Source organism: Shewanella sp. ALD9 (assembly GCF_002836315.1).
In the GTDB taxonomy this organism is placed as follows: domain Bacteria; phylum Pseudomonadota; class Gammaproteobacteria; order Enterobacterales; family Shewanellaceae; genus Shewanella.
Map to the genome: position 1 here is coordinate 115,343 of NZ_PJCD01000044.1, position 106,560 is coordinate 221,902.

Here is a 106,560-nt window from a genome sequence, read left to right on the forward strand (position 1 = left end):
AGAAAAAATCTGTTTACCAAATGGATAAGCAGTGACTTTCTTATATAGTGACATGACTTTATTGGGTTTAGTTGGGATCATAAATGAACTCTAATCGTTATCTGGTCGGACGAGATTAACATTGTTGTAACCTGCGGAAAAGCCCCGTTGAATATTTTCCATCGCTCATTGCAAAGGGCACAGGTATAATTTACGTGATTAGACACATTAAGGATGAATTTTGAAAACTGACTCACTGTTATTGAATTATTTCAAAGGTATGGCCATGGGCGCTGCAGATGTTGTGCCGGGCGTGTCGGGTGGCACTATTGCGTTTATTACCGGTATTTTAGACCCATTATTGGATGGCATTCGCAAAATAAACTGGTCGTTAGTGGGCATTATCAAACAAAAAGGCATTAAAGCCGCCTTTTTACACATTAACGGTCCTTTTCTCGTGTGTGTATTTGGTGGGATCCTCACCAGTATTTTTACCTTAGCTAAATTGATTTCTTGGCTATTGGTCACTCACCCCATTCCTGTGTGGTCGTTCTTTTTTGGATTAATTTTATTTTCAGTGGTTCATATGCTTAAGCAAGTGAACAAATTCACTGCTATGCGGATTGCCATGTTCATTGTCGGTGTCGCCTTTGCGTGGGCTATTACAGTGTTACATCCTATTGAAATGCAGGTGAGTTACCTTAATTTCTTCTTTTGTGGTGCTATTGCTATTTGCGCCATGATATTACCTGGGATTTCAGGCAGCTTTATTTTGTTGCTTTTAGGGATGTATCCAGCGGTATTAGCGGCAGCTAAAGGCTTTGATATTGTTTATTTAGCCTGTTTTGCGATTGGTGCTGTGGTTGGATTATTAAGTTTTAGTCATGTGTTATCGGCTTTGTTACGTAAATTCCATGACACGACGTTATTATTTTTAACGGGATTAATGCTCGGGACGCTAGGTAAAATTTGGCCATGGAAACAAGTGATCAGTTGGCGCGAGAATTCTAAGGGTGAATTAGTGCCTTTGGTTGAGCAAAATTTATCTCCGTTTCAGTTTGAGCAAATCACTGGCGAATCATCACAAATTATCATTGCCATAGTGTGTCTGCTGGTGGGGATTGGTTTGGTGTGGGGATTAGAACGCGTCGGCAACAAAGCGAATAGTTAATCCTGTTGAAGCTTAATCTGGGCCGTTCAGGTGGAAGACAAGTAAAAGATGAATAATGAAGCAGAACTTAGGTTCTGTTTTTTTGTGTGCGTTATTTGACTAATATGTAGGCTCATATTGCAAAAACGATAAATAACCCTATAAATAATGAACTTAATGGGTGTTTTATTCGTATTTTTGCTTAATAGTATGTGTAGTTAGCATGACATCTTTTTTTATCCCACTTTGGGAATATTACGGTTGCCACAGGAGTGCATAATATGCCAAATATCGATACATTTGTGCCAGAAAAAATCCAAATTGGGATCAGCAGTTGCTTGTTGGGTAACCAAGTCCGCTTTGATGGCGGACACAAAAACTCTTATTACTGTAGACAAGAAATAGAACCATTTTTTGAATACACCACTGTTTGCCCTGAAATGGCGATTGGCATGGGCGCACCACGCAAAAGTATCCGTCAAATACGAGATGGCGATGTAGTGCATATTCGCAGTGCTGATGGAACGCTCGATGTGACAGACAAGCTTAATGAATACTCCCAAGCAAAAGTGGAAGAGCTTGATTACCTTGGCGGTTATATTTTATGTGCCAAATCACCAACCTGTGGCATGGAAAGGGTTACCGAGTACAAAATTGGTACCAATCATGGCACTAAAACCGGCATCGGTGTTTTTGCAAAAAAATTAATGGAACGCTACCCATTTCTGCCAGTAGAAGAAGAAGGCCGTTTACATGACTTGCCACTAAGAGAAAACTTTTTCACCCGTGTATTTGCTTATAACGATTGGAAGCAAATGACTAAATCGGGTCTCACTAAACATAAGCTAATGCAGTTCCATTCGCGTTATAAGTATCTATTAATGGCCCACAGCCCGCAGTGGTATCGCGATTTAGGACCTATATTGGCCGATATTCAAGATGTTGAGCAAACTGCGCAACAATATTTTGAAGGCTTTATGACGGCACTTAAAATTATTGCCACCCGTAAAAATCACACCAGTACTTTGCAGCATATTCAAGGCTATTTTAAGAAGCAGTTAACCGCTGAACAAAAAGAAGAGTTGAGTGAGTCAATTTTAAAATATCGCCAAGGGTTGTTGCCTTTGCTGGTGCCAATCACCTTGATTAACCATTATGTGCGTGAGTTTCATACCCCGTATATTCAAGAGCAGGTGTATTTAAATCCACATCCAGAAGCGCTTAAGCTTCGTTATGCTTATTAGGTCGATTGTGAATGACTTCTATGAATAGTTTAATGTGGTTTAGGCAAGATTTACGGGTGGCAGATAATCCGGCTTTAGTGGCTGCGTGTGAGTTTGCTGCCAGTAATCATAGTCATGTTCGAGCTGTGTATTTTGTCACACCAGCACAATGGGCGCAGCATGATGTCGCGCCGATACAAATTGATTTTATCCAGCGACATGTCAATTTGTTAGCACAGGCATTGGCGGTGTTAGGTATTCATCTAGATGTGTTGCATGCGCAAGACTTTGATGAAGTACAAACCCTGTTAGCCGCTTATATCGACAAGCATAATATTGCTGCTGTGTTTGCTGCTAATGAGCCTGAAATAAATGAACGTCGTCGAGACTGCGCATTAATTGATAACGGCATGCCATTAACATTAATAGACCAAGATTGTGTATTGGCACCAGGGCAAGTGAAAAACTTGGCTGGTGATATGTACAAAGTCTTTAGCCCTTTTGCTAAAAAGTGGAAAAGTATTGCTGGCCAGCGCGCGATAGTTCCCGTCGCGGTGCCAGAGCCAATAGCTGCTGTACTTCCAGCCCCTAGCGAAATCGTATTTAACTGCGATAATATATCTAGTGAGCAATGGTCTGCAGGAGAGGGCGCTGCAAAGCGAATACTCGATCAATTTCTAGCAAACCAAGTTGCAGATTATCAAGCTGAGAGGGATTTCCCTGCCCTTGAAGGAACCAGTCGATTATCGCCTTTTTTAGCTATTGGGGTTATTAGTTCGCGTCAATGTGTCGCAGCGATATTAGCGCGTTATCCTCAAGCCTTAGTTGATGATACTTGCCCCGCAAAAACGTGGTTAAATGAATTGATTTGGCGTGAGTTTTATCGCCATTTACTGGTGGCATTTCCACGCCTATCCATGAACCATAACTTTAATGAGTTAGGCGACGGCATTGTGTGGCGCAATAATCTTGCTGAGTTTACCGCCTGGTGTAATGGTCAAACAGGCTATCCAATTATTGATGCTGCTATGCGTCAATTAAATCAAACCGGTTGGATGCATAATCGATTACGCATGGTGGTAGCCAGCTTTTTAACTAAACACCTATTGGTGGATTGGCGTTGGGGCGAGCGATATTTTAGGCAAAAACTAATTGATGGTGACTTAGCCGCCAATAATGGTGGTTGGCAATGGTCAGCAGGAACCGGCTGCGATGCGCAACCTTATTTTCGCGTATTTAACCCAATGACCCAAAGTAGCAAGTTCGACCCTGATGCCAGTTTCATAAAGCGTTATGTACCCGAATTGTCTACTTGGCCTTTGGCCGATATTCATCAACCCAAAACCATCAATGTGAATGACTTATTTGCACAACGCCAGGATGACCGATACCCACAACCTATTGTCGAACACAAGATGGCACGCTTGCGGGCGATAGAAGTACTAAGTGCGCTAAAGCGTGGTTAATTGTTTCGATCAACATTTAACGCAGTTCGCAAGACAAAGGGCTGTTTGAGAGCCGTTTGTTATCTTGAACTCAGGTTACTGAGTCCATTTTAGTTCGAGAAATCAGCAACAACACAATTAAGCCGCTATTATCTCTTATGATAATAGCGGCTTTTTTTGCGTTAGATCACACTATGAGCTTGGCTGGTGAGTGGATTGATGAGTATTGATTGAAGCACATCAATTAACAGCATAGAATGGCCATATTAAAGATTTATATATTATGCATGTTTAAATCTTGTTGATGTTAATCCACTAAGTGAGTGCACTGCTTATGCTGAATATTGATGATCCTGCTGAAATTGATAACACTCCTGCAATATGGCGTTTGGGTTTTAGACCGTTTTTTTTAGGTGGAGCAAGTGTCGCAGCGTTATACATCCCGTTGTGGTTAATGGGCTGGTTTACTCCGCAATATAGCTTATTTAACAGTGAGTTTTGGGCCAATGTTGTGCCCCTATGGTGGCACCCTCACGAAATGTTATTTGGTTTCGCTATGGCTATTGTGTGCGGTTTTTTACTCACAGCAGTACAAGCGTGGACCAATCAACCCACTATTACGGGGCGCGCGTTAATGGTCACCTTTGGTTGTTGGCTCATTGCCCGCTTAATGTTGCTATTACCAATGAACATTCCTTTGATACTACCTGCAATATTTGACAGCTTATTTTTAGGGTTAAGTGCGTTGGCATTGTGGCGCTGTATTTATCCGGTTAAACAATGGCGCAATATAGGTTTTCCTATCATGCTGGTGGTCGCATTGTTGGTTAATTTAGCCAGTTATTACGCCTTGTCCGAACGTAACTTTTCGTTATCGACCCAATTATGGCAAGGAATGATTTGGTGGATTGCCATGGTTATTACCATTGTTGGCGGTCGAGTTATCCCATTTTTTACCGCAATGAAAATTCAACAACCCAAGCCTGATCCCATTAATGTGTTAGAAAATACATTATTATTAGCAATGGGTTTACTGTTTATTCAAGCAATAAGTCATTGGTTTCCAAAGGGGATTGAACAAGCACTGCTTGCAGTAGCAGGTATATTACATTTAGTCCGTTTTGCTCGTTGGCAAGCACATAAAACCCTAAAAGAGCCGATGCTGTGGTCATTGCATATTTCGTATCTATCGTTGCCAATCACATTGTTATTGATGGCAATCAACATTGATAACGAATATGCCTATCGTACCTTATTGCATTTATTTGCTATTGGCGGCATCGCATCATTATGTTTATCAATGATTTCACGCGTTTCACTTGGGCATACTAGTCGCAATATCTATCAAGGCCCTAATATGACGTGGGCATTTTTATGTTTGCCTCTCGCCGCTGTTTTACGTGCAGGAATGCCTTTGTTGATGCCTGAATACACCCAAATTTGGTTATGGGCAGCTGGAGCATGTTGGTTTATCGGTTTTGGTTTATTTGTATGGTTTTACGCGCCGATTTTACTGCGTCCACGTCTTGATGGTCGTCCTGGATAACGTGAGCTAAATTGATGACGCTATACTAAACAGTTCAAAAGTAGTGCTACAGACTTATCGAACAATGTAGCGCTGTAAATTAAGAGATTGGAGAAAGGTTAGCAATATGATGGATCTACTTATCGATGTAATAATGAAAGCGACTCGGCCAATGCGAAGCAAGGTAGGGTTAAGCATTATTATTAGCGCAATGGCATTGCTGAGTCTAACGTCTTGGTCGCTTCAAAGTGCTGAAGTGGATCCTAATCAACTTAAGTTTCCACAACAATATGACTCTTGGCAAGCAACAGAAGAACAAGTCGAACGAGACGATATACTGGCGCAATATCCTGCCAATATCATTTTATGGGCGGGTTCGTCATTTGCCAAAGAATACCATAGCCCTCGAGGGCATCAGTTTGCTGTTGCTGACGTGACGCATACCTTGCGTACTGGTGTTGCAATAGCTGAAGGCGACAAAGGTTTATCTGCCAGTTGCTGGACCTGTAAAACACCTGATGCCCCTAGATTGATCAAAGAAATGGGTATGCAAGGTTTTTCAGATGCCAATTTTGTCGATTTAGGCCGTGAAATCAAATCCGTTGTTTACTGCAGTGATTGTCATGTTGATGGCAGTGCTAAACTCGCATTACCACGCCCTCATGCGCAAAATGCGATGGAAAAAATTAAACTGCCTTTTGATAAGCAAGACCGCAGCATGCAAGGCGCTCAGGTTTGTGGTCAATGTCATGTGAGTTATTATTTCCAGCCTGAAAATAATAACAAAGTTAATATTCCATGGATTTTTGGCAGCACTGCTGATGAAATTGAAAAATATTACGATACTCGTCGCTTTTACGAATGGATCCACCCAATTTCTAAAACCCCAATATTAAAAGCGCGTCATCCAGAGTTTGAGCATTGGAGCCGTTCGGCTCATGCTAAGCAAGGCGTGACGTGTATAACTTGTCATATGCCGCCTGCGACCGATGAAAAAGGCGCTACATTTACTGACCATAAGGTGGGTGGCGCATTAGACAATTTTGATCGTAGTTGTGCAAATTGTCATAGCAGTAAAGCGGCCATCACCAAAAAGCTTGATAAAACCAAAGCTAATATTGATGCTAAATCACGAAATGTAGAGTCATTGCTGATTAAAGCACATTACGAAGCCAAAGCAGCATGGGATGCCGGAGCCACATGGCCGCAAATGAATGATGCGATTATGGCTATTCGTCATTCACAATGGCGCTGGGATTTTGCCACCGCATCGCATGGTATGTACGCTCATAATCCTAAAGAAGGGATTGAGTTACTGGATAAATCAACTGAACAGGTTACGTATGCCCGTGAAGCATTAGCCCGCATATTGAGTCAAATGTCAGTGACCAAGGTTGAGTATCCAGATTACAGTACCAAACAAAAAGCCCATGCCGCTATTGGCTTTATTGAAGCCGACGCCATTAAAGCCAAACAAGCTTTTATTAAACAAGAAGTTGATAAACACTGGCAGCCGGTAGCCAAAAAGGGTTACTAAAGAACAGTTTCAATTTATAAACGTTATTAACGCCTAAGCCATGCTTAGGCGTGTTACTTTGTGATTCGTTTAAAGGGTGATCTACTTCCTGCGCTATCTCGTATGGATACCAAGTTAGTTTTTATTTACTGCACGGCCATGAAATACTTTTATCTTATTGTCATATAAGGCATTGTTATATCTGGTTGCGTGTATTCTTTCTTGGTCGTGTAATAGGAGTCCGTTAATGCAAGGTGCACAGTCGACAGTTGATACTCAATCCGAATCATTAAATGCTGACAGCTCTGCGTCCGTTAATGGTCATCCGGTTATTGTTGATGCTTTTATTAATATGTATCAACAGCTTAATAAAGATAATCTATTTTTACTACGTCAAGTTTATCGGGATGATATTTGCTTTCGAGATCCCATGCATCATGTAGAGGGAATCGAAGCATTAACCGATTATTTTGCCAACATGTATCAAAATGTCACCCACATTGAATTTGATATTAAAGAAGTGGTGATCAGTGCTGATAAGCAACAAGCAGCATTGTATTGGACTATGAGCTATTCACACCCTAAATTAAGTAAGGGACAGCTGATTAATGTTGAAGGCATGTCACAACTTAAATTCTCTGAGAAGATTTTTTCTCACCGTGATTATTTTGATCTGGGCCAAATGCTGTACGAGCAAGTGCCGTTTTTAGGTGGCTTGATTGGCTTACTCAAAAATAGGGTGACTAAGTAATGGCAATGGTTCCTGCGGATACAACAGCGGTTTTGATAACCGGTGCAAGTTCTGGTATTGGTTTAGCTTTAGCGCAGCATTATCTGGCTAAAGGCGTGGCCGTTATAGCCTGTGGTCGAAATGCCCAAGCCTTACAAGCCATAACTGGGGCCACTCCGCTTGAATTTGATATTACCGATAGTTCTCAGGTACAAGCCGCCGCCGCCAAACTTAAGCAACTGTTACACGATAATCACTGGCAGTTGCAGCAGGTGATTCTTAATGCTGGCAGCTGTGAATACATTGACGATGCATTGCATTTCGACTCAGCGCTATTTGCCAGAGTCATCAATACTAATGTGGTTGCCATGGGTTACTGCCTTGAGCATTTTTTACCTTTATTGAGCCGTGGTGCGCAACTCGGGTTAATGAGTTCAAGTGCCACTTATTTACCGTTTCCGCGTGCCGAAGCTTATGGTTCATCAAAAGCGGCTATTGGTTATTTAGGCCGTAGTTTACGAGTTGACCTTGCTCAGCATGGTATTGGGGTGAGCGTTATTTGTCCGGGCTTTGTTAAAACCCCGTTAACCGCCAAAAACGACTTTGCTATGCCAATGCAAATCACCGCTAAGCAAGCGGCTGAGGCTATTTATAATGGTATGCAGCGTCAACGCCGTGAAATCCATTTCCCAACTAAATTTACTTGGTTACTTAAATTAGCCTCTTTATTGCCAGAAAAATTACTAGTATTTTTGCTGGCACCTAAATAGTAAACCCAAGTCAATTCACCACAAGAACAAGTATTAGCGTCAAGGATTAACTAAATGAAAAATATTGCTGTAATTGGTACTGGGATTTCGGGGTTAACGTGTGCCCACCTATTAAGCCGTGAACACACGGTAACCGTGTTTGAGGCTAATGATTATATTGGTGGCCATACAGCGACCATTGATGTGGAAGTAGCAGGGCAGCAATACGCAATAGACTCTGGTTTTATTGTGTTTAATGACCGGACTTATCCGCTATTTGAAACATTAATGGCACAACTTAATATTAAGTCTTTACCGACTGAAATGAGTTTTAGTGTTAATAATGCACTCACTGGGCTTGAATATAATGGTCATAATTTGTGGAGCTTATTTGCCCAACGTCGTAATTTGTTACGCCCAAGTTTTTACCGGTTTTTAGGTGAAATTGTTCGTTTCAACAATGGTTGTAAAGTTATTTATGAGGCCGACAATTACCCAACGTCTTCACTCGGTGAGTATCTTGATCAACAAGGTTTCTCAGCCTTTTTCTGTGAGCATTACATTTTGCCTATGGGCGCGGCGATTTGGTCTGCCAGTATTGATGATATGCGCGGCTTTTCATTGCGATTCTTTATTCGTTTTTTCCAGCATCATGGTTTATTAAATATTAATGATCGCCCGCAATGGTATGTACTTGAAGGTGGATCGCGCAGTTATATCCCAGCCTTAACCGCACCGTTTAAAGAACGTATCCAGCTTAATTCTCCAGTGAGTGGTATCAAACGTAGCGATGATGGTGTGTATGTTCAAGTTGCTAACGGTGAATGGCAGCACTTTGACGATGTGGTGTTGAGTTGCCATAGCGATCAAGCGTTAGCGATGTTAACCGATGCCACTCAAGATGAGATCGACGTGTTAGGCGCAATGGAATATCAAAATAATGAAGTGGTGCTGCACACAGATATTAATTTATTACCCAAGCGTAAAGCGGCATGGGCAAGTTGGAACTATCGTTTAGATGGTGTTAATCAGCAAGATATTGCTCAGCGTCCGGCTAGCGTGACGTATAATATGAATATTTTGCAGTGTTTACCGAGTAGTGCACCTACATTTTGTGTCACCCTAAATCAAACTGCATCGATTGATGAAAGTAAAATTTTGCGAAAGTTTAATTATGCTCACCCAGTATTTAATGATGCCAGCATGAAGTCGCAAGCGAAAAAATCACTCATTAATGGTAAAAATAATACCTATTTTGCTGGTGCTTACTGGCATAATGGATTTCATGAAGACGCCGTTCGTAGCGCAGTTGATGTATGCGATCTGTTTGGGATTAGTCTATGAATCAAACCACATCGATAATGGAACATGATCAATTAAACAGTGGCATTTATTGCGGCAAGATAAACCATCGCCGTCATACGCCTAAGTTGCACAGTTTTGGTTATAACATTGCGATGATGGCAATTGATTTAGATGAACTGCCGGCAGTAACGGCAGTCAGTAGATTGTTTTCCACAGACAAGTTTACCCCGCTTAAATTTAATCCTAGCGATTACCTCAATTCCCTAAAGCAACAATTTGGTGAGCAACTCGTGCTGAGCTCGGCGAGCAAGGGGGATGATGCCGGCGCATTAAAGCAACGCGTGTTGGCAACCATTAAGCATTTAGGTGCCACACAAACATGCGATAAAGTGATATTTTCTGGGCAGATACGCCATTTTGGTTTTTATTTTAGTCCGGTCAACTTTTACTTTTGTTATCATCAAAATGACATGGTTTATATGCTTGCCGAGGTCAGTAATACCCCTTGGAATGAGCGCCATTGTTATCTGGTTGATATTGCGAATACCGCTCAAACAGACAAAGTCTTTCATGTGTCTCCGTTTATGAATTTAGACATGCATTACTTGTGGCGTATTACGCCTCCGGCCAAAAACTTGAAAGTGACCATTGAAAATCGAAATGCCAATAACGATAAATTATTTGATGCCGGTTTAGTGTTAAAACGCCAATCGATAAATTCGCGATCTATGCGCCGATTTATGCTGAATTATCCCTTGATGACTAGCAAAATTATGCTGGGTATTTATTGGCAGGCAATGAAGCTATTTATTAAACGAATCCCTTTTGTAGGCAAGCAAACGATTAAAGCTAACTAATTTTACAAAATGTAAACCAAATAGATGCTTATCACGTATTACTCTTTAATTACGCCAATAAAGCGAACGAATTAGACAGTGTATGAACTGGAGAGATGACATGGAAAATACGGCGGCAGAAAGCAGCATGACTCAAGCGAGTTTGTCTGACAGCCTAGCAAGGAAAATTCTTCTTCGTGCATTAGCACATCTTGCAGAAGGTCATTTAACCATTGTCGATGGTAATCAAACATCAGAGTTTGGCGATCCTAAAAGCGAAGTTCACGCAACTATGCAAGTTCAGCATGCCAACTTTTATCGTCAAGTGGTATTTGGTGGTTCAATTGGGGCTGGCGAAGCTTATATTCAAGGCCATTGGTGTAGCCCTGACTTAACCAAAGTGGTGCAGGTTTTTGCGCAAAATTTAGCATTACTAGACAACATAGAACGTTATTTTTCATGGTTGAGCAACGGCGTTAATCGCATTAAGCATATATTTAATCGTAATTCTGAAACGGGTTCAAAACGCAATATTCTGGCTCATTACGACTTAGGTAATGACATGTATAAGGAGTTTCTTGACCCAGAAATGATGTATTCAAGTGCACTTTATCCGGCAGATGACAGTAGCTTGAATGAAGCGCAATTACATAAATTGCACACCATTTGCGAGCGCTTAGAGTTAACCCCAGGTCAAACCTTGCTTGAAGTAGGAACTGGTTGGGGGGCGTTGGCCATTTATGCTGCAAAACATTATGGCGTACATGTGACCACTACTACCATTTCTGATGCCCAGTTCAATTATGCACAGGCGCGAGTAAAGCAAGAAGGGCTGGAAGACAGGATTACCTTACTAAAACAAGATTATCGTTTACTGACAGGCGAATATGATCGCGTGGTTTCAATTGAAATGATCGAAGCTGTGGGACACGAATATTTAGCGGGATTTTTTGAAAAACTACAGCATCTGCTTAAGCCAAGCGGTCGCATGCTCATTCAAGCTATTACAATTGCCGATCAACGTTACGACAGTTATCGTAAGAGTGTTGACTTTATTCAGCGTTATATTTTTCCCGGTGGTTGTTTGCCTTCGGTGAGTGAAATGACCAAACATATTGCCAAGAAAACCGACATGGTAACCTGGTCTATCGACGATATGGGCAAGGACTATGCGCGTACCCTAAAACACTGGCATGAAAATTTTGATGCTGCCTACGATAAAATAAAAGCCTTAAATTACGGCGATGACTTTATCCGTATGTGGAAGTTTTATTTGAGCTACTGCGAAGGTGGGTTTTTAGAGCGCACTACTAGCACGGTTCACCTTGTTGCCGTTCGACCGCAATACCGCCCACTATAATATAGTTCTACAGCCCAATAGCCATTATATTCCCCGGTAACACGTTGCCGGGACGTCTCATCCTGTTAGTGTGAGGTGTTATGTCTTCTTACGGTATTCCTCCAAAATTATATATTTTAATCAATGCTTTATGCTTTCAGTTGGTGTGGTGGGCAGGCGTATTAGCTCATAACCAACTTATCTTACTGTCTATTTTATTGCTTATTGGCCATTTTTTGTTATCAACATCAGTTCGTCATGATGCACTGGTAATGTGCGTCTGTGGTGTGATTGGCATCGCGGTTGACAGTCTATTGGTGTGGTTTGGCGTATTTAAGTTCGCCAATATTCCTTACTGGTTGGGATTATTGTGGTTCTACTTTGCGCTTTGTTTGGATTACAGCTTAGCTTTTTTTAGAAAGTTTCCTATTTGGTTACAAGCCTTATTTGGTGGTGTATTTGGCTGTTTAAGTTATCTCGCAGGAGCTAAATTTAACGCAGTAATGTTGCCTTTAGGCGAGATGTGGAGCGCGTTTATACTGGCATTGATCTGGAGTTGCTTATTTCCCGTATTGCTAGCTGTTAGCTCTCGAATCACAACGGTGGATCTTGCTTTGGAGAATCGTAGATGAAAACTTTACATAATGGCGTCAAGTCGCAACCACACATTAAGCTACATCAATCATCACATTGGTTGGTCGAACTACTGTTCGGTGTGGTGGGCGCATTAGTGTTAACGTTGATTGTTGCGGTGAGCATTAACGATGCGTCTGCAAATGATATCAACGATAAGAGCGAAAAAAGCGATATAAGCGGTAAGAGCGATATAAGCGATAAGAACGGTATAAGCGATAAGAACGATATAAGCGATGCGACATTGATTCAAGTTGGCACTGCCGATATGAGTCTGTTATGGCTTGATATTTATAGTGCGAAGTTATTCTCTATTGACGGTAAATACCAAGCTAATCGCTTTCCAATGATTCTCGACATTCAATACCACCGCGATATCGATGCTATTGATTTGGTTGATGCCACTATTGAACAATGGCAGCACTTAGGTTTTACCGAAGCCAATATTGAATTGTACAGGCAGCAGTTAGTTAATGCCTGGCCAGATGTTAAACAGGGCGACAGGCTGACCTTTAAGGTTAACACCCCTGAAGATGCGGCATTTTTACTCAACGACACCCCTTATTATCAAGTCAGTAACGCCCAATTCCCAGAGGCGTTTCTTGACATTTGGTTGTCTGAGAAAACCAGCCGTCCTGAGTTACGTAACCAACTGATTGGAGTTAACTAATGCACGCGATTTTATTATTCATCCGTAAGCAGCGCCATTTTTGCGCCCGAACGCTAACTCAACGGTTAACTCAACAATTAACTAAGCAATTAGCGCGAAAGCTGGCTCAAACTAGCTTATATGTTGCACTCGCATTAGGCGTTATGTCATGTTCATCAGCATCGATTGAAGATTATCAACAAACGACTCCAACGTTAGATTTAGCCACGTTTTTTGATGGTAAATTAACGGCAGCTGGAGTAGTACAAGATTTTTCAGGCAAGGTGACCCGCAAATTTACCGTCACCATGGAAGCGCACTGGGTTGATTCGCCTGAAGGTAAGCAGGGTGTGATAAACGAATGGTTTATTTACGATGATGGCGAAAAGCAAACTCGTGTGTGGAACATTACTGACAAAGGAAATGGGCTCTATGAGGGCACAGCCAATGACATATTAGGCATTGCTCAAGGTGAGTCTCGCGGTAGTGCATTGCGATGGCGTTATGACATGATATTGCCAGTTGATGGTAGTGAATATGAAGTCCATTTTGACGACTGGATGTTTCTGGTCGATGAGAAAACCATTATCAATAAAAGCGATATTATTAAGTTTGGTATCACGGTTGCTCAAGTCACCTTGGTGATTTCTAAACAGCCTGACTAATTGGTATCGCTAAGTCATTGAATAGTTAAATCGACTAAGCATAAAAGCTGAGCCCTGAAAGTGTTAAGCAATAGTCGGGCACTAAGTTAGAGCGTACAGTCACTTTTACTAAATCTAAATAGACATGAAAACAGACACAAAAATGGACTCATTAGAGTCCATTTTTCGTTTGATCAATAGGCCATGTTAGCCTTTAAGTTTAGACGCGTCTGACTGTTTCTTATCGTAATACTCAAATGGAAACTGGTTACGAATTTGCTGGATTAAATTATCGCCAATATTGGCCGACACGTGTAAACGTACGTCACCAGATTTTTCAGCTCTGACTGTGCAAGTCAGTTTATTAGATTTGGCTATGGCACGACAATCACGTTCAAACTTCTCCGGTATTTTGCCTTTATGCTTATTGAGCTTGCCATCTTTAAAATGCATCTCAAAAAGTGTTAATCCACGGTTACCACTAAAAATCAGTTTATAGGCCAGAAAAAATAACCCTGCAATTATCAGTATTTTTATGATGGTATCAGCCATAGTTCGCTCCTTTGTGCCGTATATTCAACGGTTGCTATAACAATAAGATACTCTGGTATGCCATGGATGCAATGCTATTTTATTGAAATCTATGCGCAAGATCTAAATTATATCGCATCAATAAAACCTCATTTATGAATCCATCAAATGTTGTCATATCATTTTTTCATATAAGTGCTTTAGATTAGCAGTTCATTGTTTGACTCATATTAATTGAATGCGTGTTTCTTTTTTATGAAACAAATTTCTTTTAAATCAGCTAAAAGCTTAATTGGTATGTGTGTGGCGTTTTTTTAAGCTGATTTACGGTGTAAATATAGCTTTCTAAAAAAGTGGGCTGTGCTACATTAATGTACATACATGAACGCATGTAAACGGATGTACAACTTATTTAAGGATTGAAAAATGCCATTATCTAATGCTGATCGTTGGGCCGAAATTTGTGAGATTCAATCATCACTGATGCGTAATTTAGCCAGCCAGTTTCCGCAACGAAACGAGCAATTGCAAAATCTTGCAGATGGTTGGCAATGCGTTAAAAAACAAGCCCTAGGGCAGCCGCTAACAGGTTTGAATACTAAGTAATTTCCGTTTTTTCTTTTGTTGTATCGCTACTGTTTTTCGTTAAATATTAGTCATAAAAAAACCGCCATTGGCGGTTTTTTTGTTTTTAAGACTGACTTGTAATCATGGGTACTGATTAACTCACTCGGCTTAGAACGCGTAACTAACGCTCGCTAATAAAGTACCGGTGTTTTTATATAGATCAGAACTTACTTCATTATCACCATCAATGTCGGTGTCTAAATACGCAACCGAGATGCCAAAACCTGACACTTCTGTTGATACACCAATAGAGTAGTCTGAATAGCTGTCAAAGCCTTCTCCGTCATCAATGGCGTCGCCAAAATTGTAACCATAATGCAAATCTAGGCTCCAGTTATCAGCAAACTCCCAGCCATAATTGATTTCGGTGTAATGTAGGTCAAGATCGCTGCCACCATAATCATTAGTAAACCAGTAAGCGGCTCTAAAACCACTAAAGTCGATACCTGCGCTGACTTCTAGATAGTCTAAATCACTTTCTCCAGGGTAGTTATAACGGTACAAGGTTAAGTCATAGCTAGTGTCATCGTTAATTTCACCGTAATAACCAGCATACAAATCAATCTCTACATCTGGGCCATTGTATTCAGGCTCATCAAAATCAATGGTACTTGCCCAAGCACCGACGAAAAATCCGCTATCATGGCTCCAGTCAATATTACCTTGTAGTGCGGGATCTGCTGCACTTTGTGACACACCTCGGAAGCGGTAGTCGTTGGTTACAGTGATTGCACCAGAGACTTCTGCCGTAGCGAGTGGAGCCAGTAGGGTAGCTGATAATGTTAATCCAGTTAACAGTGCAATTCGCGTTCTTTTTAATGTGTTCGACACGATATTATCTCCATTTACATAAAATACAGTTGTTGGTATTTAGGTACACAACGGCTGCGAATGCCACTTATCAGACCTAAAACCGTAACGATTTAGTCTGTACCGCATGGCGGTTAAACACTATGTTTGTTCAAGCTGTTGTTCAAACATAACGTAGATTTTTTTACAATGATTGACGACTTCCCATGTGCCGGTAAAGCCAGCAGGAATAACAAATTTATCACCAGCATTGACGGTTAAGCTTTTGCCTTGGCTGTCGGTGATAATGCTACAGCCTTCGAGAATATCGCAATACTCATATTCGCTATAATTGATATTCCAACTGCCTGGTTCACTTTGCCAAATGCCAACATTAAACTGCTTGCACGGGCTTTCGAAATGGTTTTGCACTGACTGCAGTGGATCACCAGTAAGCAGTTTTTCATCCGTTAAGTGATACGACTCAACCGCAGTTGATTGACTACTAAAAAGCGTAATATCGTTAATATGCTTCATCGTTGGCTTCACTTATTTCATGGTCGGCATAATAAATGCCGAAGGTTCATTAGTGTCGGTTTTAGCTTGTGGCCAGCGAGCGGTAATGGCTTTGCGCTTGGTATAAAAACGAACGCCATCGGGTCCGTGCATGTGCAGCGGCCCAAATAGCGATCGTTTCCAACCGCCAAAGCTATGAAATGCCATCGGCACCGGAATCGGCACATTAACGCCGACCATGCCCACTTCAACATGGTGACAAAAGTGACGAGCTACTTGGCCACTTTGAGTAAAAATAGCGGTGCCATTACCAAATTCGTGTTGGTTAATCAGCGTCAATGCATCGGCATAGTTATCGACGCGGACGATGGCTAACACAGGACCAAAAATTTCCTGTTGGTAAATGCTCATCGTTGGCGTGACATGGTCAAATAAGCACGCACCTAAAAAGTAACCTTGCTGGTGGTCTTGAATACTGATGTCTCGGCCATCAACGACTAATGTTGCACCTTCCTTAACACCCGCTTCGACATAATCGCGTACTTTAGCTAAATGCTGGGCCGAAATTAACGGTCCCATGTCCATTTCAGGGGTAATACCGCTGCCAATTTTTAAGGCACTAATTTGCGGTAATAATGCCTCGACTAATTTTTCGCCCACATCGCCGACCGCGAGTACCACCGAAATAGCCATACAGCGTTCACCTGCACTACCATATGCTGCACCCATTAATGCATTGACCGCTTGATCTAAGTCAGCATCTGGCATTAATAACATGTGATTTTTAGCCCCGCCCAATGCTTGCACTCGTTTACCGTGAGCAGAGGCGGTGCTGTAAATGTATTCGGCAATCGGGGTTGAGCCAACAAAACTAATTGCGTGAACATCGGGATGAGTTAATAAAGCATCAACGGCTTCTTTATCGCCATTAATCACGTTAAACACGCCATTTGGCAGGCCTGCTTGTGTCAGTAATTCGGCAATAAACATTACTGCACTGGGGTCTTTTTCAGACGGCTTCATGATAAAGGTATTACCGCAGGCTATTGCGATAGGGAACATCCACATTGGCACCATGACAGGAAAGTTAAACGGTGAAATACCTGCGACGACACCCAACGATTGGTTAACAGACCATGAGTCAACGCCACCACCCACTTGTTGAGTATGTTCACCTTTGAGTAAATGCGGAATGCCGCAAGCAAACTCAACAACTTCAAGCCCTCGGGTAATTTCACCTTTAGCATCATCCAACACTTTGCCATGTTCAAGAGTGATGAGTTGGGCCAATTTATCAATATTTTGCTCTACTAACGCTTTAAACTTAAATAATACCCGAGCACGATTAAGTGGCGTCACTTGTGACCAAGTCTGATAGGCATTTCTGGCAACCGTTACCGCCAAGCTTACTTCATCGTGACTCGCCAATGATACTTGGCCACGAGTTTCCCCCGTAGCAGGATCATAGATGGTTTGATTACGTTGACTGGCTGGGGTGTGTTGCCCATCGACAAAATGAGTGATGTTAAGCATGAACGGGATCCTTTTAAGCAAAATATGTATTCAGAAAATATTAACTAACAGCGTTAACCAACAGCGTTAATTGCATCGGTAATGTGATTAACCATGTCGTCGATTTGTGACTTTTCCACTATAAGTGGCGGAGATATTGCAATAATGTCAGCCGTTGCCCGTACTAACGCGCCATGCCTAAAGCAATGATCAAAAATGTCATAACCTCGTTTACCCACGCCTTTATCACTTGGTGCTAATTGAATACCTGCAACTAAACCGGTATTACGAATATCAATCACGTTTGGTAAACCTTTAAGGCTGTGAACCGCTTGCTCGAAATAAGACTCAAGCCCTTTTGCGCGTTCAAATAATTGCTCATCTTCATATATGGATAAGGTCGCAAGTGCTGAGGCAGCCGCGACCGGATGACCGGAATAGGTATAACCATGGAAAAATTCTATTAATTCATCAGGGCCATGCATGCAGGTGTCGTGAATGGTATTGCTAACAAATACCGCCCCCATTGGAATTGCACCATTATTAATGGCTTTGGCTGTGGTGATCATGTCTGGGGTAACTTGCCAGCGCTCGCTGGCAAAGGCGGCACCGACTCGGCCAAAGCCGGTGATCACTTCATCGAATATTAATAAAATGCCGTGTTTGTGGGTGATTTCGCGTAACCGCGTTAAGTACCCATCCGGCGGTAAGATAACCCCAGCAGAACCAGACATGGGCTCAACAATGACCGCGGCAATGTTCTCGGCGCCATGTAAGGTAATCAGTTGCTCAAGCACTTCGGCTTTATCCAAACCGTGTGGCGGTAAACCGTGGCTAAAGGCATTATTGGCAATATCGAGTGTATGAGGCAGGTGATCGATCCCCTGGAGTAATTGCTGACTAAAGGTTTTGCGATTATTACTGATCCCACCGACTGAAATCCCGCCAAAACCGACACCATGATAACCAAGCTCGCGGCCGATAAACCGAGTACGCGTGGCTTGACCATTAGCGCGATGATAACAAAGCGCCATTTTTAGGGCGGTATCTACCGATTCTGAACCAGAATTGGTAAAAAACACCTTATCCAATCCGTCAGGGCTCAGCTGACTGAGTTTATGTGCTAATTCAAAGGCGAGCGGATGGCCCATTTGAAAAGACGGTGCATAATCCATTTGGCTAATTTGTTGGCTTACCGCTTGGGAGATTTCTTGGCGGCCGTGGCCAGCATTGCAACACCATAAACCGGCAGTAGCATCGAGTACTTTATTGCCTTCAATATCGGTGTAATACATTCCTTGTGCCGAAACCAAAAGCCTAGGATTAGTCTTAAATTGCTTATTGGCAGTAAACGGCATCCAAAAATGTGCCATGTTCGGCAATGTTTGCGATGAATCGCCAGTTCCATTTTGCTGATATTCGCTCATAAATTGACTCTACATTGATAGCTACAATTACTAGGGATCCATCTCAAATTGATTAAATAATGAGTGACGAATATTCGCTATGCTATGTCAAAAATAATGAACGTTAAAGTGTTTTGTGCATTTATTTAAACTAAATGTGCCTATTTTGTAAAATATATTGAAAATATCTTGCTGTTGAGCATAATCAGGTGACAATATTCATCAAGGTTATTGTGTCGGTAATCCATTTTATGTGGCACAAATTTTAGGTTTAGCACCTGCTTTTTAGCGCAGTTTGGTGCTTATCAATCCATTTATTATTTCGAGGTCACAATGAGTACTCCAACAAGTCGTAGCGATTGGGAAGCACTAGCAGCAAGTCTAAAAATTACTGGGCAAGCTTTCATTAATGGTCAATATCAAGGTGCCGCTTCTGGTGACACATTTGACTGTATCAGCCCTATTGATGGCCAAGTATTGGCCAAAGTGGCTAGCTGTGATTTAGCCGATGCTAACCTTGCAGTCGCGAACGCGCGTGAAGTGTTTGAAGCGGGTACTTGGTCAATGTTACCGCCAGTAAAGCGCAAGCAAGTAATGATTAAGTTTGCTGATTTACTCGAAGAAAATGCCGATGAATTGGCGTTACTTGAAACGCTTGATATGGGTAAACCAATTCAACACTCCAAAGGCGTTGATGTGGTCGGCGCTGCCCGTGCTATACGTTGGTATGGTGAAGCGATAGATAAAATTTATGATGAAATTGCTCCTACTGCTCATAATGAAATAGGCATGATCACTCGCGAACCCGTTGGTGTGGTTGCAGCCATTGTGCCATGGAATTTCCCAATGATTATGGCATGCTGGAAGCTTGGGCCTTCACTCGCCACGGGTAATAGTGTGATTTTAAAGCCATCTGAAAAATCACCACTTACGGCTATTCGCATGGCGCAATTAGCGATTGAAGCGGGTATTCCGGCAGGGGTACTCAACGTATTACCTGGTTTTGGTCATACAGTTGGTAAAGCGTTGGCACTGCACATGGATGTCGATACTTTAGTATTCACTGGTTCAACTAAAATTGCTAAGCAGTTAATGATTTACGCAGGCGAGTCGAACATGAAGCGCGTGTGGTTAGAAGCGGGCGGTAAGAGCCCTAATATTGTGTTTAATGACGCACCAGATTTAAAAGCAGCTGCAGAAGCCGCCGCAGTCGCCATTGCTTTTAACCAAGGCGAAGTGTGCACTGCCGGTTCTCGTTTATTGGTTGAGTCAGGCGTAAAAGATGAGTTAATCAAGCTTATTGTTGAAGAAATGCAAGGGTGGCAACCAGGGCATCCACTTGATCCTAAAACAACCTGCGGTGCAATGGTTGATCAACAGCAACTGACTAACGTGCTTAATTACATTAAAGCCGGTAGTGAGCAAGGTGCTACCTTGGTTGATGGTGGTAAACAAGTGATGGCAGAAACTGGCGGCATGTATGTACAACCAACCATTTTTAGTAATGTTAGAAATGACATGACCATTGCCAGCGAAGAGATTTTTGGCCCAGTGTTATCGGTAATCGAGTTTGATGGCATGGAACAAGCCGTCAAGATTGCCAACGACACTATGTATGGTTTAGCGGCAGGTGTGTGGACATCAAACTTAAGCAAAGCTCACAAAACAGCCAAAGCGCTGCGCAGCGGTATGGTATGGATTAACCATTATGATGGTGGCGACATGACTGCACCGTTTGGTGGTTATAAACAGTCAGGTAATGGCCGTGATAAATCATTACATGCGTTTGATAAGTACACCGAAATCAAAGCAACTTGGATAGCCCTATAATAGGTATTTCAATGTAGATTAATAGCAAGCCCTTTAGCAATAAAGGGCTTTTTTATTGGTCATATTAGCGCTGGATAATTCATAGCAACCACTCAAATTTTGTTTAACAAGTGCATCTATATTGCTGACGCCTTAATGCGAGCGGAGGTTAAGCAAAATTAACGCTAAAATGTCAGCTATTCGCTGTAGACTCAAAGGCATTATTTACCTCAACATGTCATACACGGATGAATGCAGATGACCCATAAGACCTTCTCTCGTTTAGCTATTATTGCTGCTGGTGGCTTTTTTGGTTTTATTTTGTGGATTATTTACCTCGCCAATACTGGCAGTCAAAGTGTGTTTTTCGACGTAATAAAACATGTTCCCTATGGTGACAAGATTTGTCACATGTTGTTATTCGGGTTATTAACTTTTGTGGCCAATTTAGCGCTGCAGAGTCGTCATTTTTGTATCGGGCGTCTTCCGCTTTATTACGGCACTGTGTTAGTGTCGATATTCGTCCTGAGTGAAGAAATCAGCCAGGGTTTTATCCCATCAAGAACATTAGACATCATCGATTTAGTTGCCGATGCTGTAGGTATAATTTTATTCAGTTATTTAAGTGGGTTAACTCAGCGTTATATAGACAATCATCATGAGAGTACTCGTGTGAGTTAGCATCAATATTTTCAATCAATATTTTCAATCAATATTTGCCATCAATTGTAAGAGAGGTTTAATGTGAATTTTCCTTTAGTGACCACCGATTGGTTAGCGCAACACTTAGAAGACCCAGACCTTGTATTACTAGATGCCAGCATAGACATTGTGCTGGGAAAAGAACCACTTGTTTATGATGAGCTTTACGTTATTCCTGGTGCATTATCGTGCCAAATAGATAAACTTTTCTTCAATCATCAATCTCCACAAACTCACGCTATGCCCACGGAAGATCAATTTACTGTTGCAACTAAATCATTAGGAATAAGCCATAATAGCACCGTAATTATTTACGATGACCAAGGTATTTATTCTGCACCGCGTGCGTGGTGGACCTTTAAAGCAATGGGATTTGATAAAGTATTTGTACTCGATGGTGGTTTACCACAGTGGCGCAGTGAAGGGCGAGACACAGTGCGTCAGTTTGCGACAGCAACTGACTCTGGTGATATTAAAGGCCGCTTGCAGCAATATAAGGTGTGTGACACTGAGTTTGTGTTAACCCATCTTGGTCATGCAAAAGTTGATATTATTGATGCGCGAGCAGCAGGGCGGTTTAACGGTACGTCACCAGAACCTCGTGTTGGCATGCGCAGTGGTCATATACCCGGGTCACTCAACTTGCCTTTTGCACAGGTATTAAACGGTTTTAAAATGAAATCTATCCGTGAATTGCATACAATTTTCGCTAGCTTAGATACTAGTAATAATGCTCAACGGGTGTTTAGCTGTGGTTCAGGAATTACCGCCTGTATTTTGATTCTGGCTTCGTATGTAGCAGGGCATCATCAAGCAGCTTTATATGATGGTTCTTGGGCGGTATGGGGCGGAGATGCTGCGCTTCCAATAGAGTAATAGGGTTAATTTTTTATGGCCTGTGGCCACTAACGCTTAAGATCGCAAGGTTCCACCCTGCACGGGCTATTAGATTATGGCCTACGGCCACTAACGTCGTGGCGCTTCACCCACACCAGACCAAGAGGAAACCAACGGCTGTTCCCTCTTGGATCTCCCAGCCGCCACATCAAAATCATCTGAAAAGCGATAATTTCGCGACGCGGTCAGATCCAGCTTTTAACTTTATTTTTAGTCAGCCTCGGCCTTATTCGAAAATGCTAACGCTTCAGATGGGGCGTCCCTTCCCCTCTAAAGCTAGCTGGCCGTCCATGGCCAGCTCACGTCATTTTCTTCAACGTCCTCAAGTTCAGAGTTGAATTTAGGCATGACTAATTCGTTTCGGACACAAAAGTGGCTTAAAACTTATCTTTTTATAAAAGTTTATGCGGACCCAATTAAATTCCCAGCTTTTAACTTCGTCTGAGTGTTCTTCGGCCAACTCTTTATGATAAAGAATGAAAATGCTAACGCTTCACATAGGGAGTCTGATGTGATTGGATTCACAAATGTCGTGATGGCATGGTCAATGATGTTCCCTACATCATAATGACATTTCCAATATCCATATAGGTCAGATGTGCGAGAAAGGCCATGTCAGGCTCACGCATTCTTTTATAACACGCATTCTTTTATAAAGAGTCCTCAACGTCCTCAATCAAGCTGAAACCGGATGGTTAAAGTAGCAAAATAATCTTAAAGCTATATAGTCCAACGACCTGCAATGAGAAGTCTCTGGCGATAATGTTCAGTTAGAGTCTGATTAATCAATATCATCGAGGAATTGAAATTATTTACTTGTGAATAATGAGCTTGTTATGCTAATTTTTTGCGAACTCAACATCATGATGGAATATGAATGCATTATCTACTGATAGCCATGCTGCTAACCTTAACTGGTTGCGCAAGTAAACAACCCTCTTTTAGTCTTGTTATCGACCCCTTATTGCCCTCTGTCATTAATTATCGCGGTGAAATTGATCCAGATAATGTTGCCGCTTTTGAACAAGGCATAGCAAATAGTCCAACTCAAATAACCTCATTGGTTATTAACAGTGGTGGGGGAGATGTACTTGCTGGCATACGATTTGGTGAGTTGGTATATCAGCACAAATTAAAGGTTACAGTTGATAAAGTCTGTGCATCATCGTGTGCTAATTATGTTGTAACCGCCAGTGATGAAGTGACTATAAAACAAGATGCCCTGTTAGGTTGGCATGGTGGGGTGTTACAACCACTATTATACGGCTCGGAAGACTTCCATAAGTACAACAAAAGTATGGTTGAATATATTATGGCGTGGGCAGAGGCCGAGCGCGTCTTTTTTGACATGGTTAAGGTTAATCAAGCTGTCACGGTATTGGGGATGATGCCCGGTTTAAAAGGTAAACGAAACACGCCATTATTTAGTTATGATCAACAGACGTTAAAGGCGTTAGGTTTACATATTACTTTTGAAGACAAGCAAGCAACAGTTTCTAAAACCGGCGAAGAAATTGTACAAATATTTAGCTTAAGCCCTGAAGTATTAGACACTTTACTGCTGCAGCATGCACAAAGGTTAAAGCAATTGTAATTAAGTTAGCTTGTCTTTTAAGCGATGGACTGCGGCCACTAACGCTTAAGATCGCAAGGTTCCACCTTGCACAGGCCAAAAGGGGGTCAACAGCAACCCCCTCTTTATTCTTTAATAAAGAATTGGCCCCTGCCGTTCAGGCAACATTTTCGCTATTTAACCAAACAACAGCAGCGAAAAAAATTGCGACGGAAATTTATCCATCTTCTAACCGTGTTTTAGTCTGCTTTAGCCTTATTCGAAAATGCTAACGCTTCCAATGGGGCATCCCTTCCCCTCGAAAGCTAACCCGCCTCCATGGCTAGATCACGCATTCTTTTATAAAGAGTCTTCAACGGCCTCAAGTTCAAAGTTGATGCTGACCATTTCGTAGTCAAGATCACTAACTCGTTTTTGCCCCAAAGTTGGTTAGGCTATGGCCTACGGCCACTAACGTCGTGGCGCTTCGCCCACACCAGACCAAAAGGAAACCAACGGCTGTTCCCTCTTGGATCACCCAGCCGCCCCGCAACATTTTCAAACAGCGAAAAGGTCGCCATGGGGTAGATCCAGCTTTTGACTTTATTGGGTAACTGCCTCAGCCTTATTCGAAAATGCTAACGCTTCCGATGGTACATCCTGTACCCCGAAAGCTAGCCTGACATCCATGTCAGGACTCACGCTATTTTTTTCAACGCCCTCAATTTAAATGTTGAACCGGTCCATTTCCAAGTCAAGAAAACTAACTCGTTTTTGTCGGATAGACGACACTTGTTACCAAGTGCCGCCCTCCTAAGAACCCAGCGTGCAACTTTCACTGCACTAGGCTCAAGCCTCCACAAAGGTATCGTTAGATACCCAGCAACTTATAAAGCAGTGAGAGCTGATTCATTCCATATTGTGGCTTAATGAAACTGTACACCGATTGAGGTAAAATCCCCTTAAGATAAAACGGTGTAAAAAAGTAATGAAAACTCAACCAACTTACTCAACAGAATTTAGAATAGATACCGCTAACCTTGTGATTAAACAAGGTTACACCATCCGAGAAGCTTGTGATGCAACTGGCGTAGGCCCGACAGCGATTAGACGTTGGGTAACCCAGCTAAGACAAGAATTTGAAGGTATTACTCCATCAGCTAATGCCATCACTCCCGAACAAAAACGAATTCAAGAGCTTGAAGCGCAAATTAAGAAAATTGAATGGGAGAAAGATATCCTAAAAAAGGCTACCGCTCTCTTAATGCAAGACAACATCAAACGATAGTGTTAATTGAATCGTTATCGAGAGAGCAGAACATCGTCAAACAGCTTTGCCATTTATTTGAAATACCGCGAAGCAGCTACCATTATCATCTCAAACATCGTGGATTAGTGAAGCCTGAACGTGAAAAACTGCGCCAGCAAGCGATTGCAATCCACCGTGATAGTCGTGGCTCTGCAGGGGCAAGAACGATAGCAGGCCAGCTTAATCAACTGGGTGAAAATGTTGGCCGTTATAAGGCCGCGAGTTTAATGAGAGATGCAGGGCTAATCAGTAACCAACCCAGAAAGCATCGTTACAAGATAGCAAATGATGAATCTAAAATAGCCCCTAATTTGTTAAAGCGGCAGTTTAACGTTGAAGCAATAAATCAGGTTTGGTGTGGTGACGTGACCTATGGTGTGCCCGGAGTTCAGCACTAGCATGGAATGCTTTAATGAACCACGAGTCTATCTGAAATACATGAACACTACGGCAGGAGCTACATTGTTTATGGCACTATCTGGTTGTGCAGATAGTTGAGTCTGAGCGGCAGTGACTTATCGTATGCTGATAAGGTGATGTAACTCGCTGACAACGGGGAGTGAGGCGAATTCGTTAAGCCAAGATGCTCCTCTAGACTAAGTATTGGACGGATGAAGAACATGAACCGATTAACCCGCATCTATGGGCTGAAACGTCGCCATTGCCTACACGAATTAACAGGTAATATGGTGCAGTAATAGTGCTAAATGTATGGGCGCTATTGCCGAATTAATGAGTAATAAATATGTACTTATTAATGGATAAACGCTAAATCACAATTCTGCGTTTAAGCATCATCACCTTACAGCACGATAAGGTCAAAGACTGCGATCGGCATCCACCCCAATATGTTCGAGTTCAGGTAGGTAAACCGGGGAAGGTTTGTTTTGAATGCTAAGGGAGCATGACCCTGATGACAAACAAACTGGCGGAGTGTTCGTAGTAGTCTGAGATGGGGAAAGCCCATTACATGGCGAAGGGACACAGTTTAATTGATTTGCGTGAGCAAATTATCTGACCTTAATGAGGTGAAGACCTTTGATAATCAGCGAAATGCAACGCAAATTAGCAACATGGACAGCAACCGATAAAGCGCACCGCGTTAATCGACTGCTGCGCCTTATCAGTCACCCGCATTGGCTTCGCCAAGCGGCTGAAGTAACGCTTTCTTCAAAAGGAGCTAAAACGCCTGGTGTTGATGGACTAACAAAGATTCATATACAGGCTAATTTGGCTGGTTATCTTGATGAGATCAGAAATGATCTGCTGTCAGGTAACTATCAACCGATGCCTGCTAGACGGATCTATATCCCCAAGGCCAATGGAAAGCTACGTCCTTTAGGTATACCAACGCTTAGAGATAGAATAGCTCAACGTGCCATGCTCATGGCAATGGAGCCTATATGGGAAAATGATTTTCATTCGTTGTCCTATGGCTTTAGACCAGAGCGCAGTGTCCATCACGCCATTCGTACGGTTAAACTACAAATGACCGAATCCAATGAGCCTAGAGGTCGCTGGATAATTGAAGGAGACCTATCAAGCTATTTTGATACAGTTCACCATCGATTATTGATGAAATGTGTTCGTAAACGGATCAACTGCCGTCGATTTAATGATTTGCTTTGGCGCTTCATTAAAGCTGGACACATTGAACGTAACCTATTTTGTGCAACAAGCGAAGGCGTACCACAAGGTGGTGTAATTTCTCCGTTATTGTCAAACATAATGCTTAATGAGTTCGATCAATATTTGGATAAATGTTACTTGAGTAAGAAAGCCCGTAAAGACCGCTGGTACTGGAACCACAGTATCAAAATCAAGCGAAAACCTGCGGTTGAGGAAAACAGACAATGGAAACCAGCCGTTGCTTATTGCCGTTATGCTGATGACTTTCTAGTGATTGTCAAAGGCAATAAACAACAAGCAGAGGCAATTCGGGACCAATGTCGACACTTCCTAGAAGGTAAGCTGCAACTCACGTTAAATATGGATAAAACTCATATTACACATGTGAATGACGGTTTTATATTTCTCGGACATAGGATCATTCGAAAGCGTGGACCTAAGGGAAATATGCGAGTGGTGTCTGGTATTCCAAACGGTAAAGCCAAAGCATTTTCTCATTCATTGAGTCAAGCTTTATCAGGGGATCATAGCTGTAGCAAGATAGACAAAGTGGAACAACTCAATCGCAAACTTAAGGGTTGGGCACAATTTTATCGACATACTGATTACACCGCGAAAGTTTACAGCAAAATTGACCGTATTATTTTCTGGAAACTCGCTAAGTGGTTGGCTAGGAAATATCGTTGTTCTATTAAATCGTTAATGATGAAATGGATCAAACGTCCGACACCAAATCAGGCAACGACATGGGTGTTATTTGGCAAAAGCAATCGTGGAAATTTATGTGGCGCGTCACTATTTAGATTAGTGAGTAGCCCTAAATTACCCTTTAGATGGCGAGCACCAGAAGCAAACCCCTACCTCAGAGATGAAATTAGAAATACTGTCACGTCTCGCTATAGCGATGTTGCCATGGCTGTTAGCCACAATTAAGCGGAGAGCCGTATGCGCTGAAAGGTGCACGTACGGTTCGGAGAGGAGAAGCAGAGAAATAGTTCGACTACGCTCTGCCTCTTACTCTACTTTGGTCAGGAACCAAATGGCTCTATTTAGCCGTGGTAATGGATTTGTATGCGAGAAAAGTGGTGGGTTGGGCTTGCTCTGACAGCCCGAATACCGATTTGACTTGTGCAGCATTAAGAATGGCATTTGAAAGTCGTGGACGGCCCCAAAACCTGATGTTTCATTCTGACCAGGGTTGCCATTACAGTAGTCTTCAATATCGACAAATGCTGTGGAAATATCAAATAACGCAGAGTATGAGTCGACGAGGAAACTGCTGGGATAACGCGGTAATGGAACGTTTTTTTAGAAGTTTTAAAACAGAATGGATGCCGAAGTATGGTTACAACAATTTTGATGAAGCGAAGCTGGATGCGTTGAATTACATACTATAATTTAGTGGGGTCAGAGTAAATTTTTATAAAAAGTAAATTGAAACACTGGCTTTTCTAAAACGTTTATGTCCAAAAACGAGTTGTTCCTAGCTTTCAAATGCCCAAATTCAACTCTGAACTTGAGGTCGTTGAAGAAAATGACGTGAGCCCAGACATGGATGTCTGGCTAGCTTTGGAGGGGAAGGGACGCCCCATCTGAAGCGTTAGCATTTTCGAATAAGGCCGAAGAACACCGAAATGCAGTCAAAAGCTGGATCTGACCACGTCGCGAAATTATCGCTTTTCAGATTATTTTGATGTGGCGGCTGGGAGTTCCAAGAGGGAACAGCCGTTGGTTTCCTCTTGGTCTGGTGTGGGCGAAGCGCCACGACGTTAGTGGCCGCAGGCCATAAAGTACAAAAGTACAAAAGTACAAAAGTACAAAAGTACAAAAGTACAAAGCAAAAATAACACCTGGATTCCGGCTCAAAAGCATTGCCGGAATGACGCCATATTTGGCCTGTGCAGGGTGGAACCTTGCGATCTTAAGCGTTAGTGACCGTAGGCCATAAAAAGAACAAAGGTTGACCCCTTTGCCAACCCACAGCAAATCCAGCAACCTATAGCAAATCCTTCATCCTATGATAAAACATTCCAGCTGCAAGCAATGGCGAACGCAACATTGGTCCACCTGGGAAGGTCATGTGCTTTATGTCATTAAACACATCAATACGTTGTGATTGCTGGCTAATGGCTTCAGCAATTAATCTTGCTGCCATATGCGTAGCATTTACCCCGTGGCCAGCATAGGCTTGAGCAAAGTAGATGTTGGCTGCGTCAGGTAAACGGCCTATTTGCGGCATGCGGTTGGCGCCGATGCCCATCATTCCGCCCCATTCATAATCAATTTTGATGCCTTTTAATTGTGGGAACACTTTTTCAAGATTAGGTCTTAATTCGGCTTCAATATCTTTTGGGTCTTTACCTGAATAAGTGCATAAACCACCAAACAATAAACGACGGTCTGCCGATAAATGGAAGTAATCTAACGCCACGCGCATATCGGCAAATGCCATGTTTTGCGGGATGATACTGGCACATTGTTGCTCGGTTAATGGCTCAGTGGCTAATAAATAGGTGCCTGTTGGCAACACTTTTCCACCAAGGAAAGGGCTTAATTTGTTACCGATATAACCATTACCGGCCATGACTAGATAGTCACAAGTCACTTCGCCTTCTGCCGTAATGACTTTGGGTTTAGGGCCTTTAATGATTTTTTCTGCGGCGCTGTATTCAAATAATTGTGCACCAAGTTCGCGGGCGACACGCGCTTCGCCTAGGGCTAAATTAAGTGGGTGCAAATGTCCGCTGCCCATATCGACCAAGGCGCCTTGGTAAAAGTCTGAACCGATAACTTCACCGATTTGCGAACGAACAAGCAGCTTGATTGATTTTTGATAACCTTGGTCTTGCAGATCTTGGTATTCTGCAGCTAAATCATCCATGTGCCTTGGTTTTACGGCTAAATCACAATAACCCATATGTAAGTCGCAATCGATTTTGTGCTCTGCAATGCGTTCGATGACAATATCAACCGCTTCAAAACCCATCTGTTGAATGGATTTTACACCTTCATCGCCAATTTCATTGCGAAACTGGCTCGCGTCATGGCCGATCCCGCGGATAAGTTCACCACCATTTCGGCCAGATGCGCCCCAGCCGATCCGCTTGGCTTCGAGTAATGCGACACTGTAACCGCGTTGCCTGAGTTCAATGGCGGTATTAATTCCGCTAAATCCACCGCCGACAATACACACATCGACAGTAATGTTTTCGGTTAGCTTGGGGTGCTGATAAAGCTCTTTGGCGGTCGCGACATAAAAGGAGTCTGGGTAGTGTTGGCTATGAATCGGGGATTTATGCGACATAAATTCTCCAAGCTATTGATTATAGTTGTAATAATAACTTTTAAATGAATAGTTAGATGCAATCTAAGCCATCTGCGGTGTGCATTTTATTTAACACTTATTTGGTGTAAAATACAATTGCTTTGATTTAAGTAAGATATCATGCTTAATGAATACAGATTTTTGGTAAAGTGTTAATAATCTGCAACACTTTAGCAGCAGGATATTGGTCAACATTTACTAGGAGAACGAATTTGGATATTGGTACAAGCCTAAAAGCTGTTCGTAAATTGAAAGGGTTATCTCAGCGTGAGTTAGCCAAGCGTGCAGGGGTTACCAACAGTACAATTTCAATGATTGAGAAAAACAGTGTTAGCCCTTCGGTGAGTTCACTTAAAAAGGTTTTAGCCGGGATCCCGATGTCATTAGTGGATTTTTTCTCTATTGATGATGGCTCTATCGGTGACCAAAAAGTGGTTTATCGGGGTAATGAGTTGCTGGATATAGGTACGGGTGAATTAGTCTATAAGCTTATTGGCCGTGATTACCCAAACCGTGCGATGTCGCTAATGAGTGAAACATATCCTGTCAATGCTGATACAGGCGCTGAAATGCTGCAACATAAGGGTGAGGAAGGTGGCATCATTATAGAAGGTAAGCTTGAGCTTACTGTTGGCGAAGAGGTTTTTATCCTCGAAAAAGGCGACAGTTACTATTTTAATAGTGAACAACCTCATCGATTTCGTAACCCATTTGATGAACCTTGCAAGCTAACTAGCGCCACAACACCAGCTGATTTTTAATGATTTATTATTCAACTTTTTCTGCTTATATCTACTACATTTGTTCAAGGGAATAGCCCAAGATTATCAATTAATCTTGCTATTCCTACTTCTCAAAAAGCTAATTCCTAACTCACTTTTAGCCTTTGTCGTGTTACTTCCTAGCATGATATTATTGGCTTGTGTAAAGAATATTAAGCAACAAATTCCCTTTTTTCGTGCATTGTCCTCCCCATTTTGGCGCATTTCTTTATGATATTTCATCAAAGTTACTTGGAATATTTTTTTATGCATTACGGTTAATTTAAAGTTACTGTTATGTTTTTAAAGTGTTTTAATTTATTTTTGTTAAAAGTTGTTTTTATCATCAGTTATCCTCTTGCCTAGCTAAAAAAATCCGTGTAGTGTGTGAAAAAACGAACACGCAAAACATTAAGTTCGTCACATTCTTTGCTAAAGGTGAGATATGTCTCTGTCAGGTCTTCCCCTCATAGGGGTAGTAGCGTGCAACCAGCAAATTGGTCTTCATCCATTTAACATTGTGGGTGAGAAATACTTGTTAAGTGTAGTTAATGGCGCTAAAGGGTTCCCCTTAGTCATCCCATCACTGGGCGTAGATACGCCTATTGACGCTATTCTTGCTCGTCTCGACGGAATCCTTTTTACAGGTTCTCCATCGAATGTTGAACCTCATCATTACCAAGGTCCTGCTAGTGATGATGGAACCCATCATGATCCCAAGCGTGACGCATTAACCTTACCACTGATAAAAGCCGCTATTGATGCAGGGATCCCTGTATTAGGTATTTGTCGTGGTTTTCAAGAAATGAACGTTGTTTTTGGTGGCAGTTTGTATCAGAAGCTACATGAAGTTGGCACGTATATTGAACATCGTGAAGATAAGAAAGCCCCATTAGATGTGCAATATGGTATTTCGCATCCAGTTAATCTGGTTGCTGGCGGGCTTCTTCACGATGCATGGGGCTGTGACACCGCAGAGGTTAACTCTGTTCATACTCAAGGCGTTGAACGTCTTGGTGAGGGGTTACAGCCAGAAGCATTCGCTCCAGACGGTTTAGTAGAAGCATTTTCTGTTAAAAATGCTAAAAATTTTGCATTGGGAGTCCAATGGCATCCAGAATGGAAAGTAACCGAAAATGCATTCTATACTGCAATTTTCGAAGCATTCGGACAAGCCTGTAGACAACATGCGGCAACACAAGTGAGATAAAAATGGATAAGTTAATCGCTTTTTTAAAAGACAAAAAAATTACCGAAGTAGAATGTGTTATCAGTGATATGACTGGCATTGCACGAGGAAAAATTGCCCCAGTAGATAAGTTTGTATCAGAAAAAGGCATGCGTTTACCTGAGAGCGTGCTGTTGCAAACGGTCACCGGTGATTTCATTAACGAAGAAATTTATTATCAACTTCTCGATGATGCCGATATCGATTTTGTCTGTGTTCCAGACGAAAATGCAGTATTTATGTTGCCATGGACCGTTGAAGCCACGGCTCAGGTTATCCATGATTGTTATGATCGTATGGGTAATCCAATTGAATTGTCACCGCGTAACGTGTTGAAGAAAGTACTTAAGCTTTATGAAGATAAAGGTTGGGAACCGGTGATTGCTCCTGAAATGGAATTTTACCTCACCAAACGTTCTGATGATCATGATTTACCGCTTAAGCCACCTATTGGGCGCTCTGGCCGCCCAGAAGCAGGCCGTCAGTCTTTCTCTATCGATGCTGCTAACGAATACGATCCATTGTTTGAAGATATGTATGATTGGTGTGAAATCCAAGGGTTAGATATTGATACTTTGATTCATGAAGACGGTCCAGCACAAATGGAGATTAACTTCAGCCACGGTAATGCATTGTCATTAGCCGATCAGGTGTTCATTTTTAAGCGCACCTTAAAAGAAGCCGCATTAAAGCATGATGTGTGTGCCACCTTTATGGCTAAGCCTGTTACCGATGAACCTGGCAGCGCGATGCACATTCACCAGAGCGTACTGGACATTAAAACCGGTAAAAACATTTTCACTAAAGAAGATGGCACTCAAAGTAAATTATTCCTCAGCTATATTGCGGGTTTACAACAGTACATTCCTGAATTGTTACCGTTAATGGCGCCAAGTGCTAACTCGTTCCGCCGCTTCTTACCGGGCACTTCTGCTCCAGTAAACTTGGAATGGGGCGTGGAAAATCGTACTTGTGGTCTTCGTATTCCTGAATCATCGCCACAAAATCGTCGTATTGAAAACCGTATTCCGGGTGCTGATGCTAACTGTTATCTTGCGATTGCTGCCAGCTTATTATGTGGTTATATCGGTATGGTTGACGACTTAAAACCTTCTACACCTGTGACAGGAAAGTCGAACGAAAGCCGTACTAATAACGAAAACTGCTTACCTTTGACCTTAGAAGAAGCGTTAGTGGCGATGCAAAGCAGTGATGCTTGTATTGAGTATTTAGGCCAATCTTTTACCACTGGTTTTGTGGCGGTAAAACAAGCTGAACTTGAAAACTTTAGACGCGTTGTGAGTTCGTGGGAACGTGAGTTCTTATTACTAACAGTGTAATGATGGCTGAGCGTATTGGCTTACATTATTAATGTGTGTGGATAGCAGCAGATAGCAAATACCAACGGATTTGCTATCTGTTTGAAAGGATACAAGTATGACAAAACCATTATCGACAGATGCGATGATCCAACAGCAAAAGCTTGAACGTCTGCAAACAGCAGACAAACAGCATTTTATTCACCCATTTACCGATTCAAAGGGGTTAGCTGAAAAGGGCACTCGGGTGATCGAACGGGCTGATGGAGTATATCTGTGGGATGTAATGGGTCATAAACTGTTGGATGGCATGGCAGGTTTATGGTGTGTCAATGTGGGCTATGGTCGGCAGTCAATTGTGGATGCTGTCAGCAAACAAATGCAAAAGCTGCCCTTTTATAATAGTTTTTTCCAATGCTCTCATCCTCCAGCGATTGAATTAGCGCAAAAAATTGCTTCTCTTGCCCCTGCGCACATGAACAATGTGTTTTTTACCGGGTCGGGTTCTGAGTCAAACGACACCAACTTACGTATGGTGCGACGTTACTGGGATTTAAAAGGCAAACCAAGCAAGAAAACTATTATCAGTCGGGTTAATGCTTACCATGGTTCTACTGTCGCGGGTGCCAGTTTAGGTGGTATGTCGGGCATGCATGAACAAGGCGATTTACCTATTCCTGGCGTGGTGCATATTGCGCAACCTTATTGGTATGCCGAGGGTAAAGATTTATCCCCAGAAGAATTTGGTTTGAAAACTGCGCAAGCACTTGAAGCCAAAATTATTGAGCTAGGCGAAGACAATGTTGCCGCTTTTATTGCCGAACCTTTTCAAGGCGCAGGTGGGGTGATTATTCCTCCATCAACGTATTGGCCTGAAATAAACCGCATTTTAGCCAAATACGATATTTTATTTATTCTTGATGAAGTGATCAGCGGTTTTGGCCGTACCGGAAAGTGGTTTGCCGCTGAGTATTTTGATTTGCAGCCAGACCTTATCACGATCGCCAAAGGCATGACGTCCGGTTATGTGCCAATGGGCGGGGTGATTGTGTCAGACAAAGTGGCCGAGGTTATTAAGCAAGACTGCGGCGAATTTACCCACGGTTTTACTTATTCTGGTCATCCGGTTGCCGCAGCAGCTGCATTAGAAAATATTCGTATTATTGAACAAGAAAAATTAGTTGAACGTGTGGCTAACGATACCTCGCCGTATTTACAGTCGTGCTTACAACAATTGGCCGAACATCCATTAGTGGGTGAGGTGCGTGGTGTTGGGTTAGTTGCAGCTATAGAGTTAGTCAAAGATAAATCGTTACGACAACGATTTGATGCCAACGTCGGCGTTGGAACATATTGCCGCGATGCGTGTATCACCCATGGTTTGGTGATGCGCTCCGTTGGCGACACCATGATTATTTCACCGCCATTAACCATTAGTCATAGTGAGATTGACGAGTTAGTCGCGAAAGCGACGCAAGCGTTAAATGATACTTATCAACAAGTAAAAACCATGGAGTGATGTCCCGTTACTGAATGATTATTGCAATATAGTGATTTTTTAACCAATTGCATTTACACGATCTAGTAATCGAAAGTGTTTTTGATAGAATCGCGCTGAAGGAAACAAGTAATGTCGCGTTAACCATACCGATGCATAGTTAAGTTGTAGCATTGGATAATTTCTTTCATTAGAAAGAAGATTTTACACGCTGGTAAGACCTAGCGAAAAAAACAAATGTCAGTACCATTCTGACCATTATCCAACAGGGAGAAAGTATGAAGCTATTAAACAAACTATCCACATTGGCCTTAATTACTGCGGGTGTGTTTTCAAGCACTGCTATTCAGGCTCAGGAAGTGGTTAAAATGTACAACTGGTCGGATTATATTGCCGAAGATACCTTAGCCAATTTTGAGAAAGAAACCGGTATTCATGTTATTTATGACGTGTTTGACAGTAATGAAGTACTTGAAGCGAAATTACTTTCTGGCCACAGCGGTTATGACATTGTTGTTCCGTCTAATCACTTTTTAGCTAAGCAAATTAAAGCGGGTGCATTTCAAAAGCTTGATCGCGCTAAGTTGACTAATTATGCCAACTTAAAGCCTGATTTAATGAAACAACTACAAAAAGCTGATCCGGCCAATGAGCACGCAATTCCGTATTTATGGGGCACTAACGGTATTGGATATAATATCGAAAAAGTGAAAGCGGTATTAGGTGAAGATGCGCCATTTGATTCTTTAGAGCTTATCTTTAACCCTAAGTATGCTGAAAAAATTGGCTCATGTGGTTTCTCGATGCTTGATTCTGCCGACGACATGTTACCTCAAGCCCTGATTTACTTAGGCTTAGATCCAAACAGTAAAAATGCTGCTGATTATGAAAAAGCCGCCGCAGTGTTGGAAAAAGTACGTCCTTACGTCACTTACTTCCACTCATCGCGCTACATTTCAGACTTAGCTAACGGCGATATCTGTGTCGCGTTTGGTTTCTCTGGTGATGTATTCCAGGCTGCTGCACGTGCTGATGAAGCCGGTAACGGTAATAAGATTGGTTATTCTATTCCAAAAGAAGGCGCCAACTTATGGTTTGATATGTTAGCCATCCCACAAGATGCCACTAACGTAGATAACGCCCATAAACTGATTAACTATTTACTTCGCCCTGAAGTGATTGCACCTATCAGTAACTATGTTGCTTACGCTAACCCTAACGCTCCAGCACAAGCCTTAGTTGACGAAGCGATTCGTAATGACCCAGCCATTTACCCACCACAGTCGGTAATTGATAAGTTGTACATTGGCGATATTCGTCCATTAAAAATTCAACGTGTAGTTACACGTGCATGGACCAAAGTGAAGTCAGGTCAATAACCTAACCTCACTAGCACTCAGGGCGAGCCCTCTCGCCCTGTTTTTATAGCAGTATTGATGTATTTATTGGCTAATTTTGCCACTTTAACAGATTGTTACGTGTGCCCAGAAACAGGCTGTTCTGTTGCGGTACGCATACTCCAAAAGGCGGAGCAGTATTATGGTAAACACCTCGAGCGTCACTAATAAACCAACCACAAAGACGCAAGATAAAGTGCTGCTCAAAATTGAGCGTGTCAGCAAACTTTTCGATGATGTGCGTGCAGTAGACGACGTCTCGTTAACCATTAACCGTGGCGAAATATTTGCGCTTTTGGGTGGTTCAGGTTCGGGTAAATCAACCTTGTTACGCATGCTCGCGGGTTTTGAAAAGCCAACTGAAGGGCGTATTTTTCTTGATGGTGTCGACATTACTGATATGCCACCGTACGAACGCCCTATTAATATGATGTTCCAATCGTATGCTTTATTTCCGCACATGACGGTTGAACAAAATATTGCTTTTGGATTGAAGCAAGACAAGATGCCTAAGGCTGATATTGCTGTGCGGGTTAAAGAAATGCTTAAACTGGTGCACATGGACAAATACGGTAAACGTAAACCGCATCAGTTATCGGGTGGTCAACGTCAGCGTGTCGCCTTAGCTCGTTCATTAGCAAAGCGACCTAAATTATTATTACTTGATGAGCCAATGGGCGCATTAGATAAAAAGCTGCGTACTCAAATGCAGTTAGAAGTGGTCGATATTTTAGAAGCGGTAGGTGTGACCTGCGTGATGGTAACCCATGACCAAGAAGAAGCCATGACTATGGCTGGACGTATTTCGATTATGCATGAAGGTTGGATTGCCCAAACCGGCAGCCCAATGGACATTTACGAGTCGCCAGCTAGCCGTATGGTTGCTGAGTTTATTGGTACGGTTAACTTATTCGAAGGTGAAATCATTAAAGATGAAGTTGACCACGCAATTATTAAATCGCCAACTTTATCGCAACAGTTTTACATTGGTCACGGTATTTCAACCAGTCTAGAAAACAAAAATGTATTTTTAGCCCTACGACCAGAAAAAACCATTATTAGCCGTCAGAAGCCCGAAAGTGAATATAACTGGGCTCACGGCGTAGTGCATGACATCGCCTACCTAGGTGGTTTGTCGGTGTATTACATTAAGTTGAAAAACAACCAAATCGTTCAATGCTCAATGATTAACCGTGAACGCCGCGCCGATCACCCAACGTGGGAAGATGAGGTTTACATCAGTTGGGAAGACACCAGCGGGGTTGTATTAAACTCATGAAGAATCCATTGAAAATATTCAAAGGCCGACATCTCACCATGGGGATTCCATACCTATGGTTGTTACTGTTTTTCGCCTTACCGTTCGCCATAGTATTAAAGCTGAGCTTTTCTACTGCTGCGATTGCCATTCCACCGTACGAACCAACGTTTAATTATGTTGATGAGGCGCTAAATATATTCGTTAATCTGGGTAACTATTTATTGTTGCTGCAAGATTCAATGTATTACATGGCGTACTTAACCTCATTAAAAATGGCCTTTGTTGCCACACTTGGCTGTTTGGTGCTTGGTTTTCCGATGGCTTATGCCATTGCCCGCGCCCCAGTAAGAATGCAGGCGGTATTGCTGCTACTGGTGATGTTGCCGTCGTGGACCTCCTTTTTGATTCGGGTATACGCATGGATGGGTATTTTAAGTAACAACGGTTTAATCAATAACGCCCTGACTTGGTTAGGCATTATTTCTGAACCAATACAAATGCTGAATACTAATTTTGCAGTATACATTGGTATTATTTATGCCTACTTACCCTTTATGATTCTGCCGCTATACGCCACCCTAGTAAAATTAGATTTAAGCTTACTAGAAGCAGCTTCAGATTTAGGCTCTAGCAGTATCAATACTTTCTGGAAAATTACTCTGCCATTATCAATGGGCGGTGTAATCGCTGGCTCGATGTTGGTATTTATCCCTGCCGTGGGTGAGTTTGTTATTCCTGAGCTGCTGGGTGGTCCTGACTCATTAATGATTGGTAAGGTGTTGTGGCAAGAGTTCTTTAATAACCGCGACTGGCCGGTAGCTTCATCATTAGCGATTGTTATGCTAGCGTTATTGATTGTCCCAATTACTTTGTTCCACCGTTATCAGTCACGCAACATGGAGAGCGACGTATGAAGAAGTTAAGTTTCTCTAAAGTGATGTTGTGGGTGGGGTTAATCTTTTTATATGCGCCAATGCTGATTTTGGTCATCTATTCATTTAACGACTCAAAACTGGTTACCGTGTGGGGAGGATTTTCGCCTAAATGGTATGGCGAGCTATTTGAGGACCAGCAAATATTAAATGCAGTCTGGACCAGTTTACGCATTGCCTTTTATAGCTCCACCATGGCAGTGATTATTGGAACGATGGCAGCGTTTGTGATGACCCGTTTTAGACGCTCATGGGCTAAGTTAACCTTGTCTAACATGATCACCGCACCTTTGGTTATGCCTGAAGTTATCACTGGTTTGTCGTTGCTACTGTTATTTGTACAAATGTCAGAAACCTTTGGCTGGCCCACTGAGCGCGGCATGTTTACGGTATGGATTGCCCATTCTACTTTCTGTGCTGCTTATGTTGCGGTAGTGGTATCGTCAAGACTGCGTGAACTGGATTTGTCGATAGAAGAAGCGGCGATGGACTTAGGTGCAACGCGATTAAAAACCTTCTTTTTAATCACCATACCAATGATAGCGCCATCACTTATTGCCGGTTGGTTGTTATCATTTAGCTTGTCATTAGATGACTTAGTGATTGCCAGCTTTACCTCTGGTCCTGGTTCTACAACCTTGCCTATGGTGGTTTTTTCGTCAGTACGCTTAGGGGTTTCACCTAAGATTAACGCGCTGGCGACGATTATTATTTTAGCGGTATCTTTAGTGGCTTTCTTATCTTGGTATTTTGCACGCCGAGCAGAGAAAAAAGCTAAAATTGCGATGGAATAACAATACTCAATAACACAATGTAAAAGCCACGCTGATGTCAGTGTGGCTTTTTATTTTCGATAATCTATTTGCTATATTCTACTGACACAGGTGTTTAATATATTCAACAAAGTGTCAAAAATTACGCGATTAATGCTAGTTTTTAAATTTGCATAAGTGTAGGATGAGTGAGTTGAATTACGTTTTGAACCTATAAAGGAAGTGCTATGTCCGCCACACCTCATGCTAGTTCATATTATGCTGCATCGGCTAATGATAAAGTCGAACGTCCTCGCTTAGAATCTACAATTGAAACAGATGTTTGTGTTATTGGCGCGGGCTATACTGGTTTGTCTTCTGCGTTACATTTATTAGAAAGCGGCATGAAAGTTGTGGTGCTTGAAGCGGCAAGAATTGGCTGGGGAGCATCAGGTCGAAACGGCGGTCAAATTGTCAATTCTTTTAGTCGTGACATTGATTCTATCGAAGGCGTTGTCGGCAAAGAACAAGCTAAACTTTTTGGTCAAATGGCGTTCGAAGGTGGTCAGATTATTCGTGACCGTATTGCCAAATACAACATTGATTGCGACTTAAAAGATGGTGGTGTTTTTGCCGCCATGAACGCCAAGCAAATGGGCCATTTACAGAGTCAAAAATCATTATGGGAAGCTCATGGTCATAACAATCAATTAGAGTTACTCGACCAGGATGGCATTCGCAAAGTGGTTAATACCGATTTATATGTCGGTGGTTTACTCGATAAAAGCGGTGGCCATATTCATCCTCTAAACCTTGCATTAGGTGAAGCCCGTGCGGTGGAATCCCTTGGTGGATTGATTTTCGAAGATTCAGCTGTCATTAAAGTGGACGATGGCGCATCACCGGTTGTGCACACAGCACAAGGCCAAGTTAAATGTAAATTTGTAGTGGTAGCTGGTAATGCTTATTTAGGTAAATTATTGCCAGAGCTACAAGCTAAATCCATGCCTTGTGGTACTCAAGTGATTACCACTGAACCATTGTCAGATGAAATAGCTGCGAGTTTACTACCGCAAGACTATTGCGTTGAAGACTGTAACTACTTATTAGATTATTACCGTCTTACTGGCGATAAACGCCTTATTTTTGGTGGTGGCGTGGTTTATGGTGCTCGCGATCCGGCCAACGTTGAAGCCTTGATTATGCCTAAACTATTAAAGACCTTTCCGCAGTTAAAAGGGATTAAAGTTGACTATGCTTGGACGGGTAACTTTTTAATGACGTTATCGCGCCTGCCACAAGTTGGCCGTATTGGCGATAATATTTATTACTCACAAGGCTGTAGTGGTCATGGGGTTACCTATACTCATTTAGCCGGTAAGTTAATTGCCGAAATGCTTAATGGTCAAGCCACACGTTTTGATGCCTTTGCCGCATTGCCGCATTATCCATTCCCTGGCGGGCATGCACTTAGAGTGCCGTTTAGTGCCTTAGGTGCGTGGTATTACACGTTACGTGACAAGTTTGGCATATAACCATCAGTTGATTACCAGCTGGCTGTTAATGATTAACTGAGTTTTATTAGAATTTAGTAGGAGCGCATTGTGATTTTAAATGATCCAAGCTTATTGCATGAACAATGTTATATCGATGGCCTATGGGTGGGTGCTAACAGCGGCGAAACGGTTGCTATAGCTAACCCTGCTACCCAAGAAATCATCGGTAATGTGCCTGTTATGGGCAAAGCAGAAACCGAAGCAGCCATTACAGCAGCCAATAATGCCTTACCTGCATGGCGCGCGCTGACTGCAAAAGAGCGTAGCCAGAAGTTACGCCGTTGGTTTGAGTTAATGCATGAAAATGCTGAAGACCTAGCGTTGATGATGACGACCGAGCAAGGTAAACCGCTGGCAGAATCAAGAGGTGAAGTAACCTATGCTGCCTCGTTTATCGAATGGTTTGCCGAAGAAGCTAAGCGTATCTATGGTGATACCATTCCTGGTCATCAAGCAGATAAAAGACTGACTGTTATTAAGCAACCTGTTGGCGTGACTGCGGCGATTACCCCGTGGAATTTCCCTGCTGCGATGATCACCCGTAAAGCCGGGCCTGCACTAGCAGCCGGTTGTACTATGGTGGTCAAGCCTGCGCCGCAAACTCCATTTACCGCATTAGCATTAGCTGAGCTTGCACATCGTGCGGGCATTCCTGCTGGTGTGTTTAGTGTTATTACTGGTGATGCGATTGCGATTGGTAATGCCTTATGTGAAAGCCCTATTGTGCGTAAATTATCTTTTACTGGTTCAACTGCAGTAGGAATTAAGTTAATGGAGCAATGTGCTCCAACACTTAAAAAACTGTCATTGGAGCTAGGTGGTAATGCACCGTTTATCGTTTTTAATGATGCCGATATTGATGCCGCAGTTGATGGCGCAATGATTGCTAAATACCGTAATGCCGGTCAAACCTGTGTGTGTGCCAACCGTATTTATGTCCAAGCAGGAGTGTATGAGCAATTCACCCAAAAGTTTGCTGCGGCAGTGGCTAAATTAAGTGTCGGTAATGGTGTGGATACTGGGGTGAATATCGGCCCGTTAATCAATGCTGATGCAGTGACTAAAGTACAGCGTCATTTAGCCGATGCTGTTGCTAAAGGCGCAAGTATCGTCACTGGCGGTAAAACACATAGCTTAGGTGGCTTTTTCTTTGAACCTACTATTTTACGTGACGTTGATAAATCGATGTTAGTTGCCAAAGAAGAGACTTTTGGCCCATTAGCACCGCTATTCAAATTCGACACAGTAGATGATGTGATTAAACAAGCTAATGACACTGAATTTGGCTTAGCCGCTTACTTTTATGGCCGTGATATTTCGCTGGTTTACAAAGTAGCAGAAGCACTTGAATACGGTATGGTGGGCGTTAACACCGGATTAATCTCGACCGAAGTCGCGCCATTTGGTGGCATTAAATCGTCTGGATTAGGCCGCGAAGGCTCAAAATTTGGTATCGAAGAATACCTTGAAATGAAATATATCTGCATGTCAGTTTAAGAGAGCGGGCTATGACTAAAACAAATGATGGATTAATGGCTCGTCGCCAAGCGGCAGTGGCTCAAGGTGTAGGGCAAATTCACCCAATTTTTACTGAACGTGCTGAAAACGCCACAGTATGGGATGTTGAAGGTCGTGAATATATCGACTTTGCCGGTGGTATTGCGGTACTCAATACTGGTCATTTACACCCTAAAGTTAAAGCGGCTGTGGCAGCGCAGCTAGATGCATTTTCTCACACATGTTTTATGGTGTTGGGTTACGAAAGTTACATTGCGGTATGTGAAAAACTTAACCATTTAGTGCCAGGCGATTTTGCTAAAAAAACCGCCTTATTTACCAGTGGTTCTGAAGCGGTCGAAAACGCAGTTAAAGTAGCCCGTGCTTATACCAAGCGTGCTGGCGTTATCGCATTTACCTCTGGCTATCATGGTCGAACCATTGCTGCGCTAGCATTAACTGGCAAAGTCGCACCGTACAGTAAAGGCATGGGCTTAATGTCTGCCAACGTGTTCCGGGCTGAATTTCCGTGTGAAATGCATGGCGTGTCTGAAGATGATGCTATGGCATCAATTGAACGTATTTTTAAGAATGATGCCGAGCCTGCCGATATTGCCGCAATTATATTAGAACCTGTGCAAGGCGAGGGTGGCTTTTACGCGGTTACGCCATCATTTATGAAGCGCTTACGTGAATTGTGCGACAACCATGGCATTGTGTTAATTGCCGATGAAGTACAAACCGGCGCTGGTCGTACTGGTACTTTCTTTGCGATGGAGCAAATGGGTGTAGCCGCAGACATTACTACCTTTGCCAAGTCAATTGCCGGTGGTTTCCCACTATCAGGTATTACCGGTAAAGCAGAAGTCATGGATGCTGTTACCGCTGGTGGCTTAGGTGGTACTTATGGTGGTAGCCCGATTGCCTGCGCTGCTGCGTTAGCGGTTATTGAAGTGTTTGAAGAAGAACAATTATTGGCCCGAGCTAATGAAGTTGGTCATCGGCTTAAGTCGGCACTCACTGATATGCAAGCTAAGTATCCGCAAATTGCTGATGTGCGTGGATTGGGTGCAATGATCGCCATTGAGTTAATGGAAGATGGTGAACCTGCTCCGCAGTACAGTGGTAAGATTTTAACTGAAGCACGTAACCGCGGACTGATTTTATTGTCTTGTGGTACTTACGGCAACGTTATCCGAGTACTGGTACCATTAACTGCGCCAGATGCACAAATTGATACTGGTCTTGCGATTATGGACTCTACATTTCAGACCGTGTTTAAATAGCGGCTCTTTTTGTCAAAATAATCAATAGAATCCCGTTTTTACGGGATTTTTTATATCTCATACTTACTTAATTTTTAAAGCTGACTACACTTTATTGTATCTGAAAATTAATACTAAAGCGGGAGCTCAATTGAATGAAGGCATTATCCATTAAGTCAAAGTTGTTATGGATCACCTCGGCGTTATTTGTTGCCACAGTCATTACACTCTCTTTAAGTTTGTGGCTAGGGTTAAAAGATAAGAATACCAGTCTGGCCGCAGAGGTTGAGGTTGCGTTACAACAAGAGATTAATGACAAACTCTCAGCAAGAGCGGGTGAGTATGGTGAGCGTATTGCTGGATTTATCAATGAAGCTTATCGGGTTCCCTTTTCGTTTGCAGGCTTACTGGAACAAACCTCAAAAAAAGATCCTTTAAGTCGTGAGCGGGTGGAGTTATCGCTTGCGGCAATATTGCAGAAAAATAACATCATATCATCGATGTATGCGCAATTTGAACCTAATGGCTATGATGGTCTCGATGACAGTTATCTTCAAGGTGAAAGCCACAGTGTACCGAATGCGGGCACATTAGAAATTTACTACACCCGCAATGATGACGGCACAGTAGAGCAGAATCAAGTTGATGAGGCGGCTGAAAAATACGTTACCACGTTAAATGAGTTTGGCGTTCGCGAGGCTGAGTGGTACTTGTGTGCCAAAGACAGTAAAAAGCCGTGCTTAATGGAACCATATTTGTACGAAATCACTCCAGGCAATACTGCACTCATGACCTCGTTAACCGTGCCCGTTATAGTGGATAACCAATTTAAAGGTCTCGTTGGCGTGGACATCAACTTGCCGATATTTCAAACCATGATTATGCAATTATCTAAAAGTTTGTATGGTGGGCAAGCTAAGGTGACGTTGGTGAGCCAGAAAGGGTTTGTGGTGGCCGCTAGCCATTATAAAAAATTTGCACGACCTTTTAGTGAATCTGTCGGGCCAGAATTAGCTAAAAAGCTGTTGGCATTAAATAGTTCATCGGGGTTTGTAAATGAACCAACCACCATTGCCGTGGCATATCCTATTAATATCCCTATTGCGAATGCAACTTGGTCATTGATTATTGAAGTGCCGAAAACCCAAGCGTTTATGGCGGTAGATCATATGAACACTGCCATGAATGACATGGCGATGTCTCTGGGCAGCTTGCTATTAACCATCGGTATTATTGTCACAGTTATTGCGGTGCTTATTATCAGTTTGGTTATTCGTAGCATTATTGCGCCGCTTAATATGATCCAAGCTCGCGTCGAAAACCTTGCCAGCGCCGAAGGCGACTTAACTCAAGCGATAGAAGTCGATGCCCATGCGGAGTTAATTGCATTAGGCAGTGGTATTAATGCCTTTATTGCTAAATTGCGCCATCTCATTTCCGAGCTCAAAATTCTTGCCGACCGTTCGCAACAAGAAAGCATAAAATCGGCAGACATTGCTAAGCACACACGCGAAAGTGTTAATCGCCAATATGGTGAAATTGAAAGTGTGGTAACAGCGGTTAATCAAATGAGCGCCACCGCGCTTGAAGTGGCTAAAGCCTCTGAGCAAACCGCAATGGAAACCGAATCTATGACGGTTAATGTGAAAGACGGTCAGTCGCGGTTAACTCAAGCAATGGTATTTGTTGAGGGAGTCTCGAGTGATTCAGCACAAGCTCAGCAAGCGGTAGGTATGGTGTCGCAAAGCAGCGCCAATATTAGCCGTATTTTAGAGGTGATCAGTTCCATTGCAGAGCAGACTAACCTATTAGCGTTAAATGCGGCTATTGAGGCTGCCAGAGCGGGGGAACAAGGCCGAGGCTTTGCTGTTGTTGCTGATGAAGTCAGAACCCTTGCGTCTCGAACTCAAACGTCGACTAATGAAATTAGTACCTTGATTGAGTCGTTACAAAAAGAAGTTAAAAATGCCTCGAGCATTATTGATAAAGGTGCCCAAGGCGCACAAAAAGCGGTTGAGCAAACTCAGCTAGCATTACAATCGCTGAATGCCATCGTTGAACAAATTAACCAAGTGTCAGGTCAAGTGACCCACATCGCTACCGCAGCTGAAGAGCAGAGTGCGGTAACCGAAGAGGTCAATCGTAACATTACTGGCATTTCAGACTCGGCTGCTGAGTTATCACAGCTGGCTGACAGTGCTCAGCAGAGCAGTGACAGCCTAGCTGATTTAGTTCAGCAGCAGCATCAGCAATTGGGACGATTACGAACTTAACCCTGCTTTAACCTAGCGCGAACAGTATGAAAGGTGGCTTACAAGCCACCTTTTCTATTATTATTCCCGCTTAGATAGTTACCACTAAGATATTATGGCTGAATTTATTGCTCCACCCTGCGATGGCAACATTGAGGTTTTATACCAAGATGAACATTTGTTGTTGATCAATAAACCGACGGGATTATTAAGTCTCTCGGGGAAGAATCCATTAAACAAGGATTCAGTACATCATCGTTTAGTGCAAGATTATCCAACGGCTACGTTAGTTCACCGTCTCGATTTCGGTACGTCAGGTATTATGTTAGTGGCGCTAAACAAAGAGATTAATGGATTATTAACTAAACAATTTCAGCTACGCACTGTCACAAAAACCTACACCGCAGTGTTATATGGTGATTTGGTTGAGCAACATGGTGATATTGAATTACCGATCGCCAAAGATAGTGATAATTTCCCATTTATGAAAATTTGTCAGCAAACTGGTAAACCCGCTCACAGTCAATATCAAGTAATTGAACGCCATCAACAAGGGCTATCAACACGGGTCACCTTTACCCCTATTACCGGCAGGACTCATCAGCTACGCATACACAGCCAGCAAATAGGCCATCCTATTTTAGGTTGTGACTTATATGGTAATGACTATTCGCAAGCGATGTCGGACCGATTAATGTTGCATGCCACTTCATTATCGTTCACTCATCCAGTAACAGAACAACGGATTGATTTTGTTTGCCCAAGTCCATTTTAACCACTTCTAGTAACAAACTGATGTAAGCATGGTGAAAACTGATGCATAATCAATCTATTATTTATTCTTACATAGGTTAATCAGCATGGTGATTTCATGGTTAGATTCGCTGGCTTTAATTGTATTTTTAGTTAGTTGGATAGGGTATACCGGTTTTGCCCGTCGTAAAGCCAAAACCTCTAATTGCATTGCACGAGTAATGCATCAGCAACGTATTCATTGGATGTCGCAGGTAATAGCCAAAGAGATACGCGTAGCGGAAGCGGCATTATTGGCTAATTTAGAACGCAATATTGCCTTCTTTGCTTCAACAACTTTACTGATCCTGGCGGGTGTGTTGACGTTATTTTCGCAGGTTGAAAAGCTTGAAACCGTGATTGGTTCAATTCCCTTCACCTCGTCGCCTAATCACGCGCTGGTACAGATCAAACTGGCTCTTTTAGCTGGGATTTTCGTGCTAGCATTTTTCCAATTTACCTGGTCAATGCGTCAATATGGTTTTGTGAATATTATGATTGGCGCGGCACCATTAGATAAAACCGGTAGCGATAAAAATGCATTGGGCTATGCAAGGCAAATGGCCGTGGTACAAGATCAAGCGGCGCATTCATATAACTATGGCTTACGTTCTTATTACTACTCTATGGCGGCGCTGTGCTGGTTTATGCATCCAGGAATGTTCATTTTAGCCAGTTTATTTGTGGTATATACCTTGTACCAACGTGAATTTAATTCTAAAGCCGTGGTTGCTATCACTGCAGCACAGGCTTATTTAGAACAAAATCCGAGTTATATTCGTCGAGATTAACCCCAAAAAACATGCATTGTTTGTTAACATTAACGGATATGGCGTAATAACATGACTTAATGCAAGATGATTTGAGTGAGTTTATGTGTTCAATTCAAAGTCTATGCAATCATTATTTAATGGTATTGCATCAGTACGACATAATGCTAACCACCAGTCTATACCATTAAGAGTCATCAATTTTTTGTGATTTATATATATTTTAGTGTGTTAAGCAAACGTTTTCAGGGGTGATATGTTTCATAGTATAAAAGCCAAGGTTATCACTATCTTCTCTTTAGTCATGATAGCTTTCACGTCTGTGCTTTTAATCACTATATTTATCAATGAGCGTGATCGTGTACTGGATTTAGCATTAGAAAACTCTACCAAAATTTCGAAAATGCACGCAAACCTCCTCAGCCAAGAGTTTGCTCGATATGTGGTTATGTTAAAAATGCTCAGCAATAACCCAAAGACAAAGCTAGGTGATAAAGCGACTATCGCTCGACAGCTGCAAAGGCTGATGACAATGGGGCGTGGTAATTTCATTAATGCTATTTATGTAGACAAAAATTTAAATTTAACTGATGTGTTAGGTAATACAAATAAAGTCACTCATTCTTCATTTATACGTGCTGAACAATGGGTGGGCAAAGAATATAATATTAGCACGCCAGTAATCACTCGGTTTGAAAAGGCCCCCCGTTATCATGGTGGGAGTACCTATTTTAGACACGCAAAATAACTGGATAGGAACACTTGCAGTGGCGGTGCCTCTCACCATCATCTCCGCTAAATTAGCAGAAATTAAGCTCGCAAAAGAGAGTTACGCTTGGTTAACTGACTCGAATGGCTTAATGGTTTCTCATCCGAATAAAAGTTTTATAATGAAGAATAAACTTTCAATGACAGAAAGTGCTGATTATCCAGGATTTTATAAAATAGTCCGACAAACTAAATTACAAAATGATGGCTACGGTCGTTATAGGGATGCCAAATTAAATGAATCGAAGATAGTCACATTTTCAAAAGTTGATTATCTGCCTGGCTGGACCTTGTTTGTCACAACTAAAGAGTCTGAAATTTTTCACGCTATATATACAATTATGTACGACGTTTTAGTCACTTCGATCATTTTGATGGTGATATTTTTATTACTCATCAGTGAACTATCCAATAGAATAACAAAACCAATCGTGCAACTGACCAAAGATGTAAAAGCCTCTGTTAAAGATAAAAAAAGTTATCTAAAAATAATCGATTCAGATGATGAAATAGGTCAACTGTCTAAAGCTTTCCACGATAGTCTTCAAAAAATACATTTACACACTATCCATTTAGAACAAATGGTCAATCATCGAACTCAAGAAATCACCGACAAAAACTTACTGCTTAATCAGCAAAATGAAAAGCTTGAACAGCTTGCCTCTAAAGACCCGTTAACCTTGCTTTATAATCGTCGAGCTTTTAGCGCTCTGGTTGATAAAGAGATCTCCCGCGCTAAGCGACATCATTTCCCTGTTACTCTAGTCATATTAGACATAGATTATTTCAAAAAGATTAATGATGAGTTTGGCCACAATGTTGGTGATGATATTTTGTGCCGTTTTGCGGATGAACTGTCTATAAATATGCGCAAAGAAAATCTCATCTGTCGTTGGGGGGGAGAAGAGTTTGTGATTTTAATACCAGAAGCGACCTCGGCTATGGTCTTTAAACATATTGAAGAGCTACGTCAAAAAATCTCACAGATGGACTTTGCGCCAATTGACAAGTTAACCTTTAGTGCCGGCATGGCAACTCTGCGTATTGAAGAGCCTTTTAAAGAGTGGTTCCAACGAGCTGATAGCGCTTTGTACAAAGCCAAAGGTTCGGGTCGAAACAAGATAGTAGTAGATGACATTATTGGCTAGAAAGCAGCTGAGGCATATACGATAGCGAAGCTTAAATTAGTTACCTTGGTTTTTACTTAAGCCGAATGGCTATCCTCTAATGCATCACGCAGATTAATCAAGAGCGTTATAAGCGCTTATTGTGGAGTTATTTGATGGTTGGTGATTTGCATAACTATTAAAATGGCAAGCGGATTCAAATTCCTTCAATTACTGACTTTTATTTAAGTATCTGCTACACATTTGCTACAACACAGAACGCCAGATATGAAAAAGCCGTAGTAGGTATTAACCTACTACGGCTTATCAGAATTGGTGGCCCCTCCCAGACTCGAACTGGGGACCTGACGATTATGAGTCGTATGCTCTAACCAACTGAGCTAAGGGGCCGACTTAAGATAGTCGTCACTATCGAAAGCGGGGAAAGTATACGAAGTTTGTTGGCACTTGTCACCCGTGTTTTTAGTTGTATTTACTTATCTTGTTTCAATTGGTTATCTGTTAAGCAATTATTGCGTTTTTGGACATAAAAAAACCTGCCGAAGCAGGTTTTTATACTATTTTTTCAGTGAGCTTATTCGTCTAAGAACGACTTTAAGATTTCTGAGCGAGAAGGGTGACGTAATTTACGTAACGCTTTAGCTTCAATTTGACGAATACGTTCACGTGTAACATCAAATTGCTTACCCACTTCTTCTAACGTGTGGTCAGTATTCATATCGATACCAAAACGCATACGCAGTACTTTTGCTTCACGGGCTGTTAGGCCAGCTAACACTTCGTGTGTGGCGTTCTTTAGACTTTCGCTAGTTGCTGAGTCAAGTGGTAGCTCGAGGGTAGTATCCTCGATAAAATCACCTAAATGCGAATCTTCATCGTCACCGATTGGGGTTTCCATTGAGATTGGCTCTTTAGCGATTTTCAGCACCTTACGAATCTTATCTTCAGGCATCATCATACGTTCTGCCAATTCTTCAGGAGACGGCTCACGGCCCATTTCTTGAAGCATTTGACGAGAAATACGGTTCAACTTGTTAATCGTTTCGATCATGTGTACTGGAATACGGATCGTACGTGCTTGGTCGGCGATTGAACGAGTGATTGCCTGACGGATCCACCACGTTGCATAAGTTGAGAACTTATAACCACGGCGGTATTCAAACTTATCTACTGCTTTCATCAAACCAATGTTACCTTCTTGGATTAAATCCAAGAACTGTAAACCACGGTTGGTGTACTTTTTGGCAATAGAAATGACCAAACGTAAGTTAGCTTCAACCATTTCTTTTTTCGCACGACGAGCTTTCGCTTCACCGATAGACATACGACGGTTAATGTCTTTAATGCCTGCGATGGTTAAATCTGTTTCAACTTCGATAGCACCTAGCTTGGTCACACAACGCGTTACGTCATCGGTGATCATACGCAAACCTTCAGCGTAAGGCTTAGTACTTTCTTTTTCTTTGTTAAACCAATCTAAGTTTGTTTCGTTACCAGTGAAAGCCTTAATAAAGTTTTTCTTTGGCATCTTAGCGTGTTCAACACAAAGCTTAATGACTAGACGTTCTTGAATTCGTACGCGATCCATCATGTTGCGCATGCTTTTCACTAAACGGTCAAACTGTTTAGGTACTAAACGGAATTCTTTGAATAATTCGCCAATAACAAATAATGAGCCAATCGCTTCAGGGTGGTCACGGCCTTTTTCGGCAATAATTCCTAAGCTTTTTTCGTAGGCTTCTCTGAGTTGAGTGAATTTTTCTTTGGCTTCTTCAGGGTCTGGCCCTTTGTTGCCTTCTTCCTCTTCCTCATCGTCATCATCGTCGTCATCGTCATCATCATCATTTTTAGAGTCAGCTAATTCTGAACCAACATTGGTGGCAGTTGGTGCGACGTCATCGTCGTCAGGATTGATAAATCCAGAGATAATATCAGACAAGCGCAATTCTTCAGCTTCATACTTATCGAATTGCTCTAAGATCATTGCGATCGCTTGAGGGTACTCACTGACAGAACTCTGTACTGTGTTGATACCTTCTTCGATACGTTTAGCAATAACAATTTCGCCTTCGCGAGTAAGTAGCTCTACCGTGCCCATTTCGCGCATATACATGCGGACAGGGTCTGTGGTTCGGCCTAACTCACTTTCTACGGTTGCGAGAGCTGCCGCTGCTTCTTCTGCAGCATCTTCGTCTGTGTTGTCTTCCGACATCATCATGTCATCGGCATCTGGCGCTTCTTCAAAAACGCGGATACCCATGTCATTTATCATCTGGATAATATCTTCAATCTGATCGGAATCGACCATGTCTGCAGGTAAGTGGTCGTTCACTTCTGCATAGGTTAAGTAACCTTGCTCTTTACCTTTAGCGAGCAACAGTTTGAGTTGCGACTGCGGAGTGTGATCCATAGATATCATCCAATTTTGGGTAACTGATAAAACGATAGGCCAGTTAGCTGTGCTAAGTGGCGCGCAAATCGTCAATTATAGCTGTGTGGACTAACCTTAGCTAGTCCATGGCAATGTTTGTACGCATATTCTTCACGAATAAATTGCGTATTACTTCGCTATGCCTTTCATTATAGAAATCAGCTTTGTTAGCTGCATTTTTTCAACTTTCGTTAAAGCCTGTTTTAGGCTTAATTCCTGATATCGTTGTTCAATATATTGGTTGTTTAACCAAATCAGGGTTTGCTTAAACTCTGGCAATACGTTTTCATCCGCCACTTGATGTTCCCATTGGGCTAGCTTTATTAGAGTGCTCTTTTGATTATGCTCTCTATGCATTTCAAGTAGTTGTGCGCTGTTTAACGTTTGCTCTCGAGTTATATCTAACAAATGATTGAGCAATTCTATGCCGGTCATCTGTAATCGATCTAGTGCAGGCTGTTTTGCCAAACCAAAGCCTAAACTTGGGTTTTGGACCAGTAGGGCAATGGCCAATCTTAATGGCGTACCACGACCTTGTAAGCCTTTCGCATTTAATGGTTTTGGCTGTTTTACAGTAAAACCTAATTTTTTCTTTAAATCTTCGCTACTGTTCATGCCTAATTTGTGTGCTAAATTTTCTAACAGTAAATTCTGTAGGACGGTATCTTGTACCTTTTCGATTAGCGCAATGGCTTGCTTGGCTAATGCCCCTTTATCGGTACCGTGGTTAGCACTTAATGTGTCAAACAAAAACTCGGGCAGTAACATGGCTTTTTGCATTAATGCTTCGAATGCTTCTTTGCCAATTTTGCGGACCATAGTGTCAGGGTCTTCACCTTGCGGTAGAAACATAAACTTGACTTGGTCACCCGGTTTTAACAGTGGTAGCGCTGTTTCTAGTGCACGCCAAGCTGCTTCGCGGCCTGCGCGGTCACCGTCATAACAACAGACCACTTGTTTTGCACTACGCACTAAAAGCTGAAATTGTTCAGCTGTAGTCGATGTACCTAACGATGCAACCGCATAATCAATCCCAAATTGGGCGAGTGCGACGACATCCATATACCCTTCAACAATTAACACATGTAGTGGGTCACGGTGTTTTTGCTTTAGCTCATATAAACCATAAAGCTCATTACCCTTATGAAATATGGGCGTTTCTGGAGAATTCAAGTACTTTGGGGTGCCGTCACCCAAAACTCTTCCTCCAAATCCAACAACACGACCACGACGATCGCGTATTGGGAACATTAATCTGTCGCGAAAACGGTCATAGCGTTTACCGCTATCATTGGCAATTAACATGCCTGCGGTCAGTAATTTATCTTGGGCGGGCAAATTTTGCCTGTAACGACCCAGTAAACCATCCCAACCATCGGGTGCAAACCCAATGCCGAACTGCTCAACAACGTCACTCGATAATCCGCGAAATTCAAGATAATCGACAACTTTTTGTTTGTCTGTATGCTGCCTAAGTTGGCTTTGATAGAAGAGGTTAGCTTCTTCCATCAGTTCGTATAAGTCTCGACTTAATCCTTGATCTGGCCTTTTTCCTGTGCCTTGCTCTCGTGGTACGGCAAGACCAAGTTGACCTGCAAGTTCTTCAATGGCATCAACAAATTCTAGGCGATCATATTCCATGACAAAATCAATAGCATTGCCATGGGCACCGCAACCAAAACAGTGGTAAAACTGTTTGTCTCTGCTGACGGTAAAAGAGGGTGATTTTTCGCTATGAAAAGGACAACAAGCCGAATGGTTCTTACCGGCTTTTTTCAACGGCACTTTACGGTCAATGAGATCGACTATGTCTATTCGAGCTATTAGCTCATTGATAAAATCACGAGGTATCGCCATTGATTGCTGTTGTTCTCGAATTTACTTTATCAACTGATGTAAACAAACAAGCCGTGCAAGTGCACGGCTTATTCAACATTAAAAATTGATTACTTCAATTTAGCGCGGATCATTGTACCAATAGCACTCATATCTGCACGGCCTTGAACTTTAGTTTTTAATGCTCCCATTACTTTACCCATATCCGCCATGGATGCAGCACCAACATCAATAATAGTGGCATCGATAATCGCTGCTACTTCATCTTCTGTTAGCGGTGTAGGCAGAAAATTTTCGATAACTCGAATTTCATCTGCTTCTACGGCTGCCAACTCCGGACGATTCGCTGCTTCATATTGAGCAATCGAATCACGGCGTTGTTTAACCATTTTGGTTAATACAGCTATTGTCTGTTCATCAGTCAGAGTTTCGCGGGTATCCACTTCAATCTGTTTGATGGCAGAAAGTGCCATACGAATTGTTCCTAAACGCACTTTATCTTTAGCGCGCATGGCATCTTTCATGTGGTCTTTTAGCTGATCGGTTAAGTTCATAATGAGATTAATATAAACGTACGCGACGTGCGTTTTCGCGAGAAAGCTTCTTAGCTAGACGCTTAACTGCAGCTGCTTTTGCACGCTTACGGGCAGTAGTTGGCTTCTCGTAAAATTCACGAGCACGCACGTCAGCTAAAATACCAGCTTTTTCACAAGAGCGCTTGAAACGACGAAGAGCTACGTCGAATGGTTCGTTTTCACGTACTTTAATAATTGGCATACGCCATCACCCCTTAGGTGTAGTTATGTTGGATGATTAAATCGACTAAACATTTTTAGTGACTTCACTCAAACCAAAGGCTATTTAAAATGGTGCGGAATTTTACACCGAGCGGCGACCATTTGTAAACCCCTGATTGATTTTCTCTTCGGGGAAATAGCCCACTGTTTCATTTTTTTAATATTTAACCTGAACTCGGGATATAGAGTTGAGAATATAATTATAAATATCATAATTTTAGTAATTAACCTCTATCAAACTTGTCATTTTTTACTAACAAAGCGAAATGACGCGTCAAATAGCGGGATTATTGCAAGTCTTCTTGTGTAAATAATCTCGACGTTAGCAAGGCAAAGGGCTGTTTGGGAGGGATTTGTTATCTTAAGTTCAGGTTATTTAAGAAAAAGTAGCCGTTATATGTCTATTCGTTTAAGCCGTTAGTTGTACTGCAGTGCCTGTTTTGTTAGGTAACGCGCATGGACAATATCATGGTTGCCCCTTGGTAAGTGTATTTAACACTAATTGTGACTGTTTAAAATCGGTTTGTTATCTATGTTTTGCTGGTTCAGAGTCTTGAGTTGATCTCTTACTTATAAGCTTACTTATAAGGATAGGTATTTAATCGTTAAACATTGGAGTATTTACGCTGAGACGGGTAGAATTGGCGGCCTTATTTTTAATGAAGACGAGAGATTATGCGGGTTATTGGTATTGAGACATCCTGTGACGAGACTGGGGTTGCAGTGTATGACGATAAATTAGGCTTATTGTCGCATGTGCTATACAGCCAAGTTAAATTGCACGCCGATTATGGTGGTGTTGTGCCTGAGCTTGCCTCTCGTGATCATGTTCGCAAAATTGTGCCATTGATTAAGCAGGCTTTATCAGAGGCTAATTCAAGCCTAGATAATATCGACGGTGTTGCTTATACCAAAGGTCCTGGGCTAATAGGTGCATTACTTGTTGGCGCTTGTGTGGGACGCTCTTTAGCGTATGCATGGAATAAACCAGCGATCGGTGTGCATCATATGGAAGGACATTTATTGGCACCCATGCTGGAAGAAAATGCACCTGAATTTCCTTTTTTAGCCTTGTTAGTGTCTGGCGGCCATTCAATGTTAGTGCAAGTTGAAGGCATTGGACGATATCAAGTGTTAGGTGAATCTGTCGATGATGCTGCAGGCGAAGCGTTTGATAAGACAGCCAAGCTCATGGGCTTAGATTATCCTGGTGGCCCTCGTTTAGCCAAATTAGCCCAGAAAGGCTTGCCTGCGGGGTATAAGTTTCCACGTCCAATGACGGACAGGCCAGGTTTAGATTTTAGTTTTTCTGGATTGAAAACATTTACCGCAAATACGATTGCTGCAGAACCGAATGATGAACAGACTCGTGCCAATATTGCCCGTGCATTTGAAGAAGCGGTTGTTGATACCCTTGCGATAAAATGTAAACGAGCCTTGAAGCAAACAGGTTATACACGTTTGGTGATTGCCGGTGGTGTAAGTGCTAATACTCGCTTACGTGAGACATTGGCAGAGATGATGACCAAGTTAGGCGGTCAAGTGTTTTATCCTCGTGGGGAGTTTTGTACTGACAATGGTGCCATGATTGCTTACGCTGGATTACAGCGTTTACGTGCAGGGCATATAGAGGGGCTTGAGGTTAAAGGTCAGCCTAGATGGCCTTTGGATACGCTGCCTGCAGTAGATTAATTGATGAGTTAGCGTGTTTGAGTCGGTAAGCTTGAAAGTAATGATTTATTTTCAAGCCGCCAAGAAAACCTAATACTATTTGGTGTTGGGTTTTTTTATGGATTTTTTTCGTGTGACCTTACTTTCTTCGCCATGGCGCAAACGGCCAATATTGTCTTTGTGGCGGATTAAAATAAGGGTTGAGAGCATCGCAACAGGCAGAATAAAACGTTCGTCTAACCACCAAGTGTAAAAAGGCGCTAAGGTTGCGGTTGCCATTGCGGCTACAGAGGAATAACGCGTTAATAGTAAAAACACAATCCAAGTGAGGATGAGGCATATTGCTAAATCACCGCCAATGGGGGCCATTGCACCAAAGGCCGTTGCAACACCTTTTCCGCCTTTAAAAGCAAAAAATATTGGGAATATATGCCCTAAGCAAGCGCTAACAGCAATAAAACCTAATGATGCGGCATCAAGTCCCATTTTATAGCCCAGATAAGAAGGCAGGGCGCCTTTGAGCATGTCAAAAAATAACACAAGCGCTGCAGAACTGACTCCACCAATGCGTAGCACATTAGTGGCACCGGGATTGCCGGAGCCGCTGGTTCTTGGATCAGGTAAACCTCTTAATTTACAAACCAGTACGGCACTTGAGATCGAACCCGCTAGGTAGGCGGTAATGATCATCAAAATGGTGACTGTAACGGCGTTCAAATTGGTTTCCTTACTCTTCTTAGGGTATCATCGCGCATTCATTTGTAAGACAAGTCATTTTAGTATCCACTAAAGCTGTCTTCGCGTTAACATTAACCATTTAGTTGATGTTAATTGAACAACAACGCCTATCCTACTGCTTTAATTCATTAGGAAAAAGCTTAAATGTGCATATTAGGCATATAATCGGTAATAAAGTTTGATTAGGATGAACTTAACGTCTTTTTACATCGGTTAAGGTAGGAATTTATATGGATAAAGTACTCATTCGCCAGTTAGCGATAGAGACCATTATTGGTATCTATGAGTGGGAAAAAAAACTTCATCAAACATTGCTTATCGATTTAGATATGGCATGGGATAATCGTCTTGCGGCCGCTAGTGATAGTTACGAAAATGCATTGTGTTATGAAACGGTATCAAATCGTTTAACGGCATTGATTACTGAGAATCCGATAGAGCTGATTGAAACTGTTGCTGAAATGATTGCGCATTGTTTGCAAAACGAATTTAATGTGCCTTGGGTTAAAGTGGTTGTGATGAAGCCAGGTGCAATACCTCATGCTGTTTCTGTCGGTGTCGAGATCGAACGCGGTAGCATTTAACTGTTATTTTTTTTACTGTTTAGCATTAGGTCAGTCAATGGCACGTATTTACATAAGTTTGGGCACTAATATTTCGCCAGAGAAACACCTGAAAGCCGGTTTGGTTGATTTACAACAATATTTTGGCCCATTACAATTATCACGGGTTTTTGAGAGTGAATCGGTAGGGTTTAAAGGCACTAATTTTTTAAATATGGTGGCTGCGGCTGATACCGATTTATCAATTGCACAGGTTGTGGCGACATTTAAGCAAATTGAACAACACAATGGCCGTATTCGAGGTGAGAAAAAATTCAGCCCGAGGAGCCTTGATATTGACTTATTGCTGTATGACGATGTTATTTGTGACATCCCCGTTGAATTGCCTCGTGGCGAAATTTTGTTTAATGCGTTTGTATTGTGGCCTTTGGCAGAATTAGTCCCTAATCTGTCTCATCCGGTGACGTTACAAAGCTATCAAACACTTTGGCAGAATTATGACAAACAGTGTCAACAATTGTGGCCTATTGTATTTGAGTTCCCACCAGAACTATTACCCATTAACACGTTATAACTAATCGATAAGTTAATCTCTAACAAGGACAAATATGGAAACGTTTCAAGTTATTCTGCTGGCATTAATCCAAGGGCTTACGGAGTTTTTGCCTATTTCTAGCTCGGCACATTTAATTTTACCATCACAAATATTAGGTTGGGCAGATCAAGGTTTATCATTTGATGTAGCAGTTAATACAGGCTCTTTATTTGCCGTGGTCATTTATTTTCGCCATGAGATTGTTGTACTGGCAAAAGCTTGGTTTACCAGTTTAGCTAGCAAGCAACAAACTCAAGAAAGTAAACTCGCTTGGTGGATTATTTTAGCGACTATTCCTGCTGTTATTGTCGGATTTACTGCCAAAGACTTTATTGAAACCCATTTCAGAAATACTTTAGTGATTGCAATAACTACGATTGTTTTTGGTTTGCTGTTGTGGGCGGCAGATAGAATGTCAAAAGCACAGTTAACTGAATTTCAAATGGGTTGGAAAAAGGCTTTGCTTATCGGTTTAGCACAGGCTATGGCATTAATACCTGGCACGTCGCGCTCTGGCGCCACGATGACAGCAGCACTGATGTTAGGGCTAACCCGTGAAGCCGCGGCTCGCTTTTCATTCCTTATGTCTGTTCCTGTTAGCTTTGGTGCCGCGTTACTGGTGACCAAAGACTTAGTCAGTAGTCCTGCACCTATCGATTACCAAGCGCTTGGTTTAGGGATTGTTGTATCATTTGTTGCTGCGTATTTATGTATTCATTTCTTTTTAAAATTTATTAGCAAAATAGGCATGACGCCGTTTGTATTATATCGCCTTGCTCTTGGTGCGTTATTGCTTGGATTGCTCTATCTTTAATATAAGCATTTAAGCGACTTTTTATTTGCATAGCGGGTAGGCTTACCACACTAGGTATTTCTACCCGTTTGTTTTACCGTCTTTCAATTAACTATCAGTGTAATTATGACTTTATCTTTATTATGTCCAGTGTGTTCAGCTCCACTAAATCAACATCAAGCTTCAGCGGGATTTTATTGCGACAACAAGCATCATTTTGATAAACACCCTAATGGTTACTGGCCACTGCTGAGCAACGTAAAGGGCAAGAGTAAGCCGCAAGTGGAGTCTCGCCAACAAATGCGCGGGCGACATTTTTTATTAGAAACAGGCTTGTTTGCACCGTTAATTAAACAACTTCAAACAGTATTGCTGGACTTATGTGCCTCTACCTCTAATGGTGACACACAATTACAGCATATCGATTACCAATGTGCTGATGGTTATTATTTACGTCAGCTTGTGCCTGCGTTAGTGGAAGCCAATGTATCGTGCCAGCATTGGGGCATTACCGATGCTGAAAATGCTATCTTTGCCGCGGCAAAATCTGAAACACCGGCGAATTTATTGTTGTTGGCGTTAAAAAAATTGCCCTTTGCCTCGCAATCAGTCGATATCGTGACGGTGCTTGATTCACCGTTAAAAGGGAAAGAATGCATTCGGATTTTAAAAGATGACGGTCGAATTGTATTGTTGCAGCCTGGTATTAGGCATTTATGGCAAATTAAACAACAAGTTTATCCAGACTTAGTCGAAAAGCCGCTGCAGTTAAATTTACCCAATGATGTGGAAATTGATGCCCAGCAACAAGTGGTGTTTACTCAGTCAGTTACCGGTGAGCAGGCATTAACATTGCTTGATATGTCGGTATTTGGTTGGCGTGCTAATGATCAGCTAAAGCATCAAGTTAAATCTACTGCAATTAGTGAGCTAGAGTTTGACTGGCAGATTATAACGCTCAAAAAACGCTTATAAAAATGTAAAAGCTGATGGAAAGCGATAACAAGCGATAAGATGAAAGTGCGGTGAGAGCGTTAGAGCCTAAGAGCTAGGACGCTTCGCGGCTAGATACTATAAGAGCTAAGAAGGGTTGCGGGTATTCTGTGATGACAAGCGATAACGAACGGTGAGCGCGTTTACAAGCCTAGGGGCTAGAGCGCTTCGCTGCTAGATGCTATAAGAGCTAATGCTAGGATTGAACTTTGTGTTAATGGTCAATCCAGATGATATCTGTGAGATTGTTTAGAAAGATTAACTGGTTGAACAATGTATAGATTAAATAGTGAAAAAGCTGGTGTGGAGAAGCTGTAGGTGTTTAGATTTTTCGCTTGATACCGCTTGATACCGCTTGATACCGCTTGATACCGCTTACTATTACTTTTCTACGCGAAGCACAAATAATTAAGGCTTGATGTTGAAGTACTACTTAGAGTAGTGGTATCAACAATCAAGCCCTAATAATCAACCTATGTAAATAAGCTAATTTTTAATAACTATTCTTACTTTTTGTAAGAAGAAGCCATGTTGTCTAAACGGTCGTTAGCACGTTTAGCTTCGGCTTGTGCGTCCATAGAAGCAGCTTTAGCGCCTTTAACATCAGCAGATAGCTTGCTTTGCTCAGACTTTAAAGAACCAACTTGTGCTGATAGTTGATCAACTTTGTTACCTAGGTTTGCTACGCTTTCTTCTAAAGCAGTAGTGTTAGCACAACCACCTAATAAAGCAGTCATCGCAACACCAGCAATCATCAGTACTTTCTTGTTCATGGGTAAATCCCTTAATATATAGGTTGTTAAATAGTGCAACGGCATGTGCCTTTGCAACGGCGTAATTATGTCACAGATTTTTTTATTTGCTATAGGCAAATATAAGATTGTTCATTTAAAATAGCGAAATAAATGAAAATTGCAAGTCTACCGGGCCAAAAGCATCATTAATTGCCGAATTTATATAAATCTTAGTGATTTATTGCTTATTCCCTGTTAAAAAATGCTTTTTTCCGCTTTTTTTCATAAAACCCTAAATAGGCAATAGCTAATGTAGCTGCTTGCTTTCAATGTATTGTATTTTATAGTTATTAATCGTTTCGGCTCGATTTAGCTGAAGTTGACTTTTAATTTGCGATCCTTGGTAACCCGCGGCAATAATCGATTGCACATCGACGTTGCTCGCTAACTCATAGCAATGTAGTAAATATTCGGCTTGTGGATAAGAAGATTGTTCAAATCCAGTTCGTCCTCTTAAGTCGCCATGACAACATAATAGTAGCTCTGTTAAGCGTTGAGGTTTTCGCCAAAAATCACCTTTATCAAATAATTTGACGATGGTTTCTGCTCTTAGTTCAAACGCGTTATGAATGTTTTGGTGTTGATCGCTGACTAATAATGCTAAATCACGGTATTCGTTTGGCACTCTAATTCGTTCACAAAGCTTTTTAATGACCGGCAAACCTTTCTGCCCGTGGCCATAATGCTTCGGCCAATCTTGTTTTGGGGTCAACGCTTTACCTAGATCGTGAACTAGAGCGGCAAAACGTACTGCTTTATTGTCACTTAACAGACTCGTTTGCTCGAGAACCATGAGGGTATGAATGCCAGTGTCTATTTCAGGATGCCACTTTTCAGGTTGTGGCACGCCAAACAACGCATCAATTTCAGGAAATAACACTGTTAATGCTTGGCATTGCTTTAATACATTGAAAAAAACCTGCGGACTTTGGCTGCTTAATGCTTTATCACATTCTTGCCATACGCGTTCTGGGGTGAGGTGATCTAATTCACCGCTATTAGCTATGTCGGTCATTAACTGTAAGGTTTCAGGTGCAATAGTAAACCCTAAGTGGTGAAATCGAGCGGCAAAACGAGCCACTCGTAACACGCGTAAAGGATCTTCAACAAAGGCATCTGACACATGGCGAAGTATTTTAGCGTTAATGTCTGCAATACCGTGGAACGGGTCCGTCAGTGTGCCGTGCTCATCTTGCGCGATGGCATTAATGGTTAAATCACGGCGCAATAAGTCTTCGGCGAGAGTGACATCTTTATTGGCATCACAACTGAAACCTTGATAACCCTTACCGGTTTTTCGTTCTGTTCTGGCTAACGCATATTCTTGCTGAGTTTTAGGGTGTAAAAAAACAGGAAAGTCTTTACCGACTTGCTGATAACCCAATGCGAGCATTTCTTCTACGCTGCTGCCAACAACCACATAATCTTTATCAACGACAGTTTGTTTAAGAAGGGTATCGCGTACGGCCCCGCCTACTAAATAAATCTTCATGGCGTACCACAACGTGTAATAATAAGTTGCTTAAATCTTATCAGAGTTAGATTTTTACGGCTAACTTTTGACAAGCTGTCATACAAGCATTAACGTGAGCCGTCAGTTTCAAATAAGGATTTTTGGTCGAATGTATAAAGCCTTCTATGGATTAAACGATAATCCATTTTCTATCGCGCCTAACCCTCATTATATGTTCTTAAGTGACCGTCATCGTGAGGCGTTGGCTCATTTAACCTACGGCCTAGGTGAAACCGGTGGCTTTGTATTATTAACGGGTGAAGTCGGCACTGGAAAAACCACTGTTTCTCGCTGTCTATTACAACAAATACCCGATAATACCGACACCGCGTTTATTCTAAACCCATCGTTAACAGAGCTTGAACTCTTAGCCACCCTATGTGATGAGCTGGAAATTAAATACGGTGAAAATCCGACGTTAAAGCAGTTGACTGATTTAATCAGCATGTACTTACTGAATAATCACAAAAATGGTCGTAATACGGTGCTGATTATTGATGAAGCACAGCATTTGCGTTCGGAAGTATTAGAGCAGCTGCGTTTATTGACCAATCTAGAAACCAACACCAAAAAACTGCTGCAAGTGATTTTGATTGGCCAGCCGGAATTACAACAACTGCTAAAGCGTCAAGACTTACGTCAGTTAGCACAGCGGATCACTGCTCGCTATCATTTATTACCGCTAAATAAAGATGAAATTGCTCTATATGTGTTGCACCGTTTGCAGGTTGCCGGTAGGCATGAGCCGCTATTTACACGTAAGGCGATAACCGCGTTACATAAACATTCTGGCGGTATTCCGCGTTTAACCAACTTATTATGTGAACGTGCATTAATGGCTGGTTATGGTCAAGCTAAGGTTCCGATCGATCACAAAATGGTTAATCAAGCTGCGGTCGAAGTATTGGGTGATATTGATGTACCAGGCGATAAACGCTGGCCATTTATTGCCGCTACTGCGTTGGTGCTCGCTTTTGGTTTATCATTTTATCTGTTTAATCGTTCAGCCATTGAAAACAATATGAATGCGAATGCGGCGATAGCAGATGTTCAAGCGCAATCTAGCCTAGCCAATCAAACGCCTGCAGTTATGCCTAGCCAGATAAACCAAGCAGCACAACCTCAACAAGTACAAGCAGCAACTCCCGTTGCCAATGCACAACAACAAATTATGCGCCAAGCAATGCTACAAAGCAGTAGCATTGATAATGCCTTTGCCGGATTATTTGGCTTGTGGAATAAACAGCCTATTATCGGCTTGTCTGCCTGCCAAGCTGCGCAGCAACAAGATTTAGCCTGTTATCAGCAACAAGGTAATTGGCACAGTATTATGCGTCTTAATTACCCCGCAGTTGTTTACTTGCAAGATACGCAAACGAGCGTGTTTTATGGCGTAATTGTTGAGCGTCAAGCCGAACAGATTTTATTGCAACTGGGCGAGCAACAATTTTGGGTGAATAAAGATTGGTTTGACCGTCACTTTAGTGGCACTTTTGAAATTTTGTGGCAACCAGACAGTGTCTTGCCGCGTGAGATTGGTCAGTCCTCTAGCTTGGCACAAGTGCAATGGCTCGAGAATAGCTTAGCGTTAGTCAACAAGCGACGTGCACGACTACTGACGCAGTTTGATAGTGATTTAGAGCAACAATTGATGAATTTTCAACGTCAGCATGGGTTAAAGCCAGATGGTATAGCAGGCAATCAGACCTTGGTGCAGCTTAACTTATATCTGAGCCAGCAAGGCCCTCGTTTAAGTGCCTCTGAGGTGCGCAGTTAATGTCAATTCTATTGGATGCGGTTAACCGTAAAAAGCAGCAACAAGGTGATGTTGTCGATATTATGTCGACGCAGCCGCCTCAATATATATCGCAATCTAACAGCTCAAATAAGTTGAATAAGTATAGTGTATTGGCTGTAGCCATTGCTTTGGGCATTGGCGCTGCATGGGGCATGAGTGTGCTATTACAGTCACCGTCTGCATCGTTATCAACTATCCAGCATAATGGCGTTAATGCACAACAAACTGTCACGGCGCCAGTTGCTGTTGTTACACCACATAAAACACCTGAAGCATTAGCCGGTAACAAAAATGAATCTGCGGTACAAAATAACGATGATATTCGTTTAGCGGGTAAGGTGGCATTACCTATTGCCAAACCTTTCAATACGAATGCAATGAACACGCAAGCGGCAAGTTATAATAACAATGGTTACGCTGAGTCTTCTGGTGTGAATGAACCATATCTGCAAGCAAATGATGGCCAGCGCAATTTTCAACAAGCTAACTCCCAGCAATTCAACTCTCAGCAATTTAACTCTCAACAAACCAACGCCCAACAAGCCAATTTTCAGCAACCAAGCTATCAGCAGCAAGCAGGTTATGAACAGGATAATTATCAAAGCGGGCAAGATAGCAGCGTTGATGAATATCAGACACAAGAGAGCAATCGTCAACAGGCGCAGCAGCAAGAAGCCATTGCATTAGGTGCTAAGGCTAATCGCCGAGGTTTAGCAGAGCTTGAGGCATTGCGCTTGCAAGTAAATGCCGCCGCAGAAGACGTCGATTTTGCCTCTGTTAAAGCACCATCAATTAAAGAGCAGAGTAATTTGATTGCTGCGTTTGAAACTGCGCTTAAAGACGTTGAATATGAACAGTCGGCTAATCAGCAAGTGACGTCAGCAAAATTAGATCCTATCCCTCGACCTTCCAATCAGCAAATTCCTAAGTATGGTGACTTACCCGCGAGTGTGCAGTTGCAAGTACCGGAGTTTAATATTAATGCTCATGTGTATTCGACAGAACCAAGTAACCGTTGGTTAAATGTCGATGGGGTTGAATTACAACAGGGCGATATGATCAAGAATAAGCTGACGATTGTAGAAATTCGGCCACGAGATATCGTATTAGAAATTGATGGTGAGCAATTTAGAGTGCCAGCAATTTAAGGCGATGTTGGAATGTTAGGCATAAAACAAAGGCGCTATTAGCGCCTCTGTTTTATCTGAAAAACCCTCGTACTAATATTAGCCGTGAATGTTATTGGCTAAAAACAGCGTTAATCCATAACCTATGCAGTAGCATAATAGTAATGCTGGAACATATTTTAAGTAGCTTACGAATGTCAGTTCTTCAACTTTACTCATCGCGATGATGCCAGATGCCGAACCGATGATTAATAACGATCCGCCTACACCAACCGAATAAGTTAAGCCTAACCATTGTGCTGTTGTCAGTACGGGATCTGCTTTTAATAATGCTGCAGTTAGTGGCACGTTGTCTAATAATGCAGAACCGACACCGGTAAAGAAGTTAGAAATGCTTGGGTTATACATGCCATAGACTTCTGTTAATAGGTTAAGCGTACCAATCTCTTTAAGCATACCAACCAGTAACAAGATACCTAAGAAGAACAGCAGGGTATCGAACTCAACTTGGCGAATGTATTCTAATACCTGAACTTCTTCGGTTTTACTCTTATGGGTAGTGCCGACTAAGAACATTACTGATAAACCGAATAAAAAGGTCAATACCGGTGGAATACCAAACAGCACGTTAAGTACCATGGTTAATACGATGGTGGTGAAGAAAATCAAGCCAATGACGATATCAACGGTATTGTAGTTTTGCTCAATTGGCGATGTGCTCACTTGCCCTTCGGCTTTGAGTGAGAACAATATTGCTAGGATCATAACGCTGATGCTGGCAGGAATGAACAGAATTAATAATTCAGAAATATGCACTTTACCGGCAAGAAAAATCATCAGAGTCGTTACATCGCCGGTGATTAATGCAACCCCACCAGAGTTCACCGCAAAGATAATGAGCACTGCCATACGGCGACGCATTTGTTTGTCTAAATTAAAGGTGGTCAGTAAACCTAACGACACCAATGTGGCTGTCACGTTGTCACAAAAAGTCGACAGTACTAACGAAAACATCCCAACTTGTATCATCAACATGCGAACAGACACTTGCTGCGGAAATATTTTTTGCACCAGTACTTGGATCATACCTTTAGCGTTAAGGTAAGCAACAAAGGTCATAGTAGACATTAAAAACAGCCATAAGGTGGCAATTTCTAATAAGTTTTCATTGAGTTCTTCACCGACCAGTTTACTTTTCTCTGGGCTACCAGAGGCAATAAATAAGGTGATCCAAGCAATACAGCCAAGGAACAGGGTGGTTTTGGCTTTATTAATATGGGTAATTTCTTCGAGCACGATACTTAACAGTGCAAGCACTGCAAGTGAGATAAGAAAGGTATGTAGCATGACTGCAATTCCAACTTTGTGTTGTAGGTAATCAACATCATTACCATGAATTTTTGCTAACCTAATTCAGCCTTTTTTTTAAGGTTCAATTAAGCTTTCCGTTTGGCGGGGCGATCACATCACACCACGGGCATTTTCGCAATATAGATCACAGTTTTTTCGTCAATTATCGACCAAAGTCGTGGATAAAATAATTAACACAGAGAAAGGTAATAGGAATTTGTTAACATAAATAAAAATAGGATAAACAACGTAGTTATTTATCCTATTTTTGTTACCAACAGTTTGCTTAACCTAAAAAGAGGTTAACTGATGAAGTTGAGCTATTTCATTGCCGCAAAAACGCGATCAACAGCAGATAAAGTATATTCAATTTCAGCATCACCATGAGCCATAGACATGAAGCCTGCTTCATAAGCACTTGGCGCTAAATAAATACCTTCATCTAACATGGCATGGTAGAAATGACGGAAATGCTCCATGTTGCATTTTGTGACTTGGGCAAACGAGGTCATTGGCGTGTTATCTTCAGTAAAGAAGAAACCAAACATGCCGCCCACATAAGTAATATTTAATGGAATACCATGTTTGTCTGCTGCGGCTTTAAAGCCTTCAGCAACACGTTTAGTTTTGTCTGCAAGGGCGTCATACAAACCGGGTTCACATAAAGCGTCCATTTGCGCTAAACCGGCAGTCATTGCAATTGGGTTACCGGATAATGTACCCGCTTGATAGACTGGACCTGTTGGTGCGATAAATTGCATAACGTCTTTACGGCCACCAAATGCGCCTACAGGCATGCCACCACCAATGACCTTACCAAGTGTGGTTAAGTCTGGCGTTACGCCATAGTGACCTTGTGCACCACTCATAGAGACACGAAAGCCTGTCATCACTTCATCGATAATCAATAACGCACCGAATTCGTCACAAATTGTACGTAAGCCTTGTAAAAAACCTTCTACTGGCGGGATACAGTTCATGTTGCCCGCAACAGGTTCAAGGATGATACAAGCGATATTGTCTGGGTTCTGTTCAAATATAGCGCGCACAGAATCAAGGTCGTTATACGTCGCGGTTAAAGTGTGCTTGGCAAAGTCTTCTGGAATACCAGGTGAACTTGGCTGGCCTAACGTTAATGCGCCTGATCCCGCTTTAACCAACAAGCAGTCAGCATGACCGTGGTAGCAACCTTCAAACTTTAAAATATCATCACGGTTAGTAAATCCACGGGCTAAACGGATTGCACTCATGGTAGCTTCGGTGCCCGAACTTACCATACGAACTTGTTCCATCGATGGCACCATTGAAATGACTTTTTCAGCCATTTTTACTTCAAGTTCAGTCGGTGCGCCAAATGATAAGCCGTTTTCGACAGCAGCTAACACTGCTTGACGAATTTTAGGATGATTATGGCCTAAAATCATCGGTCCCCATGAACCCACATAGTCGACATACTTTTTGCCATCGGCATCAAAAATATAAGCGCCATCAGCTTTTTCAATGAACAAAGGTGAACCACCGACACCATTAAAGGCACGTACAGGTGAGTTAACGCCACCAGGAATGGTTTTTTTAGCCTGTTCAAATAAAACTTCGGAACGGGTCATGTCTAATCCTTAATATTGTGTGCCAATTATCTATCGGCTTTACGTGAATACCAGTTTACTGGGCACTCATACTTTTCGAGTTGGTTTTCAACTCCAAGTGTTAATGCAAAAAGTGCCATACGTATAAGTAAGCCGTTGTCGGCTTGTCTAAAAATAGCCAAACTTGGATGGCTGTTTAAATCATTGTCGAGTTCATTTGCTTGCGCGCGTGAATCACGAGGTAATGGATGCATAATCACCGTATTTGATTTGCAATGTTGCGTATAAATATTGTGATTTAAGCGAAACTTACCCCGGTATTTATTGGCTTCTTCCTGTGACGGAAAGCGCTCTTCTTGAATACGGGTAAGATATAAAATATCCGCGTTATGTAAATTACCTTCAAGTTGTTCGGTTATTGTGATCTTATGGCCAGCATTTTCAATGTCGGCGATCACATAGTCAGGCATTGCTAGCTCACTTGGCGATATCAATGTGAACTTAATGTCCTTATGCATACAAAGTAAGCGCGAAAGTGAATGCACAGTGCGACCATATTTTAAGTCACCTACCATGGCAATATGCATACCATCGATACCCATACCTGAATGGCTTAATTCTTTTTTGATGGTAAATAAGTCCAGCAAGGCTTGAGTTGGATGTTCATTTGGTCCATCACCGCCATTGATCACTGGCACTCGGCTGCCTTCAGCAAACTCTTTGACGGAGTAGGCATCTGGGTGACGCATGGCAATCACATCTGAGTAAGTTGATAGTACTCTAGCCGTGTCATACAAGGACTCGCCTTTTGATAATGACGATGATGCCATTCCTGTGGTTTCTCGTACATGTCCGCCAAGCAAATTGAAAGCGCAGCCAAAGCTGACACGAGTACGGGTGCTAGGTTCAAAAAAAAGATTGCCTAAAATGGCACCTTCCAACACTTTGGTGCGTTTTTCACGCAAAGCATAAGGGGTCATTTTGTTAGCAACATTAAAAATAGTGTTAATCGAATCCAGATCTAACTGGCTTACTGAAAGGATATGTGAACCTTCGAACTGTGTCATCAGCCTGATTTCCAAAGTTTAGGGGCAAAATATTCACCAGAACAGCATGCTATTTTACCGTATTATTATATAGGGCATTATATAGAGTGTTATATAGGTTATGTGTAGGGTGGCTGAGGCAAAATTGTAGCAGAAAAGAACCGCCAGATAAATATAATAACCGTGCTGAACTTTGAGATTCACTTGCTGCTATGAAGAACATTCGCAGGGCTTTAGTTTACTTTTTAATGGAATTAAGTTGCGCGCCTTTATGACTCATTCAGCGCTGAATGAGCGGCATACTGACCGAGCTACCTCAAATTTCATTGTGCTATAGCAGCCCCTGTATGGGTTAATGAATATTTGTTAAAGCATTTCGCCTCACTATTTAAGTTGTCTAATTTCCTAATAAAAGGACCGCTTTCAAGGTGTTAATACGTCTTGTTAGCCAATAGACCTATTTTGAAAATAGGTTGATTGGATAGGTATATTCCTTTTTCACTCGGTGAGAGCTTATACCGAGGATAGGCTGGGACTATACCTGCCCGGAGCGGATTTCTTGAAGTAAATTAGCCCAACTTATTACCCCAACCACTTTCTGATTAGTGCCTCGATAGATATACACTTCACCGGAGCGTTTCGCGACCAGCGCTTCATAGGCTTCATTTAAGGTGGCCGTGTCTGGTAACCCTGGCATAGGGAGGCGTGATAGCGTGGTTGAATCTTCAAATGACTGCATTTCAAGACGCAGCATTTCAATTTCTCCTTCAGCATTACGCACTAGTACTGGGCGGCCTGCTGCCCGTTTGAGTACTTCAAGTAGCAGTTCGTCATCATCATTAACAATGACAAAGCGTTTATCCATCAGTACCCTCACACCTTTCTTTTGCAGCCCTTGGTTAAGCGGAGCAATTTTGTAACCAAGCCCCATAATATCAAGTTGTTTTAGCAAGATAGAATTGGTATTAAATCCCTGATACGCCACCAAAAATGCTGGGATGGTGACAAACATGGCCGGTAAAATAATCGAAGCATCGTTGGTTAATTCAAGTAATGCAACTAATGCTGCTAGGGGCGCACTCAGGCAAACCCCCATCATCGCCGTCATCCCAATCACGGTATATAAGCCAACATAAGGCGCAATTGACGGGAATATTAGGCTACTGATTAACGCTAGAATTGCCCCAATTAAGGCGCCAATACCATAGAGCGGGCCGATAAGCCCGCCTGGTACGCCAAAGCCAATAGCAGCAATGGTCGCCAACATTTTTGCTAATAACAGCGCGATTAAAAACAACAAACTAGGATGCTCACTAATGGCTTCATTGATGGCAAAATCGCCTGAGCCTAATGCCTGTGGCATGACTAAACCAACTAGAGTGGTGACTGCTGCAGCAATGAGCAGACGATAAATTAATGGCCAGTGCTGGCCAGTGGCAGTGACTTTCATCAGTGAAAAGTTAAACAGGGCAGCGACACATCCCAGCGCAAGTCCGCCAATGAGTAAAATAGGATAATGATCGAGTGGAATGTGGATCACATTGATCAAATCGTATTCGTGAATATTACCAAATACAAGTTGGCTTGATACCGCGCCGCAAATAGCAGATAGCATGATAGGGAAAAAGTAATGAATTTTGTACTCTCGTACAATGACTTCAAATACAAACAAAACCGCAGCCAGCGGTGCGTTAAAAGTGGCAGCAATACCCGCGGCAATACCGCTAGCACACATAATGCGCACGCTATTGTCTGGTAGCGAGAACTTCTCAGCCATAACACTTGCGCTCACCGCACCTAAATGAATCGCTGGGCCTTCTTTTCCGACAGAAAAATTGGTCATCAGTGCGATTAATGCTTGAAAAAACTGTCCAGCAGCGGATTGAAGCGGTACCTTACCGTAGTGCAATTTAAATCGATGCAATACATAAGCAATGCCCATGCGCCGGTAACGCTTTGACCCCAACAATGACAGCAACCAAATAAGCAGCGCGCCGATTAAAGGTAAGTAAGAGCGCCAATCGCTTAAGGTTGAGCTAAGGCTCATGGAATCTGCATGCAGGTATTGTTCTGCCCACACCAAGCTTAACCGGAATAAGATAATCACTAATGAGGCGATGATGGCAAATAACAGTGCGAGTGCACAAAGTTGCACGCTAATTTTAGCCTGAGATAACTTATCTCTAAATTCGTTACGTAGATATTTGCGCGTAGTTCTTTTGGCGTGAATAATAGCGGCTTTATTTATCTTAAATTGCACGGTTTGACTCTAAAGTCTGTTGATATTTTAGGGTTATGTTTGGCAATTTTTTATTGATTGACCGATAACGCGTATGTGTCATGTTATGTCTCTCCATCAATTTGCACTAACGCCTTTTAACAGGTCAAAGTACTGCCTGCGCATGTTTTTTTAGCTCTTTACGTTGGCTGGCAAAGCTTTATTTGGCAAGCAAATTATTATCATTAGCACCTTATTTACAATGCATAGGATTTGAACAAGATGTTAAGCTCTACAGAAATATAAGCCCTAAGCAAATAAGCTTCATCAAGCATACTGTATTTTATTAAAAGGTTGTAACGTAATGTTAAATTATCACCGCTGGTTAGACAGACTGCAAGTTTTAGAACGCAAAAACCGGACATCAAGCATATACTTAATAGGGTTAATGGTAGTGTGTTTTTTGCTGGGAGCGATAAGTTTTAACCTATGGCTTTCATTTGCACCAGAGGCTACACCAAATAGCGCCAGTGGTAAGCGTAAATTATTACAAGAACTAGAGACTCAAGCGCAAGCGCTTGCCAGTCGTAATTTAGCCTTAAGTATTGCTGATAATGCCAATAAAGAAATGCAAGAAATGTTTAGTCAGCAATTATCTGCACAGAAAGCGTTAGAAAAAGAATTAGCATTTTATCGCAGTGTTATGGTTACCGATGCTGATGTTGAAGGGGTGGCAATTCATGGCGTGGAATTATCTCAAGGTGTAGCTCCCGAGCAATATCAGTTACGATTAATCTTAACTCAGTTGCAAAAACGCAAAGTAAAAGTGAAAACCAACGCCACAGTATTGTTGCTTGGCACACTAAATAACCAGCCGGCTGAACTGTCTTTGAGCGAGTTAATTAATAAAAAGCTGGATTTTGAGTTTAATTATTTTCAAATAATGGACAGCGATTTTGTGCTGCCAAGTGGTTTTAATTTACAACGAATTATGGTCAAAGTGAAGGTCGCTGCGAGTCGTGGGGTGAAAGGCGGGGAGATTGAACAAGTCTTTAATGTGCCAGAGCTGTTGATGGGTGAAAAAGAACTGCGGGTAATACTTGAACAAAATAGTCAGGTAAAGGATAATTCTCAGTAGACACCGAAGTAAGAGGTAGTAATGACTGAACAAGTTGATGCAACAATGCCGATCCAATTTACCGATGCGGCGGCGATAAAAGTAAAAGGTCTGTTAGAAGAAGAACAGAATCCTGAATTAAAGCTACGTGTATATGTAACAGGTGGCGGTTGCTCTGGTTTCCAGTATGGCTTTACATTCGATGAAAAAGTCAACGAAGGTGATTTCACCATTGAAAAGCAAGGTGTGCAGTTGGTTGTTGATCCAATGAGTCTTCAGTACCTTGTTGGTGGTGAAGTGGATTATACATCGGGTCTTGAAGGTTCACGCTTTTTTGTTAAAAACCCTAATGCGACCACCACATGTGGCTGCGGGGCTAGTTTCTCGGTGTAATGAGTCTTACAGCAGCGATAAACCACGCTATAAATGAGATAACAATCTCACTGTAGAATGGATTTATATAATAAAAAGCCGTCTTTCGACGGCTTTTTTGATTTCTGGACAACATCTCTAAATAATACAACCGCTTATTAGCTACTCATAATGTTGAGGTTCATCCGCGGTTTAAACCACGCTTTCACTTTGGCATTAAAGCTAATCCACACTTGTATAATACCTAGCGTAATCAGCACTGAGTATATAAGCCAATCAGGCACTACGGCTTGAAATAAACCAAAATCAAATGTCGTTGGTCCGGCAACCAAATTATCTGGGTCATACATTATGATCGGTAATAGGCTATACAACAGCAGTTGCAACAGACAATAAACCCGCAGAAGATATAAGCCCGCTTTCTGGCGACCGATAATTGCCAATACCATCATCAAGGTCAAAATGCATAACATTGCACTTAACTCTGATAGTGAGCTGGCGGCCATTAATCCACTGACAGACGATAATGTATAGATAACCATTAAGGTAATAAGTCGTTTTGGTAAACGTGGTTTGACCGTTACTTTATCTATTTGGTTTGATTCCGAGCTGATTATTGTCATAACACATTAATGCTTTTGTTGTTTCTTTGGCGAAATACGTTCGTCCATTTCAAACGGTGGTACAACGACACCTAAGTCTTCTTGTACCGGGAATACAGCGATAAATAAATCATCATCTTCCATGCCGCTCACCCAACGTTCTTGAAACTCGTCTAGTGGAATGGCTAATGGTTCACAGTCTTTCCATTCATCAACGGCCCAAAGTGCAGCCGTTTCTTCAGATGGCCACATTGGAATACAATCTTCATCTTCAGTGGTTAGCATGACGCAACCATCTTGATCTTGAAGTGTCCAAATGATTTTTTCTATTTTAATTTGCTCAACCATATAATCGTAACGGCCTTCTGGCGTTAGATTCATCAGTTCAGACACACTTTTGGTTTTGTTGCTCATATTGACTCTCATCTTAAGTTACGGCTTTGCCCAATTTCAAACGATTGGGCAAATTTGTGGGCATCATAACATTGAGGCCACAATTGCAAAAGTAAACCGTACATATTGGTGTGTTTATCTCGCTTTAAAGCGGCCACCTAATATAGCCGTGCGTGACGCACCCGTGACGGCCGGTAAGTTGGCGGGTAAATCATGGTGATAACGCATTGCTAGCCATGCAAAGGCAATCCCTTCAACCCACTTAGCATCAACACCTAAGGCGCTGGTAGTATCGACTTTATAACCGGGAACTAAAGTGGCTAGTCGCTGCATTAAGGCTTTATTTAACGCACCACCGCCGCAAACAAACAATTCGCCAGTCGGTGACAATTTATTAATGTCATTGGCAATACTGTGACAGGTAAGGTCAAGTAAAGTGGATTGAATGTCTTGTTGATCTAAATGGCTATAGTCAGCGAGTTGTTGTTCAAGCCAAGCTTGATTAAATAACTCTCTGCCAGTGCTTTTGGGATAGGCTAGTGAAAAATAAGAGTGTGATAATAGCTGCTTGAGTAAGTCTGGGTGGGTGGTGCCAGAATCTGCCCAGGCACCATCTTCATCAAAAGGTTGGTTTAAGTTTTGTTGAATAAAGGCATCGATTAAATTGTTACCTGGGCCAGTATCAAAGCCTAATACTTGCTCACTATTGCCGGGTAAATAAGTAACATTGGCAATGCCGCCAATGTTTAAAATAACTCTTGAATGACCAGACTGAGCAAACACTTGTTGATGAAACGCCGGAACTAACGGTGCGCCTTGGCCGCCAAGGGCGATATCTTTACGTCTAAAATCAGCAATAACATCGATATTGGTTTCAATGGCAATGGTGTTTGGATCGCCAATTTGCAAGGTAAAACCCATTTCTAAATTGGGCATGTGACGCACGGTTTGTCCATGTGAACCAATCGCGATCACCTCAGCGGCAGTCACTGTTGATTTTGCCAATAAGTGATTTACTGCCTGAGCAAACAATTTGCCGACACTGCGATCGAGCCTACCTAAGCGGTTAATTTCATCTGTTTCGGGTTGACATAAACGCTGTAAGCCTTTTAATAAATGTGCTGGAATGGCTTCTGTATGGCTGGCGATTAGCACAGGATGTTCGGCCGAAAAATCAACCAATACTGCATCTACACCATCCATGCTTGTGCCTGACATTAGACCGATAAAATACTCTGGCTTAGACATGAAGTGACTCTCTGTTAACAGCAAAAAACCGCTTATTAATTACTTGCCAATTGCTGTTGTTGATTTGATTTTAGTTGCGTCATCAATTGCTTGCTGAGTGCAGCGAATTTGTTCTTCTCTCTGCTATCAATTGGCATTGATTTAGGTAAATCGATGGTTCGTGGATTGCGATGAACCCCATTTACAATAAATTCGTAATGTAAGTGAGCGCCAGTGACTCGGCCTGTTTTACCTAGAGTACCGATTATTTGGCCTTGTTTAACCGTTTCACCACGGTTTACTTTGCGCTTAGTTAAATGCAAATACTTAGTGGTGTAGGTTTCGTTGTGCTTAATGAATACATAGTTGCCATTAAACTGGTTATAACCGGCCTCAACCACTTTACCTTTACCTGCCGCTTTAATCGGCGTGCCAATGGCAGCAACATAATCGACACCGCGGTGGGCTTTAACTTGGCCTGTTACCGGATGTAAGCGACGGGGGTTAAAATTAGAACTGACGTATTTAAAGTCTACTGGCGAACGCAAAAAAGCTTTGCGCATGCTACTGCCATTTTCTGAATAGTATTCACCGTCGGTATAACGTACTGCGGTGTAGCGTTCACCTTGGTTAATAAACTCTGCTGCGAGAATATTGCCATTACGCAAAAATTGACCGTCGGCGTATTCTTGTTCAAACAACAACGAAAAGTGATCGCCTTTACGAATATCTAGAGCAAAGTCGACATCCCAACCAAAAATATTGGCCAATTCCATAATGTGGTTACCAGACAAGCCTGCATCGGCAGCGGCATTCCAAAAGTTACTTTTGATATTGGCGCTAATAAACGAGGTGCGATTAACGACTTCTTTAGTGTTAACCGTTTCTTTGTATTGCTCATTGTGTTGACTGATAATTAATGTCGACACTTTATCCATGCGATAGGTTAATTCTTGTAATTCACCTTGAGCATTTTTACTGATGGCTATTTCTTCGCCCGGCATGATTTTTAGTAGATTCTTTTTCGCTAAGGGTAATTGGGTAATGTCATAAACATCTTTCGCGCTGAGTCCTGCACGGCTAAATAAACCGCCTAAGGTATCGCCTTTAGCCACTTCATAGTATTCAACGCTATAATCATCATTAGCCGCTTGTTGTTTTAATTTAGCTTTTTGAGTGGCAACTTGCTGATCGATATCATTGATCATGCCATCAATATCAGAGGTACTTGTTTGCAACATGGCAAGATGATGGGCAAACGCTTCATCGTCAGGGGTTTCGCCGCTGTTTACCTCTTCGCTATTATCTCGTGATGCAAGGGCATCATTTGATATGAAATCAATCGATTCATCTTCAGCGACACTGTCATTATTACCCGGTGGTGTTGGGCTGCGAAAGGCTAATGGAATATCATAACGTTTATTGGTTTCTATGTCTGATTTGTCAGCAGATTGACTTACCAGTTGGGTTTGTTTAGATGCTTGAGCGTCTTCCGATGGAAACATCAGAATAATTGTCGTTAGAATCACCAATAAAGATAATGTGATTTGATGTGCTTTTGGCAGCAATGTGAATAAAGTAAGAAGCTTTGCCATTGACTCTGTTACCAATTTCTCTCTTTCGTTATTATCGGCTAAGTGTACACTCTTTCATTTGCTGTGGCTAACAAGTAACATAGACCTCTTTATTTTTTGTGCAAGCCCTGGGAGTTGCAGTAGAGATGGCGAATTTAGATCAAGTATTGGCAGAGATTAAGCGCGGTACCGATGAGATATTACTTGAAGCGGATTTGCTTGAGAAACTGAAAGAAGGGCGTCCCTTACGCATCAAGTTAGGTGCAGATCCTACCGCTCCAGATATTCACTTAGGTCACACGGTCATCTTGAATAAAATGCGTACTTTTCAAGAGCTTGGTCACGAAGTGATTTTCTTGATTGGTGATTTTACCGGTATGGTCGGTGATCCTAGTGGTAAAAACAGCACCCGTCCGCCACTGACTCGTGAACAAGTGCTTGCTAACGCCGAAACCTATAAAGAGCAGGTCTATAAAATTTTGGACCCTGCAAAAACCCGCATCGAATTTAATTCTAGCTGGTTAGAGCCATTAGGCGCTGCTGGCATGATCCGCTTAGCATCACAGCAAACTGTTGCCCGAATGATGGAACGCGATGACTTTAAAAAGCGTTATGCATCAGGTCAATCGATTGCGATTCATGAATTTATGTACCCTTTATTACAAGGTTACGATTCGGTTGCATTGAAAGCCGATGTTGAATTAGGCGGTACAGACCAAAAGTTTAACCTGCTTATGGGTCGTGAACTGCAAAAATCTGAAGGCCAAAAGCCGCAGACTGTCATCATGATGCCATTACTTGAAGGGTTAGATGGCGTTAAGAAAATGTCTAAATCGGCGCATAATTATATTGGTGTGAGCGAGCCTGCCAACGAAATGTTTGGCAAACTGATGTCGATTTCTGATGACTTAATGTGGCGTTATCTTGAACTGTTGTCATTCCGTCCGTTAACTGAGTTAGCCCAATTCAAGTTAGACGTTGAAAATGGCACAAATCCACGCGACATCAAGATTTTGTTAGCCAAAGAAATCATTGCTCGTTTTCATGATGAAGAGCAAGCACAAGCGGCGCATCAAGCTTTTATCGACCGTTTCCAAAAAGGTGCCATCCCTGATGACATCGAAGAAGTGGTATTAGAAGCGGGCGACGGGTTAGCTATTGCTAACTTACTTAAAGATGCAGGCCTTGTGGGTTCAACCTCTGACGGTATGCGGATGATTAAGCAAGGCGCAGTTAAAATGGACGGCGAGAAGATTGAAGACAGTCGCCAAATTTTTAATGCAGGTCTTGAAGCGGTATTCCAAGTGGGTAAACGCAAATTTGCTAAAGTGATTTTAAAGTAATCACGGATGTTAGCGAATAAAAAACGGCTTATAATGTAAGCCGTTTTTTTATGTCTGAACCATGGTTAATTTATGGCTAATTTATACGTGCAACACTACTGAGACTCAAGTTGATCAGACATGGTTTGATAGTCCATTAAGTCCATTTGCTCAATTAAACGCTCAGTATTGTTATCAAATTTTAGTGTGGTGACACCTGGTACCGCAAGGTCGATAATTTTACCGGGTTTACCATATTGATCGCCGGGGCCTCGTAATCGATAACTGCCTATTATCACCACGAGAGAGCCGGTATTAAACATGTGTTCTACGTTTAAACGGTATTCTAATACACCTTCATGAGCCCGCTGTAAAAACGCAATAATATGCCGACCGCCAGTGTAAGTAGTATTGGCTGTTTTATCGTAAAATACCGTGTCGCGAGAGTAGAAACGACGCAGGACGGTATAGTCATGATCCGTAAGCGCTTCCATGTATTGCATCGCGAGTTGTTGTTCTCGTGGCATATCACCAATATTGGCTTTGCTCGGAAAGCTCAATAGCAAACAGCATAATATGAAGATTATTCGCACATTAAATTCTCTTTGTTTTCAAATCAAAAGCCGGTAAAGATAAGTGCCAGCGGATAGCACTCAGACGGATGATTAGCGTGCTGAACATAGCGATCAACATCGATGTCATGCTATCCATGCCGACAAATATGCTTAAGGTATAACAGATCCCTCCAACGATGGAAGCGGTTGCGTAAATTTCCGTTCGCAACACCATTGGAATTTGCCTACATAACAAATCTCGGATAATACCACCACCGACACCGGTTATTAATCCCATTACCACCGCGACCATACCAGATAACCCGAGTAATAAGGCTTTTTCCGCACCAATTACGGTAAATAGTGCTAAACCGAGTGCATCGGCAATAGATAATGAGCGTGGCGGTAATTTATGCGGTTTACGCACTAACACTAAGCAGGTTATTACTGTCGCAAGAATGACAAGAATATAGTTAGGATCGCGGATCCAAAAAACCGGTGTAGCACCTATTAGCGCATCGCGAATACTGCCACCGCCAATTGCTGTAACAGAAGCCAACACGATAACGCCAAAGGGATCCATACGATGTTTACCCGCGGCTAATGCTCCCGAAAGGGCAAATACCGCAGTACCACATAAATCAAAAAAGTAAATCCACTGACTCATTTACTTAACTCTTCAAGGTGAATAGTCAGAGCATCTACTGAAATACGGATCTCGATTACAGATAAAATTAACGAATACAATAACAACAATAAACTTAACCCAAAAACTATCGAACCAATTTGGTTAAAACCAACATAAATCAAAATCATACAAAACACACATAGGGCAAAGCTGCTGACACCGGCTTCTTGCATTTTTCGGATGATAATGATGCGTTGGCGTAAATTTTTAATTTGCTCGCCTTGCACTGGTTTTTTGTCGTTACTGAGTTGGCGGATTAATGCCGCTAATGAAAAAAATCGATTTGTGTAGGCCAATAGCAATAAGGAAATTGCCGGGAATAATAATGCCGGAGTCGTTAACGATACATGTAAGTTGTTCAACAAAGCGATATTCCTAAACAGGTTTTTAAGCAGACAATAATCAATTTTTTGTTATTTAAAAGGTTAATATGTTGTAAAAATGCAATGACCTTGTGATGTAATATCCTTATATTAACAAGCGAATATGACGCACAGACAAAATAGACAAATATTGATTCATAATTGCTAAATAATAGCCTGTTTAAAACAAGATTTATACGTTTAAAGTAATCTTAATCCTGTCCATATTAATGGCAATAATAACGTTAAGCTTATCCAAAATAGGTTCGCGGTTTGTGTCACTGTGATTGCCTGGCTTATGTAGCGATGATCTGGCAAGGGACCCGCTTTTACTTTCGGTAAATCGACCCGAATTGTCTTACCATTTTCGATAAATTGCTGGGGGCCACCAAGCTCTATCTTCAATAACTTAGCCGCTAACGCATAACTGCTGTAATGATTATTCAATTGATTTTTATTGGTTTGAGCTGATATTGGCTGCGAAAAAATAGACCTAATACCCAGTTGCCCAAACTGAATCGCTAACGAGCAATGCCATAATAAGGTTGGTATGAAAAAAATTACCCGATTGAATTGGCCTACAAAACTCGAAAACATATGAAAGTGTGGATGATATGGCGGCCAGCAATGTTCTAGTTGTCTTAACATCCGCACTACTAATGCCATGGTAGCGCCGCCTAAGCTAAAAAACAATATAGTCGCTAAGGTGCCGTAAATGGGAGTGGTAAAAAGTTTTTCAATGGTGGTTTTACTTAAACCGACTTCAGATAACACTTGAGTATTCTGACGTACCCATGGGGTGAGTAGTTGTTTTGCGTCTTGCTTATTACCGGTTTTTATTGCTGTAACGACCTTTTCAGCCACGGGTTTAAATGCTGAGTCGCATAAACAAAAATACAAGATGATTAGCTCAAAAAACCATGGGTAGGCGGCAAGGCTGAGTAAAAAACTGACGATAATCCCGCTAGGTACTATCAAAATAAGTGTGGCTAAAATCCCAGCGATAAGTTGTTGGCTCACAGCTCGGTCTGGGTGGTTAACCTTACTGGAAATTAATACCGCTAAACGGTTAAACCATAATAATGGTTGCAGCTCTCTAGGAATAGGAGCAAACCGAGCCAATATTAATGCGCAAAATAAAATACAACAGCTCTGAAGCAATCCGCCGTCTTGGCTCAGTAATTGAGGATTGAATAATTGATTGACCATAGAGACTCAATAATGTGCTGTTGTATTGTTTATGAAGCCTGCTTAGCTCGGCCCTATAGCGGGTCCGAGCTAAGTGTAGACCGATTACAGCTGTTGTAATAGCGCGATAACCATCATTGCTGAATGCATACCTGCTTTGATAATGTACGAGTCAAAATCAACGGGTGAGTCATTGTTTGCATTGTCTGATAGCGAGCGAATAACCACAAATGGCACGTTAAACTGGTGACATACTTGTGCAATCGCTGCGCCTTCCATCTCACAAGCTGCCATCGTTGGAAAGTTTTCACGCATGATTTTTGTGCGTACAGGATCGCAAATAAAGCTGTCGCCAGTACAAATTAACCCTTCAATTGCCTTAACTTCACCTAATTCAGCGACAGCACTTTTGGCCGCATTGACTAAGATGCTATCTGGCATAAATGCCGCAGGTTGCTGAGCCATTTGGCCAATTTCATAACCAAATGCTGTGACGTCTACATCGTGATGACGCACTTCTGATGAAATGACAATATCGCCAATTGCCAATGAATCGACAAAACCGCCAGCAGAACCGGTGTTAATCACATGGGTTGCGGCAAACTTTTCGATTAATAATGTGGTTGCAATACTGGCTGCTACTTTACCGATACCTGAGCGGGTCACAACCACGTCTTTACCGGCAATGGTGCCGCTAATAAATTCGATGCCAGCAATTGTTGTATGTACTGGTTCTACAATAGCTTGAACTAAATGAACAACTTCTGGCTCCATTGCGCCAATAATACCGATTTTCATGTGTAAACCTTAACTGAATAAGCAAATTCGAATGGGCGCTAATATACCATGAGCTCGATAAATTAGTGAAAACTGACAGTGATTTTATTGACCCATTAATTGGTTATTTGTGGCTAAACCTCGTGTTGATATTATTCTATTATGGCTAATTTAATCCATAGTAATTGGAAGTGATTGCTCTTTTTAACCTTAATTAATGACAGCACAATAACCTCAATCCAAGGCGCTAGCCTCAGGATTGCAGATTAAAGTGTCATTGACGTTATTTAGAGGGGAAATCATGCAACACGATATTATTTATTTTGTAGGCTCATGAAGTTGTGAGGTTAATTTTACTGCTGGCTTTGCGTGAGCAAATGATCGATTGCGCGAACCACATTGATACTGGCCTGTTCCATGGTTTCAAGATGAGCCAAAATAGTCGACTCATTACCCGACTGCATGGCTATAACAGCTGCTTTACCTGCACTGTGTACGGTTGTATGTGGTTGTTCGATAGTTTTAAAACTGGATAAACTGGCAAAATTTTGACCTTCGCCTTTGTAATACCATTTACCAAGTCTGCATTCAGTGTGGCTATTAACACTGGCATTTAGATCTTTATTTGCCAACACGCTGTATACATTACTTTTCCATACGCTGTGATCTAGTTTTACCGTGGTTAAGAAAGCAGTCATAGAGGCTTCTCCAATGACTCGTTTCATCACGCCTGAGCTTTGTAATACATCAGTCACCACTTGATCAATTTGTTCTGAAGATACAGCAATATCCCTAGAGCAAGTTTGGTTGGTAATGACTACATTCTTAATTTGTTCAGTTTGTTCAATAACTGTGGCGACTAATTTTTCAATATTAGCGCTGGCATCATGAGCATTACTGGCCAGTTGGCGCACTTCGCTTGCCACCACTGCAAAGCCACGGCCTGCATCACCAGCTCGTGCAGCTTCAATGGCTGCATTAAGAGCAAGTAGATTGGTTTGTTCAGAAATTTGCTGGATAGATGAAACTAAACTACTTATTCCATTAGCCGAAAGACTTAATTCTGCGGCAGTAGCCATGCTTTTTTCTGCATGGTCATTTAGATGCCCAGCTCGTTTTTTTAAGTTGCCAATCGCGACATGTGTTTGATTAAATAACTTATCTAATTCAGATAGCATTTGTTTTTCTTCGTCTAACTTAATTGAGTTTGCCAAGGTGGTGTCGCGAATATCATTGAGCATTGTTGCGCCCAGCAATTGTAAATTAGCGCGTGCGGTATCGTATTCAGATTGGCTATTAGAATGGTTTAACTGCTGGCTTAATTGCGTAATAGTCTGTTGTAATTGATTTAATTCATCTGAATGTTGCTGTTTATGAGTGACTAATTGGTGTTCTAAGTCGGCTATTTTAGTTTTCAAACCTTGGGTAAAACCGATCATAGTATCTTTATCCTTTAGCAATATATTAATAATATTTTGATAAACTATCATCGATTAATCAAGTGCTTCAGCAGTCACATATCACAAAAATGCATAATAAATACTTCTAACCTTTGACCTTTAACCGTACCAAGTCCTATTTATAAATTAAATAAGATCGTAGTATTATTCTGTTTATTGCTTAATCATTAGTGCTGGTAAAAATCAACGTAAACCGTTATTTTTTATGGGTAAACGGCATCCATAGCAACCCTGTTAACCAAGCGTTTTGTTTCGCGTTTTGGTATTCAATTAATCCTATGTCGATATCCTCGTCTGCTTTACTGGCCTTAGCAGAATAAGTACCAAATAGACGATCCCACCACACAATACTAAAACCAAAGTTGCTGTTGGTTTCGCACATTATTTGGCTGTGATGAATTCGGTGCAATATTTGAGTTACTAATACGGTTCTGACGACGCGTTCTAGCCTTGGTGATAGTCGGATATTGGCATGGTTAAATATGGCTAAACCATTTAATAAAATCTCAAATAAGATCACTGCACTGGCTGGTACCCCTAGTAGGATGATCGCTAATGCTTTAACCCCAATGCTGGCGATAATTTCTAGTGGGTGAAATCGCAACGCAGTCGTACTGTCGACATGAACGTCAGCATGATGAACTTTATGTAATCGCCACAATAATGGGACACGATGAAACAGCCTGTGTTGCCAATAAATAAGCAGGTCTAATAACAATAAGCTTATGGTGATGCTAGCCCAATCAGGTAATGCAATATAATTGAACAGTCCCCATTGTTGTTGCTGACAGTACAGTGCAATACCTGCTAATCCTATTGGTAATACCATTCGGGCTGCTATTGCTGAAATAACCAATATACCGATATTGCCTACCCAACGCGTAGCTGGTTTCGGTGCGTTGGCTCTATTGGGCAAATGCCTAGCAGGCAACCAAAACTCCAGTAGCAGCATGATTATCAATATCGTTAAAAATGCCCCGAGTCGAATGGATGAAATATCGTCCATCATGTTGATTTACCTCGTTGAGATTGATTAACTGAAGTGTTTTTTTTCACCGTATGATTTTTCAGAGTGTGATAGCCACCATGTATACGGGTGAAAATGGTAATTGCGCCTAAAAATGCAAAGCTATAGGCAAGTTCTGGGAAATAAGCCGGCCACAAACAAAATGCGACAAAGAAGGCGATGGTTTCGGTGCCTTCAGTTAAGCCGTTTAAAAAGTAAAAGCTCTTATTGGCAAATTGTGGTCGAGGCAGATTCAGCTTTTCGGCCGGTATGGCAAAGGCTAAAAAGCTTGAGCCTGTGCCAATGAATACGGTTAACAACACTGCCGCGGCTAAGGCATTTTCATTAGGGTTGGCCAAGGCGAATCCTAGCGGAATGGCCGCATAAAACAGAAAGTCGACACAAATATCTAAATAGCCACCTGCGGCACTGGTGTGTTTTTGGTGGCGAGCAAGGGCGCCATCGAGTCCGTCGATAATCCGATTCAGTGCGATAAAAAACAAGGCGCCATACCAAAGTTGTAATGCCAGTAACGGCACTGCCAGCATGCCTAAACCGAAACCGACTAATGTGAGCTGATCGGGATGGACATTCTTTTTGTCTAGTAGCAGCACAACTGGGGCTAACAGTGGCTTTATTACTGGGGTGATAAATCTATCTAGCATGATGTCATTCCAATTAATCTCTTGATTATCTTTTCAATTTTTTAAAGTCGCGAGTTTGTTATGTCACGACTTATCTATTTTTTAGCTATCTGTGTATTACCTACATCAGTACAGTTGATTACAGTACTTTCTATTTGAGTAGGGTTTTAGTCATTTAGTACCACAACTCAAAGTGAGATGACTTTACCTTGAGCGGCATCGGCATCTGTTTGATCGTGAGTCACCATAATGGCAGGTAGCTGATGCTGGCGTATTTGATCAAATACTAATTGTCGGGTTTCTTGACGTAACTGACTGTCTAGCTTACTAAAGGGCTCGTCTAATAATATGGCTTTGGGTTGGCTAAGCAATACCCGCAGCAATGCCACCCTAGCTTGCTGACCGCCAGATAAACTTTGCGGGTCACGTTGTTCTAATCCACCCAGACCCACTAGGGTTAACGCTTCACTAATTGCGGCTTGTCGCTGTGCTTTGGGGCTTGGCGGCATGGCAAAGCCGATGTTTCCTGCCACGGATAAATGCGGAAATAATAATGGGTCTTGGTAGAGCAAACCAATATGGCGTAGATGACTGGCTGTTGTGGTGATATTTTGGCCGTTTAAATGCAACTGACCTTCAGCACTAAATCCCGCTGGCAACATGCCAGTTAACCAGTTTAATAGCGTTGATTTGCCGCTGCCAGATGGGCCCATAATAGTCAATATTTCACCGCCACGAATGGTCGCGCTTAATGATAATAAGCTTTGTTGCTGGCGACGCAAGATCAGCCCATCAATGGTGAGTTCTGATGTTGAGGTGGTATTTGAGCCGTTGGCTGTACTCACGAATGTTTGCATTATTATCCTTGTTGGTGGCGTTTGACTAACATTTTTGGCAATAGCCAAGCCAGTAAAAAACCTAAAGCTGGGAGGATCATTTGCATTAACGCATATACGGCACTGATCCTGCGGCTTCCACCATTGGCGAGCGAAACGGCTTCAGTGGTAATGGTGTTGATGCGTCCACCACCAGTGAGTAAGGTTGGTAAGTATTGGCTAAAGCTAATGGCTAAACCTAATGCGCAAGCAATGAATATCGGCCCAATTAGCATGGGCAGTTTAATCCGGAAAAATATTTTTGCTTTGGTGGCCCCAAGACTGGCCGCAACAATACTAAAGCGTGGGTCTAAACGACGATAGCTACTGGCCAGCGATAAAAACACATAGGGTAATACAAATAACAAATGGGCCAGTACCACATTGATAAAGGTGTGTTGACTGTTTACTTGCTCAAGTAACCACACCAAACCAAATAAAAACGCGATACTTGGAATAAGCAAGGGCAGATAAATTAATACACTGCCCAGCAGCGATAGCGGTTTTCCGCTGTGCTGCTCTGCTTCTAAAGTGAGTAAGGTTAAGGTTATCGCTAGGGCGGTTGCGCAGAGGGCAATCAGTACCGTGTCGATAAGTGGCGTGTGCATTTGTTGCAATGCCGTTTGCCAGTGCAGCATTACAAATTGTTGAGGCAAGGCATCAGGGAAATGCCAAAAGCCAGCAAAAGACCACAGCAGCATTCCCACTAATGCCAAACCTATGATGGTCAACATTAAGGCGGTGATGACATGGGTTATCTTTTGGATGATAGCGCCGCCGTATTCGCGCTGGCCATTGGTTAACATCGATTGAGCGAATCGACTCACCAAGCGTTCCAGTAACCACCAGCAGGCTAATACGAATAACGTCAGTTGAATTTGTAATATCGCCCCCGCAGACGCTTTGATCCGTAAACTTAAATCCACGTCATGAAACCACTGCATAATCGCTACAGCCAATGTCGGCGGATTGTTGGGGCCTAAAATTAATGGGATTTCTACACTGGCACTGGCGTAGGCCAATACTGCCAATATTGGCAAGCGTAAGTGAGGATACAGGCTTGGCAACACCACTTTTAAAAATGCTGTCATTGGGCAATAACCTAAACTCAATGCCACTTTATGTTGCGCCCGTAGTGTTTGCCCAAGGTCGGGTTGTGCTAATACGCCTAGCGCCATCAGTAATAAAAAAGGCAGTTCTTTTAAGGTCACGCCTAGAATAATACTCAGTCCCATCGCATCGTGTGGATATAGCCAATCGGGTGGTGCATCCCAACCACTTAACCAAGGTGAAACTAAGCGAGACAACATGCCAGACGGGGTGATAAGAAATCCAATAGCAATGGCTGCAGCAGCATGAGGGATAACCAGAATAGGTCCTAAAAGGCGTTGAATATAACCCAGCCACGGACTGTTAAAGTAACTTGCTAGGATCAATATAGTGATTAAAAAGGCCAACAAGGTACTCACCAAGCTGGTGGTGATACTCAATAACGCCATGTGGCCAATGCCTGGTGTTTGCCATAATTGCTGAAAACCATTCAAGCTAAAATGGGTTTGATCCAGTGCTGGGATCCAGCCAAACGCAGGCAGAATAACGCCAATTAACCCACCCAATACAGGGATCAGTAACAAAGCCATCATCATAAATGGACTGAAGCGCACAATTGGATTGAACAGCTTGGCTATAGTGCTCATTGCATCACTCCATAGCGTTGTAACCATAGCTTTGTAATAACCTTACTCCAACTTGGATCTGGCTCGCTTAACGCTGGGCTGATTGCTTGGTTAGCAATAGTGGCACTGGGATGTGACTGAGCGGGTGGCTCAAACCAAGTCTGCTGTTCGGCAGTCAGCTTTGATAGTGCTAACACGCTGGTGTCGCCCCATATATTCGCTTGCTGTTTGTGTGCTTGCGCTTGTGGGCTCAGTAAAAAGTTAACCACTAATTTAGCGCTGTCCAGGTGAGCGGCATTATAGGGAATAGCTATAAAATGAATATTGCTCAAACTACCATCTTGCATGCGATAACTGCGGCTACTGTCGGGTAATTCAAAACGTGCAACCGCTGCGGGTATCTCAGCGGCTGAAAAGGTAAATGCTAGAGCAAGTTCTCCATCGCCGATTAAGCGGCGAAGCTCCATGCCGCTAGACATAAAGTGTCTACCTTTGCGCCATAAATGCGGATGTAGTTCATCTAAATATTGCCACAATACCGGTAATAGCAAAGCCTGGCTTTGTGTTGTTGCGGGTTGATAAAGCAAATTTTTAATCGCTTCAGGCTGTGAGTTGTTCAGTACAATTAAGGCGTACTTTAAAAAGCTGGTGGCTAAAAAGTCAGGCGGTTTAGGGTAGGTAAATCGGCCTGGATGCTGTTTGGCCCATAAGCTTAATTGTTGTAAGGTTTGCGGTGGTGATGTGGTCATTAGGCTGTCATAGTAAAAGGTCAGCGCAGCTTTACCCCATGGCGCTTCCATCCCTTGTGTTGGCACGCCAAAGTCACGGGTCATCGCAGGGTTATTGTCTGGGTCGGTTAAACCAAAGTTGGGTAATCGATCAACCCAATTTGGCGCGAGTAGCTGATGTTTGGCCATGGCGGCAAAGTTTTCACCGTTAATCCACACTAAATCGACTTGACCTTGATGATCATTGTTTGCTGATTTTTCGGCCAATACTCGGCTGACCGCTTCGCTGGTGTCGGTGAGTTTTACATGGTGTAAATTGATTTGATACTGCTGCTTAACTTGCTTCGCGGCCCATTGAATATAACGATTTATTTGCGGGTCGCCACCCCAAGCATGAAAGTACACATCTTGATTAGCGCCTCGAGATTCAACCTCTGGCCATGATGACTTTGATGTTTGTGATGTTTTAACTGATGCTTGAACTGATGTTTGAGCAGACTCGCGGATTGATGTTGATGTTTGAATTCGTGCTGACGGCTTGTCTTCAACATTTACAACACCGTTGCTAGATGCATTAGCCATACCAGCCCAAAGACTAGCAGTAAGCAAAAAAGCACTAAGCCCAAAGCTTACTGCAACCTGAGATTTTATAAGATTGCAGTAAAAGGCTGTGCTAACGATATGCTGCCAGCGTAAATTAGCCAGCAACATTAAGTGACCAGTCATAATCTAAAAATTCAATATCAAGTTGTTGTTTTGCTGCTGCTTGACGTTGTGCTGGCGTAAGTGTCAGAACACCTTTATCACTATTAGAATAAAGCAGTAAAAACGCTTCAATCGAATGAGTGTTACGAAATCCTTTGGTAAAGTCATCGCCATACCATTTAAAAATAGAAGACAAATACAGGCTGTCTCCCTTGGCATAATTTCGGCTGCTATCGGCAAGAAAACGTTCAGTTTGCTCGGTTAATTGCAGCTCGAGTTTAGCACCTGTATAGGCTTCTTCGCGCAGTGCAGGGCAACCAATACTGGCACAGTTTACCGCGAAGTGGATCCTTGGATCGTTGTAACGATCACTACCACGTATGAGTTTGTGTTCAATATCATTGAGGCTACGGGTTTTACCCAATAACGGAATAAAACTTTTATCCCAAGGTGAGCTAAATAACCCGCCTAGGTCTTTAATTGATTCGAGGTCAGGATATTTAGTTAAGATAAGCTCAACTGTCCACGCGTTGTAAGCATTGATTAGAAATGCTAATTGCGATGCTTTGCCCCAAGCATCAAACTCTGCTTGGGTTATCAGACTTAATTGGTTGAGGTAGCCAGTCAATATGGTTCGATCTTGTTGTATCGCAGCGTAATCTACCGCGCTACTGTGACCTTGATTAATCGGTTTTACATGACGGCTGAGTAAGGTATTCCACTCATCATGTAGTACCATTTTTGTCTGGCTCTGCACAAGATGATTAGCATCAGAAAGTACCTCTGATTCATCGACCGCCGCAATAGCCGCATTATTGGTAAGCAAGCTCAACAAAAGACCAATAGTCAGTAAAAATGATTGAGTAAATCGCGTTAATATTTTCATTATCTGAGACCTATTTTTAAGATCCATCTTTATGATTCTAAAGATAAGGCCCAATTTCGTGAGCCTTAGCTAAGTGAACCTGAGTTATTTCTCTGTCAGGTTAGCCACGACGCCATGTGTGGTATTTTTCTAACCAGCGCAATACAGTTTCTGGTGCATGGTTACGCTTCCATTCACCTGCGGCGTACTTGTTGCCTTCGGCCCATGTTGGGTAACTGTGAATTGTGCCTAAAATCTTGTTAAGCCCTAATCCGTGTTTCATCGCCAATACAAATTCAGCAATTAAATCACCAGCGTGTTCAGACACGACCGTTACACCTAAGATTTTATCTTTACCTTTAGGGGTAATCACTTTAATAAACCCTTCGGTAGCGCTGTCGGTAATGGCGCGATCAAGCTCGGCAAAATCAAAGCGAGTGACCTCATAATCAATCCCTTGCTGTTTGGCTTCATATTCATTAATACCCACACGAGCCACTTCTGGATCGATAAATGTGGTCCATGGAATGACGCGATAGTCGACTTTGAATTTTTTCAAGTGGCCAAACAGTCCATTGACTGCCGCGTACCAGCCTTGATGCGCTGCTACGTGAGTAAATTGATAAGGCCCAACAATATCACCTGCCGCATAGATATTTGGGTATAAGGTTTCTAAGTATTCATTGGTGACGATAGTGCGGTTTGTTTCAATGCCTAACTCTTCTAAGCCGTAACCACTTAAGCGAGCACTACGACCAACAGCACATAATAGTTGGTCGTACTCTAACGCTAACTCTTGCTCTTGATGCTTAACGATAAGGTATTTTTTACCGTCACGCAGTTCGCAGCGCAGCGCTTGGTGTGAGGTTAAAATATTCACGCCACTTTTTTGCAAGGCTTGGGTGGCAAACTCAGACACTTCAAGATCTTCTTTGATCATGATGCGCTCAGCCATTTCAACTTGAGTCACTTGCGATCCTAAACGGGCAAAGCTTTGTGCCAGTTCAGAGCCAATTGGGCCGCCGCCTAGTACCACTAATTTTTGTGGTGCTGTATCGAGTTTTGCAAACTCGTCCCACAAGGTATCACTGGTAACATAACCGACTTCTTCTATGCCTGGTAACGGTGGCACAAACGGGCGAGCACCTGTAGCAATGACAATGCTGCGCGCGGTTAAGCGACTGGTGTTACCGTCTGGGTGGCTAATTTCAACTGTCCATGGGTCAACTAATTTTGCATAGCCTTTGACTACGTCGACACCTAAGTTGGTGTAACGCTCAACACTGTCGTGAGGAGCAATATCGGCAACCACTTGATGCACGCGCGCCATGACTTTTTTAAATGAAAATTCAGGAGTGCTGTCTTCTAAGCCGTAATGATGGGCGTTTCTTATTTGCTGAGCAATTTTAGCGCTTTTAATAATCGCTTTACTCGGCACGCAGCCATAGTTTAAGCAGTCGCCGCCCATTTCGCCGGCTTCAATTAAGGTCACTTTAGCTTTTACTGCGGCAGCAATATAACTGGTTACTAGGCCACCAGCACCTGCGCCAATCACAATCATGTTGCGATCAAATTTAGCTGGCTTGGTCCATTTGCTGTATACACGACGTTTTTTAATCATGTTAACAATACCTTTTGCAATAAGCGGGAATAAACCTAATAGTGCAAACGACAGGATAAGGTTAACCGATAAAATGTTCGATAAGCTGTCAATTTGTGCCAGCTGAGTACCGGCATTAACGTAAACAAAGGTACCCAAAAACATACCGACTTGGCTTACCCAATAGAAAGTCCACGATTTAAAGGCGGTCACACCCATCAGCATGTTGATTAAAAAGAACGGAAATATTGGTACCAAACGTAAGGTAAATAAGTAAAAGCCACCTTCTTTTTCAATTCCGGCATCAATGGCCGCTAAGCGCTCTGGAAAACGTTGTTTAATTGAATCACGCAACAGATAACGCGACACTAAAAATGCCATTGTTGCGCCAATACTCGAAGCAAACGACGCAATAATTAATCCTTCGACGATGCCGAATAAGGCTCCCGAGGCGATGGTAAGAATCGCGGCACCAGGTAAAGACAATGCGGTCACGGCCACATACAATAAAAAGAACCCGCCAATAACTAACAATGGTGACTCTTCACGTAATTGACTAAAGTCATTCATTGAGCCTTTTAGGCCCTCTAAGGTCAGTAATTGATGCAAATCAAAGTGGAAAAATAATCCCACTAATGATGCAGCAATCAGTAATAACACAATTTTTTTAAACATAATTTATAGCCTTAAAATGAATGCTGTAAGGTAAGGGTAGCGTTAACAGGTAGTTCAGGAAAAACCAATGTTGATCCGAAATAACCGCCTTCAAACACCGGACGCCAGTTCTTTTGGTTAGTCACGTTATTCACATCCAGCCTTAAACTTGTTTGCTCGGTAAAATCATAGCGAGTGTTAACGTTAAGCGTGTATTGATCGCGAATATACACAGTCGCTAAATAGTCTAATGGGTAACTCTTGGTATATAGACCGGAGAAACCAGCTTTCCATTTCTCAGTAATCGACATTCCGCCATTAATTGTGAACGTTTGTTCAGGAAGGCCTTGTACACGGCGGTCAGACGCTGCAAATGAAGCGAAGTTTGGTGCGCCAATACCTGTGCCAGCAATAATGTCTGGGCGTGAATTATCAAATGTATCGGCAACTTGTACCGTATCTTGGCTACTGGCTGAGTCATCATAACGGGCGTCTAAATAACTGTAGCCCGCGCTTAACCAAAACGGGTCAGCATCATAAAAGGCTTGGGCTTCAAAGCCTTTAGTGCGAATGCCGGTATTGCTGCCATCACGATTTCGTAGACTGCGTTTTTGGTCAAACACTGCCGCATCAACATACCAAGCACTGTCCGTGGGTGAGTACTTAATGCCCACTTCAGTCAGGGTATTTTCGGTGGCAAAGTTTTGGCTACTAATTTGGTTGTTGGCACCTAATGTGGTGCCGCCAGCCATGCTGTTTGAGGTTGATTCGTTATAACTGGCACTGGCATAGGTAGTGATATCGTCACTAAGGCGATAGCTCAAACTGACTTGGCCAGATTCAAGCATTTCACTTATTGAATCGCTGGCTGCAACTTGCCCTTTTGGAGCAATGGCATCACGCGCATCTACATTATAAAAATCGGCACGATAACCTACGCTGGTCGAAAACTTATCTGTCCATTGGCTGTTATGTTGAATGGCTAGACCGGTTTGCCAGCTGGTTGAGTCAGTGGTGTCAGATAATGAAAAATCGCCGCTGCCATCTGCATTGGTATCGTACTGCGCACCGGGGGACACAAACACACCAGGGCGCAGTTCAACTAATCGACCTTGTTGCTCAGCAGTAAGCGGAATACGGCGATTTTCAATGGGGCCAGTTAAATCGATAGGTAAGTCAGCTTCGGTGGTAAATTGACTGTAACCTAACACTTTGTTGTAGCGGATATCCACCGCAGTAATGGTGCTTTGAGCATCGCTCCATTTATAGGCTAATTCAACTCTGTTTTGTGCAGTATCTGCACCATCAATAATTTCAACAAAACTATTTTGAGCAATTTCTTCACGTTCTAAATGCTGATAATAGGTAATGTTTTTAAAAGTCGCTTTATCGCTTAACTCACGCACATAAGTACTGTGAAGTAAGAAGGTTTGGGCGTTATTGATATTGTCTGGGTCGGTTAATACTTGGCTGCGATCTATCTCAACTAACCCTGTTGGCGATACGATAGCATTGGCGCCAGCAATAGTACTGCCGTTAGGTTGTACACCTTGACCTGTAACGTATAAACCGTTGTCGATTAATGCTTGAGTTGGACGGTTAATCCCCGCGTTGTCGGTAAACTCAACATCATAGTATTCGACATTAATGTCCCAGGTGCTGGCATCGTCTGGCAGTAAACGAAATGCCACAAAAATACTGTCGCTTTTAAAGCCTGAATAATCGTAGTAGCTGCCATTATCGATATGTTCTGCACTTAAGCGAACACCGCTTTGATTGGCGACAATGTCAGTGCCAACATCTATTTGAGCTCGGTAATGATCCCAACTGCCGCCAGATAGGGTGAGCTTATTAAATTGCTCGTCAGTAGGCGCGACTTTAGAATGTATGTTAACAAATCCACCGTTACGTTGGCTGGTGCCTAATAGCACTGGCGGCGCACCTTTTACCACATCAATTTGCTCGACAGCGTTAAATGACATGGGGACACCAAAGCCATTGTTGCCCGCTTGGCGACGCACACCGTCTTGATATAACTCACCTAACTGACCACGAATAGTGGGTAGGCTTGATGCGCCAAAGCCGCTGGCTGAATAACTGTTTGGGCTGACTTTTTGTATGTCAGATAAATCAGTGATGTTGAGCTGTTCAATCATTTCACTGGTGATAGGCGTAACCGAACGTGCGATATCTTTCAATGCTATTCCATCACCAAATGGGCCATCTACAGTGCTGTTTTTAGGTGACATGCCTTTATCGTTAATCGCTTTACCTGATACTTGAATGACTTCAATAGATTCAGGTTTTTCGGCTGCTGTAGCCATTGATGACGTTATTGATGAGTACAGGGCTAGGCTAATAGCGAGTGCGGTAAGTGAACGATTAGGATAACGATAAATAGGCATAATTTTTTCTGCTGTAATGAACTTGGTGAAAGAGACCTTGTTGTTAACAAGTTTATTTCAATCATGTTATGCCAATTTTAATTGTGTTAGATCTAAATGGCATAACTGCTAGTGCAACATAGTTGCGTTTTACTCGGTCAATTAACGGCTGATGATTTTCAGTAACAGTCAGTTTAGCTTATTTAGACGGTCAACAGACCCTAGATGATGTTATTTTATATATTTTTTAAGGAATTAAGATGCAAACATCAATTAGCAATGATACTCAGAAAAAACTGCAGTGGTCGTTACTTTCTTTACGCTTAGGCGTGTTTGTGGTGATGCTGGTATGGACATTAGATAAGTTTGTCAATCCTGGCCATAGTATGAAGATTTTCGAAAAGTTTTATGGCATCGGCGGAATGAGTGAGGTTGCTGCTTATGTTATGGGCGCACTGCAATTAGCCTTAGTATTTGCGTTTGTATTAGGTATTAAAAAGCGTATTACTTACGGGGTTATCTTTCTGATGCATGGCGCTTCAACATTATCGGCATTTAATCTATATTTTGATGCATTTAATAATTTATTGTTTTTTGCAGCATGGCCAATGTGGGCCGCGTGTTTTGCGTTGTACATGTTAAGAGATGAAGACACTAAGTTTACAGTGAAATAAATTACTAACGATTTATCGACACAAAAAGGCCAGCTAAATATATTTAGCCGGCCTTTTTATTAGACGCTCAATGTTAAACGCTCAATGTTAAACGCTAATGCTAAGCGTTAAGCACTCAAGGTTTAGTTGTCAAAGCTAAACCTTATTTTGTGTCACGATTACGGATAACCAAAAAGCTAAATAACACTACAATCACCATTTGCGTACTCAAGCCTTGCCATGTTGATGCTATACCTAACCAGCTAATCGACACATCTATAGGGAAGGGAGTAAGGCTAATTACTGCTGCTTCTTGTAACGCTGAAATCCCTTTTCCTGCCAAGATAAACGCTAAAATAAGCATGAAGTAAGAACTCACCGCAAAGAAGCGGGCTAATGGTAATTTAACTGAGTAGCGCATCATTAACCAAGCAATCACCGCTAAAATAGCCATACCTGCTAGCAAGCCGTAAACCAAGTAACTGACTTGTTCATTGCTGCTGGCAGAGCCTATGGCTTGTGTCAGTAATGATTGATAGAACAAAATCGTTTCAAAGACTTCACGATAGACCGAAATAAATGCCAGCCCAGTGAGACCCCATAAGGTGCCAGTGTTTAAATGGCGGTCGACATTATTTTTAATGTAACTTTGCCATTTGGAACCTTGGGTTTTACTGTGCATCCAATAACCAACATAAAACAACACCAAAGCGGCTAGCAATGCCGCGCCGCCTTCCATTAACTCCCTTGAGGCTCCGCTAATGCTAATTAGGTTATCTGCTGCCCACCAGGTTAATACGCCAGCAGCGAGTGCTGATATCCAACCAAAGTGAACAAATTTAATCGCATCTTGACGTTCGGTTTTAATTAACACTGTCATTAAAGCAATGATAACGAGCAGTGCTTCTAATCCTTCGCGTAGCAGGATGATTAATGCAGCCGAAAACATGGCGTTATTCGATAGTGATTGCCCTGTTAATAGGGTGTCGGCTTGGTCTAGTTGAGCCAATATGCTGGTCAACTGTTGATTTACCTGGCTGTCCTGTCCTGCTGTTTTTAGGATGTTTCTAAAATTAAGCAGCTGGCTTTCGATTGATTTACGTAAACTACTGTCATGAGCATCTAAATTGTTTTCAATTAATTCAAAACCGTCGAGATAGGCGCTCACTGCTAAGGTTTGTGCTTGAGCAAACTCATTGGCTTTATATGCTTTTACAGCAGCCTGTAAGTTAGTACGCGCGACTGAAATAGGTGAGTCAGCATGTTGAAACAGTCGCTCAGGTTGTGAGCGTAGTAATGATAATTGGGTTTTATCAATTCCGACATTTTGCTGAATTAACTGGGTTGGATTGCTATTGACCCACTGTTGTAATTCAATATTCGCATCATGCTTGATGTGCTCCGTGGCAGTAGCTGTTGGCTCAAAAGCTAAACTACCTACATAGAAAGCCAGTGACCAACGCTGTTGATCATTTAACTCACTAAAAGCACGCATAGCACTGCCATCTAAACCGTCGGAAATCGCATCGTAAAGTCCCAATAATGAACGATTCATTGCTCGATCGTGATCGGTGAAATTGGTTGGCTCTGGTGACAATGATTTTGCCAGAGGCCCATCGCCTTGGCCTAAATCACCATGACAGGTCGAACAATTTTCGATAAACAGCTGTTTAACATGGTCTTTGGCTAATAGCTGTGTTGGTAACACTAATGCTGGAGACTGGCTTAATAACTGGTTACGTATTTTTTGGCTAAGCCCTTGAATAACATCCAGTGATGTTTTTTCTGCAATGGCTTGCTGTAATTGCAATGCATCGGCTGTTAATGAATTTGGCACATCATTGGCGAGCAGGTTAGTTTTTTCGATAATGATGCTAGCAAATTGCTGCATTTCAGCAAATTCATCAGGATTAGAGATACGACCTTCGGTCACCGCTTCTGAGTAATCAACACCAATGTATTCAGCTAATTGAAGAATTTGTCGTGTTTGTTTTAAGAGATCTTGCGATGTCTCTGGTGATATCTCTTGTGACGAGACTGCCGGGCTCTGTGCCCATAAAGAAGTTGAAAACACCGAAGTAATGACAATCAATAGGCATCTATTGAAGACCGAAGATGTGAGCTGTTGTCGCCATAACGTGAAGCTGCTTAAGAAAGTATTCAAGGTATTGCCTTAATAGGAATGAAGGAATTATTCTTTAAACTAAATTAAATAAATGATAATGATTTCTATTCTACTTTCTTGCTTGAGGCTAATCAATCACTCTGAAGGCTTGTTAGATAATACTGTCAGTGTAAAAAGCGATTTGAGATGAGATTGTTGACCATGGATAATTATGTCGAGACAGCATTCAAATAGATATTGTCTATTTATAACAATTAGATAATTGTTATATTGGTACCATATAAGCATTAGCCTTGTGCCTTGCTGATATACAATAGTCAGTATTAATTATTGCTGTTTGGTATAAGTGACCTTAGATGTTTATAACTGAAGGTTATGAAACAGCCTTTGTGCTGTTATCTGCATTTTATGGACTTACTGTAGGTTAACGATTGATGTGCTAATACGTATTATTAATAAAATACATGCCAAATTTGCTATCATAATTTCGACATCAGCCAGTCTCGAAATAATTATCCATGGCCGCTAATGATTTTTGTATCGATTGCTCAGGCTTGAGGTTAGCTAGGATTAGCACTACGCTAGTTACTAGCAAACTAAACCTGATATGTTAATGTTATTAAGTGTTATTGGAGTAGATAGATTGATAGAAATGAGGTCCATTATGATGAGTAACACTATGGTAAATAACCAATGACAACGCCAGTAAGTGCTTCGTTGTATGCTGATCTTCGCCTAATTGACATAGGTATGGAATTGTTTATTGAAATTCATTTTGCCAATGGTAAAACAGTGCAGTCACGTTCGAGCTTAATTGGTTATCAGGTTGGGCGGTTTATCTTGATTGAGTATCCCAATAAAGGTTTTTCTGAGGCTTATCAACATATGCTAGTGAATGCTGAAATTGTGGTAAGGGCGATGACGAATAGTGGTTTTAAAGACATTATTGCTTTTAAGTCGACCATATTCTCTGTGGTTAATCAACCGATTAGAATGCTGTGCCTTAGTGTGCCTAAAACCATCATCAAGAAAAAAGTCAGAGAGCAGTTGCGAGTTAATATCGAGCAAGAAGTGTTTATTATGCACAATGACAATAAAATCAGTGCAAAAATGCTCGACTTTTCTTCTACTGGCTGCTTACTGACGGTAGACGCCAAAACGGTGAATATTGAACAAGGCGAAGAGATACATGTGGCTATCTCTATTAACACTGATCTTTCAGGGATCTTAACGGGTAGCATGGTCAAAGTTCAAAACATTGAAGGTGTATTGAATATTGGGGTGAAATTTTCAGATGAGCATCCACAATTAAAAGATAATATTTTCAGCTATTTTTTAGTCAGTTCAACTACAAAATCATGACCCTAAGTGAATCCTAGTTGTGGGCTATCCGTGTGAATCATCGTCCTTAAAAAAGATAAAAAAAAACGCATCAAAAGATGCGCGAAAATTCACAAGCAAACACGGTATTACAGCTTTTATTGTTAGTCTGAAAGTAGGCTAAAGGTAAGCTACCTTTAGCCTGTCTTTAGCCCTATATAGGCTAGCAAGCTGTTAATCTAAATAGTTTAAAATGCCTAATGCAGCATCTCGTCCTTCTGCTATAGCCGTTACAACGAGGTCAGAACCTCGCACCATATCACCACCGGCAAACACTTTAGGGTTAGTGGTTTGAAAAGGGTTGTTGTCGGTTTTCTTGGCCTTAACTAATCCCCATTCGTTGGTTTCAATGCCAAAATCACTAAACCAAGCAGCAGGGCTCGCTTGGAAACCAAAGGCGATAATCAGCGCATCGGTTGCTAATACTTGTTCACTACCAGCAATGATTTCGGCGCGTTGACGTCCACTAGCATCAGCTTCACCCATTTGAGTTTCAACACATTCAATCCCGACTACTTGACCGTTTTCAGCTTTAATTGCCACTGGTTGACGATTAAATAAGAAGTTAACGCCTTCTTCGCGCGCATTTTGCACTTCACGGCGAGAGCCCGGCATGTTGGCTTCGTCACGACGATAAGCACATGTCACGCTCTTCGCGCCTTGACGAATGGCTGTACGCACACAATCCATTGCAGTATCACCGCCGCCCAACACCACCACATCTTTACCTTCAAGGCTTAGATAGGGTGTAGCGTCGTCTTGAGTACCCATAATGTGATGAGTATTGCCAATAAGATACGGTAGCGCTTGAATCACGCCTTGAGCATCTTCATTGGGCAGTTTAGCTTTCATGGCCGTGTAAGTACCCATACCCAGAAAGACAGAATCGTACTCGTCTAATAGGCTTTGAAAACTCACATCCTTGCCGACAGTTACACCCATTTTGAATTGAATGCCCATGCCTTCAAGCACTGAACGGCGAGTGGCCATAACATCTTTATCAAGCTTGAAAGAAGGGATGCCATAAGTGAGCAAACCACCAATTTGTGGGTATTTATCATACACCACGGCTTGCACACCATTACGAGCCAACACATCAGCACAGCCAAGACCCGCAGGACCCGCTCCAATAATGGCAACACGCTCTTTACGTGGCGTCACATCCTTCATGTTTGGGCGCCAGCCTTGGGCAATTGCAGTATCGGTAATGTATTTTTCAACACTGCCAATGGTGACCGCACCAAAGTCGTCGTTTAAGGTACAAGCACCTTCGCATAAACGGTCTTGTGGGCACACCCGGCCACATATTTCTGGCAGAGTATTGGTTTCATGCACCAAGTCTGCCGCTTCCATAATGCGACCTTCTTCTGCCAGTTTTAACCAGTTTGGAATGTAGTTATGCAGTGGGCACTTCCATTCGCAATACGGGTTACCGCAGTCAAGACAGCGATCGGCTTGTTGTTTTACTTCTGGTTGCGTAAACGGCTGATAAATTTCAATAAATTGTGTAGCACGTTTTTTCGCTTCAAGTTTAATGGGGTCTACTCGACCCACTTCTATAAATTGAAAGTCATTGCTCATAATAATTACCCTGCCTTTACTACTAATTCCGGACTCTTCTGCTCAATTTTTAGCAGGTCAGCAACGGCAATATTCTTTGGTTTAACTAATACGAAACAATCCAACCAGTTTTCAAAATCACTTAAAATCATATGAGCATGTTCACTGCCGGTTTCAGCATAGTGAGTTTCAATCAGGCCTTTTAAGTGTTGCTGGTGGATGGTCGATTCTAATTTTTGAGTATCGACCATTTCGGTGTTTACTCGGCGATTAAAGCGACCAAACTGATCAAATACATAGGCAAATCCGCCAGTCATCCCCGCACCAAAGTTGACCCCCGTTTTGCCTAGGATAACCACGATACCACTGGTCATGTATTCGCAACCATTGTCACCCGTTCCTTCAACGACCGCGATGGCCCCTGAGTTACGCACAGCAAAACGCTCACCCGCTTGACCTGCGGCAAACAGTTTGCCGCCAGTAGCACCATACAAACAGGTGTTCCCCATAATAGCACTGCGTTCACTTTGGAACGGGCTACCAATAGGTGGGTGAATAACGATCTTACCGCCAGACATACCTTTGCCGACATAATCATTAGCATCGCCGCACAGCTTAAGTTCAAGGCCAGGGCTATTCCATACGCCAAAGCTTTGGCCAGCACTACCGCTAAAGCCAAGTTTGATTGGTTGTTTTGCGCCTGCGACACCAATTTTAGTTGCAATATAACCAGATAATGCCGCGCCAACTGAACGGTCGGTATTGTTGATTGCATATTGACCTGAATACGGTTCACCCGCATCAACTGCAGCACTGCAATCTGCAACCAATGTTTGGTTTAACTTGCCAATATCAGATGGAGGGTTAATTTCTTTCCATGTGAGTGACGAGTTTGCCTGCACTTTGGGTTTATATAAAATTGGCGCAAGGTCAAGACCACGTTGCTTGTCTGTTTGGCCTTCAAGTGTATATAACCAGTCGCTTCGTCCGACTAAATCTTCGAACTGAGTTACCCCTAATGCAGCCATCCATTCACGCACTTCTTGAGCCACAAATTCAAAGTAGGTCATGACACGTTCTGGTAAGCCGTGATAATGGTTTTCGCGTAAGTTTTTATCTTGGGTTGCGACACCTGTTGCACAGTTATTAAGATGACAAATACGTAAGTATTTACACCCAAGCGCAATCATCGGCACTGTACCAAAGCCAAAGCTTTCGGCACCTAATAAGGCTGCTTTAATAACATCGGTACCGGTTTTTAACCCGCCATCTACTTGCAGACGGATTTTATGACGTAAACCATTTTCTACTAGCGACTGATGCACTTCCGCTAAACCAAGCTCCCAAGGAGAACCGGCGTATTTCACCGAGGTGATAGGGCTTGCGCCAGTGCCACCGTCGTAACCTGATATGGTGATCATATCGGCATAGGCTTTTGCAACACCGGTTGCAATGGTGCCAACACCGGGTTCTGATACTAGCTTGACCGACACTAAGGCTTTTGGATTGATTTGTTTTAAATCGAAAATCAGCTGAGCTAAATCTTCAATTGAGTAAATATCGTGGTGCGGCGGCGGTGAAATCAAGGTCACACCAGGACGAGCATGACGAAGTCCTGCGATTTCAACGCTAACTTTATGGCCAGGTAATTGCCCACCTTCACCCGGTTTTGCACCTTGAGCTACTTTAATTTGCAGTACATCAGCGTTAACTAAGTAATGTGCAGTAACGCCAAAGCGACCCGATGCAATTTGTTTGATGGCCGAGTTACGTTCGCTATTGAAACGACGTGCATCTTCGCCACCTTCACCTGAGTTTGAGCGTCCACCAAGACGGTTCATCGCAACCGCTAACGCTTCATGAGCTTCAGGGCTTAATGCACCGATACTCATGGCTGCGCTATCAAAGCGAGAGTAAAGCTTTTCAGCGCCTTCTACCGTGTCTATTTCAATGGCGTTAAGTTGACCTTTAATACCAATTAAATCACGTAAAGTGGCCACTGGGCGATCATCAACTAAGTGAGTAAACTTTTTGTACTCAGCGTAGTTTTTGTCTTTTAATGATGCTTGTAAGGTATTCACCACGTCTGGATTAAAGCAGTGATATTCACCACCTTCAACGTACTTTAATAAACCACCTTGTGGTAACGGTACATGGGCTCGATAGGCGGCGGTATGGAGTATTTTCTGGTCATCGGCAATATGGTTAAAACTGACACCTTCAATACGGCTTATCACGCCTTTAAAACATAACTCAATCACATCACTGGCTAAACCCACAGCTTCAAATTGTTGGCTACAACGATATGAACCTACGGTACTAATGCCCATTTTAGACATGATTTTACGTAAGCCTTTTTCAATGCCGTAACGGAAGTTAAGCATTAAATGGGTTACATCATCGACTTGATGCAGTTTTGCCATCGCTGAAATAGATTCATAGGCGAGGTAAGGGTAGATAGCCGTGGCACCAAAACCAATTAATACCGCAAAATGATGCGGATCGCGTGCTGAAGCGGTTTCAACAATAATGTTAGTGTCGCAACGTAGGCTTTTATCGACTAATCGAGTTTGCACAGAACCCACAGCCATAGCGGCAGGGATAACTTGAGCACTTTTCGCTACTGCACGGTCAGACAATACTAACAATGTTGTGCCGCTGCGAGCTAAGCGTTCAGCTTCGTCGGTAATACGGCGAATAGCCTGCTCTAGTGTTTCATTGGCATCATAGTTTAAATCAACTGTGTTGGCGCGATAGTTAGTGCTGTCTAATCCCAGTAACTGATTAAAATCACTGAATAACAAAATCGGTGAATTGAACATCACTCGGTAAGCATTACCGGTGGTTTCGCTAAATAGATTTTGCTCGCGACCGACGCAAGTGGCTAACGACATCACGTGTTTTTCACGTAATGGATCAATAGGCGGGTTGGTTACCTGAGCAAATTTTTGACGGAAATAGTCGTATAGTGAACGCGACTTTTTCGACAATACTGCCATAGGCGTATCATCACCCATTGAGCCAATGGCTTCTTCACCTTTGCTCGCAAGTACCCAAATAACTTGTTCTAATTCTTCACGGGTAAAACCAAACTGTTTTTGATATTGCAGTAATGTTTTACTATCAAAACCACTTGAACCTTGTTTGGTTGGAGCCATATCCTCAGCAGGGATCAATGTCTGACTGTTTTTAGCCATCCACTCTTTGTAAGGATGGCGACGCTTTAAGTCATTATCAATTTCAAATGAATGATACAAACGACCATTCAAGGTATCTAGTACTAGTAACTCACCGGGCCCAACGCGGCCTTTTTCAATCACTTCATCGGCGGAATAATCCCAAATACCGACTTCAGACGCTAAGGTGAGGATACGATCCTTGGTTATAACGTAACGAGAAGGGCGTAGACCGTTACGATCTACCGCACAGGCAGCATGGCGACCATTGGTCATTACAATGCCTGCAGGGCCGTCCCACGGCTCCATGTGCATTGAGTTAAAATCATAAAAGGCTTTTAACTCGTCATCCATTTCAGGATTTGATTGCCATGCAGGTGGAATAAGCAAGCGCATGGCTCGATATAAATCCATCCCTCCAGATAACAACATTTCAAGCATATTGTCTAAAGAAGACGAGTCTGAACCTGTTTCGTTAACAAAAGGGGCGGCTTGTTGTAAATCTGGTAGTAAAGGCGAATTAAACTTATAGGCGCGCGCTCTTGCCCATTGGCGGTTACCGGTAATGGTATTGATTTCGCCGTTATGAGCGAGGTATCGAAACGGTTGAGCTAATGGCCACTTTGGCGATGTGTTAGTTGAAAAGCGCTGGTGGAATAAGCAAATCGCACTTTTCAAACGAATATCTGCTAGGTCGGTATAAAATGATGGCAGATCTGCTGGCATCATTAAGCCTTTATAGACAATGACTTGTCCAGAAAGGCTGGCGACATAAAAGTCTTTGTCATCGGTGATCTGTTGTTCAAGACGGCGACGAGCCATATATAGGCGACGCTCAAGATCTTTTTCCCGCCAGCCTACCGGCGCGTTGATCAATACTTGATAAATTTGTGGCAAGCTTTCCCGGCCAATCTCCCCCAAGACATCCGGATTAATCGGTACTTTACGCCAGCCAGCGACACTGAGTGTTTCTCGTTGTAGTTCTTTTTCTAAGATAAACTTCGCTTCATCAGCGCGTTGCTCATCTTGGCTGAGAAATAGCATACCTACGGCAAACTTTCGGCTTAAATGCCAATCGTTTTCTGCCGCAATAGCTTCAAAAAAATCTGTAGGCATTTGCATTAATAAACCACAGCCATCACCTGTGCGTCCGTCAGCTGCAATACCACCACGATGCTTCATTCGATCGAGACCATGAATCGCGGTACGCACAATGCGGTGACTCGCGTCGCCGTCCATTTGTGCAATCAAACCAAATCCGCAATTGTCACGCTCAAAACTGGGATGATACAAGCTCATACAAAAAACCCCCTAAACCTCTACTTGATACGACTCGGGGTAAATTTGAAGAATATCCATAGATATGCACCCGAACCATTCAAATTAAACTGAGAATGAATAAAGGTCAAACCAAAAAAATGCAACAAACTGAAATATTATTACTAAAAAAACGTTATAAGCCACCAACCTTACGTTAACGTAAACTGTGATATATCACCTATAACGTTCTGAATAAAAAGAATTTTAGAAAATATTCAAACAATTGTTTACCTTTTTGCAACAACAACAGGGAATTATTTTTGAAATAAAAATAGTGAATTTTATTTCAAATACAGTCTTTGGGTAAAAAATTATTCTAAATGACTAAATATTCATTTTAGGTGATGTATAAATTACTTAAATTGTTTTAAACGTTTTTTGAGTTTGTGCACAACTTTAGCGAGCGCTTGAATTGATAGAGCATTTATTGATTTAGCACCAAGACAGATGTTTACCGTCTGACTACACTGGCGAACTTTGGAATGATGATGAGAGTAAGTTGTGGGTTTAGATGATTACGTTAATACGTTTGGGGCACATTGCAAACATTTATATGGCCAAAGAGTAAAAAAATTAACTATTGATGGCCAATTTACCTGTCCCAATCGAGATGGCACGTTAGGGGTAGGCGGTTGTACTTTTTGTAATGTTGTTTCATTTAGTGGCGAACAAGGTAGAGAACAGCCGATTGCGATGCAGTTAACCGAAGGTAAAGTACGCGCCCAATCTGCAAAAAAATGTACTACCTCTGCGGATATTAATTCTATTCCTACCGCTAAATACATCGCTTATTTTCAAGCTTATACCAGTACTTACGACGAGTATAAAGTGCTAAAGCAAAAGTATGATCAAGCACTTGAAGATGCCGATATTGTCGGGCTTCATATAGGTACTCGTCCTGACTGTGTACCCGATGAAGTACTTGATTTACTCGTTGAGTATCAACAAAGAGGTATTGAGGTGTGGTTGGAACTTGGCCTACAAACGGCCAATAATCACACGTTAAAACGGATTAATCGTGGTCACCAATTGTGTGAGTATCGTCAGACAGTTAAAAAGGCTCGCGCTAAAGGCATTAAGGTGTGTACCCATCTAATATTAGGGCTGCCGGGTGAAACATCTGCTGATTATTTTAATAGTTTACAAACCGTATTAGGAATTGGCGTTGACGGACTAAAACTGCACCCTTTGCATATTGTAGAAGGCAGTATTATGGCGAAACAATGGCGCTATCATCCTATGCCGCTAATAAGTCTTGAAGAGTATGCCTATGAGGCGGCAAAACTTATCCGCCACACCCCAAAAGAGATTATCTTTCACCGCGTAACCGCCTATGCCAAAAAACCAATGTTACTCGCCCCTGATTGGTGCGCATTTAGATGGGATGGACTAGTGGCCATTGTGGATGAGCTTAAAGAATACGGTGGCCAAGGCAGTGCATTAATGTTTAGCCAAAGTAAAACGGCCTAGTGTGGTGTATTTAGGCAGATATATTATGTCTCTGTTGAATATGGACAAAGTAAAGATAGCGCTAGGTTTTGTGAAGATGTATCAGACTAATCGCTATTATTAGTTATAAATTGGACGAAACATTACCAAAGTGAGTGTTTTTTAAACATTGGTAATACCAGTTGAGTAGTTATGTTGTAAAAATGTGATTTTTTACCATTAAATAGCGGCTAAATATTAGCAAGCCTTGCATAGGGTATTTTACTCGGTATCATATTTGTAATTTTATAGAGTTAGATTTTGATAGAGGTGCCTTTATGGCCACAACGCAGTTAGACTCAATATTGGATCTCAATACGCTTGAGCAATATATCAGTGCCATTGGTGCTGGAACGTTATTGAAAAGCGTAGTGTTATTCGAGCAGTTAATGCCTGAGTATGTCAGTAGCCTAGTGAAAGCTGGCGATGCAAATGATAAAGAAACGTTATGTGCAGAAGCTCATAAATTTAAAGGTGCAGCAGGATCTGTTGGCCTTAAACGCATTCAGCAATTTTCACAGTTACTACAACACGGTGAAGAAGCTAAATGGGAAACAGAACATAAAGTATGGCTTGCTGAAATCGTTGCGCATGCTGCACAAGATTTACAACAACTGAAAGTTTACTTAGAAGCGAAAGCGTAATTACGAGTAGAGTAGGCAGCATAATCAGTTTAGATTAACATCTACATTAGTGCCTACAATCGGTTTGTTGAAATGCCTCTTTATTGAAGA

90 protein-coding genes, 1 tRNA gene and 1 pseudogene (1 of these 92 running past the window's edge) are annotated in these 106,560 nt (G+C 42.2%); 52 read left to right on the top strand and 40 right to left on the bottom strand.

Translation table 11 applies throughout. The annotated features are described in order from the left end of the window. Nucleotides 1–81 carry the start of a hotdog fold domain-containing protein gene (locus tag CXF88_RS21410; RefSeq protein WP_101088780.1) on the bottom strand. 396 nt of this gene lie to the left of the window's left edge, so 81 of the gene's 477 nt are visible here — the first part of the coding sequence; it begins with the start codon at nt 79–81; the stop codon falls past the left edge of the window. A gap of 178 nt (nt 82–259) precedes the next feature. Here CXF88_RS21410 and CXF88_RS21415 point away from each other — a divergent pair, with 178 nt between their 5' ends. The 13 genes from CXF88_RS21415 (at nt 260) to CXF88_RS21475 (ending at nt 13,744) form a co-directional block, all read left to right on the top strand. Continuing rightward, entirely contained in the window at nt 260–1,150 is an 891-nt protein-coding gene (locus tag CXF88_RS21415) for a DUF368 domain-containing protein (RefSeq protein WP_101088862.1), read from the top strand. A gap of 269 nt (nt 1,151–1,419) precedes the next feature. Further along, nucleotides 1,420–2,373 carry a DUF523 and DUF1722 domain-containing protein gene (locus tag CXF88_RS21420; RefSeq protein ID WP_101088863.1) on the top strand — a complete coding sequence of 318 codons (954 nt, stop codon included), beginning with the start codon at nt 1,420–1,422 and terminating at the stop codon, nt 2,371–2,373. An 11-nt stretch (nt 2,374–2,384) separates the two neighbouring features. Then, nucleotides 2,385–3,818: a deoxyribodipyrimidine photo-lyase gene (phrB, locus tag CXF88_RS21425; RefSeq protein WP_101088781.1), complete on the top strand. Its 1,434-nt coding sequence runs from the start codon at nt 2,385–2,387 to the stop codon at nt 3,816–3,818. A 313-nt stretch (nt 3,819–4,131) separates the two neighbouring features. After that, nucleotides 4,132–5,343, top strand: coding sequence for an NnrS family protein (locus CXF88_RS21430; RefSeq protein ID WP_101088782.1), 1,212 nt, complete (start codon nt 4,132–4,134; stop codon nt 5,341–5,343). Between the two features lie 190 nt (nt 5,344–5,533). Next, the gene (locus CXF88_RS21435) at nt 5,534–6,859 is read left to right on the top strand and encodes an ammonia-forming cytochrome c nitrite reductase subunit c552 (RefSeq protein WP_242445226.1); all 1,326 of its coding nucleotides are present in this window, start codon (nt 5,534–5,536) and stop codon (nt 6,857–6,859) included. A 331-nt stretch (nt 6,860–7,190) separates the two neighbouring features. Further along, nucleotides 7,191–7,589 carry a nuclear transport factor 2 family protein gene (locus CXF88_RS21440; protein WP_197708488.1) on the top strand — a complete coding sequence of 133 codons (399 nt, stop codon included), beginning with the start codon at nt 7,191–7,193 and terminating at the stop codon, nt 7,587–7,589. Then, the gene (locus CXF88_RS21445; protein WP_101088785.1) at nt 7,589–8,338 is read left to right on the top strand and encodes an SDR family NAD(P)-dependent oxidoreductase; all 750 of its coding nucleotides are present in this window, start codon (nt 7,589–7,591) and stop codon (nt 8,336–8,338) included. Before CXF88_RS21440 ends, CXF88_RS21445 begins: the two co-directional genes overlap by 1 nt. A 54-nt stretch (nt 8,339–8,392) precedes the next feature. Beyond that, on the top strand, nt 8,393–9,661 hold the full coding sequence (locus tag CXF88_RS21450) for an FAD-dependent oxidoreductase (RefSeq protein WP_101088786.1): 1,269 nt from the start codon (nt 8,393–8,395) through the stop codon (nt 9,659–9,661). After that, nucleotides 9,658–10,479: a DUF1365 domain-containing protein gene (locus tag CXF88_RS21455; RefSeq protein ID WP_101088787.1), complete on the top strand. Its 822-nt coding sequence runs from the start codon at nt 9,658–9,660 to the stop codon at nt 10,477–10,479. Before CXF88_RS21450 ends, CXF88_RS21455 begins: the two co-directional genes overlap by 4 nt. A 100-nt stretch (nt 10,480–10,579) precedes the next feature. Next, on the top strand, nt 10,580–11,818 hold the full coding sequence (locus CXF88_RS21460; protein ID WP_101088788.1) for a cyclopropane-fatty-acyl-phospholipid synthase family protein: 1,239 nt from the start codon (nt 10,580–10,582) through the stop codon (nt 11,816–11,818). 80 nt (nt 11,819–11,898) lie between these two features. Further along, a complete protein-coding gene (locus CXF88_RS21465; RefSeq protein WP_101088789.1) occupies nt 11,899–12,429 on the top strand; it encodes a DUF2878 domain-containing protein in 531 nt (176 codons plus the stop codon). After that, the gene (locus CXF88_RS21470) at nt 12,426–13,100 is read left to right on the top strand and encodes a chalcone isomerase family protein (protein WP_101088790.1); all 675 of its coding nucleotides are present in this window, start codon (nt 12,426–12,428) and stop codon (nt 13,098–13,100) included. Before CXF88_RS21465 ends, CXF88_RS21470 begins: the two co-directional genes overlap by 4 nt. Nucleotides 13,101–13,243: 143 nt before the next feature. Then, nucleotides 13,244–13,744: a DUF3833 domain-containing protein gene (locus CXF88_RS21475; RefSeq protein WP_242445227.1), complete on the top strand. Its 501-nt coding sequence runs from the start codon at nt 13,244–13,246 to the stop codon at nt 13,742–13,744. 186 nt (nt 13,745–13,930) lie between these two features. Here the strand turns inward: CXF88_RS21475 and CXF88_RS21480 are convergent, their stop codons facing one another. Continuing rightward, on the bottom strand, nt 13,931–14,275 hold the full coding sequence (locus CXF88_RS21480) for a DUF3634 family protein (RefSeq protein WP_101088792.1): 345 nt from the start codon (nt 14,273–14,275) through the stop codon (nt 13,931–13,933). 405 nt (nt 14,276–14,680) lie between these two features. Between CXF88_RS21480 and CXF88_RS21485 the strand changes: the two genes are divergently transcribed. Beyond that, nucleotides 14,681–14,860: a hypothetical protein gene (locus tag CXF88_RS21485; protein WP_101088793.1), complete on the top strand. Its 180-nt coding sequence runs from the start codon at nt 14,681–14,683 to the stop codon at nt 14,858–14,860. Nucleotides 14,861–14,989: 129 nt separating this feature from the next. On the opposite strand, the gene CXF88_RS21490 is transcribed toward CXF88_RS21485, so the two are convergent. From CXF88_RS21490 to CXF88_RS21505, 4 genes are all read right to left on the bottom strand, one after another. Continuing rightward, a complete protein-coding gene (locus CXF88_RS21490) occupies nt 14,990–15,712 on the bottom strand; it encodes a TorF family putative porin (protein ID WP_101088794.1) in 723 nt (240 codons plus the stop codon). Between the two features lie 120 nt (nt 15,713–15,832). Next, entirely contained in the window at nt 15,833–16,207 is a 375-nt protein-coding gene (locus tag CXF88_RS21495) for a cupin domain-containing protein (RefSeq protein WP_101088795.1), read from the bottom strand. Between the two features lie 12 nt (nt 16,208–16,219). After that, nucleotides 16,220–17,719, bottom strand: a complete 1,500-nt coding sequence (locus CXF88_RS21500) for a CoA-acylating methylmalonate-semialdehyde dehydrogenase (RefSeq protein ID WP_101088796.1) — start codon at nt 17,717–17,719, stop codon at nt 16,220–16,222. A 53-nt stretch (nt 17,720–17,772) separates the two neighbouring features. Next, on the bottom strand, nt 17,773–19,125 hold the full coding sequence (locus CXF88_RS21505; protein WP_101088797.1) for an aspartate aminotransferase family protein: 1,353 nt from the start codon (nt 19,123–19,125) through the stop codon (nt 17,773–17,775). A 312-nt stretch (nt 19,126–19,437) separates the two neighbouring features. On the opposite strand from CXF88_RS21505, the gene CXF88_RS21510 reads away from it, so the two are divergent. The 8 genes and pseudogenes from CXF88_RS21510 to CXF88_RS21545 all read left to right on the top strand — a co-directional run. Next, nucleotides 19,438–20,934: an aldehyde dehydrogenase gene (locus CXF88_RS21510; protein WP_101088798.1), complete on the top strand. Its 1,497-nt coding sequence runs from the start codon at nt 19,438–19,440 to the stop codon at nt 20,932–20,934. Nucleotides 20,935–21,171: 237 nt separating this feature from the next. Further along, nucleotides 21,172–21,594: a VanZ family protein gene (locus CXF88_RS21515; RefSeq protein WP_101088799.1), complete on the top strand. Its 423-nt coding sequence runs from the start codon at nt 21,172–21,174 to the stop codon at nt 21,592–21,594. Between the two features lie 63 nt (nt 21,595–21,657). After that, nucleotides 21,658–22,491, top strand: coding sequence for a sulfurtransferase (locus tag CXF88_RS21520; protein ID WP_101088800.1), 834 nt, complete (start codon nt 21,658–21,660; stop codon nt 22,489–22,491). An 898-nt stretch (nt 22,492–23,389) separates the two neighbouring features. Then, nucleotides 23,390–24,106 carry a hypothetical protein gene (locus tag CXF88_RS21525; RefSeq protein ID WP_101088801.1) on the top strand — a complete coding sequence of 239 codons (717 nt, stop codon included), beginning with the start codon at nt 23,390–23,392 and terminating at the stop codon, nt 24,104–24,106. 946 nt (nt 24,107–25,052) lie between these two features. After that, entirely contained in the window at nt 25,053–25,352 is a 300-nt protein-coding gene (locus CXF88_RS21530; RefSeq protein ID WP_101087190.1) for a transposase, read from the top strand. Further along, a complete protein-coding gene (locus CXF88_RS21535; protein WP_101088864.1) occupies nt 25,289–25,771 on the top strand; it encodes an IS3 family transposase in 483 nt (160 codons plus the stop codon). Before CXF88_RS21530 ends, CXF88_RS21535 begins: the two co-directional genes overlap by 64 nt. A gap of 640 nt (nt 25,772–26,411) precedes the next feature. Continuing rightward, nucleotides 26,412–27,935 carry a group II intron reverse transcriptase/maturase gene (ltrA, locus tag CXF88_RS21540; protein ID WP_101088802.1) on the top strand — a complete coding sequence of 508 codons (1,524 nt, stop codon included), beginning with the start codon at nt 26,412–26,414 and terminating at the stop codon, nt 27,933–27,935. A gap of 80 nt (nt 27,936–28,015) precedes the next feature. Beyond that, nucleotides 28,016–28,396 (top strand): annotated as a pseudogene (locus CXF88_RS21545) (IS3 family transposase); the annotation flags it as partial. A gap of 602 nt (nt 28,397–28,998) precedes the next feature. Here CXF88_RS21545 and CXF88_RS21550 read toward each other — a convergent pair. Further along, nucleotides 28,999–30,306 carry an FAD-binding oxidoreductase gene (locus tag CXF88_RS21550; RefSeq protein WP_101088803.1) on the bottom strand — a complete coding sequence of 436 codons (1,308 nt, stop codon included), beginning with the start codon at nt 30,304–30,306 and terminating at the stop codon, nt 28,999–29,001. A gap of 233 nt (nt 30,307–30,539) precedes the next feature. On the opposite strand from CXF88_RS21550, the gene CXF88_RS21555 reads away from it, so the two are divergent. From CXF88_RS21555 to CXF88_RS21630, 16 genes are all read left to right on the top strand, one after another. After that, nucleotides 30,540–31,088 (top strand): cupin domain-containing protein, encoded by a 549-nt coding sequence (locus tag CXF88_RS21555; RefSeq protein WP_101088804.1) that lies wholly within the window; start codon nt 30,540–30,542, stop codon nt 31,086–31,088. 445 nt (nt 31,089–31,533) lie between these two features. Further along, entirely contained in the window at nt 31,534–32,298 is a 765-nt protein-coding gene (locus tag CXF88_RS21560; protein ID WP_101088805.1) for a gamma-glutamyl-gamma-aminobutyrate hydrolase family protein, read from the top strand. 2 nt (nt 32,299–32,300) lie between these two features. Then, nucleotides 32,301–33,656, top strand: coding sequence for a glutamine synthetase family protein (locus tag CXF88_RS21565; protein ID WP_101088806.1), 1,356 nt, complete (start codon nt 32,301–32,303; stop codon nt 33,654–33,656). 97 nt (nt 33,657–33,753) lie between these two features. Then, nucleotides 33,754–35,154, top strand: a complete 1,401-nt coding sequence (locus CXF88_RS21570; protein ID WP_197708486.1) for an aspartate aminotransferase family protein — start codon at nt 33,754–33,756, stop codon at nt 35,152–35,154. 257 nt (nt 35,155–35,411) lie between these two features. After that, the gene (locus CXF88_RS21575; protein WP_101088807.1) at nt 35,412–36,512 is read left to right on the top strand and encodes a polyamine ABC transporter substrate-binding protein; all 1,101 of its coding nucleotides are present in this window, start codon (nt 35,412–35,414) and stop codon (nt 36,510–36,512) included. Nucleotides 36,513–36,672: 160 nt separating this feature from the next. Next, nucleotides 36,673–37,809 carry a polyamine ABC transporter ATP-binding protein gene (gene potA, locus CXF88_RS21580; protein WP_101088808.1) on the top strand — a complete coding sequence of 379 codons (1,137 nt, stop codon included), beginning with the start codon at nt 36,673–36,675 and terminating at the stop codon, nt 37,807–37,809. Next, nucleotides 37,806–38,705 carry an ABC transporter permease subunit gene (locus CXF88_RS21585; RefSeq protein WP_101088809.1) on the top strand — a complete coding sequence of 300 codons (900 nt, stop codon included), beginning with the start codon at nt 37,806–37,808 and terminating at the stop codon, nt 38,703–38,705. The genes potA and CXF88_RS21585 overlap by 4 nt, the downstream gene beginning before the upstream one ends. Beyond that, nucleotides 38,702–39,517: an ABC transporter permease subunit gene (locus tag CXF88_RS21590; RefSeq protein ID WP_101088810.1), complete on the top strand. Its 816-nt coding sequence runs from the start codon at nt 38,702–38,704 to the stop codon at nt 39,515–39,517. Before CXF88_RS21585 ends, CXF88_RS21590 begins: the two co-directional genes overlap by 4 nt. 206 nt (nt 39,518–39,723) lie before the next feature. Beyond that, nucleotides 39,724–41,010, top strand: a complete 1,287-nt coding sequence (locus CXF88_RS21595; RefSeq protein ID WP_101088811.1) for an FAD-binding oxidoreductase — start codon at nt 39,724–39,726, stop codon at nt 41,008–41,010. 69 nt (nt 41,011–41,079) lie between these two features. Beyond that, complete coding sequence (gabD, locus tag CXF88_RS21600) at nt 41,080–42,528, top strand: NADP-dependent succinate-semialdehyde dehydrogenase (protein ID WP_101088812.1); 1,449 nt, start codon at nt 41,080–41,082, stop codon at nt 42,526–42,528. Nucleotides 42,529–42,539: 11 nt separating this feature from the next. Then, entirely contained in the window at nt 42,540–43,814 is a 1,275-nt protein-coding gene (gabT, locus tag CXF88_RS21605) for a 4-aminobutyrate--2-oxoglutarate transaminase (RefSeq protein ID WP_101088813.1), read from the top strand. Between the two features lie 134 nt (nt 43,815–43,948). Further along, entirely contained in the window at nt 43,949–46,066 is a 2,118-nt protein-coding gene (locus tag CXF88_RS21610; protein WP_101088814.1) for a methyl-accepting chemotaxis protein, read from the top strand. 94 nt (nt 46,067–46,160) lie between these two features. Next, nucleotides 46,161–46,820: an RluA family pseudouridine synthase gene (locus tag CXF88_RS21615; protein WP_101088815.1), complete on the top strand. Its 660-nt coding sequence runs from the start codon at nt 46,161–46,163 to the stop codon at nt 46,818–46,820. An 85-nt stretch (nt 46,821–46,905) separates the two neighbouring features. Next, nucleotides 46,906–47,628 (top strand): DUF599 domain-containing protein, encoded by a 723-nt coding sequence (locus CXF88_RS21620; protein WP_101088816.1) that lies wholly within the window; start codon nt 46,906–46,908, stop codon nt 47,626–47,628. Nucleotides 47,629–47,863: 235 nt separating this feature from the next. Continuing rightward, on the top strand, nt 47,864–48,355 hold the full coding sequence (locus tag CXF88_RS21625; RefSeq protein ID WP_101088817.1) for a hypothetical protein: 492 nt from the start codon (nt 47,864–47,866) through the stop codon (nt 48,353–48,355). Beyond that, entirely contained in the window at nt 48,321–49,523 is a 1,203-nt protein-coding gene (locus CXF88_RS21630) for a diguanylate cyclase (protein ID WP_101088818.1), read from the top strand. Before CXF88_RS21625 ends, CXF88_RS21630 begins: the two co-directional genes overlap by 35 nt. 292 nt (nt 49,524–49,815) lie before the next feature. Here CXF88_RS21630 and CXF88_RS21635 read toward each other — a convergent pair. The 5 genes from CXF88_RS21635 to rpsU form a co-directional block, all read right to left on the bottom strand. Then, nucleotides 49,816–49,892: transfer RNA gene (locus CXF88_RS21635), tRNA-Ile, on the bottom strand. A gap of 184 nt (nt 49,893–50,076) precedes the next feature. Next, entirely contained in the window at nt 50,077–51,912 is a 1,836-nt protein-coding gene (gene rpoD / locus CXF88_RS21640; RefSeq protein ID WP_101088819.1) for an RNA polymerase sigma factor RpoD, read from the bottom strand. A 150-nt stretch (nt 51,913–52,062) separates the two neighbouring features. Then, nucleotides 52,063–53,790 (bottom strand): DNA primase, encoded by a 1,728-nt coding sequence (dnaG, locus tag CXF88_RS21645; RefSeq protein ID WP_101088820.1) that lies wholly within the window; start codon nt 53,788–53,790, stop codon nt 52,063–52,065. Between the two features lie 89 nt (nt 53,791–53,879). Next, on the bottom strand, nt 53,880–54,323 hold the full coding sequence (locus CXF88_RS21650) for a GatB/YqeY domain-containing protein (RefSeq protein WP_101088821.1): 444 nt from the start codon (nt 54,321–54,323) through the stop codon (nt 53,880–53,882). A gap of 7 nt (nt 54,324–54,330) precedes the next feature. Beyond that, a complete protein-coding gene (rpsU, locus tag CXF88_RS21655) occupies nt 54,331–54,546 on the bottom strand; it encodes a 30S ribosomal protein S21 (protein WP_006080725.1) in 216 nt (71 codons plus the stop codon). 695 nt (nt 54,547–55,241) lie between these two features. Between rpsU and tsaD the strand changes: the two genes are divergently transcribed. Beyond that, on the top strand, nt 55,242–56,258 hold the full coding sequence (gene tsaD, locus CXF88_RS21660; protein ID WP_101088822.1) for a tRNA (adenosine(37)-N6)-threonylcarbamoyltransferase complex transferase subunit TsaD: 1,017 nt from the start codon (nt 55,242–55,244) through the stop codon (nt 56,256–56,258). A 75-nt stretch (nt 56,259–56,333) separates the two neighbouring features. Here tsaD and plsY read toward each other — a convergent pair whose 3' ends face one another. Continuing rightward, on the bottom strand, nt 56,334–56,954 hold the full coding sequence (gene plsY / locus CXF88_RS21665; RefSeq protein ID WP_101088823.1) for a glycerol-3-phosphate 1-O-acyltransferase PlsY: 621 nt from the start codon (nt 56,952–56,954) through the stop codon (nt 56,334–56,336). Between the two features lie 251 nt (nt 56,955–57,205). On the opposite strand from plsY, the gene folB reads away from it, so the two are divergent. From folB to CXF88_RS21685, 4 genes are all read left to right on the top strand, one after another. Beyond that, nucleotides 57,206–57,559, top strand: a complete 354-nt coding sequence (gene folB, locus CXF88_RS21670; protein WP_101088824.1) for a dihydroneopterin aldolase — start codon at nt 57,206–57,208, stop codon at nt 57,557–57,559. Nucleotides 57,560–57,596: 37 nt separating this feature from the next. Then, entirely contained in the window at nt 57,597–58,112 is a 516-nt protein-coding gene (gene folK, locus CXF88_RS21675) for a 2-amino-4-hydroxy-6-hydroxymethyldihydropteridine diphosphokinase (RefSeq protein WP_101088825.1), read from the top strand. Between the two features lie 34 nt (nt 58,113–58,146). Continuing rightward, nucleotides 58,147–58,947: an undecaprenyl-diphosphate phosphatase gene (locus CXF88_RS21680; RefSeq protein ID WP_101088826.1), complete on the top strand. Its 801-nt coding sequence runs from the start codon at nt 58,147–58,149 to the stop codon at nt 58,945–58,947. A 105-nt stretch (nt 58,948–59,052) separates the two neighbouring features. Next, on the top strand, nt 59,053–59,901 hold the full coding sequence (locus CXF88_RS21685) for a putative RNA methyltransferase (protein ID WP_101088827.1): 849 nt from the start codon (nt 59,053–59,055) through the stop codon (nt 59,899–59,901). 524 nt (nt 59,902–60,425) lie between these two features. On the opposite strand, the gene CXF88_RS21690 is transcribed toward CXF88_RS21685, so the two are convergent. Both CXF88_RS21690 and CXF88_RS21695 read right to left on the bottom strand, forming a co-directional pair. After that, complete coding sequence (locus CXF88_RS21690) at nt 60,426–60,692, bottom strand: Lpp/OprI family alanine-zipper lipoprotein (RefSeq protein ID WP_011638433.1); 267 nt, start codon at nt 60,690–60,692, stop codon at nt 60,426–60,428. 268 nt (nt 60,693–60,960) lie between these two features. Continuing rightward, complete coding sequence (locus tag CXF88_RS21695) at nt 60,961–62,205, bottom strand: multifunctional CCA addition/repair protein (RefSeq protein WP_101088828.1); 1,245 nt, start codon at nt 62,203–62,205, stop codon at nt 60,961–60,963. Between the two features lie 130 nt (nt 62,206–62,335). Between CXF88_RS21695 and CXF88_RS21700 the strand changes: the two genes are divergently transcribed. Together CXF88_RS21700 and CXF88_RS21705 are read left to right on the top strand one after the other, a co-directional pair. Next, nucleotides 62,336–64,003: an ExeA family protein gene (locus CXF88_RS21700; protein WP_101088829.1), complete on the top strand. Its 1,668-nt coding sequence runs from the start codon at nt 62,336–62,338 to the stop codon at nt 64,001–64,003. Beyond that, entirely contained in the window at nt 64,003–65,172 is a 1,170-nt protein-coding gene (locus tag CXF88_RS21705) for a general secretion pathway protein GspB (RefSeq protein WP_101088830.1), read from the top strand. Before CXF88_RS21700 ends, CXF88_RS21705 begins: the two co-directional genes overlap by 1 nt. Before the next feature lie 78 nt (nt 65,173–65,250). Here the strand turns inward: CXF88_RS21705 and nhaD are convergent, their stop codons facing one another. The 4 genes from nhaD to CXF88_RS21725 all read right to left on the bottom strand — a co-directional run bounded on the left by nhaD (nt 65,251) and on the right by CXF88_RS21725 (nt 71,393). Next, entirely contained in the window at nt 65,251–66,498 is a 1,248-nt protein-coding gene (gene nhaD, locus CXF88_RS21710) for a sodium:proton antiporter NhaD (RefSeq protein ID WP_101088831.1), read from the bottom strand. 323 nt (nt 66,499–66,821) lie between these two features. After that, the gene (gene hemL, locus CXF88_RS21715; RefSeq protein ID WP_101088832.1) at nt 66,822–68,108 is read right to left on the bottom strand and encodes a glutamate-1-semialdehyde 2,1-aminomutase; all 1,287 of its coding nucleotides are present in this window, start codon (nt 68,106–68,108) and stop codon (nt 66,822–66,824) included. 26 nt (nt 68,109–68,134) lie between these two features. Continuing rightward, complete coding sequence (locus CXF88_RS21720) at nt 68,135–69,154, bottom strand: aspartate carbamoyltransferase (RefSeq protein ID WP_101088833.1); 1,020 nt, start codon at nt 69,152–69,154, stop codon at nt 68,135–68,137. Nucleotides 69,155–69,668: 514 nt separating this feature from the next. Further along, a complete protein-coding gene (locus tag CXF88_RS21725) occupies nt 69,669–71,393 on the bottom strand; it encodes a chloride channel protein (protein WP_101088834.1) in 1,725 nt (574 codons plus the stop codon). 322 nt (nt 71,394–71,715) lie between these two features. Here CXF88_RS21725 and CXF88_RS21730 point away from each other — a divergent pair, with 322 nt between their 5' ends. Continuing rightward, complete coding sequence (locus CXF88_RS21730; protein WP_101088835.1) at nt 71,716–72,489, top strand: DUF6776 family protein; 774 nt, start codon at nt 71,716–71,718, stop codon at nt 72,487–72,489. 21 nt (nt 72,490–72,510) lie between these two features. Beyond that, nucleotides 72,511–72,861 carry an iron-sulfur cluster insertion protein ErpA gene (erpA, locus tag CXF88_RS21735; RefSeq protein ID WP_011638424.1) on the top strand — a complete coding sequence of 117 codons (351 nt, stop codon included), beginning with the start codon at nt 72,511–72,513 and terminating at the stop codon, nt 72,859–72,861. A 137-nt stretch (nt 72,862–72,998) separates the two neighbouring features. Here the strand turns inward: erpA and CXF88_RS21740 are convergent, their stop codons facing one another. From CXF88_RS21740 to CXF88_RS21755, 4 genes are all read right to left on the bottom strand, one after another. After that, nucleotides 72,999–73,463, bottom strand: coding sequence for a hypothetical protein (locus tag CXF88_RS21740; RefSeq protein ID WP_101088836.1), 465 nt, complete (start codon nt 73,461–73,463; stop codon nt 72,999–73,001). A gap of 6 nt (nt 73,464–73,469) precedes the next feature. Then, nucleotides 73,470–73,856, bottom strand: coding sequence for a DUF2750 domain-containing protein (locus tag CXF88_RS21745; protein ID WP_197708487.1), 387 nt, complete (start codon nt 73,854–73,856; stop codon nt 73,470–73,472). Between the two features lie 114 nt (nt 73,857–73,970). Next, nucleotides 73,971–75,083, bottom strand: coding sequence for an anhydro-N-acetylmuramic acid kinase (locus tag CXF88_RS21750; RefSeq protein ID WP_101088838.1), 1,113 nt, complete (start codon nt 75,081–75,083; stop codon nt 73,971–73,973). Nucleotides 75,084–75,118: 35 nt separating this feature from the next. Beyond that, nucleotides 75,119–76,657 (bottom strand): peptidoglycan DD-metalloendopeptidase family protein, encoded by a 1,539-nt coding sequence (locus CXF88_RS21755; protein WP_101088839.1) that lies wholly within the window; start codon nt 76,655–76,657, stop codon nt 75,119–75,121. Nucleotides 76,658–76,782: 125 nt separating this feature from the next. Between CXF88_RS21755 and tyrS the strand changes: the two genes are divergently transcribed. Further along, nucleotides 76,783–77,979 carry a tyrosine--tRNA ligase gene (gene tyrS, locus CXF88_RS21760; protein ID WP_101088840.1) on the top strand — a complete coding sequence of 399 codons (1,197 nt, stop codon included), beginning with the start codon at nt 76,783–76,785 and terminating at the stop codon, nt 77,977–77,979. A gap of 95 nt (nt 77,980–78,074) precedes the next feature. Here tyrS and CXF88_RS21765 read toward each other — a convergent pair whose 3' ends face one another. The 14 genes from CXF88_RS21765 to CXF88_RS21830 all read right to left on the bottom strand — a co-directional run bounded on the left by CXF88_RS21765 (nt 78,075) and on the right by CXF88_RS21830 (nt 94,064). Then, nucleotides 78,075–78,485 (bottom strand): nuclear transport factor 2 family protein, encoded by a 411-nt coding sequence (locus CXF88_RS21765; protein WP_081430168.1) that lies wholly within the window; start codon nt 78,483–78,485, stop codon nt 78,075–78,077. 67 nt (nt 78,486–78,552) lie between these two features. Further along, entirely contained in the window at nt 78,553–79,179 is a 627-nt protein-coding gene (locus CXF88_RS21770) for a trimeric intracellular cation channel family protein (RefSeq protein ID WP_101088841.1), read from the bottom strand. Then, entirely contained in the window at nt 79,176–79,565 is a 390-nt protein-coding gene (locus CXF88_RS21775; RefSeq protein WP_101088842.1) for a DUF2721 domain-containing protein, read from the bottom strand. Before CXF88_RS21775 ends, CXF88_RS21770 begins: the two co-directional genes overlap by 4 nt. 198 nt (nt 79,566–79,763) lie before the next feature. Further along, nucleotides 79,764–80,771 (bottom strand): cobalamin biosynthesis protein, encoded by a 1,008-nt coding sequence (locus CXF88_RS21780; protein ID WP_101088843.1) that lies wholly within the window; start codon nt 80,769–80,771, stop codon nt 79,764–79,766. A gap of 84 nt (nt 80,772–80,855) precedes the next feature. Further along, the gene (locus CXF88_RS21785) at nt 80,856–81,548 is read right to left on the bottom strand and encodes a 5'-methylthioadenosine/adenosylhomocysteine nucleosidase (RefSeq protein WP_101088844.1); all 693 of its coding nucleotides are present in this window, start codon (nt 81,546–81,548) and stop codon (nt 80,856–80,858) included. A gap of 332 nt (nt 81,549–81,880) precedes the next feature. Next, on the bottom strand, nt 81,881–82,966 hold the full coding sequence (locus tag CXF88_RS21790) for a methyl-accepting chemotaxis protein (RefSeq protein ID WP_101088845.1): 1,086 nt from the start codon (nt 82,964–82,966) through the stop codon (nt 81,881–81,883). Nucleotides 82,967–83,183: 217 nt separating this feature from the next. Continuing rightward, entirely contained in the window at nt 83,184–83,996 is an 813-nt protein-coding gene (locus tag CXF88_RS21795; RefSeq protein ID WP_101088846.1) for a sterol desaturase family protein, read from the bottom strand. Further along, nucleotides 83,993–84,658: a CDP-alcohol phosphatidyltransferase family protein gene (locus tag CXF88_RS21800; protein ID WP_059744012.1), complete on the bottom strand. Its 666-nt coding sequence runs from the start codon at nt 84,656–84,658 to the stop codon at nt 83,993–83,995. Before CXF88_RS21800 ends, CXF88_RS21795 begins: the two co-directional genes overlap by 4 nt. Nucleotides 84,659–84,825: 167 nt before the next feature. Then, nucleotides 84,826–85,494, bottom strand: a complete 669-nt coding sequence (locus CXF88_RS21805; RefSeq protein ID WP_242445222.1) for an ATP-binding cassette domain-containing protein — start codon at nt 85,492–85,494, stop codon at nt 84,826–84,828. Between the two features lie 2 nt (nt 85,495–85,496). Continuing rightward, complete coding sequence (locus CXF88_RS21810; protein WP_101088847.1) at nt 85,497–87,209, bottom strand: ABC transporter permease subunit; 1,713 nt, start codon at nt 87,207–87,209, stop codon at nt 85,497–85,499. Continuing rightward, a complete protein-coding gene (locus CXF88_RS21815; RefSeq protein WP_101088867.1) occupies nt 87,206–88,498 on the bottom strand; it encodes an ABC transporter substrate-binding protein in 1,293 nt (430 codons plus the stop codon). The genes CXF88_RS21810 and CXF88_RS21815 overlap by 4 nt, the downstream gene beginning before the upstream one ends. 115 nt (nt 88,499–88,613) lie before the next feature. Beyond that, the gene (locus tag CXF88_RS21820; RefSeq protein WP_101088848.1) at nt 88,614–89,507 is read right to left on the bottom strand and encodes a DUF547 domain-containing protein; all 894 of its coding nucleotides are present in this window, start codon (nt 89,505–89,507) and stop codon (nt 88,614–88,616) included. Nucleotides 89,508–89,607: 100 nt separating this feature from the next. After that, entirely contained in the window at nt 89,608–91,761 is a 2,154-nt protein-coding gene (locus CXF88_RS21825; RefSeq protein ID WP_101088849.1) for a bifunctional TVP38/TMEM64 family protein/FAD-dependent oxidoreductase, read from the bottom strand. An 11-nt stretch (nt 91,762–91,772) separates the two neighbouring features. After that, nucleotides 91,773–94,064, bottom strand: coding sequence for a TonB-dependent receptor (locus CXF88_RS21830; protein ID WP_242445228.1), 2,292 nt, complete (start codon nt 94,062–94,064; stop codon nt 91,773–91,775). A gap of 320 nt (nt 94,065–94,384) precedes the next feature. On the opposite strand from CXF88_RS21830, the gene CXF88_RS21835 reads away from it, so the two are divergent. After that, the gene (locus tag CXF88_RS21835) at nt 94,385–94,798 is read left to right on the top strand and encodes a hypothetical protein (protein ID WP_101088851.1); all 414 of its coding nucleotides are present in this window, start codon (nt 94,385–94,387) and stop codon (nt 94,796–94,798) included. Nucleotides 94,799–94,940: 142 nt separating this feature from the next. On the opposite strand, the gene CXF88_RS21840 is transcribed toward CXF88_RS21835, so the two are convergent. Continuing rightward, complete coding sequence (locus CXF88_RS21840) at nt 94,941–96,869, bottom strand: cytochrome c/FTR1 family iron permease (protein WP_242445223.1); 1,929 nt, start codon at nt 96,867–96,869, stop codon at nt 94,941–94,943. 726 nt (nt 96,870–97,595) lie between these two features. On the opposite strand from CXF88_RS21840, the gene CXF88_RS21845 reads away from it, so the two are divergent. Further along, on the top strand, nt 97,596–98,264 hold the full coding sequence (locus CXF88_RS21845) for a flagellar brake protein (protein ID WP_101088853.1): 669 nt from the start codon (nt 97,596–97,598) through the stop codon (nt 98,262–98,264). 192 nt (nt 98,265–98,456) lie between these two features. Here CXF88_RS21845 and CXF88_RS21850 read toward each other — a convergent pair whose 3' ends face one another. Both CXF88_RS21850 and gltB read right to left on the bottom strand, forming a co-directional pair. After that, entirely contained in the window at nt 98,457–99,863 is a 1,407-nt protein-coding gene (locus CXF88_RS21850) for an FAD-dependent oxidoreductase (RefSeq protein WP_101088854.1), read from the bottom strand. Nucleotides 99,864–99,868: 5 nt separating this feature from the next. Further along, entirely contained in the window at nt 99,869–104,317 is a 4,449-nt protein-coding gene (gene gltB, locus CXF88_RS21855) for a glutamate synthase large subunit (protein WP_101088855.1), read from the bottom strand. A gap of 522 nt (nt 104,318–104,839) precedes the next feature. Here gltB and CXF88_RS21860 point away from each other — a divergent pair. Further along, nucleotides 104,840–105,808 (top strand): TIGR01212 family radical SAM protein, encoded by a 969-nt coding sequence (locus CXF88_RS21860; RefSeq protein WP_101088856.1) that lies wholly within the window; start codon nt 104,840–104,842, stop codon nt 105,806–105,808. A 296-nt stretch (nt 105,809–106,104) separates the two neighbouring features. Then, nucleotides 106,105–106,470, top strand: coding sequence for an Hpt domain-containing protein (locus tag CXF88_RS21865; protein ID WP_101088857.1), 366 nt, complete (start codon nt 106,105–106,107; stop codon nt 106,468–106,470). The last annotated feature ends 90 nt before the right edge of the window (nt 106,471–106,560 follow it).

What these genes read in the sequence shown, in the direction of transcription:
- CXF88_RS21415 (WP_101088862.1), top strand. Translation starts at nt 260, where the DNA reads ATGGCCATGGGCGCTGCAGATGTTGTGCCGGGCGTGTCGGGTGGCACT.
- phrB (WP_101088781.1), top strand. Translation starts at nt 2,385, where the DNA reads ATGACTTCTATGAATAGTTTAATGTGGTTTAGGCAAGATTTACGGGTG.
- CXF88_RS21430 (WP_101088782.1), top strand. Translation starts at nt 4,132, where the DNA reads ATGCTGAATATTGATGATCCTGCTGAAATTGATAACACTCCTGCAATA.
- CXF88_RS21435 (WP_242445226.1), top strand. Translation starts at nt 5,534, where the DNA reads ATGGCATTGCTGAGTCTAACGTCTTGGTCGCTTCAAAGTGCTGAAGTG.
- CXF88_RS21440 (WP_197708488.1), top strand. Translation starts at nt 7,191, where the DNA reads ATGTATCAACAGCTTAATAAAGATAATCTATTTTTACTACGTCAAGTT.
- CXF88_RS21445 (WP_101088785.1), top strand. Translation starts at nt 7,589, where the DNA reads ATGGCAATGGTTCCTGCGGATACAACAGCGGTTTTGATAACCGGTGCA.
- CXF88_RS21450 (WP_101088786.1), top strand. Translation starts at nt 8,393, where the DNA reads ATGAAAAATATTGCTGTAATTGGTACTGGGATTTCGGGGTTAACGTGT.
- CXF88_RS21455 (WP_101088787.1), top strand. Translation starts at nt 9,658, where the DNA reads ATGAATCAAACCACATCGATAATGGAACATGATCAATTAAACAGTGGC.
- CXF88_RS21460 (WP_101088788.1), top strand. Translation starts at nt 10,580, where the DNA reads ATGGAAAATACGGCGGCAGAAAGCAGCATGACTCAAGCGAGTTTGTCT.
- CXF88_RS21465 (WP_101088789.1), top strand. Translation starts at nt 11,899, where the DNA reads ATGTCTTCTTACGGTATTCCTCCAAAATTATATATTTTAATCAATGCT.
- CXF88_RS21470 (WP_101088790.1), top strand. Translation starts at nt 12,426, where the DNA reads ATGAAAACTTTACATAATGGCGTCAAGTCGCAACCACACATTAAGCTA.
- CXF88_RS21475 (WP_242445227.1), top strand. Translation starts at nt 13,244, where the DNA reads ATGTCATGTTCATCAGCATCGATTGAAGATTATCAACAAACGACTCCA.
- CXF88_RS21480 (WP_101088792.1), bottom strand. Translation starts at nt 14,275, where the DNA reads ATGGCTGATACCATCATAAAAATACTGATAATTGCAGGGTTATTTTTT.
- CXF88_RS21485 (WP_101088793.1), top strand. Translation starts at nt 14,681, where the DNA reads ATGCCATTATCTAATGCTGATCGTTGGGCCGAAATTTGTGAGATTCAA.
- CXF88_RS21495 (WP_101088795.1), bottom strand. Translation starts at nt 16,207, where the DNA reads ATGAAGCATATTAACGATATTACGCTTTTTAGTAGTCAATCAACTGCG.
- CXF88_RS21500 (WP_101088796.1), bottom strand. Translation starts at nt 17,719, where the DNA reads ATGCTTAACATCACTCATTTTGTCGATGGGCAACACACCCCAGCCAGT.
- CXF88_RS21505 (WP_101088797.1), bottom strand. Translation starts at nt 19,125, where the DNA reads ATGAGCGAATATCAGCAAAATGGAACTGGCGATTCATCGCAAACATTG.
- CXF88_RS21510 (WP_101088798.1), top strand. Translation starts at nt 19,438, where the DNA reads ATGAGTACTCCAACAAGTCGTAGCGATTGGGAAGCACTAGCAGCAAGT.
- CXF88_RS21515 (WP_101088799.1), top strand. Translation starts at nt 21,172, where the DNA reads ATGACCCATAAGACCTTCTCTCGTTTAGCTATTATTGCTGCTGGTGGC.
- CXF88_RS21525 (WP_101088801.1), top strand. Translation starts at nt 23,390, where the DNA reads ATGCATTATCTACTGATAGCCATGCTGCTAACCTTAACTGGTTGCGCA.
- CXF88_RS21530 (WP_101087190.1), top strand. Translation starts at nt 25,053, where the DNA reads ATGAAAACTCAACCAACTTACTCAACAGAATTTAGAATAGATACCGCT.
- CXF88_RS21535 (WP_101088864.1), top strand. Translation starts at nt 25,289, where the DNA reads ATGGGAGAAAGATATCCTAAAAAAGGCTACCGCTCTCTTAATGCAAGA.
- CXF88_RS21550 (WP_101088803.1), bottom strand. Translation starts at nt 30,306, where the DNA reads ATGTCGCATAAATCCCCGATTCATAGCCAACACTACCCAGACTCCTTT.
- CXF88_RS21560 (WP_101088805.1), top strand. Translation starts at nt 31,534, where the DNA reads ATGTCTCTGTCAGGTCTTCCCCTCATAGGGGTAGTAGCGTGCAACCAG.
- CXF88_RS21565 (WP_101088806.1), top strand. Translation starts at nt 32,301, where the DNA reads ATGGATAAGTTAATCGCTTTTTTAAAAGACAAAAAAATTACCGAAGTA.
- CXF88_RS21570 (WP_197708486.1), top strand. Translation starts at nt 33,754, where the DNA reads ATGACAAAACCATTATCGACAGATGCGATGATCCAACAGCAAAAGCTT.
- CXF88_RS21575 (WP_101088807.1), top strand. Translation starts at nt 35,412, where the DNA reads ATGAAGCTATTAAACAAACTATCCACATTGGCCTTAATTACTGCGGGT.
- potA (WP_101088808.1), top strand. Translation starts at nt 36,673, where the DNA reads ATGGTAAACACCTCGAGCGTCACTAATAAACCAACCACAAAGACGCAA.
- CXF88_RS21585 (WP_101088809.1), top strand. Translation starts at nt 37,806, where the DNA reads ATGAAGAATCCATTGAAAATATTCAAAGGCCGACATCTCACCATGGGG.
- CXF88_RS21590 (WP_101088810.1), top strand. Translation starts at nt 38,702, where the DNA reads ATGAAGAAGTTAAGTTTCTCTAAAGTGATGTTGTGGGTGGGGTTAATC.
- CXF88_RS21595 (WP_101088811.1), top strand. Translation starts at nt 39,724, where the DNA reads ATGTCCGCCACACCTCATGCTAGTTCATATTATGCTGCATCGGCTAAT.
- gabT (WP_101088813.1), top strand. Translation starts at nt 42,540, where the DNA reads ATGACTAAAACAAATGATGGATTAATGGCTCGTCGCCAAGCGGCAGTG.
- CXF88_RS21610 (WP_101088814.1), top strand. Translation starts at nt 43,949, where the DNA reads ATGAAGGCATTATCCATTAAGTCAAAGTTGTTATGGATCACCTCGGCG.
- CXF88_RS21615 (WP_101088815.1), top strand. Translation starts at nt 46,161, where the DNA reads ATGGCTGAATTTATTGCTCCACCCTGCGATGGCAACATTGAGGTTTTA.
- CXF88_RS21620 (WP_101088816.1), top strand. Translation starts at nt 46,906, where the DNA reads ATGGTGATTTCATGGTTAGATTCGCTGGCTTTAATTGTATTTTTAGTT.
- CXF88_RS21625 (WP_101088817.1), top strand. Translation starts at nt 47,864, where the DNA reads ATGTTTCATAGTATAAAAGCCAAGGTTATCACTATCTTCTCTTTAGTC.
- CXF88_RS21630 (WP_101088818.1), top strand. Translation starts at nt 48,321, where the DNA reads ATGGTGGGAGTACCTATTTTAGACACGCAAAATAACTGGATAGGAACA.
- rpoD (WP_101088819.1), bottom strand. Translation starts at nt 51,912, where the DNA reads ATGGATCACACTCCGCAGTCGCAACTCAAACTGTTGCTCGCTAAAGGT.
- dnaG (WP_101088820.1), bottom strand. Translation starts at nt 53,790, where the DNA reads ATGGCGATACCTCGTGATTTTATCAATGAGCTAATAGCTCGAATAGAC.
- CXF88_RS21650 (WP_101088821.1), bottom strand. Translation starts at nt 54,323, where the DNA reads ATGAACTTAACCGATCAGCTAAAAGACCACATGAAAGATGCCATGCGC.
- rpsU (WP_006080725.1), bottom strand. Translation starts at nt 54,546, where the DNA reads ATGCCAATTATTAAAGTACGTGAAAACGAACCATTCGACGTAGCTCTT.
- tsaD (WP_101088822.1), top strand. Translation starts at nt 55,242, where the DNA reads ATGCGGGTTATTGGTATTGAGACATCCTGTGACGAGACTGGGGTTGCA.
- folB (WP_101088824.1), top strand. Translation starts at nt 57,206, where the DNA reads ATGGATAAAGTACTCATTCGCCAGTTAGCGATAGAGACCATTATTGGT.
- folK (WP_101088825.1), top strand. Translation starts at nt 57,597, where the DNA reads ATGGCACGTATTTACATAAGTTTGGGCACTAATATTTCGCCAGAGAAA.
- CXF88_RS21680 (WP_101088826.1), top strand. Translation starts at nt 58,147, where the DNA reads ATGGAAACGTTTCAAGTTATTCTGCTGGCATTAATCCAAGGGCTTACG.
- CXF88_RS21685 (WP_101088827.1), top strand. Translation starts at nt 59,053, where the DNA reads ATGACTTTATCTTTATTATGTCCAGTGTGTTCAGCTCCACTAAATCAA.
- CXF88_RS21690 (WP_011638433.1), bottom strand. Translation starts at nt 60,692, where the DNA reads ATGAACAAGAAAGTACTGATGATTGCTGGTGTTGCGATGACTGCTTTA.
- CXF88_RS21695 (WP_101088828.1), bottom strand. Translation starts at nt 62,205, where the DNA reads ATGAAGATTTATTTAGTAGGCGGGGCCGTACGCGATACCCTTCTTAAA.
- CXF88_RS21700 (WP_101088829.1), top strand. Translation starts at nt 62,336, where the DNA reads ATGTATAAAGCCTTCTATGGATTAAACGATAATCCATTTTCTATCGCG.
- CXF88_RS21705 (WP_101088830.1), top strand. Translation starts at nt 64,003, where the DNA reads ATGTCAATTCTATTGGATGCGGTTAACCGTAAAAAGCAGCAACAAGGT.
- nhaD (WP_101088831.1), bottom strand. Translation starts at nt 66,498, where the DNA reads ATGCTACATACCTTTCTTATCTCACTTGCAGTGCTTGCACTGTTAAGT.
- hemL (WP_101088832.1), bottom strand. Translation starts at nt 68,108, where the DNA reads ATGACCCGTTCCGAAGTTTTATTTGAACAGGCTAAAAAAACCATTCCT.
- CXF88_RS21720 (WP_101088833.1), bottom strand. Translation starts at nt 69,154, where the DNA reads ATGACACAGTTCGAAGGTTCACATATCCTTTCAGTAAGCCAGTTAGAT.
- CXF88_RS21730 (WP_101088835.1), top strand. Translation starts at nt 71,716, where the DNA reads ATGTTAAATTATCACCGCTGGTTAGACAGACTGCAAGTTTTAGAACGC.
- erpA (WP_011638424.1), top strand. Translation starts at nt 72,511, where the DNA reads ATGACTGAACAAGTTGATGCAACAATGCCGATCCAATTTACCGATGCG.
- CXF88_RS21740 (WP_101088836.1), bottom strand. Translation starts at nt 73,463, where the DNA reads ATGACAATAATCAGCTCGGAATCAAACCAAATAGATAAAGTAACGGTC.
- CXF88_RS21745 (WP_197708487.1), bottom strand. Translation starts at nt 73,856, where the DNA reads ATGAGCAACAAAACCAAAAGTGTGTCTGAACTGATGAATCTAACGCCA.
- CXF88_RS21750 (WP_101088838.1), bottom strand. Translation starts at nt 75,083, where the DNA reads ATGTCTAAGCCAGAGTATTTTATCGGTCTAATGTCAGGCACAAGCATG.
- CXF88_RS21755 (WP_101088839.1), bottom strand. Translation starts at nt 76,657, where the DNA reads ATGGCAAAGCTTCTTACTTTATTCACATTGCTGCCAAAAGCACATCAA.
- tyrS (WP_101088840.1), top strand. Translation starts at nt 76,783, where the DNA reads ATGGCGAATTTAGATCAAGTATTGGCAGAGATTAAGCGCGGTACCGAT.
- CXF88_RS21765 (WP_081430168.1), bottom strand. Translation starts at nt 78,485, where the DNA reads ATGCCACGAGAACAACAACTCGCGATGCAATACATGGAAGCGCTTACG.
- CXF88_RS21770 (WP_101088841.1), bottom strand. Translation starts at nt 79,179, where the DNA reads ATGAGTCAGTGGATTTACTTTTTTGATTTATGTGGTACTGCGGTATTT.
- CXF88_RS21780 (WP_101088843.1), bottom strand. Translation starts at nt 80,771, where the DNA reads ATGGTCAATCAATTATTCAATCCTCAATTACTGAGCCAAGACGGCGGA.
- CXF88_RS21785 (WP_101088844.1), bottom strand. Translation starts at nt 81,548, where the DNA reads ATGAAAATCGGTATTATTGGCGCAATGGAGCCAGAAGTTGTTCATTTA.
- CXF88_RS21790 (WP_101088845.1), bottom strand. Translation starts at nt 82,966, where the DNA reads ATGATCGGTTTTACCCAAGGTTTGAAAACTAAAATAGCCGACTTAGAA.
- CXF88_RS21795 (WP_101088846.1), bottom strand. Translation starts at nt 83,996, where the DNA reads ATGATGGACGATATTTCATCCATTCGACTCGGGGCATTTTTAACGATA.
- CXF88_RS21800 (WP_059744012.1), bottom strand. Translation starts at nt 84,658, where the DNA reads ATGCTAGATAGATTTATCACCCCAGTAATAAAGCCACTGTTAGCCCCA.
- CXF88_RS21805 (WP_242445222.1), bottom strand. Translation starts at nt 85,494, where the DNA reads ATGCAAACATTCGTGAGTACAGCCAACGGCTCAAATACCACCTCAACA.
- CXF88_RS21810 (WP_101088847.1), bottom strand. Translation starts at nt 87,209, where the DNA reads ATGAGCACTATAGCCAAGCTGTTCAATCCAATTGTGCGCTTCAGTCCA.
- CXF88_RS21815 (WP_101088867.1), bottom strand. Translation starts at nt 88,498, where the DNA reads ATGGCTAATGCATCTAGCAACGGTGTTGTAAATGTTGAAGACAAGCCG.
- CXF88_RS21820 (WP_101088848.1), bottom strand. Translation starts at nt 89,507, where the DNA reads ATGAAAATATTAACGCGATTTACTCAATCATTTTTACTGACTATTGGT.
- CXF88_RS21825 (WP_101088849.1), bottom strand. Translation starts at nt 91,761, where the DNA reads ATGTTTAAAAAAATTGTGTTATTACTGATTGCTGCATCATTAGTGGGA.
- CXF88_RS21830 (WP_242445228.1), bottom strand. Translation starts at nt 94,064, where the DNA reads ATGGCTACAGCAGCCGAAAAACCTGAATCTATTGAAGTCATTCAAGTA.
- CXF88_RS21835 (WP_101088851.1), top strand. Translation starts at nt 94,385, where the DNA reads ATGCAAACATCAATTAGCAATGATACTCAGAAAAAACTGCAGTGGTCG.
- CXF88_RS21845 (WP_101088853.1), top strand. Translation starts at nt 97,596, where the DNA reads ATGACAACGCCAGTAAGTGCTTCGTTGTATGCTGATCTTCGCCTAATT.
- CXF88_RS21850 (WP_101088854.1), bottom strand. Translation starts at nt 99,863, where the DNA reads ATGAGCAATGACTTTCAATTTATAGAAGTGGGTCGAGTAGACCCCATT.
- gltB (WP_101088855.1), bottom strand. Translation starts at nt 104,317, where the DNA reads ATGAGCTTGTATCATCCCAGTTTTGAGCGTGACAATTGCGGATTTGGT.
- CXF88_RS21865 (WP_101088857.1), top strand. Translation starts at nt 106,105, where the DNA reads ATGGCCACAACGCAGTTAGACTCAATATTGGATCTCAATACGCTTGAG.